This window comes from Mesorhizobium sp. M0077, assembly GCF_040322955.1.
Classification (GTDB): Bacteria; Pseudomonadota; Alphaproteobacteria; order Rhizobiales; family Rhizobiaceae; genus Mesorhizobium.
This window is the reverse complement of sequence record NZ_JAMYUL010000011.1, coordinates 112,600-222,530: the sequence shown is the minus strand read 5'-3', so window position 1 is coordinate 222,530 and position 109,931 is coordinate 112,600. Positions and strand designations below refer to the sequence as shown.

Sequence of the window (109,931 nt, the reverse complement as noted above, 5' to 3'; positions counted from 1 at the left end):
TCGAATGCGACCGCCTTAGTGTTGGCCGATCTTCCCTGAGGGAGCAACTGCCAGAAGGGCAAAACCAGGCGGCCAATCCGCCGACAATGAAATCGCCATGCATGTCTCACAGAAGTGGCGTCAATTTCGAGAGAACGACATGCATCAAAACAAGACCTAAATCACAACAAAAAAGCTCCCGGGAATCTGCCAGTCGGCAAAGTTCCCGGGAGCTTTGAGATGGACCGCTGTTACTTCTTCTTGGCGGCTGGCTTTTTGGCCGGTGCAGCCTTCTTCACAGCGGCCGTCGACTTGGCGGCGGCGGCCTTCATCGGAGCCTTGGCGGCGGGTTTTGCCGCTGCCTTGGCTGCCGGCTTCTTGGCGGCGGGCTTGGCTGCTGCCTTCGCAGCAGGCTTCGCCACAGCCTTGGCGGCCGGCTTCTTGGCGGCGGGTTTCGCTGCTGCCTTGGCGGCGGGTTTTGCTACTGCCTTAGCTGCCGGCTTTGCCGCTGCCTTGGCAGCCGGCTTTGCCGCTGCCTTCGGTGCTGCCTTCTTTACTGCTGCAGGTTTCGCGGCTGCTTTCGGTGCCGCTTTCTTTGCCGGCGCTTTCGCCGCCGGCGCCTTCGTCGTGGTCTTTGCCATGCGATGCCCCTTGCGTTTGTGCCGATGGCCGTGAGTGACCCGGCGAGCTAATGCATATCTGACTCGTGCGTATCTAGCCAGCGAAGCATTACATAGAATTTTGCAGATTAAGTTTCGGTTACGCTGAGAGCATGGTCGCAATGATCGGCACAGAAATCGGCAAAGAATCTTCCCGCTTCGCAGCGAACTATTGCGAGAGAAATCTCTGATATCGCGACTCACACGATCTTCTCGTCAAGCTCACATTCTCTTGCAACGCCGTCGATCTCACGCGGTCATCGGCGGCCTATCGGATGGCAACAATCATCGCACCGCAGAGGCTGATCTTGCTTCATCCCCACGGTTGCAGGAACAGCACTAAACTAAACGCGAGCTTTTTACTCGTATATCGAAAGTGGTTGGATGGAAGCCAGGAAAGACAGCACTTGAAGGGACAGCCTGTTGTGTCGGACGTTTCCCAGACGAGAAGGGAGATCGCCAGCTTCGGCGCAAGAGATGCCTAACGGAAATGGGAAACGAAGATCGGGGAATCCTCCTTCCCAGGAAGCCGCGATCCCTTGGAAGCCAAGGGGTGCAGGCCCCTAAGCGCCAACCCGCTCGCGCACCTGGCCGGCGCGAAGGCTCGGCGTGGTGGAGGTGGGCGGCAAACGTATCCCACGGCGGCGCAATGCCGATCTGCATCAGGATCCGCCCGATCTCGCCGCGGTGATAGCCGCCATGCGTGACGACATGTGTCAGCATTTCCTGGCGTGACATCATCGCCCTGTCGCCGTCGGTGAAGGTGAAAGGCACAGGCTCTGACATGAGCTTTGGCGAGACGGCTTCGATATGGTCGAGATACCAACGATCCATCGCAGCGACACCAGCGCTCAATTCGGACGCATAGCCATGACGCGTGCCGGAAAGATGCGCGGCGAATATCTTCGATACGACAAGGTTGTGGTTGATGAGACGGGTCGCCGTGTGGCGCTGATCGACATGCTCCTGCTGGTCGAGGCCCGCAAGCTTCTGCAGCAATTCACCATTCGCCCAGGCTTGATAAACGAAGAGGCTGCGGAGCAAATCCAGCGCGTCCATGGTTTGTATCCTTTGCAAAAAATGTGAGTATATTATCTATATTCTTGGCTGCTGGAGCAGACATGTCTACTCGCATTGCAAAGCCGCGCTCACGCATGCGCAAGCAGCCGCGCCAGGCGCGTTCGAGAGCGACGGTCGAGGCGATCATCGAAGCCGGTGCTCATGTTCTAAGCGCGCTCGGCTGGGCCGGCTTCACCACCAACAAGGTGGCCGATGCGGCCGGCGTCAGCATCGGCTCGCTCTATCAATATTTTCCCGACAAGCTGTCGCTGGTCGAAGCAATTCGCCGGCGACATTTCGATCAGGTGCTGTCGGTGATCGCCGAATCAACAGAAGGCGACAAGCCGATCAAACGATTCGCGCAGGAGCTGGTGCGCGGCATGATCGATGCGCACAGCATCCATCCGACGCTGCATCAGGTGCTGCTCGACGAGGCGCCGGGCGATCGCGGCTCACGCGCCGCCCATGCCTCGTTCCAATCGCGCTATCTCGATCACTACACGACGGCGGTGGCGCAATATCGCAGGCGCAGAAAGGACAATGAGGCCGTGGCCCGTGTGCTGTCCTCGGCGGTCGAGGGCGTCATCCACAATGCCGCGCGGCGAGACACGCTCGACGCGCCGGAGCTGCAGAAGCAGTTGGTCGAGCTGATCTGCGCTTACGTGTCTGGTGGGAAGGCGGTGTGAGGCAGCGGCAGCAGTTCGGAGATTGGCGAAACCGGAGCGACATCAGATCTCCCCCTTGCGGGAGATGGCAGGTTCAACGGCGGTTCTTATCCGACCTTAGCGCAGGACGCGGCAGCGGCCGTTGTAGACCATCCAGCGGTCGAAGCCCGAGACGCAGAATTCGACATTGTCGCCGATCGAGGCAAAACCCTGGCCTTCCTCGATCAAGTACCAGATGGTGCGGGCGCGGCCATCGGAAAGGCTGACGGTGGCGCCGCAATAGCGGCGGCCGATCGGCCATTCTTCGCTGGCCGGGAGATAGCGATGCTGGTGGATGCGCTGGAAATCTGTGATCGAAACATCCGGCAGATGCGGCACGTGATGCACCTGGTAGGAGAAGCGGCTGGAGATCTTGCTTAGCACCCAAGCCTCGCCGCAAACGCCGCTGTCCTCGTCGGAATAGACGGAAAGGTCGGCGGCCTGTGCTGGCTGGCCGAGGGGTGCGGCCAGCGGCGTGCAAAGCGAAATCAGGGCAGCAAGAGCGGATTTGGCAAAGCGAGTCATGGCAGCCTCTCAAAGGTCGACTGCGCCCACTTTGCGGATTCGGCGGCGCGCGGTCAAGCGGTCGCGCTGCCGATGGTTTCCCGCTCCGCAACCGGTTTTTCCGGTGCGAAGCTGCGAAACCACGTCCTGACCTTTGAAAAAGCTCGCCTTGCCCATTAGGAAAAGCGGCCTGCCCATGGCCGGCGGGCCGCCGAAACCCGGTTCAGCCTTGCTTGGCGTCGCCCTGCGGTATGGCGGCCGGGTCCATCCACATCGCTTCCCAGACGTGGCCGTCAGGATCGGCCAGGCTGCGATTGTACATGAAGCCATAATCCTGCTGGGCGTTGATGTCGGCGGCGCCGCCATTTTTAGCCGCCGCCTCGTTCATCGCATCGACCGCCGCGCGGCTGTCGCAGGACACGGCAAGCATGACCTCGCTCGAGGTGGCCGGTGGGATGGGGCGATCGGTGAACTGACGCCATTTGGCATGGGTGAGCAGCATGACGTTCATCGTTTCGCTCAGCACCATGCAGGCTGCGGTGTCGTCGGTGAAGTGCGGGTTGTTGTCGAAACCGAGAGCTTTGTAGAAGGCCATCGACGCAGCGAGGTCGGCGACGGGCAAGTTGACGAAGATCATACGGGGCATAGGGTCTCCTTGACAGTACACAGTTGAAACCGGACCGGCGTTGCGCCGGACCATCCTCCGATGCCTTCTCTCAAGGCACCGGTTTTGCTTTGCCGCGCAGCCTCTCGGTCTGCGCATTGTGCATCGCTTCGACCTCTTCGATGAAGCCGAGCAAAACCTGCATCTCGGCCACCGAGTATTTCTCCAGCAATGCGTCGCCCGCCTCGGGGATCGGATGGTAGCAGCGCCGGACGAGTTCCTCGGTCTTCTTGCCCGCCGCGACCATGACCTTGCGCCTGGCGGCTGACGAAGCCGCGCTTTTCCAGCCGGTCAATCAACGTCGTAACCGCCGCCGGCGTGAGATTTGTCTCCCTCGCTACGACGTTTGCCGGCCGCGGGCCGTGACTGATCGCGCCGAGACAGCGGCGCTCGGCAGCGCTCAGCACATAGATTTCGGCAACGGTCCCATCGAACGTTTCAACGGCATCCTGCCAGCGCGACATCGCGAAGCCTATCGCGTTGACCAGTTCCTTTTTTGTCGATCTTGGCTTCGATTCGAAATCTAATAATTAGACATCTATCTATCTGATTCTGGGATTAGCGTCAACGCCAAGCCGATTAGATGTGCATCTCCATGGTTTCGGTTCGTTGAACACAGCTGAGCATTCGCGGATGGCGCCACCGTCAAAACCTCTAGCGACTTTGTGTCTTTGCCGCGGGCGTCGCCCGCTGCGAAGCGTCGCTACTCCCCGGCCAGCCATTCCAGCGACCAGTGCGCCGGCTTTTCGACCGCCAGCAATCTGTGCAGGACCGGCAGCACGATGCGCAGTTCGCGCTCCAGCGTGAAGGGCGGGTTGACCACCACCATGCCGCTGCCGTCGAGGCTTGGTTCACGCGATGCCGGCCGGATCTCGAACTCGATGTCGAGCAATTTTGGGACGCCGGATTGCTTGAGCGCCTTGCGGAAGGCGATGATCGCTTTGCGGTCCTTGATCGGATACCACAGCGCGTAGATGCCACCCGGCCAGCGCCTGTGCGCTTTCTGCATGCCGTCGACCAGGCGGTCGAATTCGCCGGCTTCCTCGAACGGCGGATCGATCAGCACCAGGCCGCGCTTTTCCTTTGGCGGCAGATGCGCGCCAAGCGCCAGCCAGCCGTCGAGTTCGATCACCCTTGTCTGGAAATCGCCGGCAAACAGCGTCTTCAGCCTGGCGGCATCTGCGCCGTGCAGTTCGATCGCCGACAACCGGTCCTGCTTTCGCATGAGGTGCCTGGCGATCAATGGCGAGCCCGGATATTTCTTCACCCCGCCATCGGGATTGAGCGAACGCACCGCTTCAAGATAGGGGGCAAGCAGCGCAGCCGCCGATTTTTCGATCGGGGCGTTGATGAGGCGGCCGATGCCGCCTTGCCATTCGCCGGTCTTTTGCGCTTCCGCCGACGAAAGATCGTAGCGGCCAATGCCGGCATGAGTGTCGACGACACGGAACGCCTTGTCCTTCTGCTTCAGATAGTCGAGCAGAAGGCTGAGCACGACATGCTTGACGACATCGGCGAAATTGCCGGCGTGATAGGCGTGACGGTAGTTCATGCCGCGCTCATGTCGAGGAGCCTCTGCCCCAACGCGGCGGTGGCGGCTTCGAGTTCGGGTTCTCCGGCCGGCGACCGCCGAAAGCCAGAGTAAGCAGGAAGCCGATCAGGCCGACGGCCATCAGCCCATAGCCAACCGGCCGTGCGCGTTGATCGATCTCACCGGCGCCGGAGCGCAGTATCAGATCCACTGCGCGTATCGGGATATCGTCGGCGTCGCCCGGGCCGGCGGTGAAGAGATAGGCGCCGGGACTGACGGTTTCGATCACGCCGGCCTCGTCGCGAAAGATCTTGTCGGGCAGTTGCGGGCTGACCTGGCGCGGATTGTCGGCGTGGTTGAATTGCAGCGTCGAGGCAAGCACCGTGCGCCCGGCTGTGGCGGCAGTCAGCGTCAGCACGGTGCGCTGCTGCGAGACAATGCGCTCGGCCTTTGCCGTCAGGTCGACCAGCACTCTGACCGGCGCGTCGCCAGCTTTCAGCGTCACCGTCACAGGCCTAAACCGTCCCTGGTCGTAGACGCGCCAGGTGCCGATCTCGTGGCCGGAGAAATTGCTCATGGCCCAGGGATACACGAAGCCAATGGCGGCGCCGGCAAGCAGTATCAGGACAAACAGAAAGCGCATTGAGGAGATCCGGGTGTTCGACAGATTGCCAATAACGCCCTGAAGGCCAAAAAGCGATGGCTGACGCAGCGGAGCCACCTTTGTGGAGTCCGTTGGCGGCACGCAAGCCATGTGGCACTTATGGCGAATGAAGCCTTCCGCAGAAGCATTGACTCGTCTTTTCCAACCGATGCCGGTGGCTCATGCCCAATAGCACCGTGCTGATCACCGGTGCCCGCGCGCCGGTGGCGCTGCACTTGGCGCGGCTGCTGCATGGCGCCGGTTGCCGGGTGATCCTGGCCGACAGCCCGGCCCGGCCGATCGCCGCAGCGAGCACGGCCTGCGCCGCCTACAATCGCCTGCCGCCGCCGCGCTTTGCCGCCGACGCCTATGCCAAGGCGGTGGAAGCGCTTGTCCGCGCGGAAGGCATCGAACTCGTTATCCCGACCTGCGAGGAAGTCTTTTATCTCGGTCGTCTCTGGCAGCACCGCGCCATGCCGGCCCGCCTCTTCGCACCCGAGATGGCGATGCTCGCCCGCGTTCACGACAAGCATGCCTTCATCCGGCTGGCGCAGAGCCTTGGGCTCGACGTGCCGGAAACGATACTGCTGCAAAGCGAGGCCGATCTCGACGGCGTTCGTGGCCAATCGCGCGAATTGGTGTTCAAACCTGTGTGGTCACGTTTTGCCCGTGACGTACTGCTGCGGCCATCGCCGGACGAACTCGACGCCGTCCGCCCCTCGCCCGCCGCTCCTTGGGTGGCGCAGCGCTACATCGCAGGTGAAGAGATCAGCGCCTATGCGGTGGCGGTCGAGGGTGAACTCAAAGCGCTGGCGCTCTACAGTTCGCTCTATCGCGCCGGCAAGGGCGCCGGCATCTGTTTCGAGCCAGTCGGGGATGCGGCTGCCCGGCGCTTCGTCGAAACCTTCGTCGCCGGCGCCGGCTGGACCGGCCAGATCTCCTTCGACCTGATGCGCGAGAATAACGGCACGGTGCTGCCACTGGAGTGCAATCCGCGCGCCGTGAGCGGACTGCACTTCTTTCGCGATCCGCGGCGCTTCGCCGACGCGGTCCTGGAGGATGGCGCCGAGGTGAAGCCCGACGTGACGGCGCCGCAGACGGTGAGGCTTGCGATGTGGATCTACGGGATGCCGGCGGCACTGCGCTCCGGTGGTCTCGGCAGCTTTCGCCAGGCGATGCACGATGCCGATGAGCTGCTCGACTGGCCGGGCGACCCCGCGCCGAAGCGGGCGCAGTGGCGCACGCTGGCCGAGATCGCCGGCACAGCACTGCGCCAGCGCATCAGCCTTCAGGCTGCGTCGACGCGCGATATCGAGTGGAATGGGCCGGAGCAGGACTAGTCGAGTTGAAGCGGAACTTCCCGTTTTCAGCTGAGTGCGTAAGTCCTGCTAAGGTTGCCTAAACGGGATTAACTGGCTTTGCGGACAATTGCAGGCCAAGCGCCTTGGTTACGCCCAGCAATGTACTGAGGCGCGGATCGCCCTTTTCGCTCAGCGCCTTGTAGAGTGCCTCTCGGGTCACGCCGGCGTCCTTCGCTATGCTTGTCATGCCGCGGGCGCGCGCGACAATGCCGAGGGCGTGCGCAATATAAGTCGCGTCCCCGGTCTCGAACGCATCAGCGAGCAGTTCGGCTTGAGACTCAGCATCATCAAGATATTCGGCGGCGTCGAATGGTGTGGTTCTGAGGGTCATATCAAACTTCCTTTGCCATTTTCCTGGCTTTTCCGATGTCCCTGTCCTGCGAGCCTTTGTCACCGCCGCAGAGCAGGATAATGACCGTGTTGCCGCGCCGGACGAAGTACACGCGGTATCCCGGACCGTAATCTACGCGCAATTCTCCTATGCCATCGAAGAACTTGGCGTCTCCCGCCAGCCCAGCCTGAACGCGGACAATCCGTTGGGTGATCTTCTTTACGGCGCGAATGTCCGTGAGCCCTCTGAGCCATTTTCGGAATTCGTCAGTGGATCGAACTTCGATCATCCGTGAACTATAATTTACAGCAGAACTGGAATCAAGTGCCGTGAACTTTAGATTACAGCTCGATTTGGTGCACCCGCGGCTCTGCCGCCGCCGGTGGCATCTTGCCGTCGATGATCGCTGCTATGTCGCGGCGCAGGAAATCCAGCGGGCCGATCGCCGGCTGAACCTGCGGCGATATACGGGCGTTGTCGCTGGCCGATTTCAGCACACGGCGATCCTGCTGCAGGGCAAAGGCAAAGAGCGGCCGGAAAGCAAGCGCCTTGAGTTCGCCGAACAGGCCCTGTCGCGGGCCGATCAGCCAGCCGACGCCTTCGACGGTCCGTTCGTCCGCCTGACGCAAATGGAAAGTGGTCGCCAGCGCCAAGCCGCCCTTGCCCCAATATTCGAGTTCGACGATGCCGGGATGGCGGTAGCGGCCGATGGTCCTGGCGCGCTCGCCTTCCAGCAGCCGGCTGACCAGCCCCTGTTGGCGGTCCTCGCCGGTGTAGCAGCTTTCGACCCAGCCCTTGCCGCCGGTCACCTCGACGCGCACGAGATGGCGCTTTGCGGTCAGGCCGCGCAGCACACCCTTGTGGGTGAAGTGGGTGTGAGTGGCGTCGAGAATGTTCTCGGCGGCGTCGAGCACCGTCGATCGCGCCGAGCTTCGCACCCGCTTCACGACGACATCCTTGCCTTGCATGCAATGGAGATAGGGCTCGCCCTCAGGCGTGCCTGCCGAGACGAAGACGACGCCGTCGCGCTCGATCGCGCTGTAGCGGCGGATACGGTAATGCGGGACGTCGCCGACATGGCCGGGAATGGCGGTGCAGCGCCCTTCCCCATTGTAGCGCCAGCCATGATAGGGACATTCGATCTCGCCACCGACGACCTTGCCGGTCGAGAGTTCGACCAGGCGGTGAGCGCAGCGGTCGAAGAGGGCGGCAATGCCTTTCGCCGAGCGGAACAGCACCAGTGGCGCGCCGTCGAACAGGATGCGCTTCGGCTTGGCTTTGATGTCGGCAGACCGCATCACCGCCTGCCAATAGTCTTTGTCTTTCTGCTGCCGGGTGTCGCTCAAAGTTCAAATCTCCTGAGCAGGGGAATGCCGATCTTCGCGAGCACAAATTCCATGATACGCACTGCCGCGCGCTGGCGGCGCGGCAGATGGGCAGCATAGACGGCGTTGTATTCCACCGTCGCCACGGCGCCGCGCAAGCGTTTGAAGGCGGCGGCACCGGCGCTCATGTTGAAGAACAGGCCGTGCGCCATCGCATGATCCTGAGCCAGCGCCATCATCATGCGGTAAAGGCCTTCGCTCACCGGGAGGCCGGTGTCGTAGCCGACGATGGGCTGCGTCAGTGTCCTGCCGTTCTGAGACAAAGCGGCGACGGCGACCAGTTCACCGCCGGGACGACGCAGGCCTGCCAGTTGCAGGATGCCGCGACGGTGCGTCTCGCCGATATAGCGGGCGGTGTAGTGCGGGTTGAGCGGCGTGTATTTGTCGAGATAGAGCATCCGGTAGAGCGCTTCGGCGCGCGCATAGTCGGCCTCGGTGAAGTCGCCATTGCCGACCCGCTCGAACGGTGTCGTGCGCAGCCGCTTGCGGTCGCGCTTCATGTCGTTGGTCATGGCCGAACCGCGGCCGGCGAAGATGTAGATTTGCCGCGCCGCCAGCATTCGAAAACCCTCCGCCTTCAGCGCTGCGATTGTCGAGGGATCGGCGATCTCGTTCAGGGAGCGGATGAGAACAGCGCGATCGGGAAAACGCGCCGTGAGATCGTCGCGGATCGCAGCGACCGCGTTGCGATCGAGCAGCGGCACCGGATTGGTCGAATAGAGCCAGTTGTTGACCTGAACCTGATGGTCGAGGCCGCTCATCCTGACCAGCGGCGCGCACAGGCCGATCAGCATCCGCATCGTTGTTTGCAGCAAGGGCGAGGAGACGAAATTGCGGGTCTCGTCGATGGCATAGTCGATATAGGCGCTGGACGGGCAGCAGATGTAGCAGTTCGGCGCTTCGCTTCTGTCGTTCAGCGTCAGCGGAAAGGAGCGGCCGGCGATCTCGAAGGTTTCGACAGCCACTGTCAGATTGCGCACGAGGTCGCGCACCGGCACCTCGTTGAAAAGCTGAACGAAGGCTTCGACCTCACGCGGGTTGTTTTCTACCCGGTTCGTCTGATCGAGTGGCAACATAGCGGGCCGGTTCATGATGCCGCTCCCAGGTGGCATTCGACCCGACGCAGTTTGCGGCCGGTCTCCAACGGCAGGTCCCTGCGAACAAGGCTGACCGAAGCTGTCGCCTGGCGCGCCGCCAGCAAATTGCGCACGGACTGATGGGCGGCGGTGGCGGCTTCGTCGGCAAGCCCGGGGGCCAGGCTGAGTTCGATTGCATCTTCAGCGGTCTGGACCAGGCGGAAATCGTCGATGCGCCGGTCGGCCTTGAGCACCGCATTGCGTAGTATGTCGGGCGTGACGAGGAGCTGCCCGTGCGGCGAGGAGAGCCGGAAAGCGTCGTCCATGCGGCCGACGATCTCGTCCAGCGTGCGCAGCGGCGAGCCGCAGCGGCATGGCTTTTCGGACAGCCGCAGCAAGTCGTTCATGCGGTAGCGCGCCATGATCTGGGTCCGGCGGCGAAAGGCGGTGATCAGCGGCATGACCAAGCCGTCGCCGGCCGGTTCGAACTCGAAGAACACCGAATCCTCGGCCAGATGCAGCCCGCCCTGGCGGCAGGTGACGGCGAACAGCCCTTCGGTCGCCATGTAGATCTGGTCGACCTGACCACCAAAGAATGCCTCGATGACCGGCCGGTCAACCGGGTCGAGCGTTTCGGCGGCGCTGAAGACACGCTGCGGCTTGAGCCGAAAGCCCTCGGCCGCGAAGTGCCGCAGTATCTTCGGTGGCGCGATGATCACCGTCGGCGCGAAATCTTCGAGAGCGCCGCGCCAGCTCTCCGGACCGCGCGTCAGATCGAAGAAGCGCAGGTCGATACGCCGCGATTTGCGCGCGCTATCGTAGAGCCCGGTGTTTTGCGGCAGGATCACCGCAACGCGCTGCCGGCGCCAGAGCAGATCGGGCACGGCCTTGGCCAGGATGGTGCCCAGCCAGCGGTATTTTTCCGCCTCGGAAATGACGAACAGGCCACGATTGCCCGACGTGCCGGTGCTGGAGCCGACAGTCAGCTCGCCAATGCGGCTATCGCCGGCCTGCGCCTTCCAGGCCTCGGCGGCCGAGACGCCATGAATGTTGAAGCGCTCGAAATTGCCCATCACCGTCGCCTTGTCGGTCACCGGCAGGTCGCCGAGAAGACGCGGCGCCTTGCCGTAGAACGGCGCGCGCGGCAGGTCGCGGTCGAGAAAGCGGCGCAAGGCTTGCGCCTGCCAGCGCTCGAAACTCTCGCGGCTTTTGCGCGAAACCCATTGCGTCAGCGCAAACGAACGGATCGCTTCGGCCGGCCCGTTCACGCGCTCTCTCCGGCCACATCGTAGGCCGTCACCGCCGGATCATGACAAAGAACAACCTCGCCGCCGGTCGCCAGAAACCGACGCAACATTACGCTGGTCGGCTCGATCGCGGCGGCATCCTCGGCCAGCAGGGTTGCAGGCAGACCGGGAGTTCGGTTTTCCACCAATGCTCTGATCAGCCATTGCGCATCGACGGCGTAGAGCAGCGGCCGCTCCAGATTGGGGAACAAAAGGCCGAACTGGCCATCGGCATGGCCGGGCAGATCGACTGCGACGACGCTGCCGTCGCCGAACAGATCGGCGCCGCCTGGCACGCCGCCGCGAGGTTCGATCCGCCGCTTCGACGACAGCCCGTCGAGTCGGGCCTCGAAGTCAGACGGGAACAGTTCCTTGAAGACGCCATGGCGCAGATTCTGCTGGGAAGTCTTGGCCTTCGCCCGCGCCCAGGCGGTGTCATTGGCGATAAGCCGAGCGTTGGGAAACAGCGACAGGCCCGACATGTGGTCGGCATGGAAATGCGTGACAATGACGGTGCGCACGTCCTGCGGCGAGAGGCCGAAGCGCGCCAGTACCGCGAGCGGCTGCTCGGCTTCGTTGAGCTGGGGCCGGAGGATCGCACTGTAAAGACGCAGCGCCGTGCTGCGCCCACTGCCTTGTGTCACATGCGGCGTGTAGCCGGTATCGATCAGGACGGGGCCGGCTCGCGGATGCATGATCAGGCCGTAGCGGACACGTAGCCTGACCTTCGCCCAGCTGCCGCCGCGCAGGATCAGGCGCTCGGCTGCGCTGACAGAGGCGCTGTTGGCGAAGACGATCTTCACGCTGCCCTCCTGCTTTCCATCGCCTTGCCGAATGTGCGATCGAGCCCTTCCTCGAACGACACTTTCGGCGCCCAGCCGAGGATGCGGCCTGCCTTGGAAAGATCGAGGCTCTGCGCATAGGCGAACAGGCCAAGACCGTAGCGCGTCACCGGCGGTTCCGGGCGGCCGGGCAATATATTCGCTACCGCCTCCGCTATCCCGGCCGTCAGCATGGCGGGCCAGAGCGGCATTCTGCGCCAGCGCGGCTGCACGCCGGCGCGGGCGCAGGCCGCCTCGGCAATGCGGCGGACCGGCACCACTTCGCCGCCGGAGATGTTGAATATCTGTCCCTCGGCAGCCCTCCCGGCGGACAGCGCGGCAAGCACCGCATCGACGACATCCTCTATATAAGTGAGATCGATGCGCGCCTTGCCGTCGCGAAACAGCGGCAGCGGGCGCTGCCGTGCCACCTGCAGCAGACGCGGCAGCAGCGTGCGATCGCCGGGACCGTAGAGGCCGCGCGGCCGCAGCACCACCGGGCTGATCTCAGGCGCCGCCAGCACGATCTCCTCGGCCTGCCGCTTGGTGCGGGCATAGTGATTGACCGGAGGGGGCAAGGCCGCATTCTCGGAAACTCCGAGCTGGTCGCGATAGGCGAAACAGACCGTCGGGCTGGAGATATGGACGAAGCGGCGCACGCCTTGCCCGCGCGCGAAATCGCTGAGGTTGCGGGTAGCTGTGACATTTGCCGTCTGGAAATCCGCCAACCTGCCGAAGGGCGCGGAAAGTGCCGCGCAGTGGATGATCGCATCGACTCCGTAGAGAGCGCGCGCGGCAGCTGCATCGAACGGTTGAGACAAATCGAGCCGAACGACCCGATGACCAGCGGCTTCGAGCGCCGCGCAGCGTTTGGCGTCCCTGCCAAGACCCAGCGCCGGTGTACCCAGTGCAGCCAGCCGCGCCATGACATGCGCGCCGAGGAAGCCGCTGGCGCCGGTGACGAGGACGCGTCCCACGGTCATGCTTCCAGCGCCATGCCGCCGAACGACACGCCGGCCGAGGTGCCGAGGAACAGCACTTTGGCGCCGGGCACAATGCGTTGTTCGCGGCGCGCGACGTCGAGCGCAAAGGGGATGGAAGCGGCGATCTGATTGCCGTAGCGCGCCGCGATGTCGACCAGCTTTTCCCTGGCGAAGCCGGTCTGGCGCGCCATGTGGGCGAGCGCCAAAGGGCTCGCCTGATGCGGCACGACGAGGTCGACATCGTCGTGCCGCCAGCCGGCGCGATCGAGCAACTCCGCTACAAAGCCGTTGAAATGGCGTGACGTGACGCGAAACAGTTCCTTACCCTCCATGTGGAACAGGCTGTGGCGGGCGAATTCCTCAGGCTCACGATGAAAGTCGAACCGGGTGCCACCGGAGCCGATGCTGCAGGCCTCATAGGCGGAAGGGTAGGTGCGCATCAGGTTGGCCGCGACCCGACCCTCGCTTGGGGCCTGTTGCAGCACGGCGGCCGCCGCGCCATCGCCGAAGAGGGCCGCAATTTCCGGCTGGTCCTGCCACGGCAGGGCGCGCGAGGCGATTTCAGACGAGAACACCAGCGCCGTCCGGCATTGCCCGGCCTCGATCAGGCGCGACGCGGTCTCGAAGGCTGTGAGGAAGCCGAGGCAGGTGCTGTTGACGTCGAAGGCGGCCGCCGACCCATCGGCAAGGCCGAGGCGCTGCATGACCAGCGGCGCCGTCGACGGCAACGGCTGGTAAGGCACGCCGCAACCGCCGATGACCAGATCGACACTGCCTGCCTCAAGTTCGGCATCGGCAAGCGCCAGACGGGCTGCGGCACAAGCAAGGTCGACCTGCGATTCGGCCTCGCAGACATAGCGTTCGATGATGCCGGTCGCGGCCTCGAAATGTCCATCGCCAAACCCCAGCCGCGCATCGAGGGCGCGCGACGTCACGCATCGAGCCGGCACGGCCCGCCCGGTTCCGATGATCCTGATCCGCATTCTCAGCCCGCCCAATGAGCCTGCATCCAGTCAATCCATAAAACGGATCCAATGTGATGGCCATCATCAAGACGAATGCGTGGGAACTATGGAGCCTTCAGTGGATTGCGGCTAGAATCTCTCGCAAGTATAAAGACCCGTACGGGGGCGATTATGGCCAGATCTTTTTTCCGCTTTATTTCTTCAATTTTTGGCGCGTCCGACGCCAGACAGGAAGGAAAAGCCGAGGCCAACAGAGCCAATACAGGGGGCTTGATCAGAGCCGAATGGCCCCATGACTATCAGTTCCTCTTTATCGAACCACCTGCGAACGAAGTCGCGGAAGCGTTGGACGGCTGGAAGTGGATCGGACTGGATGGCCTTGAACCAGCTGCGGTGTCAGCTTTCGGCGACATATTTTTCCGTGCCGGCGACGGGTCGGTTCGTCATCTCGATATGCTCGACGGGAAATTGACCAGAATTGCGGGTCATTGGGCGGAATTTCAGGCCGACTTGCAGAATGAAGCGCGCCGCGACGAGTTGCTGCTGGCGGGCCTTGTCGTTGCCGCCCGAAAGAACCGACTGATTCCGGCAGCCGGCCAATGCTATGATTTCAAGAAGCCGCCGGTGCTTGGCGGCGAAATGAGTCTGCGAGAGATGGAAACGACGTTTTTCGTTGTGAAGGTGCATATCGCCGGCCAAATCCATCGGCAGGTGAAAGATCTCCCGCAGGGCGCGAAGATAAACAAGGTTACGATCAGCGACCGATAACGCGACTTACGCCTTGCGCTCCCAGCGACGGTCGGGCGTCTGCTGCCAGTAGGTGACAGCGTGGCCCGCTTCTTTCAACACCTTCCAATGCGTCCGCGCCCCTTCGACCTGGGCCGCGTCATGGCCGTCGAACAGTAACACGGCGCGTTCGTAGCCGGCGAGATCGGCGGGTGCGGCGCCATCGACGAGGAAGCGTATCTGCGCCTGGTTGGGGTTGGCGTCGCTCGTGGTGAGCAGGATTGGCTGTTCGGCCGGATGGGCTTCACGGTCGGTCGCGTGCGCGAGGAACGAATCGTCCCTGAATGTCCACAGATGCAGGTCGAGCGCATCGCGCCGCTCCTCGGTCCCTGTCTGCACCACGGCGCGCCAGCCGCGATCGACGCTGCGCTCGAGCAGGCCGGGAAGCGCATCCTCCAGCGTCGATTCGGTCAGGTGGTAGAACAGGACATCGGCCATTCCCTGCCTTATCCCTCGTAATTGTCGCGCACCAGCCGGTCGAGCAGCCTGACGCCGAAACCCGAGCCCCAGGACTGGTTGATCTCGCTCGGCGGAGAGCCCATCGCGGTGCCGGCGATGTCGAGATGCGCCCACGGCGTTTCCTTGACGAAGCGCTGCAGGAACTGCGCGGCGATGATGGCGCCGCCATAGCGGCCGCCGATGTTCTTCATGTCGGCGTTCTTGGAATCGATCAGCTTGTCGTATTCGGGCCCAAGCGGCATGCGCCACAGCCGCTCCTGACTCGCCTGGCCGGCCGCCGTCAACCTGTCCGAAAGTTCGTCATTGTTGGAGAACAGGCCGGCATAATGCTGGCCGAGCGCGACCATGATGGCGCCGGTCAGCGTCGCCAGATTGACCATGAATTTCGGCTGGAAGCGGTCGTTGCAATACCACAGCGCGTCGGCCAGAACGAGGCGTCCTTCGGCATCGGTGTTGAGCACCTCGATGGTCTGACCCGACATCGAGGTGACGATGTCGCCGGGGCGCTGGGCATGGCCGTCGACGGCATTTTCCACCAGCCCGACGATGCCGACGACATTGGCCTTGGCCTTTCGCGCGGCCAGCGCCTGGATGAGCCCGATGACGGCCGCGGCACCGCCCATGTCGCCCTTCATGTCTTCCATGCCGGAGGCCGGCTTCATAGAATTGCCGCCGGTGTCGAAGGTGACGCCCTTGCCGACGAAGGCGACCGGTGCGTCCTTGGCCTTGCCGCCCTTCCATTGCATGACAGCCATCCGGGCGCCGCGCGGCGAACCCTGCGCGACACCGAGGAGCGAGCCCATGCCGAGCTTCTTCATTTCCTTCTCGGTGAGGATCTCGACCTCGACGCCGAGCGCTTCCAGTTCCTTGGCGCGGGCGGCGAATTCGATCGGGCCGAGCGTATTGGCCGGTTCGTTGACAAGGTCGCGCGCCAGAAGCACGCCGTCGATGACCGCAACCTCGTCGGCGAAGGCCTTTTTCGCCGCGGCAGGATCGGCGGTGTGGATGGTCACCTTGACCGGTTTCTTCGGCTCGGCATCGACCTTGTCTTTCCTGGTCTTGTATTTGTCGAAGGAGTAGCTGCGAAGAATGATGCCGGCGGCAAGGTTCGCCGCTTGCCTGCCGCCAATCTTTGCGCCCGGCACATCGAGGATGACGGCCACCTCCGCTGCCTTGCGCAGGGACGCGGCGATGGTGCCGCCAAGCTTCAGCCAGGCAAAGTCATCGAGGCCGGCGACCTTGCCGGCGCCGACCGCCACCAGTCGGTCGAGCGATGTTCCCTGCGGCGCCAGCACTTCGACGACACCGGCGAATTTTCCGGAAAACTCCGCCACCGGAAACGCCCGCGCCAGCGTTCCTGAGGGGTCGCAGGCCTTTGCCGGTTCGCCAAGACCACCATCGTCGGCCGCCAGCACGATGATGCTGCCCTTTTTGGGTGCGGCAAATTTGGCGAAGGCGATCAATGGTCTCAAAGTCATCAGGTCCTGCTTTCGGGAAACGGCTCAGATTTTCAGGAAAAATGCATTCTCAGGGAAGATGCGCGACATTTGGTCGTTTTCCTTGATTTGGCAAGACTTTGCCGGAATCAGGGCTCATATGCGCAGCGGAATCGATAACGATTCGTCGCGGCACGGCTCCGCTTTCCTGCCGCAACCTTTTGTTAACCATTGATGTTCTCCCTTTCTTATTCATTGCCGCCGACACTCCGGCCTGCGGAACGGGCGATGTGGGACGGAGAATCGGATCGAACCGCCTGAAAGAAATGGCCAAACGCACCCAGTTGTACAGCCGCAGCCGGACGACTACCTTGTCGGCGGGCATGATGCCGTTCGGCAAATCGAGAAAAGCCTTACATGAAGGTCGTTGAACGCTACATCATGCGTCGCGCACTGGCGGTGTTTCTCGCTGCGCTGATCTGGACGCTGGCCATTGTCTGGACGACGCAGGTGCTTGCCCGCATCGACCTGGTCACCGACAGTGGCCAATCGGCGCTCACTTTTTTCGAGGTCGCGGGCCTCATCATCCCCACCATCATCCCGATCGTGGTGCCATTCGCCCTGGTGGTGGCGGTGGCCCAGACGCTCAGCGTCATGAACTCCGATTCGGAATTGGCCGTCATCAACGCCGCCGGCGCCTCGCGCTGGACGATTGTGCGGCCGGTCCTGCTGATCGCGCTGGCGGCCAGCGTCTTTTCCTTCGCGGTCGACAATGGCGTCGAACCCTATGCCAGGCAGAAGAACCGCCAGCTGATAGCATCCTCGCGCGCCGATCTCTTGTCGCTGATCATCCAGGAAGGCACGTTCCGCAAGATCGACGACGGGCTGTTCCTGCAGATCGGCGAGCGGCTGCCGGACAACCGGCTCGGCGGCATCTTCGTGGCCGATTCGCGCGAGGAAGGCGCCAATCTGATCTATTATGCCAAGAGCGGCAGCGTCGTCGAAAAGGGTGACGAGAAGGTGCTGATGATGAATGACGGCGTCATTCATCGCAAGACGCTGACCGGCGACCTGTCGGTCATTCGCTTCACGTCCTACGCCTTCGACCTTTCCGCCTTCATGTCGGCGGCGAACGATATCATGCTCCTGCCCAAGGACCGAACGACGCAATACCTGCTCAACCCGGATCCGAACGACAAGATCTTCCAGCGCAGGCCCGGCGCCTACAAGGCCGAGCTCGACCAGCGCTTTTCCGAATGGTCCTATTCGCTGGTGTTCGCGCTGATCGCGCTGGCCGTGGCAGGCGATGCGCGCTCACACCGCGAGGCGCGCATCCACCCGCTGATCACAGCCATCGCCATTGCGCTGTTCGTGCGCTGGCTGGGCTTCTTTGCCGCCGGCAAGGCCGACAAGATCCCGCAATACGCCTATATGGTCTATGGCGTGCCGGTCATCGCCTCGGCGGTCGCCATCTGGTTCATCGTCACCTCGCGAAGCATGGAACTGCCCGGCAGCTGGGCCGACTGGATGACGAATTTCGCCGGCCGCGTCAGCGATGGCTGGACGGCGCTCAAGCTGCGCCTCAATCGGCGCTACACATCCGGCCAGGGAGCCTGACGATGGGCTGGACCCTGGGCCGCTACTTCTTCTTTCGCTACGTGTCGATCACGATCTGGTTCTTCATCGGCCTTCTGGCGCTGGTGTTCCTGATCGACTTCACCGAGCTGTCTGGCCGCATCACCGGCCTGCCGGGCTTCACCTACGGCACGGCGGTCGCCATCTCGGCGCTGAGGATGCCGATGATCATGCTGCAGACGGTGCCGTTCGTCGGCCTGTTCTCGGCGATGGCGACGCTGGTCTCGCTCAACCGAAAATACGAGCTGGTGATTGCGCGCTCGGCCGGAGTGTCGGCCTGGCAGTTTCTGTTGCCCTGCTGCATCGGTGCGCTGTTATTCGGCATATTGTCGGTCGGCGTGCTCAATCCGATCGCCGCGCATGGCTTCTCATGGTCGGAGCAGATGGAAAACCAGCTGCGATCCGGCAATTCGAACGCGGTGGCGGCCGATGCCACGCCGTGGATCCGCCAGAAAACCAACTCCGGCGATACCATCATCGGCGCCCGCGCCATCCTGAACCAGGGCCTGGAAATGGCCGACACCGTGTTCTTCGTCCTCGATCCGCAGGGCAATATCGTCGAGCGCAAGGACGCCGCCCGGGCCTTTCTGCGCGACGGCTACTGGGAATTGCAGGACGTCAAGGTGTTCAAGGACGGCAACATCCGTTCCGAAACGACCGACCAGTTGCCGACCAACCTCAAGCCGGAATTCGTGCAGGAACGGCTGGCGCGCCCCGAAACCATCCCGTTTTACGACCTTCCCGGCAAGATTGAGGTTGCCCGCTCCTTCGGCCTCAAGGCAAATGCCTTCGCCATGCAGTTCGATTCGCTGGTGGCGTTACCGTTCCTGCTTGTGGCCATGACGCTGATTGCGGCAACAGTTTCAATGCGATTTGCGAGGATGGGGCAGTCGGCAACGATGATTCTGGGTGGCGTCCTCGCCGGCTTTCTGCTTTATGTCGTTTCGGTATTGGTCAAGGCATTCGGCGTTGCGGGATTCGTGCCCACAGCCGTGGCTGCATGGGTTCCGGTTGTCGTGGCTATGTTCTTTGGGGTGACATTCCTGCTATACAAGGAAGACGGCTAGTGAGGGAGGCGGCTTTGCGCAGCCATAGGCAGGCCGGTTTGGCGCGCCTCTATTCGGCGAGCGCCTTGGCATGCCTGCTCGCCTGCGGCGTGCTGACGGGCCCTGCGCTGGCGCAGGACGTTACCGACGTGGCAACGAAGGTTCCCTCCGGCTCCCAGATGCTGCTGGCGGCCGACACGCTCGTCTATAACAACGACAACCAGACGGTCACCGCCATCGGCGGCGTCCAGATCGACTATGGCGGCAACAAGCTCGTCGCCCAGCGCGTCGTCTATGATCGAAACACCAAGCGGCTGGTTGCCAGCGGCAATGTCGAGATCGTCAACAGCGACGGCACCAAGATCAACTCGCAGCATATCGATATTACCGACGATTTCGCTGACGGTTTCGTCAATGCGCTGCGCGTCGAAACGCCCGAAAAAGCCTATTTCGCCGCCGAAAGCGCCGAGCGCATGGGCGGCGTGCTGACAACGTTCCACAACGGCGTCTATACGGCCTGCGAGCCTTGCGAAGACAAGCCGGACAAGGCGCCGACCTGGCGGATCAAAGCCAGGAAGATCATCTGGAACGGCGAAAAGAAAACGGTTCGCTTCGAGAACGCGAATTTCGAATTCTTCGGTTTCCCGCTGGCTTATCTGCCGGCGTTCGAGATCGCCGACCCGACGGTCAAGCGCAAAAGCGGCTTCCTGATCCCCAGCATCGGCTACAACAATCGTCTCGGCGTCGGCGTCAAAGTCCCCTACTACTTCGCTTTGTCGCCGACCTACGACCTCACCGTTACCGGCAGCGGCTACACCAAGCAGGGTTTCCTCGGCGAGGCCGAGTGGCGCCAGCGCTTCAACAATGGCCAATACACGCTGAAGCTTGCCGGAATCAACCAGCAGGACCCTGGCGCTTTCCGTGATTTCGCGGCTTTCCCCGGCGGCTACAATGTCAATTCGGGGCCAGCAGGCGATCCGAACAAGTTCCGCGGCATGATGGGCACCAAGGGCCAGTTCGCCATCAATCCGCGCTGGGACTTCGGCTGGGATATCCTGCTTCAGACCGACAAGAATTTTTCGCGTACCTATACGATCGAAGGCTACAACGACGCCGTGCATCAATCGTCGGTCTACCTGACCGGCCTAAACGACCGCAATTATTTCGATGTGCGCGCCATGCGCTTCCAGGTTCAGGAGAACACACCGGACGGCAACGTCGCATCGCGCAGCGACAAGCAGCCCTGGGTGTTGCCGTCGCTCGACTATGCCTACATCCCCGACATGTCGGTGGCCGGCGGCCAGCTGTCGTTCAACGTCAATGCGCGCATCATCCGCCGCGACGATCTCGATCAGGCCTATTTTACCCCCTATGTGCCGGGCTCAGGCGTCCAGCGCGTGCGCGGCATCGAGGGCGAATCCGGTCGCCTCACCGCCGAGGCCGAATGGAAGCGTACCTTCACCACGGACGGCGGATTGCAGTTGACGCCCCTTCTGGCTCTGCAGGGCGACGTCGACTATCTCAACGCTTCTTCGGCTTCGCTGACTGCGGTAAACCAGATGGCAACGAATGTCGGTGCCGCCGACGACATGCGGTCTTCCTTCGCCCGGTACATGGCGACCGCCGGACTTGAAATGCGCTGGCCGGTGCTGTTCTCGATGACCGGCTCCAGCCATATCGTCGAGCCGATGGCGCAGGTCTTCATGCGCCCGAATGAGCAGTATGTCGGCGGGCTCGCCGTTCCCAACGAGGATGCACAGAGCTTCGTCTTCGACGCCACGACCCTGTTCGAGCGCGACAAGTTCTCCGGCTACGACCGCGTCGAAGGCGGCAGCCGCGCCAATGTCGGGTTCCGCTATTCCGGCGCCTACGACAGTGGCTGGGGCACCAACGCGATCTTCGGCCAATCCTACCAGTTGGGCGGGCGCAACTCGTTCGATTCACCGGATCTGGTCAATGCGGGCGCCGATTCCGGCTTGGAGACTTCGACCTCCGACTATGTCGGCCTTGTCGGCTTCAGCAGCCCGAGCGGCTTCTCCGGTTCGCTCAGCGGCCGCTTCGACGAGCAGACCTTCGAAGTTCGCCGTGCCGAGGTGAAGGCCGCCTATTCCGGGCTGCCGGTTTCGCTGAGCGCCAAATACGCCTTCATCCAGGCGCAGCCGCTCTATGGTTTCACCACCGACCGCCACGAAGTCACGCTCGGCGCCTCGACACACCTGGCCGAAAACTGGCGCGTCTTCGGCACCGGCACCTACGACCTGCAACAAAGCGTGCTGGTCAAGGACGGCGTCGGCTTTGCCTACAATGATTCCTGCTTCACCTACCTGATGACGTACTCGGAATCACGCGACATCAACACCAAGGAAGTGTCGCAGAATGTCGGCTTCAACCTGTCGTTCCGCACGCTCGGCGATTTCGGCTCGTCCCAAAGCTCGATCGACTCCATCCAGTAGAGCCGGCTGACGACATCGTTTTGCCGCATAAAGCGGGCACGGATTTCGCCAATATCGGGCTGGAATCGGCCAAAACCGGGCTAGAATGGGATGCTTTCGATGAGGAAATACCTGTTTTCGGCAGGATTCGCGCTCCTGTTCGCGGCGACCTCGGTCTCTGTCACCACGATGGTACCGCCGGCCTTCGCCAGTGAAATCAAGTATGTCGTCAACAACATGCCGATCACCACCGGCGACATCGCGCACCGGGCTGCCTTCCTGAAACTGCAGCGCAAGAAGGGTGACGCGGGTCAGGAAATGATCGACCAGACGCTGCGTATGGCGGAGGCCAGGCGTCTCGGCATCCGCATCTCCGACGCCCAGGTAGAGGCTGCCTATCAGCGCTTTGCCTCGAGCAACAAGATGCAGCTCAAGCAGCTCGACGGTGTCATGGCGCAGTCCGGCGTGACCAAGGAGCATTTCAAGGAATTCATCCGCTCCCAGATGGCGTGGAACCAGGCGCTGAGCGCACGCTACGGCGGCGGCGGCGGGGAGGTGAGCGAACAGGATCTGGTCAAGCGCATGCTCGAAAAAGGCGGCGCCAAGCCAAGCGCCACCGAGTACATGCTGCAGCAGGTGATCTTCGTGGTGCCGAAGGCCGAGCGCAGTGCCACACTCGCCAAACGCAAGCGCGAGGCCGAAGCCATGCGAGCCCGCTTCAATGGCTGCAACACCACGCGTGAATTCGCCAAGGGCCTGATCGACGTCACCGTTCGCGACCTCCCCCGATTGCTGGCGCCGCAACTGCCGCCGGACTGGGCCGAGCAGATCAAGGCCACCAAGCTGGGCGGCGCCACGGCCGTGCGCGAGACCGATCGTGGCATTGAATTCATCGGCATCTGCTCGTCGCGCGAGGTTTCCGACGACAAGGCGGCCCAGATGGTGTTCCAGAGCGAAGGCAGCGACAAGAACGCCGACGAGCTCTCGGCCAAATATGTCGAAGAGCTGAAGGCGAAAGCCAAGATCGTTACGCGCTGAACCGGCCCAGCCGTGCGTGAGACAGAGCTTCCGCTGGCGCTGAGCGTCGGCGATCCATCCGGCGTCGGTCCGGAAATCGCCATTGCCGCGTGGCAGAGCGCCCGCGGTTCCGGTGCCGCGCCCTTCTATCTTCTCGCCGATCCGGCGCTGATTGCCGCGCGGGCGCGCCGGCTCGGCGCGGCGGTGGCAATCGCCGAGACGGTGCCGGCCCAAGCAGCTGGTGTCTTTCAACACGCCTTGCCCGTGGTGCCGCTGGCGGCCCACTTCACCGACGATCCCGGCCGGCCCGACCCGGCCAATGCCGCCGGCATCATCGAGGCCATCGATCGCGCCGTCGCCGACTGCCTTGCCGGTCACGCGGCCGCGGTCGTCACCTGTCCGATCGCGAAGAAGCCGCTTTACGATGCCGGCTTCGGCTTTCCCGGTCACACCGAATATCTGGCGCATCTGGCCTCGCTCCACACCGGCGGCACGGTGACGCCGGTGATGCTGATCGCCGGCCCCGAATTGCGCACCGTTCCTGTCACCATCCACATCGCGCTGGCCGAGGTGCCGAAGACGCTGACGACGGAGCTGATCGTTGCCATCGCGCGCATCACCGCCGGCGATCTTGCACGCCGTTTCGGCATCGCCAGGCCGAGGCTCGCGCTTGCCGGCCTCAATCCGCATGCCGGCGAAAGCGGCGCCATGGGGACAGAGGACGAGCGCATCATTCGTCCTGCGGTCGACATGTTGCGGGCGCAAGGCATCGATGCCTTCGGGCCGCTGCCGGCCGATACGATGTTTCATGCGCGCGCCCGCGCCGGCTACGACGTGGCGGTCTGCATGTACCATGACCAGGCGTTGATCCCGGCCAAGGCGCTGGCCTTCGACGAGGCCGTCAACGTCACGCTTGGCCTGCCGTTCATCCGCACCTCGCCCGATCACGGCACAGCCTTCGACATCGCCGGCAAGGGCATCGCACGTCCCGACAGCCTGATCGCGGCGCTGAAGCTGGCCCGCCGGCTGGCCGATACCGGCGCAAAGCCCGCAGCTGCATGAGCCAAAAATCATGAGCCCAAATCATGAGCCCAAAATTCATGAGCATTGACGGGCTGCCGCCGCTGCGCGAGGTGATCGAGCGCCATGGACTGCAGGCAAAGAAGGCGCTTGGCCAGAATTTCCTGCTCGACCTCAATTTGACCGGCAAGATCGCGCGGGTCGCCGGCGACCTCAGCGACAGCACGGTGATCGAGGTCGGCCCCGGCCCCGGCGGGCTGACCAGGGCGCTGCTCGCTGCCGGTGCCGGCCGCGTCGTCGCCATCGAGCGCGACGAACGCTGCCTTGCGGCCTTGGCCGAGGTCTCCAACCACTATCCGGGCCGGCTCGAGGTGATCAGCGGCGATGCGCTGAAGACGGATTTTGCCGCTCTTGCCAAGACCGCGTCACAAGACGGCCCGGTGAGGATTGCCGCCAACCTGCCCTACAATATCGGCACCGAGCTGTTGATCCGTTGGCTGACCGTGGCGGACTGGCCACCCTTCTATCAATCGATGACGCTGATGTTCCAGCGCGAGGTGGCCGAGCGCATTGTCGCCGGTGCCGGCAGCGATGCTTATGGCCGGCTCGGCGTGCTGGCGGGCTGGCGGACCGAGGCGAGGATCGCCTTCGACGTGCCGCCGCAAGCGTTCACGCCGCCACCCAAGGTAACGTCCTCGGTGGTGCATCTGGTGCCGCGCGCCAGCCCTTTGTCAACCGACGTGAAAAAACTCGGTCGCGTCACCGAAGCCGCTTTCGGCCAGCGCCGGAAAATGCTGCGGCAGAGCGTGAAGAGCCTGGGTGGCGAGGCACTGCTGACGCGCGCCGGCATCGATCCGACCCGGCGTGCGGAGACGCTCAGCGTCGAGGAATTCGTGCGGCTGACAAACGCGGTTTGACCGGCGGCGCTAGCGCCGCCTAGCAATCGTCATTCAAACGCATTACATTGACGTCGAAGGAGATTGCCATGCCAGCAAATGCACTGGTCCAGACGCGTATCGACGCCGACATCCGGGATCGAGCTTCGGCGGTGCTCGAAAGCATGGGGCTGACGGTCTCGGATGCGGTGCGGATATTGCTCACCCGAACCGCCAACGAGGGTGCGCTGCCCATCGATCTCGTCACAAACAACGAGGCGTATGATTTATGGTTTCGCGCCAAGGTTCGCGAAGCGCTCGACGACACCCGACAAGACATTCCTGATGATCAAGTCGAGGCGCATTTTGCCGAGAGACGCGCTGCGGCGCGGCGTTCGGGTGAACCTAAATCTTGAAGATCGTCTGGTCGCCATTCGCGCTTTCAGATCGCGACGGCATCTTCGCGCATATCGAGGCCGACAATCCTGCGGCCGCGATCGCCACCGATGAGCGGATCGTCGCCGCAATCAACCGTCTTCGGGACCTTCCCCAAAGCGGCCGGATCGGCGGGCTTGCAGGGACACGAGAGAGCGTCATCGTCGGCACGCCATATGTCGCGGCCTATCAGCTGACCAACAGCACGATTCGAATCCTGCGCGTGCTTCACGGAGCGCAGCGTTGGCCGGACGATCTGCCAGGCAGCTGATGCGGCTAATTTAGATTGCCAGCGGTGGACGAGCTATTCCGTCTTCTCGTCCAGCAACCCCGAGACGAAATCGAACAGCCCGGGCCGGCGGTCGCGCCGCAGCCTTTCCGCCGTCACGATGCCACGCACTTCGGCGAAGGCGCGGTCGAGATCGTCGTTGACGATGACAAAGTCATATTCCTTCCAGTGCTCGATCTCGTTGCGGGCGTTCTTCAGCCTGGTCTCGATCACGTGCTCCTGGTCCTCGGCGCGGCGCTTGAGGCGCGACTTCAATTCCTTCATCGACGGCGGCAGGATGAAGATCGAGACGATGTCGGCGCGCATCTTCTCCTTGAGCTGCTGGGCGCCTTGCCAGTCGATGTCGAAGAGCATGTCACGGCCCTGCGCCAGCGCCAGTTCGGCCGGCTCGCGCGGCGTCGCGTAGCAATTGCCGTGCACCTCGGCCCATTCGAGCAACGCGTCGGAATCGCGCAGCCGCTCGAACTCGCGCGTGGTGCGGAAGTGATAGTGGACGCCCTCGATCTCCGAGCCGCGGCGTGGCCTGGTGGTGACCGAGACCGATAATTCCAGGCTGCCGTCGCTTTCCAGCAGGTTGCGCGCGATCGTCGACTTGCCGGCGCCCGACGGCGACGACAGGACCAGCATCAGCCCGCGGCGGCGAATGCGGGATCCGAGATCCCTGGCAACCATCGGCTCCTTGGCACCCATTCGGGTTTACTCCAGATTCTGGACCTGTTCGCGAAACTGGTCGACCACCGCCTTGAGTTCCAGCCCGATGGCGGTGACAGTGGCGGCGTTTGACTTGGAACACAGCGTATTCGATTCGCGGTTGAATTCCTGCGCCAGAAAATCGAGCTTGCGGCCGATGGCGCCGCCATTTGCCAGCAGCGCTCTGCCCGACGCCACATGCGTCTTCAGCCGATCGATCTCTTCACGGATATCGGCCTTGGTGGCCAGGAACGCCGCTTCCATGTGCAGCCGGCCGGCATCGAGATTGGCCGACGCATCCATCAGCAGCCGCACCTGTTCGGCGATCCGCTCGCGGATCGCCGCCGGTTCGCGCGACGGGTCGGCCTCGGCTTGAAGCGTCAGCGCCTCAATGGCGTCGATATGGCCGGAAAGCAGCGAACGCAGCGCTTCGCCCTCGCTCTGGCGTGCCTGCTCGAGACCTGTAAGCGCCGTTTCCAGCGCCGACAGGATTGACGCGTCGAGTGCTGCCCGCACCTCCTCGGTTTCGCTGGTTTCAGGGATATCGAGCACGCCGCGCAGAGAAAGCAGACCGTCGGCAGTTGCCGGACCAACACCGAACTGGTCCTGCAGCCGCTTGGCCAAGCCCGCCAGATCCCTGAGGAAGGCTTCGTTGACCACCGGCTGCGCCTGCTGGCCGGCGGCGCGGCCGACGGTCAGCGTCGCCTGGAAATTGCCACGCGAAAAGCGCTTCTGCAGCGTCTGCCGCACAGTCGGTTCGAGCCGCTCGAAACCTTGCGGCAACCGCAACCTGACCTCGACGCTCTTGCCGTTGACCGACTTGACCTCCCAGGCGATCGAGGCGCCGTCATGTTCGGCAACAGTGCGTGCAAATCCGGTCATGCTCTGCAAATTCATGATGCGGCTCGTGTCTCCCTGATGGTCCGATTCTACAAATCGCGCATGCGTTCGATATCACGGGCGGCGCGAATGTCAGAATCGCAACACCAGCAAGATGTTGATTTCCGCTGTCGTTTCGATCTCGCAGGGCTGAAATCGAGAAGCAGAGGCACCCGAGCAAGACCGAAAACGCTTCGAACCCCGCTACTCGTTCAAAGCAGCAGCGCGTCCGCCTCTGTCCGCATCGCTTAAGGTCGATCCGTCTGAAAGCGCCGGCCTGCTATTGGGCGGCACCCCTATCGCCGGCATCACCGCTGTCACCGGCGGCATCGCCACTTGCGTCACCGTTGTCGTTGCCATCCGCCGGTGCATCGGTCTGGCCCGGAGTCTTGGCGCCCTTGGCGGCGTCTTCAGCCTGCTTCTTCTGCAGTGCCCGGTAGCGGGCAACGTTCTCATTGTGCTCGGCAAGCGTGGTGGCAAAGACGTGGCCGCCGGTGCCGTCGGCGACGAAATAGAGATCATCGGTCTTCGACGGGTTGGCGACGGCTTCGAGCGCGGCGCGGCCGGGATTGGCGATCGGCGTCGGCGGCAGGCCGTTGATCAGATAGGTGTTGTAAGGCGTCTGTTTCTGGATGTCAGACTGATAAATCGGCCGGTCGGCGGGTTTGCCCTTGCCGCCGAACAGGCCGTAGATGATGGTCGGATCGGATTGCAGCCGCATGCCCTTGGCCAGACGGTTGAGGAAGACGGCGGCAACGCGCGAGCGCTCGTCGCCCCGGCCGGTTTCCTTTTCGACAATGGAGGCCAAGGTGACGAAGTCGTCGACATTGGCCAGAGGCAGGTCGGGCGCGCGCCGCTGCCAGACCTCGTCGACCAGCTTCTTCTGGTCGGCGAGCAGCTTGTCGACCATCTGTTGGCGCGTGGCGCCGCGGGTAAAGCGCAGCGTGTCGGTGGCGAGGCTGCCCTCAGCCGGCTTGGCGGCCGGCATGTCGCCGGTCAGCGCATCCTGCTCGGCGATGCGCTGCAGCGCCTGCTCGACCGTCAGGCCCTCGGGAATGGTCAGCGAATACATCACCGACTTGCCGCTCTTCAGAAGCTCCATGATGTCGCGCATGGAGGCGCGCGGCTTTATCTCGTATTCGCCTGCCTTCAGCGCTGAATCATTGCCATAGACCCGCACGGCGATGCGGAAGATGCGGGCATCGCTGATCAGCCCACGCCGTTCGAGCTGGTCGGCAATATCCTGGACGCCGGTGCTCGGCTTGACCAGGAAGGTGTCGCCGGCCACCGACGGGCCCGGTTCGTTGAATGCCTGCTTGCCGAAATAGAGCGAAACGCCGGCGGCGAGGATCATCAACATCACCGCGGAGATGACGAAGTTCATGAACACGACGACTTGGCTGCGCGAGGCGCGCGAGCGCTTTGGTGGTGGTGTGCCGGCTTCCGGGCGCAAAGCTTCGGCCGCGGTCTTCGGCACGATCGGGCCGGTCTGCTGGTTTTGTCCGAATTGTCCGCTGCCGCCCGGATTGGTGTTCATTAGCGCCCTACCATCTGATCTCTTAGAGCGACCATGCGCCCGATTGGACGCACAGCGTGCCCTAACATTTCAAGCCTACGCATCGTGCTTTTAAAAAAGCGCCTTCGGTTTCAGGCCGATGCGACGAATCCCCAGCGGCAGAGTAGGCTTGAATATGGCAAAATTGACGACAGACCGCTGGCGCGCCGGTCGATACCGCAATCAGCCTGTATAACGCTGGAATACCAGCGAAGCGTTGGTGCCGCCGAAGCCGAAGGAGTTGGACAGCGCCACGTCGACCTGGCGATGCCGTGGCGTGTTCGGAACAAGATCGATCGCGGTTTCGCGTTCCGGGTTGTCAAGATTGATGGTGGCTGGCGCGATGTTGTCTCTGATAGCGAGGATCGAAAAGATCGCCTCGGCGGCGCCCGCGGCACCCAGGAGATGGCCGATCGACGACTTGGTCGACGACATCGAGATTTTCGAGGCGGCGTTGCCGACCAGCCGCTCGACGGCGCCGAGTTCGATCGTGTCGGCCATGGTCGAGGTGCCGTGCGCGTTGATGTAGTCGACGTCGGCGGGCGTCAGCTTGGCCCGGTTCAGCGCCGCCGTCATGCAGCGGAAGGCGCCGTCGCCGTCTTCGGCCGGTGCGGTGATGTGATAGGCATCGCCGGTCAGGCCGTAGCCGGTGACCTCGGCATAGATCTTGGCGCCGCGCGCCTTGGCGTGTTCGAGTTCTTCCAGCACCACGACGCCGGCGCCCTCGCCCATGACGAAGCCGTCACGGTCGCGGTCATAGGGACGCGAGGCCTTCTCAGGCGTGTCGTTGCGGTCGGTGGACAGTGCCCGGCAAGCAGCGAAGCCGGCAAGCGATAGTCTGGTCACCGGCGATTCCGCGCCGCCGGCCAGCATCACGTCGGCATCGCCGAAGATGATCAGCCGGGCGGCATCGCCAATGGCGTGCGCGCCGGTCGAGCAGGCGGTGACGACGGCGTGGTTGGGGCCTTTCAGCCCATGCCGGATCGATACCTGGCCAGATACCAGGTTGATAATGTTGCCGGGAATGAAGAATGGACTGATACGGCGCGGTCCGCGCTCTTTCAGGATGATAGCGTTCTCGGCGATGCCCTCGAGGCCGCCAATGCCGGAGCCGATCATGACGCCGGTGGCGCAGCGCTCGGCTTCGGTGCTGGGCTCCCAGCCGGAATCCTTCAGCGCTTCGTCGGCGGCCGCAATCCCGTAAAGGATGAAGTCGCCGATCTTGCGCAGTTCCTTGGGCTCGAGCACGGCTTCGGGATTGAGCGTGCCGTTGGTGCCGTCACCGCGAGGAATGACGTGGGCGATCTTGCAGGCAAGATCTTCCACTTCGAACTCGGTGACGCGCTTGGCGGCGCTGCGGCCGGTCAGAAGTTCCTTCCAGCTGTGCTCGAAGCCCATGCCGAACGGCGAAACCAGGCCAAGGCCCGTGACGACGACACGCCTCATCGCAGGTCCTCCCCGGTGATGACTGCGGATAGTGTCAGGCCGAAGCCTTGTCGATGTACTTCACGGCATCGCCGACGGTCAGGATGGTCTCGGCCGCATCGTCCGGAATCTCGACGCCGAACTCTTCTTCGAAGGCCATGACGAGTTCGACCGTGTCGAGGCTGTCCGCGCCCAGATCATCGATGAAGCTCGCCTGCTCCGTCACCTTGTCGGCATCGACGCCAAGATGTTCGATGACGATCTTCTTGACGCGCTCTGCGGTGTCACTCATTTGGGGCATCCTCGTCTTTTGTTTGTCTGTCTTCGTTAGCGGGCAGAATGCCGCTAATCAAGCTGAAAGATGGTCCTGCCGGAAACGCAACGATGCCGGACCGGTTTTTGCCCGAACCGCCGGGTTGCGGGCCGCATTACACGAAAAATGGCTGAGGTCCAAGGCGAAATGGTCTCTTTTCACAAGCCGGCCATGTCTTCTTATCACCCGGCAATATCCTGTCAGATCATGGCCATGCCACCGTTGACATGGATGGTCTGGCCGGTGACGTAGGCTGCCTCGTTGGAGGCGAGATAGGCGACGGCCGACGCCACTTCAACACTCGTGCCCATGCGGCGCGTCGGGATCGCGGCCATTATCGCGTCTTTCTGCTTGTCGTTGAGCTTGTCGGTCATGGCCGATTCGATAAAGCCCGGGGCGACGCAGTTGACGGTGATGTTGCGGGTGGCGATCTCCTGCGCCAGCGACTTGGAAAAGCCGATCATGCCGGCCTTGGAGGCGCAATAATTGGTCTGGCCAGGATTGCCGGTGACGCCGACCACCGAGGTGATGTTGATGATGCGGCCATGGCGGCGGCGCATCATCGGATGGGTCAGCTCGCGGGTCAGCCGGAACACGGCGGTGAGGTTCACCTCCAGCACGCTGTCCCAATCCGCGTCCGCCATGCGCACGAACAGGCCGTCCTTGGTGATGCCGGCATTGTTGACCAGTATGTCGACGCCTTCGAGTTCGGCTTCGGCCTTCTGGCCAAGCGCCTTGACCTCGTCACGGTCGGCAAGATTGGCCGGGAACAGCTTTACCCGGTCGCCGAGTTCGCCGGCCAGGGTCTCCAGTTTCTCGACGCGGGTGCCGTGCAAGCCGACAATGGCGCCTTGCGCATGCAGCACCCGGGCAATCGCCTCGCCAATGCCGCCCGATGCGCCGGTGACGAGCGCCTTGCGGCCGGTCAGTTCGAACATTTTCGTCTCCTGATCTTAAGAGAACACCCTTCCCACGGGAGGGGTTGAATCGCCAGTGGATTATGCAAGCGCGGCCAGCGCCGCCTCGACATCGGCCGGCGTGCCGACGGCCGATGTGGCGATGTCGCGGCTGATCCGCCGCGCCAGGCCGGAAAGCACCTTGCCGGCGCCGATCTCAAAGAGCGTGGCGACGCCATTGGCGCCGAACCACTCCACCGTTTCGCGCCAGCGCACGCGGCCGGTGATCTGCTCGACCAGGCGGCGCGCGATCTCGTCGGGGTCGCTGGTCGGGACTACAGTGACGTTGGAGACGACGGGCACCACCGGTGCATTCTTGGTCACGCCGGCCAGCGCCTCGCGCATGACATCGGCCGCCGGCGCCATCAGCGCCGAATGGAAGGGTGCGGAGACCTGCAGCATCAGCGCCCGCTTGGCGCCCTTTTCGGTGCACAGTTTCGCGGCGAGTTCCACCGCCGCCCTGGCGCCGGAGATCACCAGCTGGCCGCCGCCATTGTCGTTGGCGATCTGGCAGACCTTGCCGGATCCCGTTGCGGCCTCGGTGCAAGCGGCTTCGACGTCGGGCTGTTCCAGTCCGATGATCGCCGCCATGGCGCCCTCGCCGGCCGGCACCGCCGCCTGCATGGCGTTGCCGCGGATGCGCAGCAGCCGGGCGGCATCGGCGACCGAAACGAAACCGGCCGCGGCAAGGGCGGAATATTCGCCGAGCGAATGACCGGCAACGTAGGCAACCTTGTCCTTCAGCGAAAAGCCGCGCGCTTCCAGCGAGCGGATTCCCGCCAGCGAGACCGCCATCAGCGCCGGCTGGGCATTGGCAGTCAGGGTCAGCGCCTCTTCCGGGCCTTCCCAGATCAGTTTCGACAGCTTTTCGCCCAGCGCATCATCGACTTCCTCGAACACCCTGCGTGCCTCGGGGAAGGCGTCGGCGAGGTCCTTGCCCATGCCGACAGCCTGGCTGCCCTGTCCCGGAAAGGTGAATGCGACGGCCATTTGGGCGCTCTCCAGCGGCTGATTTTTCCTGCCTGTGACGCAAGGCGGACCGCCAAGTCAAGCCCGAAGGCGGCATTTCGGCTCTCGCTTGAACCGGAGCTGACCTCGAGTCCCTGTTCCCAAAGGCTTTTTGCCGATCACACCTGATGAAAACCGCTCACGAATCGTTTGCTGGCTCTTCTTATTTTCGCCACAGGCGCTAGCTTTTGCATGACAGTTCTATGACAGAACGGTGGCGCGAGTGGAAATGCGCGTTGCTTGGGCCGGGGGAAGAGACGTGGCTAGGATCAGGAAGGGCGCGACCGTACCCGCGCCACAGTTCTTGGAAGACGATCCGTCCACCGGCTACCTGCCGGGGCGCAGATGGCCGGTCATCCGCTACGGTCTGGTCACGCTGCTTGCCTCCGCCATCCTGGTGTTCGCCATCGAATGGATCGTGCGCGGCGACTTCTTCGGCACAGTCGACTTCTTCCTGCAGCCATTCAAGCCGGGCTGGACCACCATCATTGTCTTTGCATTGGTGCTGATGGGACTGGACGCCGTGCTTGGCCGCAGTCACCAGAGCCTGATGATCGTGGCGCCGCTGACGCTGGCGCTGGCCTTTGTCGGGCATCAGAAGTCGCATTATCTCGGCGATCCGCTCTACCCAACCGATTTTCTTTATTCGCGCCAGATCATGGCACTGATGCCGCTCCTGGTGCGCGAACGGCCTTGGACGGCGCTCGCCATGGCGGTCGGCATCGTCGCCGGCCTGTCGCTGCTGATCTATGGCTGGCGGTTGTGGCGCCGCAAGGTTCCGATCCTCAGCCGCAAAGGGCGGCTGGCGCGGCTGACGCTGGCAGTGCCGCTGCTCGCCTTCTTCGTCTCGATAATGGACTACGCCACCTTCTCGTGGACCCGCGACCGGCTGCAGATCATCCCGATCATGTGGGACCAGAAGGAGAACTACGCCTCCAACGGGTTTGCGCTGGCCTTCGCACTCAACGTGCCGATGGCGCATGTCTCGGCGCCGGCGGGCTATTCCGACAAGGCGATCGACGCGATCGACAGGCCTGCTGTGGCGGCCTCGGTACCGGATGAGAAACCCGACATCATCGTGGTGATGAGCGAATCTTTCTGGGATCCGACCAAGCTGCCCGGCGTCACAATCACGCCTGACCCGATCCCCAATGTGCGGGCGCTGCGTTCCGGCTATATGTTTTCGCCGGAATTCGGCGGCATGACCGCCAACATCGAATTCGAGGCGCTGACCGGCTTTTCCAATGCCTTCCTGCCGGCGGGCTCGATCCCCTACCAGCAATATGTGCGCACGCCGACGCCGTCGCTGGCGACCTTCCTGAAAAGCGAGGGCTACCGGGCGCGCGCCATCCATCCGGGCACCAACTGGTTCTGGAACAGAGGCGCCGTCTATGCCGATTTCGGTTTCAACGATTTCCGCTCGGAAGAGACGCTGCCGCCACTGGAAAAGCGCGGGCCGCTGGCTTCCGATGCGTCGATGACCGACGAGATCATCGCAGAGGCCGACGCCAGCGAGCGGCCGGTGTTCTTCTTCGCCGTCAGCCTGCAGAACCACGGTCCCTACGAGCCGTACCGCTATTACAATCCGACCCACAAGGTCGCGGCGCCGATCAGCACATGGGCGCGGGAATCGCTGCTCAGCTATGCCGAAGGCTCCGCCGATGCCGATCGCGGCCTCGAGCGGCTGATCGAATGGGCGAAGAAGCGCGACCGGCCGACGGTCATCGCCTTCTTCGGCGACCATCTGCCGCCGCTCGGCCCCGTCTATGTCGAAACCGGTTACCTGAAGGACAATGTCGCGCCGCGCAAGGAACCGACGCCGGCGGCGGCACTGGAGCATCATCAGACGCCGCTGGTCATCTGGTCTAACCGCACCGGTCCGGCGCAGGATATGGGCGCCGTGAGCCCGGCCTTCCTGCCCTACCACATCCTGACAACGGCCGGGATCACGCACCCCTACTACACCGGCTTCCTGGGCGCGCTGCGCGAACGCTATCGCGTCGTCGACCGCAATCTGCTTTTGACACCGTCAGGTGAGGCCACGCCGGACTGGGCGCGGCAGAAGGACGTTGATCCGGCGATCAACGACTTCCGCCTGCTGCAATACGATATGATGTTCGGCAAGCGTAAGGCGGCTCCGGACTTCTTCCCCGAAACGATCAACGGTCGTACCCCGCATACGAGTTGATGCCTTCTTTATCCAACCCTGCGACGCTAGGACGCTGTCCGGAGCATGCGTTACCCTTGCCTTCCAGCCAATTTGCTATATAGACGCCCGCAATCTGCCGGTCCTTGCTGGGGGCTGAACGGAGGGCCGGAGGTTTTACCCAAAACCTTCGTGTGAAGCCAGAAGCGCTTCCGCCTCCCGTGTCTCCGCTCTCGACCGTCTCGAAATGCTCCTTTCTTCCCCGCCCCCTCGGGATCAGCGGGTCAGAGAAGTTGCAGAGGCTTTTGCCGCGAGGATCCGGGAGAGAAACGAAGAAAGGCACTGAACCACTATGGCTCTATACGAACATGTGTTCCTTGCCCGGCAGGACCTCTCGCAGCAGCAGGTCGATGCGCTTGTCGAACAGTACAAGGGCGTCATCTCCGCAAATGGCGGGTCCGTCGGCCGGGTCGAGAACTGGGGACTGAAGTCCCTCACCTACCGGGTCAACAAGAACCGGAAGGCTTACTACACGCTTATGGACCTCAACTGCCCGCCGGCAGCGCTCAACGAGATGGAGCGCCAGATGGGCCTGTCCGAGGACGTGCTGCGTTTCCTGACCGTCAAGGTCGAGGCGCATGAGGAAGGCCCGTCGGCCATGATGCAGAAGCGCGAAGAGCGCTCGGAACGCGGCGGCTTCGGCGACCGCGACCGTGGTGATCGTGGTCCGCGCTCGTTCGGCGACCGTGATCGCGGCGACCGTGGCGATCGTCCGCCGCGCTCATTTGGCGACGCCGGTGGTGATCGTGGTCCGCGCCGTCCGCGCGAAGGCGTTGAAGGAGGTGCAGAATAATGGTCGACATCAATCAGATCCCGACCCGGCGCCCGTTCCATCGCCGCCGCAAGACCTGCCCGTTCTCCGGCGCCAACGCGCCCAAGATCGACTACAAGGACGTGCGTCTTCTGCAGCGCTACATTTCCGAGCGCGGCAAGATCGTGCCGTCGCGCATCACCGCCGTCAGCCAGAAGAAGCAGCGCGAACTCGCCAAGGCGATCAAGCGCGCCCGCTTCCTCGGCCTGCTGCCCTACGTGGTTCGCTAAGACTTTCGAGCGGGCGGTTCGCCGCCTGCTTCCTTCTCCCACGGCGACGGGCGCCGCAGGGGTAATTTGATGATGCATGTCGTTGTCCCAAAACCGGGACCACTTTTGGCGACATGCATTGAAATCCCGAGTTGAGGTGAAAAGCCTCTAACTGCCGCGACAGGCAGGACAGCGACACCGGCGCCAAGGCGCTCAGAGCTTCCTGACCTGTTCCATTCAATTCGGCGCCGATCCCGCGGTCGGTGCCCAGACGAAGGAACAAAACCATGCAAGTGATTCTTCTCGAACGCGTTTCCCGCCTCGGCCAGATGGGCGATACCGTCAAGGTCAAGGACGGCTTTGCCCGCAACTTCCTCTTGCCGCAGGGCAAGGCGCTGCGCGCCAACGAAGCCAACAAGAAGAAGTTCGAAGGGCAGCGCGCGCAGCTCGAAGCGCGCAACCTCGAGCGCAAGTCGGAAGCCAGCCAGGTTGCCGAAAAGCTCGACGGCAAGAGCTTCATCGCCGTACGTTCGGCCGGCGAGACAGGCCAGCTCTACGGTTCGGTGTCGACCCGCGACATCGCCGACCTGCTGACCGCCGAAGGGTTCTCGGTCAACCGCAACCAGATCCAGCTCAACCAGCCGATCAAGACCATCGGCGTCACCAATGTGGCGATTGCGCTGCATCCGGAAGTCGAGGTCACCATCAGCCTCAACATCGCCCGCACGGCCGACGAAGCCGAACGCCAGGCCAAGGGCGAGACGCTGACCACCGCCGAAGCCATCTATGGCGATGACATCAACGACAACGCACGGCCGGAGAACTTCTTCGACCCGAACACCGAGTTCGAAGGCGGCGAAGAAGACAACGCCTGATCTCGCACGGGCCTGATCGCACAGGAAGCGAGCGGAGCAGCGCTCCAAGTCGTCATCCAGCCTTTCTGGACCAATGCCCGGGCCTCTCGCCCGGGCATTTTTGTGCCAAATGGAACTTTTCGAACCCCTATATATTGTTGCAGAATTGGTCCGCCAGTCTGACCGTGAGGGGACATTTGGTGATGAATATTCTGTTGAAACGCGTTCTCGACCGCCTGGTGCGTACGGGCAATCTGAAAGTCACCGGCCCGAAGGGCTCGACAGTGGTTTTCGGCGACGGCAGCGGCGAGCCGGTGCATATGCACATCAAGACCGCGCATGCCGAGCGCGCCATTACCTTCGATCCGATGCTGGCCGTGCCGGAAGCCTATATGGACGGCGAACTCGACATCATCGAGGGCGGCGTACTGGGTATGATGCGCATCGCCTTCCAGAACATGGGCAGTGGCGGTATCGACGCCACCTGGTCGAAGGCCATCGAGGGTCTGCGCCACGCCTTTCGCCGCCTGCAGCAGATCAACACCGCATCACGGGCGCGCCGCAACGTGCAGCGCCACTATGATTTGTCGGGTGACCTCTACCGGCTCTTCCTCGACGACGACATGCAGTATTCCTGCGCCTACTTCGAACAGCCGGACATGACGCTCGACGAGGCGCAGATGGCCAAGAAACGCCATATCGCCGCCAAGCTCAGGCTGAAGGCCGGCCAGACCGTGCTCGATATCGGCTCCGGCTGGGGTGGGCTCGGCCTCTATCTCGCCAAGGCTTTCGATGTCGACGTGCAAGGCGTGACGCTGTCGACCGAGCAGCACGGCGTCGCCACCGACCGGGCGCATGCGCAAGGCTTGCAGGACCGCGTGCATTTCGACCTCAAGGACTACCGCGAACTCAACGAACGCTTCGACCGCATCGTCTCGGTCGGCATGTTCGAGCATGTCGGCGTCAACCACTTCCGCACTTTCTTCGACAAGTCGGCGACGTTGTTGAAGCCCGACGGCGTCATGCTCTTGCACACGATCGGCCGCTCCGGCGTGCCGTGGGCGACCAGCGCCTTCATCCGCAAGTACATTTTTCCGGGCGGCTACATTCCTTCGCTGTCGGAGGTGATGCCGGCGATCGAGAAGTCGGGCCTTGTAGTCACCGACATCGAGATTCTGCGGCTGCACTATGCCGATACGCTGAAGCATTGGGGCCAGCGCTTTGCCGCCAACCGGGACATGGCCAAGGCCATCTACGACGAGCGCTTCTGCAGGATGTGGGAGTTCTATCTGGCGGCTTCGGAAGCCGCCTTCCGCTGGCAGGATCTGGTGATCTTCCAGATCCAGATCGCCAAGAAGAACGACACGCTGCCGATGACGCGCGACTACATGGCCAAATGTGAAAAGGCGCTCGAAATGCGCGAAATGGGGCATCGCCAGGAGACGGCGGGCGCCGAGCCTGCTGTCGCCAGGTCTGTGCCTGCCAGGTCCGTTGCTGTCAGGTCCGTTGCGGCCAAGCCAGCGCGCCGTCGCAAGGTGGCGGATCGCGAATAACGCCTCGATTGCGATTGCCGCTTGCCATTGACGGCTCTGACACTGAAAAAAGGTCTCGTTCTCGCGAGACCTTTTTTAATGACCTGCCTGCCCACCATAGCCACCACCCTTGTCGAGTTCGCCGGCGCCTCGGTGCTCGCGCCACGCGGAGCCTGAGCGTGGAACTCCCCGCCTCGCTGCGACAAGGCGTCGAGCGCCTGCTCGAAACGATACCGCTGGCGGTGCTGCGCCAGGCGGCGAAGACGCTGTCCGACCGCTACCGCGCCGAATTGCGCGACGGCCGCCTGCACATGGCCGAAGAGATGGCGGTAAAAGCCTATCTGGCGACGCGGCTGCCGGCGACCTACGCGGCGGTACGGGCCGGTCTCGACGAACTCGCCTATGCGCGGCCCGATTTCCAGCCAACGAGCTTGCTCGATGTCGGCGCCGGTCCTGGCACGGTGCTTTGGGCCACTACAGACCTGTGGCCCGACCTCGAAGAGGCGGTTCTGATTGAAGCAAGCGCCGCGGTGCGCAAGGTTGGCCAGTCGCTCGCCCTTGATACCATCGCCACCAGGATGGACTGGCGCGCCGGCGACGTGACCATCGACCTTGCCGATCTTAAGCCTGCCGATCTGGTCACCTGCGCCTATGTGCTGGACGAGATCGCGCCGGCATCGCTGCCGAAGCTTGTCGGCCGGCTCTGGCAGTTGACCGGCGACACACTGCTGATCGTCGAGCCCGGCACACCGGCAGGCTGGCAGCGCATCCTGGCAGTGCGCCGGCAATTGCTGGAGGCCGGGGCGCATGTGCTGGCGCCTTGTCCGCATGAGGCGCCCTGCCCGCTTGAGCCGCCCGACTGGTGCCATTTTTCTCGCCGCGTCGCCCGCTCGCGCCTGCACCGCCTGGCCAAAGACGCCGACGTGCCGTGGGAGGACGAGAAATTCATCTACGTCGCGGCGTCGCGGCAAGCCGCGCCTGTACGTCAGCCGCGCGTGATTGCGCCGCCGAAATCGGGCTCCGGCAAGGTGCTGCTCAAACTGTGCCAGCCGGATGGCGGCGCCGGCGAGACACTTTTCACCAAGCGCGAGGGCGAGTTGTTCAAGGCAGCGCGGCGACTGGACTGGGGCGATACATTGGACGGAAGAAGCGGATAATCACCGAGATTGTTCTTGCTCTGTTCCAACGACTCGGATAAAAGTCAGCGCCTTTCTGAGTCAACCGGAATCGGGGCGCGGAAACACTCTTCTGTGGACGGTTTGCCGCCCCTGTGAACAACGGGGCATCGAGGTTGATTGGTCGTGCGGTGATGCAGAAAGGTCAGCACCGATTTATCTCGTTCTGATATCGAGAAGCCGGGATCAAAATCGGGGACATCATGGCAGAGGCAGCGCGAAAATTCGGCGTGGCGGAGCAGCAACCGCTTTATCGTGAAGCGCCGAACAACATCGAGGCCGAGCAGGCGCTGCTCGGCGCCATCCTCGTCAACAACGATGCCTTCTACCGCGTCTCCGACTTCCTCAAGGCCGGCCATTTCTACGAGCCGCTGCACCGGAAAATCTTCGAGGTCGCGGCCGAGCTCATCCGCATGGGCAAGGTGGCGACGCCGATCACGCTGAAAACCTTCCTGCCGGCTGACGAGAAGGTCGGCGACATGACGGTGGCGCAATATGTGGTTCGTCTGGCGGTCGAAGCCGTCACCGTCGTCAATGCCACCGATTATGGCCGCGCCATCTACGATCTGGCCACGCGCCGCGCGCTGATCACCGTCGGCGAGGACATGGTCAACATCGCCTATGACGCGCCGGTCGACATGGCGCCGTCCGAACAGATCGAGGATGCCGAGCGGCGGCTGTTCGAACTGGCCGAAACCGGCCGTTACGATGGCGGCTTCGAAAGCTTCACCGATGCGGTCAAGACCGCCGTCGACATGGCCAACGCCGCCTATATGCGCGACGGCCATTTGTCGGGCCTCGCCACCGGCATGCGCGATCTCGACCGCCGCATGGGTGGCCTGCAGGCGTCGGATCTGATCATCATTGCCGGCCGTCCGGGCATGGGCAAGACATCGCTCGCCACCAACATCGCCTTCAACATCGCCGAGATGTATGAGCCGGCGCAACAGGCCGACGGCTCGTTCAAGGCAGCCAACGGCGGCGTCGTCGGCTTCTTCTCACTGGAAATGTCGTCCGAGCAGCTCGCCACCCGCATCATTTCCGAACAGACGGAAATTTCGTCGTCAAAAATCCGCCGCGGCGAGATTTCAGAGATGGATTTCGAAAAGCTGGTCGCCTGCTCGCAGACCATGCAGAAGATCCCGCTGTTCATCGACCAGACCGGCGGTATCTCGATCGCGCAGCTGTCGGCGCGGGCGCGGCGGCTGAAGCGTCAGCGCGGCCTCGACCTCATCGTCATCGACTATATCCAGCTGATGCAGGGGTCGAGCGCGAAATCGTCGCAGAACCGGGTGCAGGAAATCACCGAGATCACCACCGGCCTCAAGGCGCTGGCCAAGGAACTCTCCGTTCCGATCATCGCGCTGTCGCAGCTGTCGCGTCAGGTCGAAAGCCGCGAAGACAAACGCCCGCAGCTGTCCGATCTTCGCGAATCCGGCTCGATCGAGCAGGACGCCGACGTGGTGATGTTCGTCTACCGCGAGGAATATTATCTGAAGAACCGCGAACCGAAGCCCGGCACCGACGAATACATCAAGTGGGAACACGAGATGAACGAGATGCGCGGCAAGGCCGAAGTCATCGTCGCCAAGCAGCGCCACGGCCCGACAGGTTCGGTGAGCCTCGCCTTCCATGGCGAGTTCACACGGTTTTCCGACCTCGCCGAAGAGCATCATATTGCGGAGAGGTTCGAGTAGTCTGTTGAGAAAGGCCTCATTCCTTCGCACCCCCCTCTGTCCTGCCGGACATCTCCCCCTCAAGGGGGGAGATTGGATGTCATGTCGGCTTTCGCCAATTATCAACGTGGCACGGTGGGCGCCGAGACCAAAGCTGCTGATCTCCCCCCTTGAGGGGGAGATGGCCGGCAGGCCAGAGGGGGGTGGTGCCCCACCAGCCTTTCTAGCAACGCTCGAAGCAGGCGGCGCCTGATGGCTAAATCGCGCGTCCAGTTCATCTGCCAGAATTGCGGGTCGGTGCATCAGCGCTGGGCCGGCAAATGCGATGCCTGCGGCGAGTGGAACACGCTGGTCGAGGAAGGCACCTCGGGCGGCATAGGCTCGGGACCGGCCAACACGCGCAATGCGCGCAAGGGCCGCGCCGTGGTGCTGACCAGCCTGTCCGGTGACATCGAGGACGCGCCGCGCATCATCTCGGGCATTGGCGAACTCGACCGCGCCACCGGCGGCGGCTTCGTGCGCGGCTCGGCGCTGCTGGTCGGCGGCGATCCCGGCATCGGCAAGTCGACGCTGCTTACCCAGGCCGCAGCAGCATTGGCGTCAAAAGGCCACCGCATCGTCTATGTCTCGGGCGAAGAGGCTGTCGCGCAGATCCGGCTGCGGGCGCAGCGGCTTGGCGTCGCCGACACGCCGGTCGAACTTGCCGCCGAGACCAATGTCGAGGATATCCTGGCAACAATAGCCGACGGCAGAAGGCCGGACCTCGTCATCCTCGATTCCATCCAGACGCTGTGGACCGACATGGCCGACTCGGCGCCCGGCACCGTCACCCAGGTGCGCGCCTCGGCGCAAGCGATGATCCGCTACGCCAAATCCACCGGTGCTGCCATCGTGCTGGTCGGCCATGTCACCAAGGAAGGCCAGATCGCCGGTCCGCGCGTCGTCGAGCACATGGTCGACGCCGTTCTCTATTTCGAAGGCGAAGGCGGCCATCACTACCGCATCCTGCGCACGGTGAAGAACCGTTTTGGGCCGACCGACGAGATCGGCGTCTTCGAGATGTCGGACAAGGGCTTGCGCGAGGTCGCCAATCCGTCGGAGCTGTTCCTCGGCGAACGCCACGCAAAATCGCCGGGTGCCGCGGTATTTGCCGGCATGGAAGGCACACGTCCGGTGCTGGTCGAGATCCAGGCGCTGGTGGCGCCGTCCACATTGGGCACGCCGCGCCGTGCCGTCGTCGGCTGGGACGGCGCACGGCTGTCGATGATCCTTGCCGTGCTCGAAGCCCATTGCGGCGTGCGCTTCGGCACCCACGATGTCTACCTCAACGTCGCCGGCGGCTACCGGATTTCCGAGCCGGCGGCCGATCTGGCGGTTGCCGCTGCACTGGTTTCGTCGCTCACCGGTCTTGCCCTTCCCGCCGATTGCGTCTATTTCGGCGAAATCAGCCTGTCGGGCGCAGTGAGGCCGGTTGCGCATGCGCAGCAGCGCCTTAAAGAGGCCGAAAAGCTGGGTTTTGGAAGTGCGGTTCTGCCCTTGGGCAGCGAGGAGGTTGTCGGGGGGATCGGGGCCGGCGCTTTCCAGCCGACCGAACTTGCCGATCTCGTCGCACGCATAGCCGGCTCACGGCGCAGCCGTGTCGACGTGGAAGATTGACGCGGCTCGCCCGAGCCGTGAAAAGACAATCTGAGTGGGGCGAAAGACATGCCGATTACGCTGCTGGACGGAATTCTCGTCGGCTTCACCCTGGTCTCGGCGATGCTCGCCATGGTTCGCGGCCTGTCACGCGAAATCCTGTCCGTCGTGTCCTGGGCGGCTGCCGCCGCGGCGGCATTCTTCTTCTACAAGCCGGTGCTGCCTTACGTTCAGCCCTATGTCGAAAGCGACAAGATCGCCATGGCGGCATCCGCCGGCATCGTCTTCCTCATCGCGCTGATCGTCGTTTCCGTCATCACCATGAAGCTTGCCGACTGGATCATCGATTCCAGGATCGGCGCGCTCGACCGTACGCTGGGCTTCCTCTATGGCGCCGCGCGCGGCGTCCTCGTAGTCGCCGTGGCGCTACTGTTCTTCAACTGGCTGGCCGGCGCCAAGGCCCCTGCCTGGATCGCCAACGCCAAGTCGAAGCCGCTGCTCGAGACCATCGGCGCCAAGCTGGAAAGCCTGCTGCCCGAAGATCCGGAAAACGCCATCCTGAAGAAGCTCAATCCGAATCAGCCGGCAGCCGAGACGCCTCCGGCGGCCGATGCACCGGCGGCGGATGCTCCGGCAACCGGTGACGATACGCCGGCGCCCGACGACGAGACCGACGCTCCGGCCGATAACGCACCCGCGCCCGCTGCTCCGGCTCCGGCCGCGCCGGCAAACTGATACGGACGGATGGTGCCGGACAGGCGCCATCCCGGCAGTTCCGGCCTGACTACGTTGCTTTCGCGGCGCTATCGCACTATATGGCCATTTTAGCGGAGCTTGAGCCCCATGGCAGTTTCGAAGGCAGACGCGGACGACGTGCTTTCCGCCGAAGCAGACGATCATTTCCACGACGAATGCGGGGTGTTCGGCATTTTCGGCCGGCAGGACGCTGCGGCCATCGTAACGCTAGGCCTGCATGCGCTGCAGCATCGCGGCCAGGAAGCGGCCGGCATCGTCTCCTATGACGGCACGCAGTTCCATGTCGAACGCCATGTCGGCCTGATCGGCGACACCTTCACCAAGCAGCACGTCATCGACAGCCTGCAAGGCAACCGTGCCATCGGCCACACGCGCTATGCCACGACCGGCGGCGCCGGCATGCGCAACATCCAGCCCTTCTTCGCCGAACTCGCCGATGGCGGCTTTGCCGTCGCCCATAACGGCAATCTCACCAACGCCATGACCGTGCAGCGCGCGCTGCAGAAGCAGGGCGCGATCTTCTCGTCGACCTCCGACACCGAGACGCTGCTGCATCTCGTTGCCACCAGTAAGGAACGCGATTTGAATTCGCGCTTCATCGACGCCGTGCGTCAGGTCGAAGGCGCTTTCTCGCTGGTCGCGATGACCTCCAAGAAGATGATCGGCTGCCGCGATCCGCTCGGCATCCGCCCGCTGGTGCTCGGCGACCTGGACGGCGCCTGGATCCTGGCCTCCGAAACCTGCGCGCTCGACATTATCGGCGCCCGCTTCGTGCGCGACCTGAAGCCCGGCGAAATGGTCGTGGTGACCTCGAAGGGCATCGAGAGCCTGTTCCCCTTCGAGCCGCAGAAGACCCGCTTCTGCATCTTCGAATATGTCTATTTCGCCCGCCCGGACTCCTCGGTCGAAGGCCGCAATGTCTACGAAGTGCGCAAGCGTATCGGCGCCGAATTGGCGCAGGAAAGCCCGGTCGAGGCCGATATCGTCGTGCCGGTGCCGGATTCCGGCACGCCGGCGGCAATCGGCTTCTCCCAGGCGGCAGGCATCCCCTTCGAACTCGGTATCATCCGCAACCACTATGTCGGCCGAACCTTCATCCAGCCCGGCGATTCGATCCGCCATATGGGCGTCAAGCTCAAGCACAACGCCAACCGCCGGATGATCGAGGGCAAGCGCGTGGTGTTGGTCGACGATTCGATCGTGCGCGGCACCACCAGCCAGAAAATCGTGCAGATGGTGCGCGACGCCGGCGCCAAGGAAGTGCATATGCGCATCGCCTCGCCGCCGACCAGCGCGTCGTGCTTCTACGGCGTCGACACGCCGGAGAAGTCGAAGCTTTTGGCATCGCGCATGTCGATCGAGGAAATGGCCGAGTTCATCCGTGTCGATTCGCTCGGCTTCCTCACCATTGACGGGCTCTACCGCGCCGTCGGCGAAGCCAGCCGCGACAATGAGCAGCCGCAATTCTGCGACGCCTGTTTCACCGGCCAGTACCCGACCCGCCTGCTCGACTTCGAAGGTCACGACAATGTGCGCACGCTGTCGCTGCTGGCGAACAACGGGGCGTAAAGCCCAACTGCTATCCTTGAAAGCGCTCGCATGACCCTCGACCTCTCCGGCCGCGTCGCGGTCGTTACCGGCGCCTCGCGCGGCATCGGCTACTTCATCGCCAAGGAACTTGCCGCCGCTGGGGCCCATGTCATTGCGGTAGCCCGGACCGTCGGCGGGCTGGAAGAACTCGACGACCAGATCAAGGCCGAGCGCGCGAAAACCGGCAAGGGCGAAGCGACGTTGGTGCCTCTCGACCTCTCAGACATGGCCGGCATCGACCGGCTGGGCGGCGCCATTCACGAGCGCTGGGGCAAGCTCGACATTCTGGTGGCCAATGCCGGTGTGCTCGGCGTCATCTCGCCGATCGGCCATGTCGAGGCCAAAACCTTCGAGAAGGTTATGACCATCAATGTCACCTCGACCTGGCGGCTGATCCGCTCGGTCGACCCGCTGCTCAGGCTGTCCGACGCCGGCCGCGCCATTCTCATGTCGTCCGGGGCCGCGCATTCGGCGCGCGCCTTCTGGGCGCCCTATGCGGCGTCGAAGGCGGCTGTGGAAGCCATGACGCGTTCCTGGGCGCATGAGACGCAGAGCCTGCCGCTCCGCATCAATGCGGTCGACCCCGGCGCCACCCGCACCGCCATGCGTGCGCAGGCCGCGCCCGGCGAGGATCCGGAAACGCTGCCGCACCCGTCAGAGGTGGCAAAACGCATCGTGCCGCTGGCGAGCCCCGAGATGAAAGAGACGGGGCTGATCTTCCAGGTCAAGAACAACCGCTTCGTCGCCTACCGGCAGCCGGAATAAACCGGGTTGTAGCGGGATTAAACAGGCCTCCAGTTACGTTTCTTCGAATGTAGGACATTCGAAACCGGAGGACCGACATGCGTAGACTTCTTCTCGTTGCCGCCGCCGCGATTGCCGCCACAGCCGGGGTGGCGCTGGCGCAAGACGCCAAGATGAGTTTCTTCGTCACCAGCGTCGGTTCCGGCAAGGGCGCCGATCTCGGCGGTCTCAAGGGTGCCGACGCGCATTGCGCCTCGCTGGCGGAAGCGGCTGGGGTTACCGGCAAGGAATGGCACGCCTATCTCTCGAGCGCCAATGTCGATGCGCGCGACCGTATCGGCAAGGGTCCCTGGGTCAACGCCAAGGGCGAGAAGATTGCCGATGACGTCGCCTCGCTGCACAGCAACGCCAACGCCATCAACAAGCAGACGGCACTGACCGAGAAGGGCCAAGTGGTCAATGGCCGCGGCGACAAGCCGAACCGGCACGACATATTGACCGGCTCGAAGCCTGACGGCACCAAGCTCGCCGACCAGACCTGCGGCGACTGGACCTTGAGCGGCGCGGAGGGCGCGGCGATGATGGGCCATCACGACCGCACCGGCCTTGATGAGTCGGCGGCGGCGAAATCCTGGAACTCCTCGCATGCCTCGCGCGGCGGCTGCAGCCAGGAGGCGCTGAAAGGCACCGGCGGCGACGGCCTGTTCTACTGCTTTGCGACGAACTGAGAGACGTCTGGGAGCGGTTCGTTCACGGGTCTGTGATGATCCGGCAGGTCCCTCCCCGCTCGCCCTGCTTTCGCCATCAGCCGGGAGTTGCTAGGGTCGACCCGACTCCGACACTCAGCAAAGCGAGGAATTCCCATGGCTGCTCCCAGCGTAGCATTGGTCTGGTACCTGGTGATCGCCGGCCCGCAAGGCGGCATGGTGGTGCTGCCCAGCACCTTCGACACCCGCGAACAGTGCACAAACGCGATTACCGAATATCAGAAGCAGCCGACGCCGGCCGGCTGGGCGGTCAACTGCGTGCCGAGCGCCTCGCCGTTTACCGATGAGGGTGATGCGGAAGAGCCGGCGGCGCAGTAGGGCAATCTCCCCCCTCGAGGGGGAGATGGCCGGCAGGCCAGAGGGGGTCGCCTCGCGTAGAGTGCCAACCTCCTTCCGCACAAAGGGCGTCGCGTCCAGTCGGCCCGACCCCCTCTGTCGCCTTCGGCGACATCTCCCCCTCAAGGGGGGAGATCAGGCGCGCGCACTCACCGTCAGCTCCGGCTTGCTGTTGATGGTCTGGAACACCACGCAATAGCGTTCGGTCAGCTTGATGAGCGAATCGATGCGCGCCTGCGGCTCATCCGTGTCGAGGTTGAAATTCAGCCGGATGGCGCGAAAGCCCACGGGGGCGTCCTTGGCCACGCCCAGCGTGCCGCGAAAGTCGAGATCGCCTTCGGCCTCGACGGTGGCTGCGCCAAGCCTGAATTCCAGCGCCGTCGCCACTGCCTTCAGCGTCACGCCGGCGCACGCCACCAGCGCCTCCAAAAGCATATCGCCCGAACACAATTCGAGCCCGGAACCGCCGGTCGCCGGATGCAGGCCGGCGACCGCCAGCGCCCTGCCCGTCTCGACCTTGCAGGCAATCGACTGGTCGTCGATGGAGCCTTTGGCGCGAAGCGTGATCAGCGCTCGCGAGGAATCGTCGCGATAAGCCTCCTTGATCGGTGCCTGCATGGCCTTGAGTGCGGTGGCGTCCATGTTGCATTCCTTTTCGAGTCCGTCGCGCTTTGATAGCACTGATATGCCGGCGAGACAGCGCCCCCCTCTGCCTGCCGGCCACCTCCCCACAGGGGGGAGATCTGCAGCTTCGCCGATGGCGCTTTCTACGCCGGCGATTAGCGAAGGCGGTCGCGACATCCAATCTCCATCCCTGTGGGGGATGTCCGGCAGGACAGAGGGGGCGTGAAGGAACGCTAGCTCGCGAAGAGTTACTTTGACTTCGACCGCCCGAGCCATACCTAAGCAGAGTCATTCCCGCGGAGGCATCATGCCGTTCAAGCTGAAACTGATCTCGCTTACCCTGTTGGTGCTTGCAGCCTTCGCGCAGCCAGTCGTCGCCGAAACGCCCGAGCGCCCCGCACCGGCAGGCGGCGTGCTGTCGCTGCTGCCGGCACCGCAGACGACCAGCCATTCAATCACCATTGCCGGGCGCAAGCTGGACTATCAGGCTAAGGCCGGCACGCTGTCACTGCTATCCGGCAAGGGCGAGGTCACCGCGGAAATCTTCTATGTCGCCTATACGCTGCCGCCACTGGCGGGCGCGGAGAAGGCTCGCCCCATCACCTTCGTCTTCAATGGCGGCCCGGGCGCGGCATCCGCCTATCTGCATCTCGGCGCACTCGGCCCGCGTGTCGTCGCGACCGGCGCCGATGGCCAATTCCTGCCGCCGCCGCAAAAGCTGATCGACAATCCCGACAGCTGGCTCGACATGACCGACCTCGTCTTCGTCGATCCGGTCGGCACCGGCTACAGCCGCGAGGCCCCCGGCCAGGACACAAAAGATTTTTGGGGGCGTCAGCCAGGACGCCAGTTCGATCGGCGCTTTCATCCGGCTCTATCTCGCCCAGAACGGCCGCACCGGATCGCCGCTCTTCCTTGCCGGCGAAAGCTATGGCGGGTTCCGCGCGGCACTTCTCGCCAGGACCCTGCAGGAAGATGTCGGCCTGAGCCCCAACGGCATCGTGCTGATCTCGCCTGCACTGGAGTTCACGCTGGTGCTGCCCGACGAATTCCAGCCACTGCATTGGGCGCTGGAACTGCCCTCGCTGGCGGCGGTGCGCCTGCGCAGCGAAGGCCTCAGCGGCGAGGCGCTGCGCGAAAAGCTCGCCGAGGTCGAACACTATGCTATGGGTGACTACCTCACCGCTCTGGCCGGCGGGCTGGAACAGGGTGGGCGGCTGGCCAGCCAGCGCGTGGCCGAGATCACCGGCCTGCCGCTCGACCTCGTGCAACGCAATTTCGCCCGCATCCCGACCGCCCTGTTCGCGCGCGAATTCCAGCGCCCCAGTGGCAAAGTGCTCAGCCCGTATGACGGCACCATCGCCACCAGCGACATCGCCCCGGAGAGCGCCCGCAGCGCCGGCCCGGATCCGGTGCTCGACCGCAGCGTGCCGGCGCTGACCTCGGCCTTTGTCGGTTATGCGCGCGACGAGCTGAATTTTCGCACCGATGTCAGCTACAGGTTGCTCAATGGCGATGTGACCCACGCCTGGGACTATGGCGGCTCGCGGCAAGGCTATGCCGGGGTGATGGACGATCTGCAGCGGGCGCGCTCGCTCAACCCGGGGCTCGGCGTGGTGATCGTCAACGGCGACACCGATCTGGTCACTCCCTATCTGGCCTCACGCTATCTGGTGAGCCAAATCCCGACGCTCGGCGGGGCAAAACCCATCCGTCTCGACGTCATCGAGGGCGGCCACATGATGTATCTCAGGCCGGGCGGCCGGCGCGCCCTGAAGGAGGCCGCTTCGGAGCTCTACCAGGCAACACAGTGAACGGCGTGCCCACGCTGTCGGCCAGGCTGCGCCAACGCAAGCTTGCCACTGGCGTAGCGCCCCGCAGGCTTTCGCCCGTGTAGCCTGCAATGGGAGCCTGATTGGGGCAGGCTTCTTCTTCGTCCTCTTGACAGCGCCGGACACGCCGCATGGCCGATATTGCCATTCTGGAAACCCGCGAAAGGGTGCTTGCCGGCATCCTGTTCACCGGCTGCGCCTATTTCCTGTTTTCGACGCAGGACGCCGCGATCAAGCTTCTGGTCGTCGGCATCAGCGTCTGGCAGATCATGTTCTTCCGCTCGATCGCTGTGCTTATCGGCTGTGCTGCAATCGGCGGACCGCCCATCTTTGCCGACACAATGCGCTCGCCCATCGTGCGGCCGATGCTGGTGCGCAGCGCCTTCACGCTCGGCGCCTGGCTCTGCTACTACAACGCGGCCCGCTCCCTGCAGCTGGCCGAACTCACCACCATCTATTACGCCGCCCCGATCATCGTCACCGTGCTGTCGGTGGTGATGCTTGGCGAAAAGGTGCCGCTGTTGCACTGGCTGGCGGTGTTCATCGGCTTCGTCGGCGTCTTCATCGCCTGTGATCCCACTCGTCTCGGCTTGTCCGTGCCGATGCTCTTGGTACTGGCTGCGGCAGTGCTGTGGGGCATTGCCGTGGTGCTGTTGCGCAAGACGGCGCTGGCCGAGCGCACGCTGATCCAGCTTGTGCTCAACAATTTCTACTTCCTGGTGTTTTCCACGGTGCCGGCGCTGTTGGTCTGGCAGATGCCGGACTGGCGCCAGTTGCTGCTTTTGATCAGCGTCGGCGCGCTCGGCGGCGTGGCGCAATTTATGCTGTTCGAAGGCATGAAGCGGGCGCCGGTGTCGATCGTGGCGCCGTTCGAATACACCTCATTGGTCTGGGCCTTCGGGCTCGGCTTTGCGATCTGGGGCGACGTGCCGCGTCGCGAGGTGTTTCTGGGGGCGGCGTTGATCGTCGGCGCCGGCCTGCTGATCATCGGCAACGAGCATTTCCGCAAGCGGCTATGAGTACCCCGTGCTGACAGCATGGTGGCAGGAGAAGACGGATAGGCTGCTGAGATGACGGAAGCGCTCGACGGCCCAGGCACCACAGATACCGCTGCCGATCGTACGCTCGGCATCATGCTGGTGGCGGCCTCGGCGGCTTTCTTCGCCCTGACCGGCGTGCTGACCAAATCGATCCACGCCGACCCGCTGACCATCACTTGCTGGCGCGGCTTTGTCGGCGCGATCCTGATCACCTTCTATGTGCTGTGGCGCCGGCGCCGCTCCGGCGGGCGGGAAAGCTTGCGGCTTGGCTGGCGCGGCTGGTTGCTGGCCCTCGAGGGCGCCGCGGCCAGCATCGCCTTCATCTCGGCGTTCAAATTCACCTATGTCGCCAATGTCGCGGTCATCTACGCCACCGCGCCCTTCATCACCGCGCTGCTCGCCTTCGTGCTGGTGCGCGAGCCGTTCCGGGCGCAGACGCTTGCCGCCGCCGCCGTTTCGCTGTGCGGCGTGGCGATGATGGTCGGCTCCGGCTTCGGCAGCGGTCATCTGTTTGGCGATGGGCTCGCGCTGCTGATGACCGCCGGCAGCGCGCTCTACATGATCATGGTGCGCGCCTTCCGCGACACGCCGGTGGTGTGGGCGGGCGCAGTCTCGGCGCTTCTGCTGTTCGTGCTCGGCTGGTTCGTCACCGACCCCCTGGCGATTTCTGCTCGCGACGCCGTGCTGCTCGTCGCCTTCGGAGGATCGTTCGCGGCGGCGTCGATCCTGTGGACGGAAGGCTCGCGGCTGATCCCTGCGCCCGAGTCCGGCCTTCTCGGTGCCGCCGAAGTGCCGTTTGCGATCCTGTTCGCCTTCCTGTTCCTCGGCGAGATCGCGCCGGCCGCCAGCCTGATCGGCGGCGCCATAGTACTGTGCGCGGTTTTCGCCCATGCGGGGCGCGACTGGCTGGCCGCGAGAAAAAGTGCGGCAACCCAATAATTATTTTCCAAGTCATGGAACCATCATGCGGATCAGGCAGTTTTATGTGCGACGGGTCACCCCCCAAGTCCCCCCAAACCCCTCGACCCGTCCTCCTCAAAGCCGACCGTAAAGGTCGGCTTTTTCTTTGGACATCAGCCGGCAAAGCCGGGCAAGGCGAGGTTGTCGCTGAGCAGGATGGCAAGATCGCGCGCCGGCCGCTCGGCGCCCTGGCCGAGTTTTATCGCGAATTGCGCTGTCGGCACCGGCGGCAGGGCGAATTCGCGCGGTGCTTCGGCAATGCCTGAATGGGCAAAGCGGGCGGTGCGCAAGGTCAGCGCGATGCCGGCATTGACCGCCGTGCGCAAGCCGGCAAGGCTGGCGCTGCCGGCGGCAATGCGGTAGCGGCGGCCGGCAGCATCGAGGGCCGCGAGTGCTGCTTCGCGAAAGCCGCAATAGGGGTCGAGCAGCGCCAGCGGCAATTCCTCTTCCCGCACGGCAAGCCCTTTTTGCGAGCACAGCCACAGCATCGGCTCACTGAACAGCCCGACTTCGTCATTGGCCGGCGTCTTGCGCATGACAACGGCCAGATCGAGCTGCCCGGCCTGCAGCGCCTCGCCAAGCTCGGCCGAACGGCCAACGCGGAGTTCGACCCTGACGCGCGGATGGCTGGTCGCGAAGGCGCGCAGCAGCTCCGGCAGGCCGCTATCGGCGAAATCCTGTGTCGTGCCGATGGCGACGCGACCAGCGGCACGCGCGCCCTTGAGCGCCAGCCAGGCCTCGCTGTGCACGGCAAGAATGCGGCGGGCATGACCGACAAGATCCTCGCCGGCCGGCGTCAGCCCGCGCCCGCGCCCCTGCGCCACCAGCAGCGGTTCGCCGACGATCTCCTCCAGACGCTGCATCTGCGCGGTCACCGCCGAGGGCGAGCGGCCGACAGCAGACGCAGCCTGAGCCAGCGAGCCGCCATCGACAAAGGCAAGGAAGGTTTTGAGCAGATCGGGATCGAGAGCTTGCATGCTTCGATAATACAGAACCTTTTGTTCGAAACAATTCGATTTTTTTGATTCAAAGATGATGGCATTGTCTCTCCAACGGCAAACAGACGCCGCTCAAACGAAGGAGAGAAAAATGCCCATCATCAACATCAGCGTCACCGGCAAGCCCGACGCCAAGCTGTCCGCCACAATCGCCAAGGAAATCACCGAGCTGACGGCAACCCATCTGCGCAAGGACCCGACGATTACCGCCGTCGCCGTCACCTATGTCGACCCGCAGCATTGGTTCGCCGGCGGCAAATCGCTGGCGGAGCATGGCGCCAACACCTTCTGGCTCGACATCAAGGTGGTCGACGGCACCAACACCAAGCTGGAACTGGAGGCTTATCTGAAGGCGATCTTTGAGGCCTTTGGTAAGTTGCTGGGTGGTGTGCACGAGGAAAGCTATGCCTTCGTGCATGAAGTCCCGGCCGCTGCTTACGGTTATGGCGGCAAGTCGCAGGAGTTCCGGTTCATCAGTGGGCGGCTGAAGGCCACGGCCTGATTGCTACCCAGCGGGAGGATGAAGCCTTGTATCAAGCACGAAATCCTCCCGGAGATGCAAGCTATAAAGGCCTGCCGCCCGATTGGGATCGAACACCAGGTTCCAGCTGTGCTGGGATACCGCGCTGGGGATCAGAAAGAACGGATGCTTTGCCAGCAGACCATCGCCGAACTGCTGCTGTCCCGCGCCTGGGATGCCGGGACGCAGCCAGTTCGCGTTCGGAATATCGTCGGTTTGGACCACATAAATCTCTGATGGATCGACGATGTCGAATGCCGTCAGCACGTGAGGGACAGCATCCAGCGTGCGAAACCCCTTGTGGACCGCCACCTCCAAGATGGCGGTCGACGGGTCGATGGACGCATATACGGCTCTGATCCCTTTGCTGTTCCACCTTCCCCCAAGCTTGAAGGCTCCTTCGCCACTGTCCCAGCTCGCCTTGAAGCGTCTATGATCAAGCCTCCAGCCCAAAACCTGCCCTGTTCCGAGGGAGCCCGGCAAAGGCGTCACGCGTAGACACCATAGTCGAGCCGCTCAAGAAACTCCTGCACAAGCGCAGTGCCCGCCGCCGTGGCCAGCAGATCGATCGGCCGGCGATTGTCCAAACCCATGGCAGGCTCGATCATCCATTTTTCCGCTTCTTCCTGAGTCCCGAGCACGGACGTGGCCTTTGTCAGGAGCTTGGCGAAGTTCCAGGTTCTGGAACCTTGCTCCCGACTGAGGGTCTTGGAGTGATCCGCTTTGCGCCGCTGAAATGTCCGCTCGCTCATGCCGAACGCGGTCTCAAACGCATCGGCGGGATCAATGACCATCAGATGCCTGACGAGGCTTTCGAGCGCCTGGCCCGGAATTCCATGCAGGATCATTTCATGTGCCTCAAGAGGACTGGCTACCGAGAATCCAAGAACCTTCCGTCCACCAAACAGGTCGACCATCCGTTCGAACTCCGGCTCCATATGCGGTGCCTCGGCAAAACCCACCGGGGAACTGGCCATATTACCTCTCCGTCACGTGTCGCTTTATTTACGACACGTGTCGCAATATTTCAAGGTCTGCGTTTGGATCATTGCCTGGTGAGGTCAGGTGGAACACCGCTCCCTCGCACCCGCGCATTGACCTTGCCCCCCATTGCGCTACCCTCTGCTCTCCAAGCGGACGAAGAGCCGCATACCGGACCGTTGGGAGAGACGCGGCATGATCCTGGCACTGGCGCTGCTTGCAGGCCTCGTGGTGGCCTGGCTGCTGATTGGCGCGATCGAGACCTTTCGCCTGGACCTGCGCTTCACCCAGGCGCTGCTCTATGTGCCGTTCAAGCTTACCTACCGGATGGAGGACCGGCGCATCCGCATTGCCCGCAACGCGCCGACGCCGGTGATCTATGTGGTCTCGCACCAGTCGCGCTTCGAGCCGGCGCTGATGCTGTCGCTGCTGCCCGACGACACGCTGCACATTCTCGACGAGGCCTCGGCGCGCTCGCCCTGGATGGAGCCTTGGCGCGAGCTTGGCCGCACCATCGCCTTCAACGCCGAGCATCTCTTCGTCAGCCGGCGGCTGGTCAGGGTGCTGAAGGGTAAAGGCCGGCTTGCAGTCTATCTGCCCGATGACGTCGAGCCCGATGTGAAGACGTTTCGCCTGTTCCGCGCCGTCACCCGCATCGCCATGCAGGCCGACGCCCGCATCGTGCCGATCTTCGTCACCGGCGCGCGCGACCTGCCGGTTTCCTTGACGCCAAAGAACCGGGCGCCGCGCCACTGGTTCCCAAAACTCTCGATCAGCGTGCTGGAACCAATGACGATTGCCGAACTGGTGGCGCGCAACCCCGACCAGGCTTCCAACACAAATGCGTTGTTCGACCGCATCGCCGAGGCGCGGCTTTATGGCAGCAACCTCGATCGCGGCCTGTTCCTGGCCATGCGCGATGCCGCGGATCGCACCGGCGCCTCGCACCCGATCATCGAGGATGTGATCAGCGGCTCGCTCAGCTATCGAAAAATGTTCATCGGCGCGCGCGTGCTCGGCCGCCGTTTCGAGGCGGTGGCGGCGCCCGGCGAAGCGGTCGGGGTTTTGCTGCCCAACGCCAATGGCGTGGTGCTGTCCTTCGTCGGCCTGCTCTCGGCCGGCCGGGTAGCGGCGATGATCAACTACACGGCAGGGCCGGCCAGCGTAACCGCCGCGGTGCGCACGGCAGTCATCCGAACAGTGGTTTCCTCGCGCGCGTTCGTCGAGAAGGCGGCGCTTGCCGACATCATCGCCGCGGTCGAGGCCGGCGGCGCCAAGATGCTGTGGCTGGAGGATGTGCGCGCAAGCGTCACCACACTGGAAAGGCTCGCAGCAGCGGTGCTCTGGCGGTTCCCGCTGCAGCGGCAGGCTGCGGCCAAGCCCGCCGCAATCCTGTTCACCTCAGGCTCGGAAGGCACGCCCAAGGCCGTGGTGCTGTCGCATCGCAATCTCCACGCCAACGCCATGCAGGCTGAGGCGCGCATTACCATTTCGCCCTCCGACATCCTGCTCAACGTACTGCCGGTTTTTCACTCTTTCGGCCTGACCGGCGGCACCATCCTGCCGCTGGTGACCGGGGTGAAACTGTTCCTCTACCCGTCACCGCTGCACTACAAGATCATCCCGGAGATCGCCCGCAAGGTGAAGCCGACCATCATGTTCGGCACCGACACTTTCCTTGCCAACTATGCCCGCACGGCCAAGGATGGCGATTTCTCCAGCCTGCGCTTCGTCGTCGCCGGCGCGGAAGCGGTGAAGCCGGAGACGCGGCGCGTTTATCGTGAGCGCTTCGATGCCTCGATCATCGAGGGGTTCGGGCTGACGGAGGCCGCTCCGGTCGTCGCCGTCAACACCGCCATCCATGGTCGCGACGGCACGGTCGGACGGTTGTTGCCGGCGATGCGCATGAAGCTCGAACCGGTCCAGGGTATCGAGGGTGCCGGCCGCCTGTGGCTCGACGGGCCGAATTTGATGATGGGCTACATGACCGCTGACCGGCCCGGCGAATTGCAGCCGCTGGACGGCTGGCACGACACCGGCGACATCGTCTCGGTCGACCGCGAAGGCTTCATCACCATTCGCGGCCGGGCAAAACGCTTCGCCAAGATCGCTGGCGAGATGGTGTCGTTGGGCGCCGTCGAGATGCTGGTGCAGTCGCTGTGGCCGGAAGAGCGCCACGCCGCGGTGGCGGTGCCGGACAAGAGGCGCGGCGAGCGCATCGTGCTGGTCACCACCGCCGACGACGCCGATCCGGAAGAACTGCGCGCCTTCGGCAAGAAGGCAGGTGCGGCCGAACTGATGGTGCCCAACGACATCGTCAAGGTCGGGGAGATCCCGGTGCTGGGTTCCGGCAAGACGGATTATGTCTCGACGCGGAACCTGGCGATCGAGAAGCTGGGGCTGGGCCTGGCGGCTTAGCGTATCTCCCTCCTTGAGGGGGAGATGGCCGGCAGGCCAGAGGGGGTCGCCTCGCGTGAAGCGCCGACGTCCTCTTCGCTCAAACGAGGTCGCGTCCGGGGCGTACCGACCCCCTCTGTCGCCTTCGGCGACATCTCCCCCTCAAGGGGGGAGATGACAACTACCCAATATCCGACGGCGGCACTTTTTCGCCCTCGCGCTTGGCGCGCTTCGAATACGCCCGCACGCTGAAAGGCAGGAAGATGAGATAGCCTGCGACAGAGGCGGTCAGCGTGTACCAGGGATAGGTCATCAACAGCAGGACGTAGAGAACGACCGCCAGGATGATCGGCAGCACCTTGTCGCCCGGCACTTTCAGGCTTTTGCCGGAATAGACCGGCAGCCGGCTGACCAGCAGGAAAGCGACCAGCACAGTGAAGCCGGTGGCGACGAATGCCGTCAGGCGGTCCGGCTCGAGACCGAGCCGGAGGAAGGACAGATAGAGCGGCAGCATAACCAGCACGGCGCCGGCCGGCGCCGGCACGCCGACGAAGTATTCGCTCTGCCAGATCGGCCGGTCATGGTCTTCGTCGAGCACGTTGAAGCGCGCCAGCCGCAGGCCACAGGCGATGGTGAACAGAAGAGCTGCGATCCAGCCGAAGGAGCCGGCGCGGTCGAGCAGGAAGGCGTAGAGCACCAGTGCCGGCGCGACGCCGAAATTGACGATGTCGGCCAGCGAATCCATCTGCGCGCCGAATTTGGATGTCGCCTTCAACATGCGCGCCAGGCGCCCGTCTATGCCGTCCAGGAAGGCGGCGAGCAGCACCATCACCACGGCCGGCTCGAAACGGCCCTCGAAGCCGAAGCGGATGCCGGACAGGCCGGCGCAGATGGCAAGTACGGTGACCAGATTGGGCAGCACCATGCGCATCGGAATCTCGCGGATGCGCGGGCCGCCGCTGCCATGGGCCTCGAACTTTTTGAACGGCGCGCCCACCGCTTACGAAATCCTGACGAGCGGGGTTGCGGAGACGCCGCCGAATTCGGCGAGCACGGTTTCACCGCCGACCGCCGTCTGGCCGACGGCGACGCGCGGCACCGCGGTCGACGGCAGGAAGACATCGACGCGCGAGCCGAAGCGGATCAAGCCGAAGCGTTCGCCGATGGCGATCGAACCGCCGGTCTCGGCCCAGCAGACGATGCGGCGTGCCACCAGGCCGGCGATCTGCACGGCGACAACGATGCCGTTGGGACTGTCGATGACCAGCCCGTTGCGCTCGTTCTCCGAGCTTGCCTTGTCGAGTTCGGCATTCAGGAACTTGCCCGGCCGGTGCTCGATTTTGGTGATGCGGCCGCGCACCGGAGCGCGGTTCACATGGCAGGAAAAGACGTTCATGAACACCGAGATGCGGGTCATCTCGGTGTTGCCGAGGCCAAGCTCGCGCGGCGGCACGGCCGGGCCGACCGCCGAGATGACGCCGTCGGCGGGACTGACCACCAGCCTGTCATCGACCGGGGTGACACGCTCGGGGTCACGGAAGAAATAGACGCACCAGGCGGTCAGGATCAGGCCGATCCAGAACAGCACCGAGGAGAAATAGCCGAGGAACAGCGTGCCCGCACCAAAGGCGGCAATGAACGGATAGCCCTCGCGATGGATCGGAACGAAGGCATTCTTGATCGAATCGACAAGGCTCATCGGATGGGGCTCATGGGATGGGGCGGTCCCTGTTTCAGGTCCGGCCTCAATACCGGAAAGGCTCCGCTGCCGCAACGCAACATTGGGCAAGGCCGCATCGTCCGCAGCCGGCAGGAACGGTGACGTGCTTGCCTGTCGGCTGCTTTGCCGCCAGAATTCGGGCCAACGCCGGCTGAACGCGCGGCGAAAAGGCCGACTGCCATGGCGCCAAATTCAGGCAAAACGTATCTTGTTGCCATACGATCGTCAGCCGTGGGTGCCGTTTTGACCGTACTTGTGGCAGCGAGCGACCACGCAGTTGCGCAAGGCAAGCCATCCTTCGACTGCGCCAAGGCCGCCAGCGTGGCGGAAAAGGCCATTTGCGCCGATCCGGTCCTGGCGCAAGCCGATGCCGACCTCGCGAAGAATTATGCCGCGCTGCTGAAGAGGCTCGATGCTCATGCCGGCAAGGCGCTGCGGGACGACCAAAGCGATTTCATCGCCTATCGCGATCAGATCGCCGGTTTCAACGAGAACACGCCCAAGGACCAGCAGACTTTCGATCTCGGCGAATTCCTGCGCGACCGCGCAACCTTCCTGTCCGGCATACGCAAGCCCCCCGATGCAGGTTTGATCGGCACATGGAGCAGCGTGCGCGGCAGCGTCGACATCAAGGCTGTTGGCGGAGGCAAGGTCGAAATCTCGGAAGATGTCGTTTCCAATCCAGTCTCGGGAAGTGGGTCATGCGAGATCGACGGCACGGTCGAGGAGCGCAACACTCTGCGGCTGGTCGACCGTGCCGTCGACAACGACAACCCAACCGGTTTTGTCTTTACCTTCCGACGCGACGGCGATGCGCTTGTCGTCGAGCAGAGCGGCGCCGGCAAGGATGGCAGATCGGAGCCCCTGTCATGCGGTGCCAACGGCCATGCCGATGGCACGTTCTTCCTGACGGAGAAAAAGTAGGCTTGCTGTCGGCAAAACCACCCCTCACCCGTCCTTGGTGAGACGGCGATCATGGTTCCTTGCCATGATTGCGCACCCAACAAGGAGTTACCCCAAAATGCTGAACCAGACGCGTCTCGTTGCCGCCGGCCTCGCGTTCGGGGAGTCGCCGCGCTGGCATGACGGACGGCTGTGGCTCTGCAATTGGGGCACCGGCGAGATCGTCGCCGTCGATGCAGACGGCGACAGCGAGATCCTGCTCAAGATACCAGCCACCCTGCCCTATTCCATCGACTGGCTGCCGGATGGCCGATTGCTGATCGTCTCGGGTCGGGATGGCTTGTTGCTGCGACAGGAGGCGGATGGCACGCTCGCCACCCATGCCGATTTGAGAGAACTGTCAAACAGCCCGTGGAACGAGATCGTCGTCGACGGGCGCGGCAACATCTATGTCAATGGCGGCGGGTCGGCGCCTGCACCGGGCGAGCATTTCGGGCCCGGCACCATCGTGCTGATCACGCCGGACGGCTCGGTTCGACAAGTGGCCGAGAACATCGCTTTCGCCAACGGCATGGCGGTGACGCCGGACAACAGGACACTGATCGTGGCGGAGTCGCATGCCAACCGGCTGACCGCCTTCGATATCGCGGAGGATGGCGGGCTTTCCAACCGCCGGGTCTGGGCCGATCTCGATGGCTTTCCCGACGGCATCTGCCTCGATGCCGAAGGGGCTGCCTGGTACGCGGATGTTCCCAACAAGCGCTGCGTGCGGGTGCGCGAAGGTGGCGAGGTGTTGCAGACAGTCGATGCCGATCGCGGCTGCTTTGCCTGCATGCTGGGCGGGCCGGATGGCACGACACTGTTCATCGTCGCCGCCGAATGGCGTGGTTTCGAGAACATGATCAGCGATGCCCGCACTGGCCAGGTGCTGAGCGTCGAAGCGCCCGCACATGGCGTCGGCTGGCCGTCTTACATCTCGGGTAGACGCTGATAGTTGGCGATATCGGCCTTCACACCCAGCCGGGCAATGGTCTCCTGCGGGTTGAAGCCCGCCCGCTCATGGGCTGCCTTGACGATCGGCACGACATTGTCGACGGCCGCCTGGTTTTCCCATTCGACAATGGTGACCAGGTTGAACTCGCCCGGGCCCGAAAATTGCTCGAGCACGAAATCCTAGACGAAGCCTTGCTGCAGACGCAGCAATTCATGAGTCGCCCTGACCTTGCGAAGGATTTCTTCACGGGCCTCGGCAGGAACGACGAATTTGTCGACCCTGAACACGGCTGCCTCGGCAAGTTTATCCATTTGAATCTGTCTCCGTTCTTGAACGACTTGGGTTCGGTGGCTCAGGAACGGGTTTGCGATCTCAACTTAGGTTGAGGTCAAGGGGAAACTTTCGGTGGTGATGATGGCGACGACGCTGCATATCTCCCCCCTTGAGGGGGAGATGGCCGGCAGGCCAGAGGGGGTCGGTTCGACTGGATGCGCCCGCCTTGCGACCGATGAAGGTTAGCGCTCCACGCGCGGCGACCCCCTCTGTCGCCTTCGGCGACATCTCCCCCTCAAGGGGGGAGATCGGCGCTCCGCCGCCTAGCTCACCTCCGAAGTCCGCCTGCGCACAACCACACCCAGCTCATCGCTCTCGCGTGCAACTCGAAGCCTCTCTTCGGCTTCTGTCGCTTCGCGCTGGCGGTCCCACATCGACGCGTAGAGGCCATGCTTTTGCATCAGCTCGGCATGGGTGCCGCGTTCGGCGATCTCGCCGTCCTTGAGTACGATGATCTCGTCGGCGGTGATCACCGTCGACAGGCGGTGGGCAATGACGATGGTGGTGCGGCCCTTGCTGACTAGGTCGAGGGCGGCTTGGATCTCCTGTTCGGTGTGGCTGTCCAGCGCCGAGGTCGCCTCGTCGAGCATCAGGATCGGCGGCGCCTTCAAAATCGTGCGGGCAATCGCCACGCGCTGCTTTTCGCCGCCCGACAGTTTTAGCCCGCGCTCACCGACCATCGAGCGATAACCTTCCGGCAGCCGTTCGATAAACGGGCCGATCTGGGCAAGCTCGGCGGCTTTCTGCATATCCTCTTCGCTGGCACCGATGCGACCGTAACGGATGTTGTAGGCGATGGTGTCGTTGAACAGCACGGTGTCCTGCGGCACCATGCCGATGGCGCCGCGCAGGCTCGCCTGCGTCACATCACGGACATCTTGGCCGTCGATCAGCACCTGACCGCCCTGGACGTCGTAGAAGCGGAACAAGAGCCGCGAAATCGTCGACTTGCCGGCGCCGGACGGGCCCACGATGGCCACCGTCTTGCCGGCCGGAACCTCAAAGGAGACGCCCTTCAGAATCTTGCGGCTGGGGTCGTAGGCGAAGTGCACGTCGCGGAACTCGACCTTGCCGGCTGTAACAGCGAGCGGCTTGGCATCCGGCTTGTCGGTGATTTCCTGCGGCACATCGAGCAGGTCGAACATCTGCTCGATGTCGGTCAGCCCCTGGCGGATTTCGCGGTAGATGAAGCCGATGAAATTGAGCGGCACCGAAAGCTGCATCAGCATGGCGTTGATGAAGACGAAGTCGCCGACCGTCTGCGTGCCGGCCTGCACCTCCAGCGCCGACATGCACATGACGATGACGGTGCCGAGACCGAAGATGATGCCCTGGCCGAAATTCAGCCAACCGAGCGAGGTCCATATCCTGGTCGCCGCCATTTCATAGCGCGCCATCGAACGGTCGAAGCGCTCAGCCTCCATACCCTCGTTGTTGAAGTATTTGACGGTCTCGTAGTTGAGCAGCGAGTCGATCGCCTTGGTGTTGGCGTCGGTGTCGCTGTCGTTCATGTCGCGGCGGATCGAGATGCGCCAGTCGCTGGCGCGCACCGTGAACCAGACGTAGAGCCACACCGTGGCCGCCACCACGACCACATATTTCCAGCCATAGGTGTAGGCGAAGATGCCGGTGGTCAGCGCGAATTCGAGGATGGTCGGCGCCGTGTTCAGCATGATGAAGCGCACGATCGTCTCGATGCCCTTGGTGCCGCGCTCGATGATGCGCGACAGGCCGCCGGTGCGGCGCTCGAGGTGAAAGCGCAGCGACAGCTGGTGCATGTGAACGAAGGTGCGGAACGCAAGCTGGCGCACCGCATACTGGCCAACGCGGGCAAACAGCGCATCGCGCAGCTGGTTGAAGCCGAGTTGCACCAGCCGCACGACATTGTAGGCGACGACCAGCATCACCGGCGCCAGCAGGAAGGACGGCAGCGGCGCCGGCGATTTGGCGTCACCGGCCAGAGAATCGGTCGCCCATTTGAAGAAGTACGGCCCGGCAACCAGTGTCAGCTTGGCAACGACCAGAAGCAGCGTTGCCCAGGTGACGCGTGCCCTGAGATCGGCGCGGTCGGCCGGCCACATATAGGGCCACAGATTGCGCAAGGTGCCGAAGGTCGAGCTATCGGAAACGGTTTTTTCTGCCACTTGTCTTGCCTTTTGGGTGAGAAATCAGCGGCCGGAGCAGCAGGAATTGACGAGTGCGGTCAGCGATGCGGAAACGTCGGCGAGCGCGGCGCGGTCGACTTCGTAGCGCGAGCGCTGACGGTCGGATTGGAAGCGGACCAGCCCGGCTTCGACCAGGATCTTCAGATGCTGGGACACGGTGGACTGCGCCAGATCGAGATGATCGACCACCTCGCGGCAGCAGCAGGAATTGCTGGCCGAGAGATGTCTAAGGATCTCGATGCGCGCCGGATGCGAGAGTGCCGCGAAGCGGGCGGCAACGGCGCGGCTTTGGGGCGGTGCGCAGTTTGCGTGGTCTGGTTCAGCGAGCGAGTCTGCCATCGTTCATCGGCGATAGACGATGAACGGGTGCGTGGCAAGCTAACCCGATGGGTAGAGCGACCTAATCTCCCCCCTCGAGAGGGAGATGTCGCCGAAGGCGACAGAGGGGGTCGGTACGTCCTGACGCAACGTCGTTTGCAGCAAAGAGAAGGTCGGCGTTCTATGCGCGGCGACCCCCTCTGGCCTGCCGGCAATCTCCTCCACTCGGGGGGAGATTAGCCAATCGCCAAACTACTGCGTCTTCGTCTGCGCCGTCGTCGCTTGCTCGCCCATCGCCTTGAGGTCGGCGGCTTCGCCTTCCTTGGACTTTTCCGGAACCTTGAACACCTGCCCCGGCCAGATGCGGTCGGGATCGCTGATCTGGTCCTGGTTGGCGAGATAAATGGTCGAGAAGCGCACGCCGTGACCGTAGACGCGCCGCGAGATCCGCCACAGCGTGTCGTGCCTGCGGATGATGACCGCGCCGTCGGCATGTTCGAGCTTTGGCGCCACCGTCTCGGGCACGTCGGGCGTTGCCGCCGCGACGACGGCTGGAGCCTCAGCGGCGGGCGCTGCCGGTGACGCAGGTGCCTCGGCAACCGCCGGGGCAGCCGGAGCCGGGGCTTCAGCCGCCGGTGCGGCTGGTGCGGATGCGGCAGCAGCCGGTGCGGGCTTCGCAGGGGCAGCCGCGACATTGGCTGGCGCCGCAGGCTCCGGAGCGGCTGGTGCTTCGGCAGCAGCCGGTGCGGCCGGCTCAGCAAGCTTTGCTTCGGCGGGCTTGGTCTCGGCGGGCTTGGCCTCCGCGGGCGCCACGGCGGCGATCGCCTCGCCGGGTTCGCGCTCGAACGGCACGGCGGCACGCGCTACCACCTTCACGCCGTCCGCATCGAGACCGTCGACATGGATGGTGTAGTTGCCGACCGGGATATCGCGCGTCGCCTCGACCAGGAAATGACCGTCGGGCGAGGTCACCGCATCACCAAGCAGGATATCGTTGGCATAGGCGCGCACCTTGCGGCCGGCGTCAGCCAGACCGGCAACGAAAATTTTGTCGCCGTCGATCTCGACCGCTTCGACGACGATCTTGGGTTCAGCCACGGCGGCAGCCGGCGGCGTTGCCGGTGCCGCCGGTGCCGGCACCGGTGTTGCCGGAGCGGCGGCGGCTTCCACAGCCGGAGCTGCAGGCGCGGTTTCAGCGGGAGCGGCGGGTGCGGTCGCGGCAGGTGCATCGGCGGCCGGGGCAGCAGCCTGATCGCCGGCGGCCGGTGCCGCGGGCTTGGTCTCAGGCGCCGGGACGCTAAGCAGCTCGGCCGGCTTGCCGGGTTCCTCGACCATCGCCAGCACCTGGCCGGCGGCGTCCTTGGGAACCGAAACGACGGCGGTCTGCACGGAAGGGGTAACCAAATCGCCGGCCGTCGCGCGCAACGCAATCGTATAGTCGCCGGGCTTCAGCGGATCATCGAGAACGATGACGAAGGCGCCGTCCGGACCGGCGACAGTCGAGCCAAGCACCGAGGAGCCGTTGAGGATCTCGATCTTCGAACTGGGCGCAGCATTGCCGGCAACGACGATCGAGCCGTTGCTTTCGACGCGCACGACGTCGAAGCTCGGCGCAACCGGGCCGGCCGTGGCCGGCGCGGGAGTTGCTGGGGCAGCAGCGGGCGCGGCAGGTGCCGCCGGAGCCGCAGCTTCGGTCGCGGGAGCGGTTGCGTCCGCAGGTGCAGCCGGAGCCTTGACATCGGCGGGCGCGCCAGGCGCCGGCGGCAGCCTTCCCTCGGTCCCGGAATCGGCCGGCTTCTCAGCCGGAGGCGTCAGCGCTGCAATCTCCGCTGGCGGCTTGGGGTTGAGATACGGGTCGAGTGCGCCCGATACATAGGCGGTTCCGACGATCGCGACGGTCCCACCCGCCGCGAACAGAAACGCCTTCAAAGGATTAATTGCCATATTTCCCTGCCCCTTAGCCACCTAAAGCCGGTCTAGCGTGTTTTATCTGGACCGACAAGAAAAAGCCCGGGCTTGTCAGCCTCAGGGGCTTGACCCCGCATTCAGACCCAATCACCAATCACGCATGAACACGATTCGATCCGTCTGCGTCTATTGCGGCTCGTCGCCGGGCCGCGATGAAATCTATGCCAAGGCCGGGCACCTGCTTGGCCGCTCGCTCGCCAAAGCCGGCCTGCGGCTGGTCTATGGCGGCGGCACCAAAGGCATTATGGGCGCAGTCGCCGAAGGCGCGCTCAAGGCCGGCGGCAAGGTAACGGGCATCATTCCGCGCTTCCTCATCAACAAGGAGGCGACCGAAACCGCGCTTGACCGGCTCGACGAGTTGCTGATCACCGACAACATGCACGAGCGCAAGCACAAGATGTTCGAGAAATCCGACGCCTTTGTGGCGCTGCCCGGCGGCATCGGCACGGTCGAGGAAATCGTCGAGATCATGACCTGGGGCCAGCTCGGCCATCACCGCAAGCCGATCGTCTTCGCCAACGTTCAAGGGTTCTGGGATCCGATGCTGGCGCTGCTCGACCATATGGCCAGCGAAGGCTTCATCCACACCGCACAGCGGGTCAGGCCGCTGGTGGTCGAAGACCCCGAGGCAATCGTCGCCGCCATCATGGTGGCGGGGTCGTCGGTCGATGCCCCGACGGAAGGCGTGCAGTCGGTGATTGATAAGATGTGATAGTGAATAGTGAGAGAGGCCCCGCTGCCCATCACGCCGTAGCGCGAAGATCCTCGACGATAGTGCCGGAGGCAGCGACCTCCGCTTCATGGTCCGGCTCCCGCCAGGTCTCGGCGAGACCCGCCGCATACCAGTCCTGCATCGCCGGCAGGCCGAGCAATTGCGCGGGATAGGCGGCAGCAGCACCTTCGAAAGACAATCCATAGGACTGGACGCGGAACGCCACCGGGGCGAAGAAGGCATCGACTGCGGTGAAATGGCCGCCGGCAAGGAACGGCCCGCCGAACCGGGCAAGGCCATCGTTCCAGAGATCGCCCAAACGGAACAGATCCTGCTTAAGCGCGTCCGACATCGGCAACGGTTTTACCCGCAAGCCGCAATTCATCGGGCATGCGCCGCGCAAGGCCGTGAAACCAGAATGCATTTCGGCGGCGGCCGAGCGCGCCCAGGCTCGCGCCTTGGCCTCGGCAGGCCACACGCCATGGTGGCGCTCGGCGAGATACTCGGCAATAGCCAGCGAATCCCAGACAGCCCAGCCGTCATCCACCAGGCAAGGCACGCGCCCGCTGGGCGAGAACGCCCGGTAGAGATCGAAACTGGGCCCGGTCGGAAACGGCGTCAATTGCTCCTCGAACGGAATGTCGAGGGTGCACATCAGCACCCATGGCCGCAGCGACCATGACGAATAGTTCTTGTTGGCGATATGCAGCACGTACATCGAAAGGCTCCCTACTTCGGGGCCAACGCCACCGGGCGGATTTCACGGCCACGAAACATCGACCAGGAATACATCGCCAATGCCGCCCAGATCAGCGCAAAGGCAATTGCTTGCGTGGTGCCGAACGGCTCGTCGAAAATCAGCACGGCGATCAGGAACACCATGGTCGGTGCGATGTACTGCATGATGCCGATGGTGGAGAGGCGCAGAAGCTTGGCGCCGAAGGCGAACAGAAGCAGCGGCACCGAGGTGACTGGCCCGCAGCCGATGAGCAAAGCCATATCGGTGCCGTTGCTGGAGATGAAATGGTCCTGGCCGTTGACGACTAGGAAGACGATGTAGGCAAGCGCCGGCACCGAGAGCAAAAGCACTTCGAGCAGAAAGCCCTGGCTCGGGCCGATCGGCAGCGTCTTGCGGAAGAAGCCGTAGGCGGCGAAGGAAAAGGCCAGCGCCAGCGACACCCAGGGCAATTTGCCGGCGTCGACGGTGAGCGCGGCAACGGCGATCGCCGCCAGTGCCACGGCCGCGATCTGCAGCCGGTCGAGCTTCTCGCCGAGAAGAGCCGCGCCAACGACGATGCTGACCAGTGGGTTGATGTAATAGCCGAGCGCCGTCTCGACGGTGCGGTCAACCGAGATCGCCCAGACATAGATGGCCCAATTGACGGAGATCAGGGTCGCCGTCAACGCCGCCATGGCGATGCTGCGTGGTGAGCGGATTGCCGCCTTGAAATCGGCGGTCCGACCGGCCCAGACCAGCACTGCAGCAGCAATCGGCACCGACCAGACGATGCGGTGGGCGATCACCTCGATCAGCGGTAGATGCGCGACCGCCTTCATGTAGAAGGGCAACAGCCCCCATAGCAGATAAGCGCCGAGCGCGAGGAGAAAGCCGCTGCGGGCTTTGGAGTCGGCGTCGGGCTGGATCGTGTCGCTGGCCATGGCAAACGCTATGGCCCAGTGGGCCATTCAAAACCATCGCAAAATTATGATGGATCAATGGACTTCCGCTGATGGTTCAAGAGGCGGCGCCAGTTCCTCGCCCCACTTCGGGGGGCGAGGAAACCCACGTCTTGCAATCCTACTCCGCCGCCACCAATCCCGCCATGTCGCGGTTCTTCATCAGCTTGTAGACGATCGAATCCATCAGCGCCTGGAAGGACGCATCGATGATGTTTTCGGATACGCCGACCGTCCACCAGCGGGCGCCGGTGCCGTCATGCGATTCGATCAGGACGCGGGTGATCGCCTCGGTGCCGCCATTGAGGATACGCACCTTGAAATCGGCGAGCTCCATGTCGGCGATCTCGCTCTGGAATTTGCCGAGGTCCTTGCGCAACGCGATGTCGAGCGCGTTCACCGGGCCGTGGCCTTCGGCCACCGACATCCTCTCCTCGCCCTCGACCATCACCTTCACGATGGCTTCGGAGACCGTCTTCAACTGGCCGTTGGCATCGAAGCGGCGCTCGACCATGCAGCGGAACGAAGTGACGTTGAAGAACTCCGGCAGGCCGTGCAGCATTTTGCGCGCCAACAGCTCGAAGGAGGCATCGGCGCCCTCATAGGCGTAGCCCTCGGCCTCGCGCTCCTTGACCACCGAGATCAGCGCATCGAGACGATGGTCGTCTCTGGGCACATCAATGCCGCGCCGCTTCAGCTCGGCGAGGAAATTGGCCTTGCCGCCCTGGTCCGAAACCATAACGCGGCGGCGGTTGCCTACCGCCTCGGGCGGCACATGTTCATAGGTCGCCGGCTCCTTGGCCAGTGCGGAGGCATGGATGCCGGCCTTGGTGGCGAAGGCTGAGGCGCCGACATAGGGCGCCTGCGCTCCCGGAGCGCGGTTCAGCAATTCGTCGAAGGCGCGGGAAAGCCGGGATATCCCGGTCAGCGCCTCGGCCGAGATGCCGGTTTCAAACCGATCGGCGAAGGCCGGCTTCAGCGCCAGCGTTGGTACGATCGAGACCAGATTGGCGTTGCCGCAGCGCTCGCCGATGCCGTTCAGCGTGCCTTGGATCTGGCGCACGCCGGCCTCGACGGCGGCGAGCGAATTGGCCACCGCTTGGCCGGTGTCGTCATGGGCATGGATGCCGAGATGGCCGCCCGGAATACCTGAAACAATGACCTTGTCGACGATGGCGCGCACTTCCGAGGGCTGCGTGCCCCCATTGGTGTCGCACAACACCACCCAGCGCGCGCCGGCATCATAGGCGGTCCTGGCGCAGGCCAGTGCGTAGTCCGGATTGGCCTTGAAGCCGTCGAAGAAATGCTCACAATCGACCATCGCTTCCTTGCCGGCGGCAACAGCTGCTTCGACCGACGCGTTGATCGAGTCGAGGTTTTCCTCATTGGTGCAGCCGAGCGCGACGCGGACATGATAGTCCCAGCTCTTGGCGACGAAGCAGATGGCGTCGGACTTGGACTGCACGAGCGCTGCCAGGCCCGGGTCGTTGGATGCCGACACGCCTGCCCGCTTGGTCATGCCGAAGGCGACGAACTTTGCCTTCGCCGTGCGCTTCTGCTGGAAGAAGGCGGTGTCGGTCGGATTGGCGCCGGGATAGCCGCCTTCGACATAGTCCATGCCGAACTCATCGAGCAGCTTGGCAATCGCGATTTTGTCCTCGACGGAAAAGTCGATGCCCGGCGTCTGCTGGCCATCGCGGAGGGTTGTGTCGAAGAGATAGAGGCGTTGTTTGGTCATTGTTCTGTTGGCGCGCGAGCACCCCCCTCTGGCCTGCCGGCCATCTCCCCCTCAAGGGGGAAGATCGGCAGCTTTAGCGTCGGATCGTTTCCTGCAGCGATGAAGATTTGCGAAAGCGCCGATGACAGCCAATCTCCCCCCTTGAGGGGGAGATGTCCGGCAGGACAGAGGGGGGTGCCACGCGCTGTCATTTCCCCGCAAACCCATCCGTCGCGCGTATCAGCCGATCCAGAATCCCCGGCTCCGAATAGGAATGGCCGGCACCTTCGATGAGGTGGAAATCCGCCTTCGGCCAGGCCTTGTGCAGGGCCCAGGCATAGCGCGCCGGGCACGGCATGTCGTAGCGGCCGTGGACGATTGTGCCGGGAATATCCGCGAGCTTATGGGCATCGTGCAGAAGCTGCCCCTCCTCCAGCCAGCCGGCGTGGACGAAATAGTGGTTCTCGATGCGGGCAAAGGCGATGGCGAAGTCGTCCTCGCCGAACTTGTCGCTGGTCTCCGGCTCCGGTAGCAGCGTGATCGTCTCACCTTCCCACAGGCTCCAGGCAAGGGCGGCTTCCAGCTGCGCCTTGCCATCGGCGCCGACCAACCGCCTGCGGTAAGCGGCCATCATGTCGCCGCGCTCGGCTTCAGGAATTGGCGCCAGGAAACGCTCCCATTTGTCGGGGAACATCTCGGAGACGCCGAACTGATAGTACCATTCGAGTTCGGCGCGGGTCAGCGTGTAGATGCCGCGCACGACAAGCTCGCTGACGCGATTAGGATGCGTCTCGGCATAGGCCAGCGCCAGCGTCGAGCCCCACGAGCCGCCGAACACCAGCCATTTTTCGAAGCCGCACATCTCACGCAGCCGCTCGATGTCGGCAACCAGGTGCCAGGTGGTGTTGGCCTCGAGCGAGGCGTTGGGTGTCGATCTCCCGCAGCCGCGCTGGTCGAACAGGATGACGTCGTAAAGCTTCGGGTCGAACAATTGCCGATGTTTTGGCGAGAAGCCGCCGCCGGGACCGCCATGCAGGAAAACGGCCGGCTTGGCGCCCCTGGTTCCGGAGCGCTCCCAGTAGATATGATGGCCGTCGCCGACATCGAGCATGCCGGACTCGAACGCCTCGATCTCTGGATAAAGAGTACGAAGTTCACTGTTCATTTCATTGCTCATATCTTCAGGCCGTGCGCGGGCCAGTCCGTGGTTTCGTGGTCGGGATGCTGGAAGGAGATGATCTGCTCCTGGCGGGAGTAGAAATCCGGATCCTGATGCATGGGCTGGTCAAAGATCGTTTCCACCCAAGGCAATCGGACCGCGTAGTTGACCTGGATCTGCGGCGCCAGATCGGAGCGGTCGTCGAAGGCGCCGATGGCGATCTCCAGTGCGCCAGGTTGGCGATAGGTCAGCGGTGTACCGCAGCGGGCACAGAAGCCGCGATCGATGTTGACCGACGACTGGAAATAGGTGGGCTCTTCGCGCATCCATTCGACGCCATCCTTGGGCACTGTCACCAGCGCGCCGAAAAACGAACCGAACTGTTTCTGGCACATGCGGCAATGGCAGATGGACGCCCGGCCGAGCTTGCCCTTGATGCGGAAACGCACGGCACCGCACTGGCAGCCGCCGGTTCGAACTTCATCGGTCATGATTTTCCCTCTGGCGGCCGGTGTTCGGTGTCCCATTGTTCGGTGTCATGGTCGGGATGCTGGTAGGAGACGAGCTCGGCGAGATAAGGCGCCGACGACATGTCGGCCATAGTGTCCTCGCCCGGCAATTGCGGGATGGTATCGACATAGGGAAGTTTTGCCTCCGTGCCCCACTGGATCAGCGGCACGATATCAGCCGGATTGTCGAAGGCGCCGATGGCGAGGCCGATGCCGTCGGGCGCGGTAAAGGTCAGCGGCGTGCCGCAATTGGCGCAAAAGCCACGATCGACATGGCTGGACGAGGCGAAATATTTCGGTTCGCCGCGCGTCCAGTCGAGTTTGGCGCCACGCACCGAGACCAGGGGCGCGTAAAATGAGCCGAACGCCTTCTGGCACATGCGGCAATGGCAGATCGAGGCGTCACCCAGCGCACCCTCGACGCGAAAGCGCACCGCGCCGCACTGGCAGCCACCGGTGTAGATCGGCCGGTTGTCGAGGCTCATGGCGTCTCACTCCGTTTCATAGTCATTCGGGCGCATGGCAGACGGCCTCGACATTGTTGCCGTCGGGATCCAAGACGAAGGCGCCGTAATAGTCCGGGTGATAATGCGGGCGCAGCCCCGGCCCGCCATTGTCCTTGCCGCCGGCGGCGAGCGCCGCGGCATGGAAGGCGTCGACCTCGGCGCGGCTGCGCGCGGTGAAGGCGACGTGCTGATGGGTCCTCGGCTTGTCATCGCTGGCCTGCAGCCAGAACACCGGCCGGTCGCGGCCATAGCCACCGACCTTGGCGCCGCCGGTATATTCCAGTGGCACAATGTAGATCAGCGAGGCGCCAAGCGGCGCCATCGCCTGGTCATAAAAGGCTTTCGACGCGCCAAAATCGGCGACATTGATGCCGAGATGGTCGATCATGAAACAAGCTCCTCCCTTGCTGGCGCCGGCACGTCGGCGCCGGCCAAGCCGGCCTCGATCACGATGTGCTGGCAGACATTGTCGATATCGCGGATGACGTCGTCGTTCCAGAAGCGCAGGATGGTCCAGCCACTGGCACTCAATTGAGCGCTGCGTGCCTTGTCGCGTTCTGCATCTTCTACGTCGGCATGCTGACTGCCATCAACCTCGACTACGAGGTGGTGGGCCGAACAGGCGAAGTCGACAATGTAGGGCCCAATCGGTACCTGTCGGCGAAAGCTCATCCCCATCAGCCGGTGAGCCCGCAACTCATTCCACAGTTTCAGCTCGGCATCGGTCATGACGCGACGCATGGACTTTGCATTCTTGCGCTGACGCGATGGAACGAGGTCGTGACCCATGCTCAGGCCACTCCGCGCTGGCGATTAGCGAAAACCGAGGCGAGGGCCAATCTCCCCCCTTGCGGGGGAGATGTCCGGCAGGACAGAGGGGGGTGCTGTCCCGCCAGCGTCTCAACCGGCAGCCATTGCGTTCTCAGAAAGTGACCTAAATGAAAGTGGGCAAGAAGGAACGCTGGCGTTCCTTCACACCCCCCTCTGTCCTGGCGGACATCTCCCCCGCAAGGGGGGAGATTGGCTGTCGCTGCCGCCTTCGCCAATCTTACAACGCTGCCTAGCGCCACCCTCACCGCTTCACCTCCCACGTCGTCACGCGTTCGTTGGTAACAGGATCTTTGCCGTCTTTCAGCTGCACGCCTTGCTCCAGAAGCTCGTCGCGGATGCGGTCAGCTTCGGCCCAGTTTTTGGCGGCGATGAACTCCAGGCGCTGCGCGATCGACTTGGCAACGCTGTCCTCATCCACGGCGGCCGCGCCGATATCGAAGCCGAGGAACAACAGCGATGCCTTCAACGATGCGGCCGCTTCGTTGCCCTCCGCGGCCTCACCGGCAAGCTGCGTGAGTTGCTGGAAGGCGGCGTAGGTGGCGAGGTCGTCCGACAGTGCCGCCACAATCTCCGCCGGGACTTGCCCTGCCGACGGCGCCAGGTCAGCCGCGCGTTTCCATTTGCGCAGCGTGTTCTCGGCTTCCTCCAGCTTGCGCACGGAGAAGTCGATCGGCTCGCGGTAATGCGTCATCAGCATCGCCAGCCGCAGCACCTCGCCCGGCCATTTGCGGCCGCCGAAAGTGTCGGTTTCCAGCAGTTCGGCGATGGCGTAGAAACTGCCGACGCTCTTCGACATTTTCTGGCCCTCGACCTGCAGGAAGCCGTTGTGCATCCAGACATTGGCCATGACGTCGGTGCCGTGGGCGCAACGCGACTGGGCGATCTCGTTCTCATGGTGCGGGAAGATCAGGTCGAGGCCGCCGCCATGGATGTCGAAGACGTCGCCGAGATAGGCGGCCGACATGGCCGAGCACTCGATATGCCAACCGGGCCGGCCCCTGCCCCATGGGCTGTCCCAGCCGGGCTCCTCCGGTGACGACAATTTCCACAGCACGAAATCCCCCGGGCTCCTCTTGTGAGCGTCGACGGCAATTCGCGCACCGGCCTGCTGTTCGTCGAGATTGCGCTTCGACAGCTCGCCATAATCCGGCATCGAGGCGGTGTCGAACAGCACTTCGCCGGCGGCGACATAGGCGTGGCCGCGTTCGATCAAACGTTCGATGAGGGTGATCATGTCAACCTTGCCGTCGGCGCGGCGCGCGACGAACTCGGTGGCGCGTGGCTCGACCGTCGGCGGCAAGCAGCCGAGTGCGGCGACATCCTTGTGGTACTGGTCGGCGGTTTTTTCGGTGACGCGGCGGATCGCCTCGTTGAGCGTCAGGTTTCCCGACGCGATCTCGGCGCCGAAATCGCGCAGCGCGCGGGCGTTAATCTTGTCGTCGACATCTGTGATGTTGCGCACATACGTGACACCAGCCTCGCCGTAGAGGTGACGCAGCAAACGGAACAGCACGTCGAAGACGATCGCCGGACGCGCATTGCCGATATGGGCAAAGTCGTAGACGGTCGGACCGCAGACATAAATGCGCACATTTGACGGGTCGATCGGGACGAACACGTCCTTCGTCCGCGTTAGCGTGTTGTAGAGGCTGAGACCCTTCGATGCGTCAGACATGCGTGCCCTTCCGGCCCGTTAAGTTCTGGATGGAGTCTAACCTGTGCCAAGGCACAAATCGGCTCCAGCCTGCTGGCCGGGGCGTTTGTCCACTCTGGGGAAAGATGAGGCGAAAACGTCCGGACCAGCGCGAAGCTAGCCAATAATGCAAATGCCACAAATGGCGAAAAACGTTTTCATCGGCGGCTTTATCGCCTTGGCCGGTGTTGCCGTCAAGTCGCAACTTCCGGCAAAAGCGTCGCTGGATCATAGGTCAGGAGCCGCTGAAACATTTTATTAAACATGTCGGCACAGTCATGAAACATTCGCCGGCTAGTCCACCATAGGTCACGATTCGGTCAGATTCGGCCGGCAAACGCAGACACGGAAATGTTACCAGGGAAGAGATCGATGTCACGAACCAAGCAGGAATCGAGCCGCGCCAAGCAACCGGCGCTCGCCAACCACTACCGTGCGATCGGCCCGGCCGCGATCGTCGCCGCCCTTCTGCACACCGCGAAGAATAAAAAGCCGGCGCCGAAAATCACTTCGCCCCGCGCTGCCTGAACAGGCATCGTGCCGGCCGCCGACAAGGCGTGCGCCGGAACGGAAGGCTGAGGCGCTCATAGCGCGCCTGAAAACAACAGCTCTTCCTATTGAGCAGGTTCTTCCCGAAGACCGGACCTGGCTTCTTGGGAGCGCGCTCTAAAACAGCGTCATCTGACTGTCGTCCGCGCCGGGCTTCTGGCGCCTGACCTTGTCGGGCTCGACGATGCCCATGTCCTGTATCTCCGGCCCGGTGTTGGCGACCTTGTTGACGAGGTCGGAGACCGGAATTGCCTCGAAGAAATCGGGCAGCGCGGGTTTGAGCAGGTCGGCCACATCGCGCGGTTCGAGCGTGCGGCAGTCCAGCCAGCGGGCAAAATCTTCAGGCGCGATCACCACCGGCATCCGGTCATGGATATGGGCGATGCCGGCATTGGCGTTGATGGTAAGAATGGCGCCGGTGTCCATTTCCGAACCGCCCGGCTCGGCATAGGTTTCAATCAGCCCGGCAAAGGCGATCAACCCGCCATGCCTCGGCCGTATCCAGTAGGGCTGGCCCTTCTTGCCGCTGCCGGATTGCTGCCACTCATAGAAGCCGGAGGCCGGCACCAAGGCACGGCGATGGCGCATGGCGGATTTGAACGAGGCTTTTTCAATAGCGCCTTCCGAACGCGCGTTGATGAGCAGCGGAAATTCCCTGGTGTCCTTGACCCAGGTTGGGATCAGCCCCCAGCGTACCAGCATCGCCTGGCGATCCGGGAAATTCGAGCCCGGCATGCGCGGCGGCCCCGACAGCGCCATTAGCACCGGCTGCGTCGGCGCGATGTTGTAGCGGGCCGGAAAATCGTCCAGCTCCGCCAGGCCGAGCAAGGCGGCGGTCTGGTCCGGCGTGGCCGTCAGGGCAAAGCGTCCGCACATTGGCAAGCTCGATGAATTGATCCGATCGCGAACGTGGCGATGGAACCGGCGCTGCGCAACCGCTAAAGCTGCTCGCTGCCAGCCGGTCCACAGGGTGTGGCCTCACATAAGCGAATCGATATCGATGAACGAGCAGCGCAAGACACTTCCCGCAGTCTCGGTCGCCGTCGTGCGCGGCAGGACGGTGCTGCTGGTCAAGCGGGCGCGGCCGCCGTCGCAGGGGCTTTATGCCTTTCCCGGCGGCAAGGTCGAGCCCGGCGAGACGCTGCAAGAAGCAGCAGTGCGCGAATTGCTGGAGGAAACCGGGCTGCGGGCGCAGGACTATCGTCCGCTTCGCGACATCCACATCGACGGCAGCGGCGAGAATCACCCGGTCGACTATCTGCTGACCGTGTTCGGCGCCGTTTATGCCGGCGGCGAAGCGACGGCCAGCGACGATGCCGAGACCGCCGCCTTCTATAGTCTTGATGAAATGGCGACGCTGCCGCTCGCGGGTGACGTCATGGAGGTGGCTGAAGAGCTTTTGGCCTGAAGCAGGCCCATATCTGCCGCTCCGAGAATCGCCTTGCAGGCGACAAAATGTTTCGTCAGATAGACTTATGACCCGCACCTCGCTGTTCCTTGCCGCATGCATCGCCACCGCCGCGGCTTTTGCCGTGCAGCCGGGGCTGGCCGCCGAGTCGCCGTTCGAGCCCCGGCTGATGCGACTGGCCGAGGTGCTGGGGTCGCTGCATTTCCTGCGCAATCTGTGCGGCGAAAAGGGCGACCAGTGGCGCACCGAGATGGAAAAGCTGATCGATTCGGAAAATCCCGATCCGGAGCGGCGTGCCCGCTTCATCGCCAGCTTCAACCGCGGTTACCGTTCCTTCGGCGGCACCTATACCCAATGCACGCCGTCAGCGACCGAAGCCATCAGCCGCTACATGAAGGAAGGCGAGACGCTGTCGCGCGACATCGCCTCGCGTTACGGCAACTGATGAGCGGCAGACGGCGTTTAGCCAACGCCTTTTCGAGCACCCGCCTTGTATCCACGGCACGTTGATGCAATCTTGGTGTTGCACTTGCGCAACAGTATTAACGAAACGTTAGCGCGCGAATGCGGAATTAACTCAAACTGAAGGTTTTCATCCCGCTCACCGGTCTAATCGGCTAAGTTTGAATCGGACCGAACGCAGGCGACGAAGTTTGTAAAGACGATCAAAAAAATGTCGTATTTACAGATACTTACTAAGCCTGCGTGAGATAGGGGCAGCCCAAGCCGGATCCGACCCGTCGGACCGCCGCTTGAAAAGGTGGACATCGCAAATGGAACATGGCGTCAACGACATCGACGCGCTGGTCAGGGAAGAAAAGCGCCTGACCGCGGTGGAAAGCCATAGCGAGGCCTGGGCGGAAGGTCTGTCGGCCGGCATAGAACCTGAAATCATCGCCGAGGCAGCGCTTGAAACCGCGTTCGGCGAGATGCTGCGAGCCAATGGCGAAACCTCGGCCCTTGCCCTGCTCGATCGCATGCGTGAAAAGGTGATCGCCGGCGCCTTCGAGCCGGAGCGGTTTCGGCACTAGGCGTCGCGCGTCTCAGAGGGTGCACTGCCAGCTTACCGGTTCTTTGACGACGGCGAGTCGTTTGGGCATCATGCCTGAAGAGCCTAGGCCCAAGGAGAGGCAAGCGGTGAATTTTTCGATGTCAGGCCGGCCTCGCGGCGTGGTCCTCAGCATCTGGCTTGCCGCCTCTTGCGCCGCGGTTCCGCTGGCGTTTGTCCTGACCAGCAACCCTGCCTACGCGCTGAGCGAGATCAAGCGCGAGGAGCTTCCAGCTCCTGCCGGGCCACCAGCCAATGGTGAGACGGCGCCGTCTGAAAATTCAGTGCCAATGCCCGATCTGCCCGGCACGGCGCCACCGGCGGCCAGCCAGCCGAAATCGCCCACGGAGCCCGGACAAAGCCAACCGGAAGCCCCCGCCAACGATGGCGGCGTAGCCAACCCAAGTGCCGATCCCGAAGGGCCGGTGCCTGAAGTCGTCTACGACCTTTCCAAATTGCCGGAGCCCGTCAGGCGCATGCGTGATCTGATGGTCGAGGCCTGCGTCAGCGGCGACATCGAGGAGCTGCGGCCGCTGATCGGCAAGGGCGACACCATGACCCAATTGTCGCTGGGCGAAATCGAGGGCGACCCGATCGCGTTCCTGAAAGGGCTATCGGGCGACAAGGAAGGTCAGGAAATCCTCGCTATCCTGGAAGAGGTGCTCAATGCCGGCTATGTCCATGTAGACGTCGGCACACCGCAGGAACTCTATGTCTGGCCGTATTTCTTCGCCCTGCCGCTGGACAAGCTCAACGCCAGGCAGCGGGTCGAGCTGTTCAAGATCGTCACCGCCGGCGACTATGACGACATGAAGCAGTTCGGCGCCTACATCTTCTACCGCGTCGGCATCACGCCGGCCGGACAGTGGACATTCTTCGTCGCCGGGGATTGAGTTTCTGCAACGCCCTTACGGCTATTGACCAGGGCTGGAAAGCTCCGGGGCAATACCCGTGTCAGGCCAGATGCGGACGCCTTCACATCGAAGGGCCGAAATCGCTTCGACCGCCGCGTTGGGATCCATTTGCAGCACCTCGGCGGCATGCCGCAATTCTTCCTTGTCCCGCAGCCTGTTTACCACCCAAGCCACCTTGCGCTCGATATCCACGCCATAGGCCGCCTTCGCCTTGCCAACAGCGTCGCTCGGGATTTCCTTATAGATGCCAACCAGCACTCCAAGATCGATGGCATCGCGATATGCAATTGCACGGTCCTGACATCGATCCGCGTTCGCCAGCAACTTCTCGGCAAACATATCCGCCGGGACCAGGGCGGATACATTCAGATCGTCGTCGAAATGGCCTCGCAGTTTTATGCGGCCTTCGCGGATGACTTCAAACTTGATCGTTTGGCCTTTCAACCGCACGATCGTCCGCAAGCCATATTGATCGATCTGGAAGTCCCGAACAGCCTCGACCGGCTCAGGAAAGAATGCTCTGACCCCACGTTCGGCTGCGGAGGTCCGCAATTCGCGATAGCCATCACTGTCGGCACACAGGAAGTCCACATCCAGTGAGCGGCGATATTCCCCGAATTTCATAACGATCGCAGTGCCACCGCCGAACCAGCACTGGTTTGCGGTCAGGAAATGGCGATCCATCAACCCGAGCGCTTCGGCAATGATCTGGTGCTCGGGCCTCTTGAATTCCATCATGACGCTCGCGGTGTGTCCTGTTGATATTCCGGCTGCGAGGAACGATCAGGTGAGGGAAATCAGCCGGCGGTCAAGAGCACGCCGTGACCGAATTTGTCTGCCAAACTTTGGATAAGCATCTTCTCACGCACAGTAAGACGCTTTTGATCGACAAACCGCCAATTACGCTCATACAGCGCAAATGCCTCTTCGGCCGGAATCGGGCGTGCCGCATCGCGGTTCCAGGCGAGCGCCTGGAGCTCCGGAAACTCCGCAGGGACAATCATGGGCGCGATATCTGCGTTCATAATGCCCTTAACGTAGTGGATAGCGCTTAAAAAATCCAACGCAGCAAGAAACCGCTAAGCCGGCAGCGCCTCGGAAAACTCTACCGGCCTGCCCTGCCCGGGCGTGACGATCTCGCCTTCCCACATCACGCGACGACCGCGCACGATGGTGCCGATCGGCCAGCCGGTGACTTCCTTGCCGTCATAGGGCGTCCAGCCGGCCCTGGAGCCGGCTTGCGCATTGGTGATGGTCTCGCGCCGCTGGAGGTCGACAATGGTGAAATCGGCATCGTAGCCGGCGGCGATGCGGCCTTTCCTGGCCATGCCGAAGATGCGCTGCGGGCCGTGGCTGGAGAGGTCGACGAAGCGCTGCAGGGTCAGCCGGCCTGAATTGACATGGTCGAGCATGATCGGCACCAGCGTCTGCACCCCGGTCATGCCAGACGGCGAGGCCGGATAGGGCTTTGCCTTCTCGGCCGGCGTGTGCGGGGCGTGATCGGAGCCCAGCACGTCAATGATGCCTTGCGCAATGCCGTGCCAGACGCCGTCGCGATGGCGGGCCGCGCGAACCGGCGGATTCATCTGGATCAGCGTGCCCAGCCGCGCATAGTCGTCGGCGGCGAGTGTCAAATGGTGCGGCGTCGCCTCGCAGGTGGCGACATCCTTGTGCTGTTGGAGGAAGATGATTTCCTCGGCAGTGGAGATATGCAGCACATGGATGCGGGCGCGGGTGTTGCGCGCGATGCGCACCAGCCGCTCGGTACAGCGAAGCGCCGCGATCTCGTCGCGCCAGACGGGATGCGATGACGGGTCGCCCTCGACGCGCAAGCCGAGGCGCTCGCGCAGCCGGAACTCGTCCTCCGAGTGAAAGGCGGCACGGCGGCGGGTGTTGCGCAGGATCGATGCGACACCCTCGTCGTCCTCGACCAGCAGGTCGCCGGTGGACGAGCCCATGAACACCTTTATCCCGGCAGCACCCGGCAGCCGCTCGAGCTCACCGAGATCATCGGCATTCTCGCGCGTGCCGCCAACCCAGAAGGCGAAGTCGCAATGCATCCGGCTGGTGGCGCGGCGCACCTTGTCGGCAAGCGCCGCCTCGCTGGTGGTCAGCGGATTGGTGTTGGGCATTTCGAAGACGGCGGTGACCCCGCCCAGAACAGCGGCGCGAGATCCACTCTCGAGATCTTCCTTGTGCTCCAGCCCCGGCTCGCGAAAATGCACCTGGCTGTCAACGACGCCGGGCAGGACGTGCAGCCCGCGACAGTCGATCGCTTCGCCGGCCGAAGCTTGGCGAAGATCGCCCATTGCGACGATGCGACCACCCTTGACGCCGACATCGCGCGCGCCCTCGCCATCATGGTTGACCACCGTGCCGCCTGTCAGGATGAGGTCGTAGGTGGTGGCCATGGGCGTTCGGTCTCTTGCGGGGGGAGTATCGTCGGCTTACGTAAAGGCCGACCGTTTTGCAAGATCAGGTTCTTTGCCGCCCATGCCTTTTGCCCTGCTCAAAGACCGCGCTCTCATTTCTGTGTCAGGCCCGGATGCCGAGCATTTTTTGCAGAACATCCTCACCACCGACCTCGACACGCTGGGCGCCGGTGCGGCAAAACCCGGTGCGCTGCTTTCGCCGCAAGGCAAGATCCTGTTTGATTTCCTGATCTCGCGTAGCGGCGAGGACGGATTCCGGCTGGATTGCCGTGCCGACGTCGCAGACGACTTCCTGCGCCGGCTGATGCTTTACAAGCTGCGCGCCAAGGCCGAGATCGCCAAGCAGGATCAAGTGCTTGTGACGGTTGCGTGGGGCGATGATTCAAGCGCCTCACCTTCTGATTCAACGACACTTGCCGATGCCCGCTTCCGCGATGTGGTTGTGAGCCGTTCCTATGGCGGCGCATCCGTAGGTGGCGATCCGGCTGCATGGCAGACGCTCCGCATCGCCAACGGCATTGCCGAAAGCGGTTCCGATTATCAGCTCGGCGATGCCTTCCCTCACGACGTGCTGCTCGACGAGACCGGCGGCGTCGGCTTCAAGAAAGGCTGCTATGTCGGCCAGGAAGTGGTCTCGCGCATGCAGCATCGCGGCACCGCCAGGCGGCGCGTGCTGATCGTTTCGGCCGACCGTGCCTTGCCCGCGCCGGGCTCGGAGCTGACGGTTGCGGGGCGGCCGGTCGGCACGCTCGGTTCCAGCGCGGGCACGGCCGGACTCGCCATTGCCCGCATCGACCGGGTCAAGGCGGCGCTCGACGCTGGCCAGCCGGTACTGGCCGGTGATGTCACCGTCTCGCTCGCCATCCCGTCCTGGGCGAAGTTCAGCTTTCCCAGGGAAGCCATCGGCGCGGAGGATGCCTGATGGCTGCCGATCGCGTCGGAGCGCCACCCCGCGCGTGGCAGCGCATGCTGTCGGGACGGCGGCTCGACCTGCTCGACCCCTCGCCGCTCGACATCGAAATCTCCGACATCGCCCACGGGCTTGCCCGCGTCGCCCGCTGGAACGGCCAGACCCGCGGCGATCACGCCTTTTCGGTTGCGCAGCATTCGCTGCTGGTCGAGGCGCTATTCAGCGAGTTGCAGCCGGACGCCTCCGCCAACGCTCAGCTGGCAGCACTGCTGCATGACGCGCCGGAATATGTCATCGGCGACATGATCTCGCCGTTCAAATCGGTAATGGGCGGCTCCTACAAGGAGTGTGAGCTGCGTCTCCAGCGCGCCATCCATCAGCGCTTTTCGCTGCCGCCCGAACTCGGCGTCGGCTTGCGCAAGGAGATCAAGCGCGCCGACCAGATCGCCGCCTATTACGAGGCGACGCTGCTTGCCGGTTTCTCGACCGCAGAAGCAACCGAGTTCTTCGGCCGGCCGCGCGGCTTCAATGCCGACCGCTTCGACTTTACGCCGCACTCGGTGACCTCCGCGCAAGCTGCCTTCCTCAAACGCTACGCAACGCTTGAAAAGCAACGCCAGGCAACGGTTGCCGTGCATTCGGCGCAGTGAACATACGCTAAATTAACCAGCGGTAACCACAGTACCGGGTTTCGATCACGGTCAGCAGGCACGCCTCATGTCCGTTGCGCACGTCAAGGGTGGTTCGCCCGTCAGCAGACGGGGAGCCGGAGGCGTCGCCGCGCCACGGCAGATCGCCGACGAACTGCGCCACCAGAACGAGCGCTTTTCGGCGGCCGTCGAGAATATGTCGCACGGGCTGTGCATGTTCGACGCCGACGAGCGGATGATCATCTGCAACGGCAACTATATCAGCATCTTCTCCCTCGACGCGAAGATCGTGCGGCCCGGCATCGCGTTCCTGGACATTCTAAAGCACAGCGTCGACATCGGTGTCGCCTCACAGAGCGCCGAAGACCTGTATGCCATCCGCAAGCCCTATATCGAGCGCGCGCAAGCCTCGACCTACGAGGAAATACTGTCGGACGGACGCATCGTTTCCATCACGCACCGGCCGCTGGCCTCAGGCGGCTGGGTGTCGATCTATGAGGACATTACGGAGCAAAGGCGGGCCGAGCAGGAACTGAAGGAGCAGCACCGCCGCTTCGATGCGGCGCTCGCCAACATGTCGCAAGGCCTGTTGATGTACGACGCCGAAGGCACGCTGATCGTGCGCAACCAGCGCTTCCTCGACCTCTACAAGGTCACGCCTGACGACTTCCCGCTCGGCATGAGCCAGCGCGCCCTGCTCGAACAGATGGTGCGACTGCGCATCTATCCGTCGATGGACATCGACGGCGAGATCGCCAACACCAGAGCCAGCCTGCAGGCCGGTGAGGAGCGTTCGACAGACCGCAGCCTTGCCGATGGCCGAACGCTGCTGGTTGCGCGCCGGCCGCTTGCCGGTGGCGGCTGGGTGGCGACCTTCGAAGACATCACCGAGCGCCGGCGCGCCGAAGAGCGCATGAGCCACCTTGCCCATTACGACACGCTGACCGACCTGCCCAACCGCTCGATGTTTCGCGAACGGCTCGACCAGGCGATGGCCGGCGATACACCGTTGGCGATCTTCTCACTCGACCTCGATCGCTTCAAGGCCGTCAACGACACCTGGGGACACCCGGCCGGTGACTGGCTGCTGAAATGCGTGGCGGAGCGGTTGCGGCACAGCCTGCGCAGCGACACCGATGTGGTCGCCCGCCTCGGTGGCGACGAGTTCGCCATCCTGCAGTTCAATCCCAAAGGCGCCACCGATGCGGAACAACTGGCAAAACGCATCGTCGCTGTCGTCAGCCAGCCGTTTCGCGACAAGGGCCGCGACATGCATGTCGGCATCAGCCTTGGCATCGCGCTGTATCCCGGTGACGGCAAGGACGCCGACACGCTTTTGAAGAACGCCGACATGGCGCTTTACAGCGGCAAGAGCGAAGGCCGCAACGTCTACCGCTTTTTCGAGCCCGGCATGGATGCCTTGGTGCGGGCGCGCCTGGCGCTCGAAACCGATCTCGAGACGGCACTGAAGCGGCGGGAGTTCGTGCTGGAGTTCCAGCCGATCACCAACATCGCGTCGGGCAAGATCGTCGGCGCCGAAGCGTTGATGCGGTGGAATTCACCGACGCGCGGCCTGGTGGCGCCCGACGATTTCATCGCAGCCGCCGAAGACAGCGGGCTGATCGTTCCGCTGGGCGAATGGGCGCTGAAACAGGCCTGCAGCGTGGCCGCCGGCTGGCCGCCTGGAATGCGCATCGCCGTCAATGTCTCGGCAGTGCAGATCAGAAGCGCCGACTTTGCCCGCAGCGTGATTTCGGCGCTGGCCGTTTCCGGTGTGCCGGCCAGCCGGCTCGAACTGGAAATCACCGAGACCGTGCTGATGGATGAGAGCGAGACGGTGCTGAAGACGCTGAGGCAGCTGCGCGAACTCGGTATCCGCATCGCGCTCGACGATTTCGGCACCGGCTATTCGTCGCTCGGCTATCTCAGGCGTTTTCCCGTCGACAAGATCAAGATCGACCGCTCCTTCATCCATGATATCGACAACAAGGACACGGCGGCGATCGTGCGCACGATCATCGGGCTTGGTGCCGAACTTGGCATCACCGTCACCGCCGAAGGCGTCGAGACCGAAGCGCAGCTCGACATATTGCGCAAGGCTGGCTGCGTCGAGGCGCAGGGCTTTCTGATCGGCATGCCGTCAAAGGCCGCCGACATGGCTCGACTTCTCAAGACGAGGGCAGCGTCCCGGCGCGCCTGAACATCCCCGGCGTCATTCCATGCGCGGCGCGGAAGGTGCGCGAGAGATGGCTTTGGTCGGAGAAGCCGGCCGCAAAGGCGGCACCGGCGAGATCTGAACCTTGCCGGATCAGCAGATCGGCACGGCGCAGCCTGCGGTCACGGATGAAGGCAGCAGGGGTGAGACCCAGCACTTTCCTGAAATCGCGGATAACTTGAAAGCGCGTCACGCCTGCGGCTTCAGCGAGCCGCTGCAAATCGAGGTCCGAGTTCAGATGGTCTTCGATGACCTGTTCATAGACCCGGAGCCGGCTTTTCGATCCGAAGCTTTCGACCGCCTCGCGCCGCCGGCCGCCCCAATCGCCATGGCGCAGGACGAGCTTGCGCAAGGCGATCAGCATGGATGTTTCGGCGCTCGTGGCATCACCCGATGTCGAAGCCAAGTGCGCGACGCCTACTGCCTGGACGAGATCGGCATCATCGACGATCGCTTGCGAAAACAACGGCGGGCGATCCTGCCCGAGTTCGTCCGCGATCGCACCCATGAGCGAGGCCGACGGATAGAAGGTGCGGTAAGCCCAACCCTGGTCGGCACCCGCCTCGCCGTCATGCCATATCTCCGGATTGACGAGCAGAACCGTGCCCGACGGCGCGAGGACAGTCTCGTTGCCGATGCGGACCCGCTCGCACCCTTGCGTGATCAGGGCGACGACATAGGTCGGGTGCGTGTGCAGCTGGTAGCGATGCCGCGTGAAGCGCGCCTTGAGCATGCCAAGATCGCGAAAGCGCGGATGACGCCAGAACTGCGTCGTCTCCTGAGGCTGTTGAATTCCAGACACGGTCAATCCTGTTCAAGACGCTGCCGGCGCAAATCCTTTACGTGCTGGCATCGACAAGGCCGAATTTACGATAGCCGGCAAGGAGAGCGCAATGCTGCACAACGACCCCATCGCCGCCCTCACCCCGCAGGTGGTGGAATGGCGGCATCACATCCACGCCAACCCCGAACTCGGTTTCCAAGAGTATGACACCGCGCGCTTCGTCGCCGACAAGCTGCGCACCTTCGGGCTCGACGAGGTTCATGAAGGCAAAGGCGGCACCGGCGTGGTTGGCGTCCTCAGAGGACGACCAGGCGTGCGCGCCATCGGGCTTCGGGCCGAACTCGATGCCTTGCCCGTGCTGGAGAAGACAGGATTGCCATATGCGTCGAAGAAAGACGGCGTGATGCATGCCTGCGGCCACGACGGGCACATCGCGATGCTGCTCGGCGCCGCCAAGCTGCTCGCCGACAACAGAGCCTTCGACGGCACCGTCTGTTTCATCTTCCAGCCGGCGGAAGAAAATGAAGGCGGCGCCATGCGGATGATCGAGGACGGACTGTTCGAGCGCTTCCCCGTGGAAGCCGTCTACGCCGTCCACAACTGGCCGGGGCTGCCGCTCGGAAAGATCGCGGCCCGTGCCGGGTCGATGATGGCGGCCGTCGACACTTTCGAACTGAACTTTGAGGGGACCGGCGCGCATGCCGCCATGCCGCAGCTAGGCGACGATCCCGTGCTCGCGGCCGGCGCCTTCGTTCAAGCCGTGCAGCGCATCGTCAGCCGTTCGGTCGACCCGCAAATGGCGCTGGTCGTTTCGATCACCCAGATCCATGGCGGCAATGTCGGCAACATCGTGCCGGGCAAGGTCTGGCTGCAGGGAACCTGCCGCTTCTTCGAGCCCACTTTGTCGGACCATTGCGAAAGGCTGATCGGCGACATCGCGCAAGGCATTGCCTCGGCGCATGCCCTCACCGCCAAGCTCGCCTACAAGAAAGGCTACCCGCCACTGGTCAACACGTCGGCTGCCACTGACCGGGCCGTCCAGGCGGCAACCGCGGTTGTCGGCCGCGAGCAGGTCGAGACCGCATCCAACCCGAGCCTCGGCTGCGAGGATTTTGCCTACATGGTCCGCGAAGCCGGCGGCTGCTATGCCTGGGTCGGCGCAGGAGCGGTCAGACCGGGCGAAGGGCTGCACGGCGATCGCTATGTCTTCAACGACGCCATCGTCCCCACCGTGCTCCGCTATTTCGTCACGCTCGTTGAGCAGACGCTACGCTGACGGCCGAGCGCCTCAGCGCAAGGTCTCGACGTATTTCTCGTGGAAGCTGACATAGCCCGGTTCGACGACTTTGAGATGGCGCTCGATCAGCTGATGGAAGGCCGGCAGCTGATGGAAGGGCACGCCGGGATAGGCGTGGTGCTCGGCGTGATACGGCATGTTCCAGGCGACTTTGCGCACCAGCCAGTTGGTCAGCGTGGTGCGGGTGTTTTCCAGCATGTTGGCGACAAGCGGGCAGCGGCCATGCTCGGCCAGCAGATAGAGCCTGAGGAAGGGCTGGCCGAGCAGCGCCGGCACGATCCAGACATAGAGCAGTACACTTGCCTCGAACCACAGGGCTAGCGCGGCGACCACGACATAGAAAGCGATCATGGCGCGGGCTTCAGTGCGCACCTTGGGCAGGCCTTTCGGCGGCACGTAGCTGTCGTGGCAGCGGCCGGTCGCGTTGGCGTAGAGTGTCTGCAAATGACCCCACCACACCGGCAGGCCCGAGACGTGGACGATGTATTGCCGCCTCGTCTCCGGTTTCGGGAAGGCGAGTTCCGGATCGGTCTCTGGATCCTGGGTGAAACGGTGATGGGCGAAGTGGAAATAGCGAAACCAGTCGGCGGGCAGCGCGATCGCCAGGCTGCAGACCCTTGCGGCGGCATCGTTGAGCCACTGCGTCTCGAACGCCGTCCTGTGCACCGTCTCATGCAGCAACGTGAACAGGAAGACGATGAGAATGCCTTGCGGCAACATCAACAGCGGCCAGTACGGCACCTTGGCCGCAATCAGCCCGCCGATAGCCACAATCGCGCCGAGATGGAAGGCGAGTTGGACCAGACCCGGCCCGTCCGACTTGCCGGTCAGGCGGCTGCGCTGCTCATTGGTCAGAGACGCGACGACGTCGCGATGGTCTCTGGGTTCAAACTGGGCCGATACGGTCATGGCGCCAAGCTACTCGAATAAGAAAGCTTTCGAAAAACGAGGATTTCTGCGACATAGATAAGCTTACCTTACTATCGGATAGCCCATGACCGCGCTTCCTTCCCTGAGAGGACTTCAAGCCTTCGGGGCGGCGGCGCGCTCGGGGAGTTTCGCCGCAGCGGCGGATGAGCTCTCGATCGCGGCGGCTGCGGTCAGCCAGCTCATTCGCACCGTCGAGGAGCAGATGGGTCGAAAAGTGTTCCATCGCGTCAACCGCCGCGTGGTGCTGACGGAAACCGGCGTCGAGATGCTGCCCCGGCTGACCCTGGCTTTTCGGGAGATCGGCAGCATCGCGCGTGGCAGCGATGCCTTCCGCCCGCGGCTTGTCGTATCGGTGCCGCCGTCCATGGCGATGGGCTGGCTTTCCGAACGCCTCGCCGGCTTTGTCGCCAGCCACGGCGCCGTCGACATATCCCTGCGCGGCGATGACGATCCGGTGCCGTTCGACCGCGAACTGATCGACATCCGGCTTTCCTTCGGCCCGCACTATCGTGAACACCCGAGCGAGGAGATCGTCAGGGACGCCGTCTACCCCGTCTGCGCGCCAGAACTCACCGCCAAAACCGACAGCCTCGCCGGTCTGCCACTGATTCACACCGACTGGGGACCGACCGGCGCGTCGTTTCCGTCTTGGCGCACATGGTTCGAGGCGGCGGGCATAGAGCCCGGCCGCACAGTGCAGCGCGGCCTGTCGGCGAACTCGTCGCGGGCAGCGCTCGACCTTGCCATTTCAGGGCTGGGCGTGGCGCTGGCGCAAGGCATTTATTGCGCCGGGGCGCTGGAATTGGGCCGTTTGGTCCGGGCTAATGCCCTATCGATCGCGCTGCGTCAGCCCTATTGCCTGACGATCCCGGAACGCAGTGCAAGGCGCGACCTGGTGGCGGCGTTTCGCAATTGGCTGATTGAGGAATGCCGGCGGTCGGTGGGTTCGCCGGTGCTCGGCTGATGGCCCGAGCTGCTCAGAGATGGCCGGCCAGTGCGGCGACCATGTCCTTGTTCGTCGCCACGGGAATGATCTCGAACTCCACCAGGTCAGCCCATTCGATAACCCAGCGCTGCAGCAGCGTGACGTCATCGGCTTCGACCAAAAGGAAGCAGCGGCTCATATCAGCCGCGATCCAGGAGTGGTGCACGACAAGCGCGTCCGGCTTCAATCGGCCGCGCTCGCCGAAACGGCGGTAGATCTCCTTGCGGTCGCAGCCGGTGAAATCCTCGATGACGATGAACTGCATTTTTCCCCCTCGGTTGAATTACCGCCCGGGACGGCAAACTAACGCCCGGGACGGTCCAGCCGCTCCAGGAACCATTGCGTCAGCCGCACCCAGACTTCGTCCTTTTCGCCGGAATCCTCCCAGCCATGGTCGAGGTTCGGGTTGTCGTTGACCTCGATGACGAAGACGCCATCCTTGGTTTCCTTGAGATCGACGCCGTAAAGCCCGTCGCCGATGCAGCGCGCCGCCTTCACCGCGGTGTCGACGACATGCGGCGGCGTCTCTTTTAGCGTGAAGGTCTTGATGCCGCCCTGGTCGGGCTTGCCGCTGGCCTTGTGGTTGACGATCTGCCAGTGTTTTTTCGCCATCAAATAATGCACGGCAAACAGCGGCTGCCCGCCGAGCACGCCGACGCGCCAGTCATATTCGGTCGGGATGAATTTCTGCGCGATCAGAAGATCGGAATCCTCCAGCCACTCGGTGGCGAGCGTCTTCAGTTCTTCGAAGTTGCCGCATTTCTTGACGCCGCGCGAGAACGATGAATCCGGGATCTTCAGCACCAGCGGAAAGCCCAGCGTCTGCGCCGCCAGTTCGAGGTCCGAGATGCCGGCTATCATCACCGTCGGCGGCACCGGCACCTTGTTGTAGGCCATCAGTTCGTTGAGATAGACCTTGTTGGTGCAGCGGATCATCGACAGCGGGTCGTCGATCACCGGCATGCCTTCCTGCTGGGCGCGGCGCGCGAAGCGGTAGGTGTGGTTTGAGATCGAGGTGGTCTCGCGGATGAACAGCGCGTCGTAATTGGCTAGCTTGGCCAAGTCCTTCCTGGTGATCGGCTCGATTTCGACGCCCATCTTTTCGGCGATCTTGGCCCAGTAACGCAGCGAGGAAATCTCCGACGGCGGCAGTTCCTCATGCGGATCGACCAGCGTGGCGAAGGTGTAGCGTGCCGGGGTGCGGCCCTTGGTGTCGCGCCACTCGCGGTTGGTGTACGTCTCGAGCGCCTGCACGAATAAGGCTTCTTCCTCCTCGGCCATCCTGGCCAGCGGCAGGAATCCGATCTTGCGGATCGAAGCCCATTCGGCGCTGTCCTTGATGTGAACCTCAAGCGCCGGAGCGCGGAACCAGTCGAACAAAAGCTTGGCGAAGCGGTCCCAGACCTTCGACGGTCCGATGCCGAAGAAGATGCAGATTTTTTGCGGGAAAACGCCACCGAGATCCTTGCGGCATTTGTTGAGCGCCAGCTCCAGTTCCGGCAGCGCGTGCTCGTAGAGCTTGCGCTCGGACAGGTCGATCATCGTCTCGACCGTCGGGATGACCTTGTGGCCGCGCGAACCGGCGAGCAGAGAGGCATAATAGCCGCGGCTCTGGTAGGCGTAATTGTTCGACAGGTTGATAACCTTCGGCTGCTGGCCGCGAAACAGCGCCGGATGCGCAAGATAGTCACGGTTGGTGATGATCTTGTGCGGCGTCGCCGCCGGGTCGAGATCGTTCTGACGGCCGGTGAGGATGACCCAGGTCATTGTTATCAGCGTTTCCCAAGAGTGATGGCAGCACGCAGTCCGTCGCGGCCGAATTGCGCCATGTTCATGAAGATGCCGTGCGGCACGGGAATGTTGGCGGCATCGAGGATGGTCTCCTGTCTTTCGTCCTCGACCCAGGGATCGTGGATCAGGATGTGGTCGCCATCGTCGCCGATAGCCAGCACCCAATGCGGCACCTTCTTGCCGAACATCAGGAAGCCGCTGATCAGCACCAGCACCAGTTTTCCCTGAGCCAGGGCGCCGCGGATATCGTCGATGGTGAATGGACGGTAATTCACCGGGATGCCGTAAAGTTCCGCGCGGCGGCGAAAGTCCACCTGGGCAAGTTCCATCACCCGGCGCTTGTCGTCGCTGCGCACCGATTGCAAGAACAGCGCGCCATAGAAGGACACGAAGATTTCCGCCGCAAGCCCGCTTTCGTAGCCGGAAACCGCAAGGCCGAAGGGCTCGCAGCCGCCTGGGCCGGACATCATGAACACGGTCGTTGCCTCGCGCCATAGGCGGATTTCCATGACCGGATCGGGCACGAAGCCGGAATCGAAATTGGCCATCGCCATCATCAGGCAGCATGGACCGCAGGTGAACTCGCAGGTCTGCTGGTAGAACGGGACCTTGGTGGCGACCGGAATATCGCCGCGCAAGGTCTTTTCGTAGCGCAGCGCGGTGGCGCCATCCTCGTAATAGTGAGGCTCGCGACCGATCTTGTGGTAGCCGCTCTGCTCATAGATGCCAATGGCGCGAAGATTGTCCTCGCGCACTTCGAGACGCAACATCATGCGGTCGTGCTCGAAGGCAGCTTCTTCGGCCGCTGCAAGCAGCATGCGGCCAATGCCGCGGCCGCTGAAAAACGGGCTGGTGGCAAGCGAATAGAGCCGGGCGACGCCGCTGCCCTTGCGAAACAGCACGATGGCGTAGCCGGCGACACGACCATCGCTTTCGGCGACCAGCATCTCGGCTGTCTCGCGTTCGATCAACAGGCGGAAGGAGCGCCGGGAAATGCGGTCACTGGAAAAGACCGCCTTCTCGATGGCGGCGAGGTCATCGACGTCGGACGCGCGGGCCTTGCGAATCTCGGCAGGCATGCGGGTTTGGAAAACCTCGATTGGGTGGAGGAAAAGGCCGCGGTCAAAAACGTCGCAAACATCAGCCGAAACGCCGATATCCATCAAGCGCTATCGCACTTCGAATAGGGCCGAATTGTGACACTTTCTACCCCGGCGCATTCCCGAAACGGAATGCGCTTAACTGGCGATACCAGCCAGAAGCTGACCGTAGGCCCGCTTGGCGACCGCAGCCAGTTGCTCGCGCGGCAGCGAGCCGACGACGGCGCAGGCATAGCCCTTGTCCAGCCAGTAGACCGCCTCGGGGCCGTCGGCCTCGGCCATGTAGGTGCCCTTGGACTTGGCTGAGGAATCAGCGGTAACGAACAAGGAGATGCGCTGACCCTTGGCGTCCTCGTAAAGCAGCATCGCTGCCTTGCCCTGGCCGGCCGGCAGCAGCCGGCCGCCAACCAGCTGGAAGCCTTCCGCCACCAGATCCGGCGCCACCAGTTTCAGGCCGACGCGGTTGGACAGCCAGGTCTGCAGGTGATCCTTGTCGCTTGCCGGCACTTCCACCGCATGGCGCTGTTCGGCGGCATAGATGACATGGGCGGCGATCGCCTCTTCGGCCAGTTGGTCATCGGCGCCATCTTCCCTGCCGATGCCGTCGATGCCGGCAAAATAGCCGCCAAGACCGCCGATGACGAGCACTGCGGCCGCCGCGGGCGCAAGCCACCAGCGCGACTGCCGCGCCGCCGCCTTGGTCGCGCCTTCACCGCTAACGATCTGCTTGAACAGCACCGGCACGGGCTCGTCGAGCACACCGGCAAAGGCGGCGCGCAACGCGGTGCGGTCGGCGGTGTAGCGGGCGCTTTTGGCCTTCATTTCGGGATTGGCGTCGATCCAGGCGTCGTAGGCGGCGCGCTCGTCGCCCGGCAGCTCGCCGTCGAGAGCCATGTGGATATCGCGTTCGGAAAAATCGCGGCGGGTCATTTCTCGACGATCCTTATCGAGCGACGGCGCGCCGTGTCATCGAGCAGGCTGCGCAGCTCCTCGCGTCCGCGCGCTATGCGCGACATCAGCGTGCCGGCGGGCACGCCGAGAATGTTGGCGGCTTCGGCATAGGAGAATCCTTCGATGGCGACCATGACGAGTGCGGCGCGACGGTCGGGGCTGATCGCCTGCAATGCGTCGATGATCTCGCGCGAGGTGGCGTTCTCCGCCTGCTCGGCGGGGACTGCCTGCGCCTCGTTTGCGTCAAGCGGTAGGATCGCCGCCTCACCGCGCCGGTTCACCTTGCGCATCTGATCGATGAACAAATGATGCATGATCGTAAACAGCCACCTCCGGGGGCTTTCTCCCGTCTGCCAGCTTTCAAGCCGCAAGAGCGCTCGTTCGAGGCAATCCTGGACGAGATCGTCAGCGGATTCGCGGTCGCGCAGAAGCGAGCGTGCGTAGCGGCGCAGGCGCGGTATTTCGCCAAGGATTGCTGCCTTCTTTTCGTCCATGACCGCTGGTTCTGAGGTCGCCCTTGTTTAACCCGATTGAACGCGCCTTCCCGGCGCGGCGCAAGCGGCCAGCGCGAAGCGGTCTGCCGCCCCGGTCACCCAAGCAGTGAGATAACGAGTTGATCGGCTAAATTATTCCCCGCAATCAACAAAAGGGCCGAATTATCCTAAATCGGTCAGTGCGAAATCATGGCCTTTGTACAGCAGTGGAAGATCGCGGCTTTTCGCGCAGGCGTAAGCAAAACAGTCCCCGAGATTCAGATCCGCCTTGTGGCCAACGGCTTTGCCGTAGCGGGCACTCGCGTCAATGGCCCGAGAGCCGATGTTGTCGTCAATGGCCAGACTCTCTCCCATGATCTCCACAATGAACTCATCGATCAGATCGCGGGCATGGAGAAGGGCTTCAGCGCTGGGTCTGCGCGGGCCGGCGCCGGCCCGTGCCAATGCCTGTGTTGCTTCGAAGTGAACCAACGGAGAAACCCAGACCTGCCCGGAAAAACCGGATAGCTGCTTCAGCAATTCCTCCCACCCAGGTTCCTGGTTGAGAATGGCGACGATCACCGACGCGTCGACAAACATCAGTCTTGCCACATCTCGTCGGTGAACTTCTTCATATCGAAATCGGGATTGGGCAGGCCAAGCTTCCTGGCCCTGTCCTGAAGACTGGCGATCCGATCGCGCAGCGGCACCTTCGCCCGATTGCGCTCAAGTTCGTGCACGAGCGCGACCCGCACCGCTTCCGTTTTGCTCGGAGCGTTCGTCTCACGTTGCAATCTGCTGGCCAGCGCATCCACTTCGTCGTCGCGGATATAGAGCGGCATCGAATATCCTCCGTTGGATATTCATATATTCCATCTCGTATATCACTTCAAGTTGCAGCGTTGGCCTCCCTCGCCGCCCGCGTCAGCAGCCGCTGGTAGAACAGGCCGATGCCGATCAGCACGGCGCCAAGACCGATGAAGGACAGCGCCCTGAGCACGCCTTCCAGTTCCGACATGTCGAACAGGAAGACTTTTACCACGGCAATCGCGATCAGCGCCGCCGAGGCAATGCGCAGCACCTGCGACTTCAGCCAGACGCCGGCGGTCAGCAGCACGACGCCGATGATCAGCCAGAGCGCCGAATAGGTGTAGGTCTCAAGCTGCCCGAGGCCGCTCCACAGGCCGATGAACTCGCCCTTGAACACGCGCCTGACCGACAGTGTGGCGTAGGCGAAGACAAGCAATGCCGCCACTACCGCCAGCATCTGCGCATACCATGGCGGCCGCTTGTCCCTGGCATAGAGCGCCAGCCCGGCGGCGGCTATGGCCGGCAACAGGTAAGCCAGGAACAAGAGGTTGAACACCGGGATCTGGCCGGTCGATTCGTCGGTGAACAGCGGATTGAGCACCAGGAAATGCTGGAGGACGATGAAGGCGATCGAGAGCACGCCGGCGGCCATCGAGCCGTAGCGCAGCACAGAGCTTGGCGAGCGCATGTCGATGGCCACCAGTATCGCGCCGGCACCGATGGCGATCAGCGTATAGATCGCCTGTTCGGCGAGCGTCACCGGGCCGGTGTCGATGACGCCGCCATGCATGGCGTGGCGCACCAGCATGGCGACGGTGAGCAGCGCAAACAGGGCTGCACCCGCCTCCATCGCAAGGCGCGGCCGGCCATTGCCAGTTGTTGGTAGTGCGGGGGTGGTACGCGCGAGTTGCCAGGCGGCAAAGCCGAAGGCTAGCGCCGGTACGCCGTATCCCGGCAGCAGCCAGTTGAACACCCGCGTCGTCGTCAGGAACTCGGCGCCGACGATGGTCGGATCGAAGGCGACGCGGCCGAGCACGGCGACGACCGCGCCGACCGAAATCCAGCCAAGCACCGGATAGCTGCGCCACCGCGTCGCCAGCGCCGGCACGATGGCGGCAACGCCGGCAAGAATGGTCGTCCAGCCGGATCCGAAGGCCATGTGCAGCATCAGCAGGCCGGCCAGAGCCGAGCCGCAAAGCGCGAAGGAGACGGCGACGTCGCCCTTGAGCGGCGGCTGTTCGGCGCGCGCAATCCATTCGCCGCCGGCGGCGAAGACGACGACCAGAAGGGCAGCTATCGCTGCGTAGACAAGGTCGCGGTCGAGATTGCCGTAGGCGAGCCACAGCGTCAGCAGAATAAGCAGCGGCGCAGCGACGCCCCATGCCGCCCAGCATGCCGCGCGGACCCGTGCTGAGGCGGCGAAGCGGCGTGCGGCCCAGAAGCCGGCGCCGATGAAAACCAGGCCGAGGCCAATGCCGATGCGCAGCGTCAACGGATTTCCGGCCGCCACCGGCATGCCGTCAAAGCCGATATTCCCCTGGGTTATGTCGGAGCCGATGGTGGTGGGCGGAATGATGCCGAGATGGATCATCACGCTCACCACGCCGGCGGCATGCAGCAGCGGCAGCGCGCGCGGCCGGTAGAGTGCGGTGGCGACAAGGGCGACGAGGATGAAGGCGCCCGGCAAGGCGCCGCCGGCGGCGACCAGCGTCGTGTCGACGGACAGGCCTAGCGCTGAAAACGCAACGAAAACGCCTGGCACGATCGAGGGCCAGTCGAAGCCGGTCTTCGCCGTCTCCGCTTCGCTGTCACGTGTGCCCAGCCAGACAAAGGCAAGCACCGCCAGCGTCACCGCGTCGATGAACAGGATGACGGCAAGGTCGGCGACGAGCGTGCTCATCATGTAGACGATGGTCCAGGCGCCGGTGCCGAAGAAGGCGGCCGCGATCAGAAATTTCCAGTCGCGTATGCGGGCGATCATGGCTGTGGCGGCAAGCACGATCGCGAGATAAACGAACAGCGCCCAGGGGTTGGGCGCCTGCGATGACACAAGCGCCGGGGTCGCCATCGAGCCGACGAGACCGATGCCGGCCAGGGCCTGGCCGTGGACGAGGGCGGCGACAATGGTCGCCACGCCGATGGCGCCGAGCACGGTGAAGGCGAAGGCCGGCCCGACGAAACCGTAAATGGCATGCGCGGCATAGACCGTACCGAACAGGATGAAGGCGCCGGCAGCCGTCAGGATCGCCGGAATATAGGCGCCTGCAGCCCCTTGCACCGGCACCTTGAAGCCGGTGCGGCGGATGAACTCGCCGCCGCCGATCAGCACCAGGCCGAGCAGCGCCGCCAGGGACAGCCGTACTTCGGGGCCGAAAATGCCGGCCTCGATGGTGTAGCGGATCAGGAACAGGCCGCCCAAAGCCAATGCGACGCCGCCGACCCAGACCGCCCAACGGGTGCCGAGCGCGGTTTCGACCTCGGACTGGCGAGCTGCCTTCGCCGTGGCGGCATGCGCGGATCCGGTGAATGCCGCCTTGGCTGCAGGCGACAGCTCTGGCACGGCCTCGCTGGTGGCCGCTTCGGCTTCGGCGGCCGGTGCCTGGGCATGTGCCGCGTCGGCTGTTGTTGGCGAAGCTATGTTGGCAACTGGTGCGCTAGCGTGAGCGGCATCCGCCGGTGCGCTTGCAGCCTGCTCGACCGGTTTGGTAACGGGCGGTGTCGTATGCACGCCGGACAGAACCAGGCTGCGCAGCGCTCCGAGCTCGCGCTCGATCAGACTGACGCGGCCCTGCTGGCGCAAGACGAGGACAAAAAGCACGATAACGACGACGGCGCCAATCAGGCTTTCAAACATGGCGGTTCCCCCAAACCAGGCCAGTTTTCACTGACAATTGCGGCGGCCACACGGCCACCCCAGACGGCTATTCAAGTCACGCCACCGCAATGGTGCCGAAAAGAAGTTATCGAGCATGTTTCGTCGGCAACTTCCAGCGGCCTACGGTCTTTATCCTCATCCATCATCTGAGATAGCCAGGAATGGCATGCCGCCGCCACTTGCCCAGGAGCCATGCTATCCTCGGATGAACTGTGAGGAAATCGAATGCCGAAACGAAGTGCAGGGCTGCTGATCCACCGAACAAGGGCCGGCATTCTCGAATTTCTGCTCGTCCATCCCGGCGGCCCGTTCTGGGCAAGGAAGGATGAAGGCGCTTGGTCGATCCCCAAGGGCCTCGTCGAGGACAATGAAGATGAGTTGGCCGCCGCCCGGCGCGAGGCTGGGGAAGAACTCGGAGTCAGCATCGAGGGTGATTTCGAGCCTGTCGGCAGCTATCGGCAAGCCGGCGGCAAGATCGTCATCGCCTGGAGTGTCGAAGCCGATTTCGATCCCGATGCCGTTAAAAGCAACATGTTCACGATGGAATGGCCGCCCAGGTCAGGCGTGACGAGGGAATTTCCCGAAATCGACAGGGCCGGCTGGTTTTCCTTCGCCGAGGCCAGCCTCAAGATCCTCGGCGGTCAGCGCGCCATCCTCGATGATTTCATGGAGCATCGCAAAGCCGGCTGAGGCTCTTGCCCTACGAGTACCGCCACCCTAACGCTCCCCACAAGGGGGAGGGAATGCTGCCGCATGCAGCTTGTGGTGTGAACCTGGACGGTTTGCGGAGGTCAGCACCCACCGAGTCTCCCTCCCCCTTCTGGCGCAGCGTCTGCCGTAAGGGCGGCCTTGCCGCCCGAATGATGCTTGCGCAAGGCGGCGAGGAAGCCGGCACGGGCATCGGGCTGTTCGATGCCGCGCGGCTCGTAGACATGGCGGGTGAAAAAGAAACCGGTCAGATGGAAGGCGTCCTCGAGTGCCGCGTGGTCCGCCCGCAAGCCGGAGCCGCGCCGCAGGAAGGCCGGCAGCGCCAGCATCTTGTCGCGCCACGGCGCACCGGCGGCTCGCGACACGGCACGGCCGGATTTCGGCGAGACATAGGCCAGATCCTGCCTGGCGCCCGTCGCCGCGCATTGGCTGAGATCGAGGCCGAAGCCGAGTTCGTCGAGGATGAGCAGTTCGAAGCGCGCCACCAGTTCGCCGGCGGCATCCGAATCGTCCAGATGGGCGATCATCACGGCAAGCGTCTCATACAGGCCGCCATGGGCGTCGCGCTCCGGCAGGAGCCTGAGATGCGCGGCCATGGTCTGCAGGCCGTAGACGGCGACTGCGCTGTCCATCAACCGGGCGGCATTCATCTCGATCGCCTCGGCCTGGAAGGTGCCGAGATGCTCGTCGAGGCGTGCCCGCCACAAAAGGTCGACGCGGTTGCCGGGCTGCAGCACCGGCTGCTGCTTGCGCGAGCGCCCGCCGCGCACCAGGCCGAGATGGCGGCCATGCGCACGCGTCATTACCTCGAGAATGGCGCTGGTTTCGCCATGCTTGCGGGTGCCGAGTATGATTCCCTCGTCGCGCCATTCCATGGCAGGAGCTTGTCACCGGTTGCGTGGCGAAATCAAGATTTTGGCGCACCGCGTGCGATCTGTGCTGACATTGGATCCCCACACATCGTCGAAAGGCTCTGATCACACGAATTCCCGGTGATCGGCCAGGACGTCGTCGATGACGCGGCGCGATCGCTCGGCTTCGGCTTGGTTGGCGTCGTGTCCGGCAACGGTGATCAGCGCCTTCCACAGCGTCCAGCCGCGGCCGCGCGCCCAGGTCGCTTCATCGACGTCGATGGCAGCCCGGAATGCCTCCCGGCTCTCGCCCTGGAAGAATGTCCAGGCGATCGCCAGGTCGCAGGATGGATCGCCGATGCCGGAGGTGCCGAAGTCGATGACGGCGCTCAGGCGGCCGTTTTGGACCAGAAGGTTGCCCCAGGCGACGTCGCCGTGAAACCAGACGGGCGACCCTTGCCAGGTGGCGGCAAGGGCCGCATCCCAGACAGCGGTGGCCGCCTGGGTGTCGATCTGCCCCTCCAGCGCCTGGAGTGCTTCCCTTGTCTGGTTGTCATACACGCTCAGCGATCCGCCGCGGAAGAAATTGTGCTGGCCCGCGGGCGGCCCGCCCGCCGGATCGATCCGCCGGAGCGCAATGAGGAACTTGGCCAGATCGACCGCGAACTGTGGGCGATCGGCGATTTCGGCGGTCTTGGCTGTTTCGCCGTCGATCCAGCGGTAGACGGACCAATGCCAGGGGTAGCCCTCCCCGGGCTCGCCCATCGTCAGTGGAACCGGGATCGGCAGCGGCAGAAGCGGCGCCAGCGTGGGCAGCCAGCGGTGCTCTTTTTCGACCTGCAAGGCATATGGTGCGGCACTCGGCAGCCGCAGAGTCATATCATTGCCGAGGTGGAAGGTTCGGTTGTCCCAACCGCCAAACGTCACCGGGCTCACCGGCAGATGCCGCCATTGCGGAAACTGCGCGTTGACCAGCCGGCGCACGAGATCGGTATCGATGGTCGGTTTTGGATCAGGCATGTCATCGTCTCAAACTGCCGGGGCGGCATTTCTAGACGATGAAGCTCAATGGGGAAACTCAAGCCCCATCTCACGGTAGCGTTCGGGGTCGTCGCCCCAGTTTTCACGCACTTTGACGAACAAGAACAGGTGCACTTTCTGCTCGAGAATGCCGGCTATTTCCATGCGCGCCGACTGGCCGATGGCGCGGATCGTCTCGCCCTTATGGCCGAGCACGATCTTCTTCTGGCTGTCGCGCTCGACATAGATGGTCTGGTCGATGCGCACCGAACCGTCCGGTTTCTCTTCCCATTTCTCGGTCTCGATATGCGAGGAATAGGGCAACTCCTGATGCAGCCGCAGATACAGTTTCTCGCGGGTGATCTCGGCGGCCAGCTGGCGCATCGGCAGGTCCGAGATCTGGTCTTCCGGATAGTACCAGGGGCCGACCGGCAGCGCTTGCGCGAGATAGTCGAGCAAATCCTTGCAGCCGGAGCCGGTCAGCGCCGAGACCATGAAGGTGCGCTTGAACGGCACCTTTTCGTTTGCTGCCGCGGCCAGGGCCAGCAGCGCCTCGTGCTTGACCCGATCGACCTTGTTGAGGATCAACACCATCGGTTGGCGGACGTCCTTCAGCCGCTCGAGGATGGCGTCGGCGTCACCCCTGATGCCGCGCTCGGCATCGATCAGCAGCAACACGATATCGGCGTCCTTGGCGCCACCCCAGGCGGTGGTCACCATGGCGGTGTCGAGCCGGCGCTTCGGCTTGAAGATGCCGGGCGTGTCGACAAAGACGATCTGCGCATTGTCATGCGTGGCGATGCCGCGCACGATGGCGCGGGTGGTCTGCACCTTGTGGGTGACGATCGACACCTTGGCGCCGACCAGCTGGTTGACCAGCGTCGACTTGCCGGCATTGGGCGCCCCGATCAGGGCAACGAAACCGGAATGCGTGGCCTCCGCTGCCGGAGGGAGATCTTCGCTGCCGGTCATGCCGCACTCCCTTGGTTGGCCCAGATGCCCTCGCGCATAAGAAACGCCGATGCCGCCGCTTCTTCGGCTGCGCGGCGAGAGCCGCCCGTGCCGCTTGCCGGCGCAAAACCGCCGACCTTCACGGACACCGTGAAAACCGGTTGATGTTCAGGTCCCTCGCGTTTCTCGATCGCGTATTCGGGCCTGACATCGCTGGTCTTGGCGATCCATTCCTGCAGGTCGGATTTCGGATTGGGCGGCTTGGCCACCACCTTTTGCGAGCGCGGCTCCCAGTAACGCAGGACGAATTGCCTTGCGGCATCGAGGCCGCCGTCGATATAGACCGCCGCGATCAGCGCCTCGACCGCATCCGCCAGATAGTTTCCGCCCGAGCCGCGCGAGCGCGCCTTCAAGGCAGCGTCGGCCCGAACCAGATCTTCGAGCTGCATTTCAATGCCGATCTCGGAGCATGTCCGCGCATCGACCAGGGCATTGAAGCGCGGGGCGATTTCACCTTCCGGCGCCTCAGGAAACTTTTCGAAAAGCAGGTCGGCAACGATCAGGCCGAGCACGCGGTCGCCAAGGAATTCGAGGCGCTGGTTGTTGCTGCTCGCCTTGACCGCACTGGAATGGGTCAGCGCGGTCTCGAGCAAACGGACGTCCCGGAAGGAATGGCCGGTTTTGGCTGTCACCAAATCGGCCAGAGTTTCACCCGTCGGGCGCTTCAAAGCCATCAATTCACGAAATGGAACAGGCGCGACAGGCGCACGAGCGACGGCCATTTCCAGATCTCGAGGGGGCTCGCCTTCCCGGCGATCGAGAAGAAGACGATGTTGGCGCGGCCGACAAGGTTCTCCGCCGGCACGTAGCCGACGCTGAGGCGGCTGTCGGAGGAATTGTCGCGGTTGTCGCCCATCATGAAATAGTTGCCGGGGGGCACGACGAACTCGCGGGTGTTGTCGGTGATCGAATTCGGTGTCAGGTCGAGCGTGTCGTAGCTGACACCGTTGGGCAGGGTCTCGCGATAGACGTCGACCGGCTCAGGCACTTCCGTGATATCAGGATTTTGGATCTGGCCGGTTTTCACACGAGGCACGCCCTGGCCGTTGATGAACAATTGGCCGTCCTTCATCTGGATCTTGTCGCCGGGCAGGCCGACGACGCGCTTGATGTAGTCGAGCGACGGATCCGGCGGGAACTTGAAGACCACCACGTCGCCGCGCTTCGGATCGGAACCCCAGATGCGGCCGGAAAAGATGTCGGGGCCGAATGGCAGCGAATAGCGCGAGAAGCCGTAGGACCATTTGGTGACGAACAGATAGTCGCCTTCGAGCAAGGTCGGCCGCATAGAGCCGGACGGAATCGAGAAGGGCTGGAACAACAAGGTGCGGATGACCATGGCCAGCAGCAAAGCCTGGATGATGACGCTGACGATTTCGCCAAGCCCGCCGGATTTCTTCTCGGATTTTTCAGCCACGCTCATGTCGTCCTCGATTGTGCGTTGGATGGTATAGAGTCTCGGCGCGCGCTGGGCAACGTCAAGTCGGCGTTAGATAGCGGTCGTCTGATGCAATCAATGTGGCGCTTGTTCGGCGGGCAACGCCTCGATGATCACAAAGGCTTGAGCAAGCGGGAAATCATCGGTGATTGTGAGGTGGATCGCCGCTCTGTGCCCCTGTGGCAGGATTTTGGCCAGCCGTGCCGCCGCTCCCCCGGTCAGCGCCATGGTCGGCGCGCCGCTGGGCAGGTTGGCGACCCCCATGTCGCGCCAGAACACGCCCTGCGCCAGGCCGGTGCCAAGCGCCTTGGCGCAGGCCTCCTTGGCGGCGAAGCGCTTGGCATAGGAGGCGGCGCGGCCCTTGCGGCCTTCCGAGCGGACCTGTTCGACCTCGGTGTAGATGCGCTGGATGAAGCGCTGACCATGCCGTTCCAGCGACTTTTCGATGCGTCTGATGTCGATCAGGTCGCTGCCGATGCCGATGATCATTCCGCCGGAACTTCCCGTCCGCGGTGCCCGGCCTTATGCGCCCGCTCTGCCATGCGCTTCCTGCGCTGCTCGCGAAAGGCTGTCATCCCCCAGCGGGTGATGCCGTAGAAGATCAGCCCGAAGATCAGGCCGAGCGGCACAGCGCCGATCAGCATCGGCTCGAGCACCGGGTGCCACAGTTTTGCAAACGACAGCGTGTGCATCATCTCACCAAGATGCGCAGGCGGTCCGTTCTTGGGCAGGCGTTCATGCAGGATCAGCTTGCCGACTTCCCAGGACGCTCCCCACAGCAGCGGGAAAGTCAGCGGATTGCCGAAGAATACCGCGCCGAGGGCGGCGGCCACCAGATTGCCGGCGACCACCCAGCAGAGCACGGCGGCGACGGCGAAATGGAAGCCGAGCGGAAAGAAGGAGGCGAAAACGCCGGCCGCGACGCCGGCCGCGACCGCATGCGGTGTCGCCTTCAGCCGCAGGATGCGCTTGGAGAAATATTGCAACGAGCGCGAAAACGAGCGGCGCGGCCACAGATAGGTACGCACCCGCTCCAGAATGCCATCAGGCTTTCGGCGTCGAAAAAGCACTCTGTTCCAGTTCCCGGTTCATCACGCCCAAATTGCAACCATCCCTGGCCGGGCGCGGTCGCTCCATCTTGCGCTTCGAGGGCGCAGAAAGGCAACAACGACTTTGATATAGCGACTGCCTTGCGGCGGAACAATGAAACGCCGCCGCGATGGTCTGCCGCAGGCGGGTAACAAGAGCGCCATTGGGGCGAAACTGAGGACAATATCGATGAAAGCTCCCTGACGACGGCAATGTCCGCGCGAAGACGACGCCGAGGCGGATAGACTATTCCCGATATTCGCTGACTTCGACCAGATTGCCGTCCGGGTCGCGGAAATAGACCGACATCATTGCGCCGCGGGCACCGGTGCGCTCGACCGGACCGACTTCTATCGCCACGCCATTGGCTTCGAGGCTGGCACAAATCTCGGCAAGCGGTCTTGCGGCGACCAGGCAGAAGTCGCTGGCCCCAGGCGTCGGCGCCTTGGCCTTAGGCTCGAAGGTGCGGCCCACCTGATGCAGATTGATCTTCTGCGATCCGAACAGCAACGCCGTCGGCCGGTTCGGCTCGTCGAGGCGCTTGAGGCCAAGCACCCTCTGGTAGAAGGCGCAGCTGTCCTCCACAGAGCGGACCGTCAGCACGAAATGATCGATGCCGGCGATCATGGTGATGTCCCCTAGATGTTGCGGCTTCCTGGCTTAACGGCGGGAATGGCGGCAAGTTCCGGCGGCAGGCGGTCGGCGGGATAGGCCGGGACCTCGTATTCGGCAAGCGCGATCAGCGGCACGCCGACATTGGTCTTGCCGGCCGAGCGGTCGATGATGCAGGCCGCCGCCACCACCTCGGCGCCAATCGCGCGCAGGCAGTCGATGGTTTCGCGGATCGAGAGACCAGTGGTGACGATGTCCTCCACGATGACGACGCGCGATCCCGGCGCGATCTCGAAGCGGCGCAGCCTGAACTCGCCGCCTTCGCGCTCCACCCAGATTGCTGGCACACCGAGATGGCGCGACGTCTCATAGGCCGGGATCAGGCCGCCGATCGCCGGGCCGACGACGTAGTCGATCTTGCCCGGCACCGCCTTGCGGATCTTTTCGGCCAGCGCCTTGCAAAGCCGCTCGGTCTTATCGGCATGCATGAAGACGCGCGCCTTCTGCAGGAAGACCGGGCTGCGCAGACCCGACGTCAGGATGAAATGTCCCTCCAGAACAGCGCCCGCCTCGCGGAAGATGCCCAGAACTTCGTCGGTATTCATAACTCGCCCCATGTCCATGGTGAATGGTGAATGGTGAATGGTGAATGGTGAATGGTGAATGGTAGTGAGAACGCCTTCTTTCACTATTCACTATTCACTATTCACCCATTCACACGCCGCGCATCGCTGACGCTCGAATTGTCCTTGAGCTGCGACAGCAGCCGGTTGAGGTGCTTCAGATCCCAGACTTCGAGATCGATCAGCATTTCGGTGAAGTCGGGCGCGGTGCGCACCATCGACAGCGTATGAATGTTGGCGTCGTTGGAGGCAACGACCTGGGCGATATCGGCGAGCGAGCCCGGCGCGTTGATGGCGGTGACCGAGACGCGCGCCGGAAAGCGCTCCTTGGTCTGCTCGTCAATGTCCCAGCGCACGTCGATCCAGCGCTCCGGCTGGTCGTCGAAGGCCTGCAGCGCCGGCGACTGGATGGGATAGATGGTGATGCCGGTGCCCGGCTGGACAATGCCGACGATGCGGTCGCCTGGCACGGCCCCTTCCGGCGCGAAACGCACCGGCAGGTCGCCGCGCACGCCGCGGATCGGCACCGCGCCATCGCGCGGCTGGTCCTTGTCCTTGCGCGCGGCTCGTGTGCCGGGCATCTGGAACAGCATGCCGGCGGCGTTGCGGATCTTCGACCAGCCCTCCTCGCGCTGCTTGGGGGCGCTGACGGTGACGCGCTCGTCCTTGTAGTCTGGGAAGACCGCCTTCATGACGTCGGTCGAGGCAAGTTCGCCGCGCCCGACCGAGGCCAGCACATCCTCGATGTCCTTGCGCGCCAGCCGGTGCAGCACCGGCTTCAGGCTTTCCTTGGTGAAGGTCTTGCCGGCGCGTTCGAAGGCGCGCTCGAGAATGCGGGCACCAAGACCTGAATATTGCTTGCGAATGGCGTTCTTGGTGGCGCGGCGGATGGCTGAGCGCGCCTTGCCGGTGACCACCACCGACTCCCAGGCCGCCGGCGGCACTTGCGCCTTGGAGCGGATGATCTCGACCTCGTCGCCGTTCTTCAGTTCCGTCATTAGCGGCATGATGCGGCCGTTGACCTTGGCACCGACGCAGGTGTCGCCGACATCGGTGTGCACGGCATAGGCGAAGTCGATGGGCGTGGCGCCGCGCGGCAGCGCAATCAGCATGCCTTTCGGCGTGAAGCAGAATACCTGGTCCTGGAACAGCTCCAGCTTGGTATTTTCGAGGAAGTCTTCCGGGTTGTCGCCTTCTGCCAGTTGCTCGATGGTGCGCCGCAGCCAGGCATAGGCGTTGGTCTCCTTCGAGATCGCATGGGCGGCGCCGTTCGTCTTGCCGCCGGTGTCCTTGTAGATCGAATGGGCGGCGACGCCATATTCGGCGATCTTGTTCATCTCGCGGGTGCGGATCTGCAGTTCGACGCGCTGGCGCGACGGGCCGACAATGGTGGTGTGGATCGAACGGTAGTCGTTCTGCTTGGGCGTAGAAATGTAATCCTTGAAGCGGCCAGGCACCATCGACCATGTGGTGTGGATGGCGCCGAGCGCGCGGTAACAGTCTTCGACGCTGTCGACGACGACGCGGAAGCCGAAAATGTCCGAGAGCTGCTCGAAGGACAGCGCCTTGGCCTCCATCTTGCGGAACACCGACCACGGCTTCTTCTGCCGGCTCTTCACCCCGGCATTGATGGCATGCTTCTCGAACAGCGCCGACAGCGCCTTTTCGATGTCGGTCAGCACACCCTTGTTGCGCTCGAATATCTCGGCAAGCCGCGCGGTGACGGCGCGGTAGGCTTCCGGATTGATGAAGCGGAAGGCGATCTCTTCCAGTTCCTCGCGCATGCCTTGCATGCCCATGCGCCCGGCCAGCGGCGCGTAGATGTCCATCGTCTCCTCGGCGATGCGCAGGCGCTTGGCCTCGGGCATGTGGTCGAGGGTGCGCATGTTGTGCAAACGGTCGGCGAGCTTGACCAGCAGAACGCGGACATCCTCCGAGATGGCCAGCAACAGCTTGCGCAGGTTTTCCGCCTGCTCGGCCTTCTTGGAGACGAGATCGAGCTTCTTCAGCTTGGTCAGGCCTTCGACCAGCTTGCCCATTTCGGGGCCGAACAGATCGTCGATCTCGGCCCGCGTCGCGGTGGTGTCCTCGATCGTGTCGTGCAGCAAGGCGACAGCGATCGTCGCCTCATCCATGTGCATTTCGGTGAGGATGGCGGCGACTTCGAGCGGATGCGAGAAATAGGGATCGCCGGAAGCGCGCTTCTGGTGGCCATGCTTCTGCATGGCGTAGACATAGGCCTTGTTGAGCAACGCCTCATTGACGTCAGGCTTGTAGCGCGCAACGCGCTCGACAAGCTCATACTGACGCATCATGGGCGGGTTCTCACGGTGCTGAAATGATTGATGCGCCGCACTGATGTACGGCGCATCTCATAGATAGCCACGAAACACACGGGACGGAAGTGCCGGAACGATATTCCCGGCAGGTCCAGGGCAGCGATTAGTAGTCGTCGCTCTTTTCCGGGGGAACCAGGCCCTCGATGCCGGCCAAAAGGTCTTCCTCGGTCATGCGATCGAAGGTGACGTTTTCTTCGGCGTCGTCGGCATCGGTAGCTGCAACTGCGTTGCCGGTCTGGTCGGCGATCGCCTCGCCGTCGGCCTCGGGCTCGTCGACCTCGACATGCTTCTGCAGCGAGTGGATCAGATCTTCCTTGAGGTCGTCGGGCGACAGCGTCTCGTCGGCGATCTCGCGCAGCGCTACGACCGGGTTCTTGTCGTTGTCGCGGGGCACGGTGATCGGCGCGCCCTGGCTGATCTGGCGGGCGCGATGGCCGGCAAGCAGCACGAGCTCGAAGCGGTTGTCGACCTTGTCGATGCAGTCTTCAACGGTTACGCGGGCCATTGATTGCCCCTTTCATGCCTGGATTTGATGGAAAACAGGCGCGGTCCATAACCCGAACGCCGCCAAAATACAAGCATTATGGCTCTGTGGCCCCATGGGCTGGCGAATGCCAGCTTCTGGCGCCGCTGAATGCCTTGCCGGCGAAGCCCGCCTACCGGGCGACGACACGGCTCCGATCACAATTGCTTGCAGTGCGCCCCGGCACCCTTGGATTGCCGTCAAACTGGCGCTATCTCGGTTGACGAAAGGTCAGCCGGTTTATTTACGAGCCGAGCGATATAAACGACCCATTTCGATTAGTCCGCCACCTATTTCGAAAAAGGAATATTGCCATGTTCGACCCCCGTGAAAAAATCGCTCTTTTCATAGACGGCGCCAATCTCTACGCCACCTCGCGCGCACTCGGCTTCGACATAGACTACCGCAAACTGCTGTCCAGCTTCCAGAAGCGCGGCTATTTGCTGCGGGCCTATTACTACACCGCTCTGGTCGAGGATCAGGAATACTCTTCGATCCGTCCCCTGATCGACTGGCTCGACTATAATGGCTTCAAGGTGGTGACCAAGCCGGCCAAGGAGTTCACCGACTCGACCGGCCGCCGCAAGATCAAGGGCAATATGGACATCGAACTGACCGTCGATGCGCTCGAACTTGCCGATGTCGTCGACCACTATGTCATCTTCTCCGGCGACGGCGATTTCCGCACACTGGTCGAAGCGCTGCAGCGGCGCGGCCGCAAGGTCTCGATCGTCTCCACCATGGCCTCGCAACCACCGATGATCTCGGACGATCTGCGCCGCCAGGCCGACCATTTCATCGATTTGACCTCGCTGAAGAACGAGGTCGGCCGCGATCCCTCCGAACGGCCGGTGCGCAGGCCCGAGCCGGCCGAAGTCGAAGAGGAAGACTATTGATGGCGGCGGCCTTGGACGCCGCTCCCGAACCCGACCGCGACTGCCCCCTCTGCCCACGCCTGCATGATTTCATCGCAGACTGGCGGCAGCGCGAGCCGTCGTGGTTCAACGCGCCGGTGCCGACCTTCCTGCCGCCTGATGGCGAGGACGCCGTCGAGCTGCTGATCGTCGGGCTGGCGCCCGGCCTGCGCGGCGCCAACCGCACCGGGCGGCCGTTTACCGGCGACTATGCCGGCGACCTGCTCTACTCCACGATGATCGCTCACGGTTTTGCCCGCGGCGAGTTCAAGGCGCGGCCGGATGATGGGTTGCAGCTGGTCGGCACCGCGATCACCAATGCGGTGCGCTGCGTGCCGCCTGAAAACAAGCCGGTCGGCGCCGAGATCGCCACTTGCCGCAGCTTTCTGGTGCCGACGATTGCACGCTTTCCCAAACTGCGCGCCGTGCTGGCGCTGGGCTCCATCGCCCACCAGTCGACCGTCAGGGCGCTGGGCCAGCGCGTCGCCGCCTATCCGTTCAAGCACGGCGGTCAGTTGCCGGCCGGCGGCGTCACGCTGTTTTCCAGCTATCACTGCTCGCGCTACAACACAAACACCGGTGTTTTGACCGAACCCATGTTTGTCAAGGTATTCAGCGACATCGCCGCCTTCCTGCGCAATTAACGCCTTCAGAACCCCGCCAGCACGATCTTGCCCTTGGTTTGCCCGGGCGCGGATGACGAAGCTTGCCGAAAGAAGCTGGCTGAGTTGTTTGCCGCGCCTTGACCTGGCGTGCTCGACCGGCGCGAGATTGGAACCAAACATCGCGGCGCTGATCGGCCCTACCCAGCGTTCCGGCCAGTCTGCGCGCTAACGAAGGTCGGTTTCAGACCGAGCGCTTCCGGGACTTTCATGATTGTCGCAATTCCGGCTTCCCGTCGCCGCTCAAGGCTTTGGAGAGCGCCTGTCTCGTCATGCCTGCCTTCCTGCCCGCCCTGCAGTACGTTCAGATCGACATCGCCGACGATGCCGTCGACGCGGCCCATATTGTGGTACTGCCAGTAGATCCAGTCGTTGCGACCTGGCTCCAGGAGCAACGAGCGACGCCAGAGCGGGCGAACGTCGATTTTCCCGGCATAGGCGTCCTCAGCCTCGTCGGTCAGGTAGATGATCGCCGGCTTGCCGAACGCAGCTTCAACCGGTCCGAGGAAGGCCTGGAGTTCCGCGCTCAGCTGTTCCGGCGACGGGCGTTGCGGGCAGTTGCCGCCGAATTCGATGTCGACGACCGGTGGCAGCAGTGGCTGGTCGTGCGGCACCACCGCGATGAAATTTTTCGCCTGGTCGGCGCCCGGCCGGCAGAAGGTGAAGAAGTGATAGGCGCCGACGGCGAGGCCGGCCGCGCGCGCCTCGCGCAGATTCTTGGCGAAGGCATCGTCGACATGGTCGCCGCCCTCGGTCGCCTTGATGACCGCGAAGGCGACATCGTCGGCGGCAACGCGGCGCCAGTCGATCTCACCCTGATGATGGGAAACGTCGATACCCCTGACCGGATAGCTGTCACGATCCGGCGAGAAGGTCCGGAAATAGAAGAAGCCGCCTGCCGCGACGAGGCCGGCAAAGACCAGACTGGCCGCACCCCAGAGGATGATCCGGTTCTTCAAACCTTTCCCCATCGTGTGTCGCTGCTGCAGCTGTTCGAAACTTGAAAGCCGACGTCTGGCTTTTCTGGGACTGCCCGAGGTTCTAGCCGCGTTCCTTCATGAGCCGGCCCTTTTCGCGCGACCAGTCGCGCTGTTTTTCGCTCTCGCGCTTGTCGTGCAGTTTCTTGCCGCGGCCGACGGCGAGCAGCAGCTTGGCACGGCCCTGGTCGTTGAAGTAGATTTTCAGCGGCACCAGCGTCATGCCTTCGCGGTCGATGCTCTGCGCGAGTTTTGCCATCTCGCGCTTGTTGAGCAGCAGCTTGCGGCGCCGTCTGGGCTCATGGTTGAAGCGGTTGGCCTGCAGATATTCCGGCAGATAGGAATTGATCAGCCAGATCTCGCCACCCTCGACCGAGGCGTAGCTGTCCTGGATGTTGGCCTGGCCCTGGCGCAGCGACTTGACCTCGGTGCCGGTCAGCACCAGGCCGGCCTCGACGGTGTCGAGCACCTCATAGGAAAACCGCGCCTTGCGGTTTTCCGCAACGGTCTTGTTGTTGGGATCGGCTTTTCTGACCTGGTTCATGATGTGGAGAGGTGGCGCCTCATCCCTAGTTTATCAAGCCGGCGTGCTTCATCGCCGCATCGATCTTCTCGGCGGTCGACGCCTCGATGGTCACCAGCGGCGAGCGCACCACGTTCTCGACCTTGCCAATCTTCGACAGCGCGTATTTGACGCCGCACAGGCCGGGCTCGAGGAAGATGGCCTTGTGCAGCGGCAGCAGACGGTCCTGCAATTCCAGCGCCTTGGCGCTGTCACCGGACAGTGTGGCTTCCTGGAATTCGGCGCACAGCCGCGGCGCGACATTCGACGTCACCGAGATGCAGCCGACACCGCCATGAGCGTTGAAGCCGAGGGCAGAGGCATCCTCACCTGAAAGCTGGATGAACTCCTTGCCGCAGGTGGCGCGCTGTTCGGACACGCGCTCGACCTTGCCGGTGGCATCCTTGACGCCGACGATGTTCTTGAAGTCGTGCGCCAGCCTGCCCATCGTCTCCGGCATCATGTCGATCACCGAGCGCGGCGGGATGTTGTAGATGATGATCGGCAGCTTGGTCGCCCTGGCGACAGCAGCGAAATGCTCGTACAAGCCGCGCTGTGTTGGCTTGTTGTAATAAGGCGTGACGACCAGAGCGGCATCGGCGCCCGCCTGCTCGGCATATTGCACCAGACCGACCGCTTCCGCGGTGTTGTTGGAGCCGGCGCCGGCGACGACCGGAGCGCGGCCCTTGGCCACATCGATGCAGACCTTGACGACATGGCGATGCTCGTCATGCGACAGCGTCGGCGACTCACCGGTGGTGCCGACCGGGACGAGGCCCGTCGTGCCCTCGCCAAGTTGCCATTCGACGAAAGCGCGAAAGGCTTTCTCGTCGAAACGCCCGCTCTTTTCGAACGGTGTCACGAGCGCAGTAAGCGAGCCTCTCAGCATGTCGTCCAACTCCTTGGAACTTGTTTGTTTATGCATGTCGTCGTCCCAAAACCGGTTCCCACTTTTGGGCGACTGCATCGGGCGCCTTCTAGCCGAAAGCGAAGCCGCGCACCATAGTCTCGACACTGTTGCGCGGCAAGCATGCCGATGGTGCCAGCAAGCGCAATTCGAACGGCCTGGATAACCCTTTGTTTACGGGCTCTTCACGACCTAAGTCTAGGCTCTCGGGCACCTGGGCTTGCCATCTAAAGTGCCGCAACAGGGAAAGATCAGGATCATGCCGGCCAGTCGGCCACTCCGCTTCATATTGCTTGGCGCCGTTGCCCTGCTGATAGTGGGAACGGCGGCAAACGAGAGCGTCGACGAGCAGACGACCTCATCAATCCCGATGCCTGACATGCAAGATGGAGCGCAGACCGATGCGCCCTCCGCCAATATCGCCGTGTTAAAAGGCAGTCTCGACGCGTTGGCGACCGGCGATATCGCCGCGGCACGAGCGGTGCGCGAAACATTGCCGGCCAGTTCGCTGGACCGCC

General features: G+C 63.4%; 117 protein-coding genes and 2 pseudogenes (1 of these 119 running past the window's edge). 47 read left to right on the top strand and 72 right to left on the bottom strand.

Features of this window, described 5'->3' with window-relative positions; genetic code table 11:
* Positions 1 to 230: 230 nt before the first annotated feature.
* Positions 231 to 620 (bottom strand): hypothetical protein, encoded by a 390-nt coding sequence (locus NKJ57_RS21665; RefSeq protein ID WP_023673454.1) that lies wholly within the window; start codon positions 618 to 620, stop codon positions 231 to 233.
* A 357-nt stretch (positions 621 to 977) separates the two neighbouring features.
* A complete protein-coding gene (locus NKJ57_RS21660) occupies positions 978 to 1,697 on the bottom strand; it encodes a DinB family protein (protein ID WP_352512267.1) in 720 nt (239 codons plus the stop codon).
* 62 nt (positions 1,698 to 1,759) lie between these two features.
* Between NKJ57_RS21660 and NKJ57_RS21655 the strand changes: the two genes are divergently transcribed.
* Positions 1,760 to 2,383, top strand: coding sequence for a TetR family transcriptional regulator (locus tag NKJ57_RS21655; protein WP_031253531.1), 624 nt, complete (start codon positions 1,760 to 1,762; stop codon positions 2,381 to 2,383).
* A gap of 96 nt (positions 2,384 to 2,479) precedes the next feature.
* Here NKJ57_RS21655 and NKJ57_RS21650 read toward each other — a convergent pair whose 3' ends face one another.
* The 5 genes from NKJ57_RS21650 to NKJ57_RS21630 all read right to left on the bottom strand — a co-directional run bounded on the left by NKJ57_RS21650 (position 2,480) and on the right by NKJ57_RS21630 (position 5,743).
* Positions 2,480 to 2,926 carry a hypothetical protein gene (locus tag NKJ57_RS21650; RefSeq protein WP_023673457.1) on the bottom strand — a complete coding sequence of 149 codons (447 nt, stop codon included), beginning with the start codon at positions 2,924 to 2,926 and terminating at the stop codon, positions 2,480 to 2,482.
* A gap of 202 nt (positions 2,927 to 3,128) precedes the next feature.
* On the bottom strand, positions 3,129 to 3,551 hold the full coding sequence (locus NKJ57_RS21645; RefSeq protein ID WP_352512268.1) for a VOC family protein: 423 nt from the start codon (positions 3,549 to 3,551) through the stop codon (positions 3,129 to 3,131).
* Positions 3,539 to 3,940: a MarR family transcriptional regulator gene (locus tag NKJ57_RS21640; protein ID WP_352512401.1), complete on the bottom strand. Its 402-nt coding sequence runs from the start codon at positions 3,938 to 3,940 to the stop codon at positions 3,539 to 3,541. The genes NKJ57_RS21645 and NKJ57_RS21640 overlap by 13 nt, the downstream gene beginning before the upstream one ends.
* 332 nt (positions 3,941 to 4,272) lie before the next feature.
* Positions 4,273 to 5,121, bottom strand: a complete 849-nt coding sequence (locus NKJ57_RS21635) for a 23S rRNA (adenine(2030)-N(6))-methyltransferase RlmJ (protein ID WP_023727338.1) — start codon at positions 5,119 to 5,121, stop codon at positions 4,273 to 4,275.
* Between the two features lie 7 nt (positions 5,122 to 5,128).
* Positions 5,129 to 5,743, bottom strand: coding sequence for a hypothetical protein (locus NKJ57_RS21630; RefSeq protein WP_023684715.1), 615 nt, complete (start codon positions 5,741 to 5,743; stop codon positions 5,129 to 5,131).
* Positions 5,744 to 5,925: 182 nt separating this feature from the next.
* Between NKJ57_RS21630 and NKJ57_RS21625 the strand changes: the two genes are divergently transcribed.
* The gene (locus NKJ57_RS21625) at positions 5,926 to 7,083 is read left to right on the top strand and encodes an ATP-grasp domain-containing protein (RefSeq protein WP_352512270.1); all 1,158 of its coding nucleotides are present in this window, start codon (positions 5,926 to 5,928) and stop codon (positions 7,081 to 7,083) included.
* Positions 7,084 to 7,141: 58 nt separating this feature from the next.
* On the opposite strand, the gene NKJ57_RS21620 is transcribed toward NKJ57_RS21625, so the two are convergent.
* Genes NKJ57_RS21620 through NKJ57_RS21585 form a run of 8 tightly spaced genes read right to left on the bottom strand, consistent with a single transcriptional unit; the run spans position 7,142 to position 13,921 of the window.
* Complete coding sequence (locus NKJ57_RS21620) at positions 7,142 to 7,435, bottom strand: addiction module antidote protein (RefSeq protein ID WP_023672747.1); 294 nt, start codon at positions 7,433 to 7,435, stop codon at positions 7,142 to 7,144.
* Position 7,436: 1 nt separating this feature from the next.
* On the bottom strand, positions 7,437 to 7,724 hold the full coding sequence (locus NKJ57_RS21615) for a type II toxin-antitoxin system RelE/ParE family toxin (RefSeq protein WP_023727340.1): 288 nt from the start codon (positions 7,722 to 7,724) through the stop codon (positions 7,437 to 7,439).
* Positions 7,725 to 7,776: 52 nt separating this feature from the next.
* A complete protein-coding gene (locus NKJ57_RS21610; protein ID WP_023731126.1) occupies positions 7,777 to 8,781 on the bottom strand; it encodes a Rieske 2Fe-2S domain-containing protein in 1,005 nt (334 codons plus the stop codon).
* Positions 8,778 to 9,911: a GNAT family N-acetyltransferase gene (locus tag NKJ57_RS21605; RefSeq protein ID WP_352512271.1), complete on the bottom strand. Its 1,134-nt coding sequence runs from the start codon at positions 9,909 to 9,911 to the stop codon at positions 8,778 to 8,780. Before NKJ57_RS21605 ends, NKJ57_RS21610 begins: the two co-directional genes overlap by 4 nt.
* Positions 9,908 to 11,164, bottom strand: coding sequence for a F390 synthetase-related protein (locus NKJ57_RS21600; RefSeq protein WP_027048817.1), 1,257 nt, complete (start codon positions 11,162 to 11,164; stop codon positions 9,908 to 9,910). Before NKJ57_RS21600 ends, NKJ57_RS21605 begins: the two co-directional genes overlap by 4 nt.
* Entirely contained in the window at positions 11,161 to 11,985 is an 825-nt protein-coding gene (locus NKJ57_RS21595; RefSeq protein WP_027048816.1) for an MBL fold metallo-hydrolase, read from the bottom strand. The genes NKJ57_RS21600 and NKJ57_RS21595 overlap by 4 nt, the downstream gene beginning before the upstream one ends.
* Complete coding sequence (locus tag NKJ57_RS21590) at positions 11,982 to 12,986, bottom strand: NAD-dependent epimerase/dehydratase family protein (protein ID WP_027048815.1); 1,005 nt, start codon at positions 12,984 to 12,986, stop codon at positions 11,982 to 11,984. Before NKJ57_RS21590 ends, NKJ57_RS21595 begins: the two co-directional genes overlap by 4 nt.
* Entirely contained in the window at positions 12,983 to 13,921 is a 939-nt protein-coding gene (locus NKJ57_RS21585; protein WP_245270981.1) for a 3-oxoacyl-ACP synthase III family protein, read from the bottom strand. The genes NKJ57_RS21590 and NKJ57_RS21585 overlap by 4 nt, the downstream gene beginning before the upstream one ends.
* 201 nt (positions 13,922 to 14,122) lie before the next feature.
* Between NKJ57_RS21585 and NKJ57_RS21580 the strand changes: the two genes are divergently transcribed.
* Positions 14,123 to 14,719 carry a T6SS immunity protein Tdi1 domain-containing protein gene (locus tag NKJ57_RS21580; RefSeq protein WP_023693959.1) on the top strand — a complete coding sequence of 199 codons (597 nt, stop codon included), beginning with the start codon at positions 14,123 to 14,125 and terminating at the stop codon, positions 14,717 to 14,719.
* A 6-nt stretch (positions 14,720 to 14,725) separates the two neighbouring features.
* On the opposite strand, the gene NKJ57_RS21575 is transcribed toward NKJ57_RS21580, so the two are convergent.
* Genes NKJ57_RS21575 through NKJ57_RS21565 form a run of 3 tightly spaced genes read right to left on the bottom strand, consistent with a single transcriptional unit; the run spans position 14,726 to position 17,017 of the window.
* The gene (locus tag NKJ57_RS21575) at positions 14,726 to 15,175 is read right to left on the bottom strand and encodes a DNA polymerase III subunit chi (protein ID WP_352512273.1); all 450 of its coding nucleotides are present in this window, start codon (positions 15,173 to 15,175) and stop codon (positions 14,726 to 14,728) included.
* Between the two features lie 8 nt (positions 15,176 to 15,183).
* Positions 15,184 to 16,674 carry a leucyl aminopeptidase gene (locus NKJ57_RS21570; RefSeq protein WP_352512275.1) on the bottom strand — a complete coding sequence of 497 codons (1,491 nt, stop codon included), beginning with the start codon at positions 16,672 to 16,674 and terminating at the stop codon, positions 15,184 to 15,186.
* Between the two features lie 49 nt (positions 16,675 to 16,723).
* Positions 16,724 to 17,017 carry a hypothetical protein gene (locus tag NKJ57_RS21565; protein WP_155921583.1) on the bottom strand — a complete coding sequence of 98 codons (294 nt, stop codon included), beginning with the start codon at positions 17,015 to 17,017 and terminating at the stop codon, positions 16,724 to 16,726.
* A 32-nt stretch (positions 17,018 to 17,049) separates the two neighbouring features.
* Between NKJ57_RS21565 and lptF the strand changes: the two genes are divergently transcribed.
* The 8 genes from lptF (at position 17,050) to NKJ57_RS21525 (ending at position 25,363) form a co-directional block, all read left to right on the top strand.
* Positions 17,050 to 18,249: an LPS export ABC transporter permease LptF gene (gene lptF / locus NKJ57_RS21560; protein ID WP_023672737.1), complete on the top strand. Its 1,200-nt coding sequence runs from the start codon at positions 17,050 to 17,052 to the stop codon at positions 18,247 to 18,249.
* Between the two features lie 2 nt (positions 18,250 to 18,251).
* Positions 18,252 to 19,334, top strand: coding sequence for an LPS export ABC transporter permease LptG (gene lptG, locus NKJ57_RS21555; RefSeq protein WP_023695591.1), 1,083 nt, complete (start codon positions 18,252 to 18,254; stop codon positions 19,332 to 19,334).
* Positions 19,334 to 21,766 (top strand): LPS-assembly protein LptD, encoded by a 2,433-nt coding sequence (locus NKJ57_RS21550; RefSeq protein WP_023705353.1) that lies wholly within the window; start codon positions 19,334 to 19,336, stop codon positions 21,764 to 21,766. Before lptG ends, NKJ57_RS21550 begins: the two co-directional genes overlap by 1 nt.
* Before the next feature lie 90 nt (positions 21,767 to 21,856).
* On the top strand, positions 21,857 to 22,783 hold the full coding sequence (locus tag NKJ57_RS21545) for a peptidylprolyl isomerase (protein WP_023705354.1): 927 nt from the start codon (positions 21,857 to 21,859) through the stop codon (positions 22,781 to 22,783).
* A gap of 12 nt (positions 22,784 to 22,795) precedes the next feature.
* Complete coding sequence (gene pdxA, locus NKJ57_RS21540; RefSeq protein WP_031196567.1) at positions 22,796 to 23,824, top strand: 4-hydroxythreonine-4-phosphate dehydrogenase PdxA; 1,029 nt, start codon at positions 22,796 to 22,798, stop codon at positions 23,822 to 23,824.
* A 38-nt stretch (positions 23,825 to 23,862) separates the two neighbouring features.
* Positions 23,863 to 24,699, top strand: a complete 837-nt coding sequence (rsmA, locus tag NKJ57_RS21535) for a 16S rRNA (adenine(1518)-N(6)/adenine(1519)-N(6))-dimethyltransferase RsmA (protein WP_023705356.1) — start codon at positions 23,863 to 23,865, stop codon at positions 24,697 to 24,699.
* Between the two features lie 68 nt (positions 24,700 to 24,767).
* The gene (locus NKJ57_RS21530) at positions 24,768 to 25,073 is read left to right on the top strand and encodes a type II toxin-antitoxin system RelB/DinJ family antitoxin (RefSeq protein ID WP_023672731.1); all 306 of its coding nucleotides are present in this window, start codon (positions 24,768 to 24,770) and stop codon (positions 25,071 to 25,073) included.
* Positions 25,070 to 25,363, top strand: a complete 294-nt coding sequence (locus tag NKJ57_RS21525) for a type II toxin-antitoxin system RelE/ParE family toxin (RefSeq protein WP_023705357.1) — start codon at positions 25,070 to 25,072, stop codon at positions 25,361 to 25,363. The genes NKJ57_RS21530 and NKJ57_RS21525 overlap by 4 nt, the downstream gene beginning before the upstream one ends.
* A gap of 33 nt (positions 25,364 to 25,396) precedes the next feature.
* On the opposite strand, the gene gmk is transcribed toward NKJ57_RS21525, so the two are convergent.
* The 7 genes from gmk to fabD all read right to left on the bottom strand — a co-directional run bounded on the left by gmk (position 25,397) and on the right by fabD (position 32,189).
* Positions 25,397 to 26,071 carry a guanylate kinase gene (gmk, locus tag NKJ57_RS21520; protein ID WP_031193552.1) on the bottom strand — a complete coding sequence of 225 codons (675 nt, stop codon included), beginning with the start codon at positions 26,069 to 26,071 and terminating at the stop codon, positions 25,397 to 25,399.
* Between the two features lie 6 nt (positions 26,072 to 26,077).
* Positions 26,078 to 26,968 carry a YicC/YloC family endoribonuclease gene (locus NKJ57_RS21515; RefSeq protein WP_023695597.1) on the bottom strand — a complete coding sequence of 297 codons (891 nt, stop codon included), beginning with the start codon at positions 26,966 to 26,968 and terminating at the stop codon, positions 26,078 to 26,080.
* Positions 26,969 to 27,230: 262 nt separating this feature from the next.
* On the bottom strand, positions 27,231 to 28,487 hold the full coding sequence (mltG, locus tag NKJ57_RS21510; protein ID WP_023752524.1) for an endolytic transglycosylase MltG: 1,257 nt from the start codon (positions 28,485 to 28,487) through the stop codon (positions 27,231 to 27,233).
* A gap of 201 nt (positions 28,488 to 28,688) precedes the next feature.
* On the bottom strand, positions 28,689 to 29,951 hold the full coding sequence (gene fabF / locus NKJ57_RS21505; protein ID WP_023685687.1) for a beta-ketoacyl-ACP synthase II: 1,263 nt from the start codon (positions 29,949 to 29,951) through the stop codon (positions 28,689 to 28,691).
* A 34-nt stretch (positions 29,952 to 29,985) separates the two neighbouring features.
* Positions 29,986 to 30,222: an acyl carrier protein gene (locus NKJ57_RS21500; RefSeq protein ID WP_006203723.1), complete on the bottom strand. Its 237-nt coding sequence runs from the start codon at positions 30,220 to 30,222 to the stop codon at positions 29,986 to 29,988.
* A gap of 221 nt (positions 30,223 to 30,443) precedes the next feature.
* Positions 30,444 to 31,181 (bottom strand): 3-oxoacyl-[acyl-carrier-protein] reductase, encoded by a 738-nt coding sequence (gene fabG / locus NKJ57_RS21495; RefSeq protein WP_023705359.1) that lies wholly within the window; start codon positions 31,179 to 31,181, stop codon positions 30,444 to 30,446.
* Positions 31,182 to 31,241: 60 nt separating this feature from the next.
* Complete coding sequence (fabD, locus tag NKJ57_RS21490; protein WP_023705360.1) at positions 31,242 to 32,189, bottom strand: ACP S-malonyltransferase; 948 nt, start codon at positions 32,187 to 32,189, stop codon at positions 31,242 to 31,244.
* A gap of 277 nt (positions 32,190 to 32,466) precedes the next feature.
* On the opposite strand from fabD, the gene NKJ57_RS21485 reads away from it, so the two are divergent.
* The 13 genes from NKJ57_RS21485 to NKJ57_RS21425 all read left to right on the top strand — a co-directional run bounded on the left by NKJ57_RS21485 (position 32,467) and on the right by NKJ57_RS21425 (position 46,480).
* Entirely contained in the window at positions 32,467 to 34,395 is a 1,929-nt protein-coding gene (locus NKJ57_RS21485) for an LTA synthase family protein (RefSeq protein ID WP_352512278.1), read from the top strand.
* A gap of 310 nt (positions 34,396 to 34,705) precedes the next feature.
* Positions 34,706 to 35,206: a 30S ribosomal protein S6 gene (gene rpsF, locus NKJ57_RS21480; protein WP_023672722.1), complete on the top strand. Its 501-nt coding sequence runs from the start codon at positions 34,706 to 34,708 to the stop codon at positions 35,204 to 35,206.
* Positions 35,206 to 35,454 (top strand): 30S ribosomal protein S18, encoded by a 249-nt coding sequence (gene rpsR, locus NKJ57_RS21475; protein ID WP_006203718.1) that lies wholly within the window; start codon positions 35,206 to 35,208, stop codon positions 35,452 to 35,454. Before rpsF ends, rpsR begins: the two co-directional genes overlap by 1 nt.
* Before the next feature lie 266 nt (positions 35,455 to 35,720).
* Positions 35,721 to 36,308: a 50S ribosomal protein L9 gene (gene rplI, locus NKJ57_RS21470; RefSeq protein ID WP_023672721.1), complete on the top strand. Its 588-nt coding sequence runs from the start codon at positions 35,721 to 35,723 to the stop codon at positions 36,306 to 36,308.
* A 182-nt stretch (positions 36,309 to 36,490) separates the two neighbouring features.
* Positions 36,491 to 37,840, top strand: a complete 1,350-nt coding sequence (locus tag NKJ57_RS21465; protein ID WP_352512279.1) for a cyclopropane fatty acid synthase — start codon at positions 36,491 to 36,493, stop codon at positions 37,838 to 37,840.
* Between the two features lie 158 nt (positions 37,841 to 37,998).
* Positions 37,999 to 38,976 carry a small ribosomal subunit Rsm22 family protein gene (locus NKJ57_RS21460; RefSeq protein WP_352512281.1) on the top strand — a complete coding sequence of 326 codons (978 nt, stop codon included), beginning with the start codon at positions 37,999 to 38,001 and terminating at the stop codon, positions 38,974 to 38,976.
* A gap of 221 nt (positions 38,977 to 39,197) precedes the next feature.
* Positions 39,198 to 40,691 (top strand): replicative DNA helicase, encoded by a 1,494-nt coding sequence (locus tag NKJ57_RS21455; RefSeq protein ID WP_023672717.1) that lies wholly within the window; start codon positions 39,198 to 39,200, stop codon positions 40,689 to 40,691.
* A gap of 231 nt (positions 40,692 to 40,922) precedes the next feature.
* Complete coding sequence (radA, locus tag NKJ57_RS21450) at positions 40,923 to 42,326, top strand: DNA repair protein RadA (protein WP_023672716.1); 1,404 nt, start codon at positions 40,923 to 40,925, stop codon at positions 42,324 to 42,326.
* A 48-nt stretch (positions 42,327 to 42,374) separates the two neighbouring features.
* On the top strand, positions 42,375 to 43,040 hold the full coding sequence (locus NKJ57_RS21445; RefSeq protein WP_023672715.1) for a CvpA family protein: 666 nt from the start codon (positions 42,375 to 42,377) through the stop codon (positions 43,038 to 43,040).
* Between the two features lie 108 nt (positions 43,041 to 43,148).
* Complete coding sequence (gene purF / locus NKJ57_RS21440; RefSeq protein ID WP_023672714.1) at positions 43,149 to 44,630, top strand: amidophosphoribosyltransferase; 1,482 nt, start codon at positions 43,149 to 43,151, stop codon at positions 44,628 to 44,630.
* 30 nt (positions 44,631 to 44,660) lie between these two features.
* Positions 44,661 to 45,416: an SDR family NAD(P)-dependent oxidoreductase gene (locus NKJ57_RS21435; RefSeq protein ID WP_023672713.1), complete on the top strand. Its 756-nt coding sequence runs from the start codon at positions 44,661 to 44,663 to the stop codon at positions 45,414 to 45,416.
* A gap of 77 nt (positions 45,417 to 45,493) precedes the next feature.
* Positions 45,494 to 46,123 (top strand): hypothetical protein, encoded by a 630-nt coding sequence (locus NKJ57_RS21430; protein ID WP_023752520.1) that lies wholly within the window; start codon positions 45,494 to 45,496, stop codon positions 46,121 to 46,123.
* 135 nt (positions 46,124 to 46,258) lie between these two features.
* Entirely contained in the window at positions 46,259 to 46,480 is a 222-nt protein-coding gene (locus tag NKJ57_RS21425; protein ID WP_023689120.1) for a hypothetical protein, read from the top strand.
* A gap of 153 nt (positions 46,481 to 46,633) precedes the next feature.
* Here the strand turns inward: NKJ57_RS21425 and NKJ57_RS21420 are convergent, their stop codons facing one another.
* Entirely contained in the window at positions 46,634 to 47,140 is a 507-nt protein-coding gene (locus NKJ57_RS21420) for an OsmC family protein (protein WP_023672710.1), read from the bottom strand.
* Between the two features lie 289 nt (positions 47,141 to 47,429).
* Between NKJ57_RS21420 and NKJ57_RS21415 the strand changes: the two are divergent.
* The 4 genes and pseudogenes from NKJ57_RS21415 to NKJ57_RS21400 all read left to right on the top strand — a co-directional run.
* A pseudogene (locus tag NKJ57_RS21415) lies at positions 47,430 to 47,876 on the top strand (S10 family peptidase); the annotation flags it as partial.
* A 247-nt stretch (positions 47,877 to 48,123) separates the two neighbouring features.
* A complete protein-coding gene (locus NKJ57_RS21410; RefSeq protein ID WP_352512415.1) occupies positions 48,124 to 48,936 on the top strand; it encodes a hypothetical protein in 813 nt (270 codons plus the stop codon).
* A 149-nt stretch (positions 48,937 to 49,085) separates the two neighbouring features.
* Positions 49,086 to 49,973, top strand: coding sequence for a DMT family transporter (locus NKJ57_RS21405; RefSeq protein WP_352512283.1), 888 nt, complete (start codon positions 49,086 to 49,088; stop codon positions 49,971 to 49,973).
* A gap of 51 nt (positions 49,974 to 50,024) precedes the next feature.
* Positions 50,025 to 50,933, top strand: coding sequence for a DMT family transporter (locus NKJ57_RS21400; protein ID WP_023727358.1), 909 nt, complete (start codon positions 50,025 to 50,027; stop codon positions 50,931 to 50,933).
* Positions 50,934 to 51,067: 134 nt separating this feature from the next.
* On the opposite strand, the gene NKJ57_RS21395 is transcribed toward NKJ57_RS21400, so the two are convergent.
* Positions 51,068 to 51,931 (bottom strand): LysR substrate-binding domain-containing protein, encoded by an 864-nt coding sequence (locus NKJ57_RS21395; protein WP_023693978.1) that lies wholly within the window; start codon positions 51,929 to 51,931, stop codon positions 51,068 to 51,070.
* Positions 51,932 to 52,043: 112 nt separating this feature from the next.
* On the opposite strand from NKJ57_RS21395, the gene NKJ57_RS21390 reads away from it, so the two are divergent.
* Positions 52,044 to 52,454, top strand: a complete 411-nt coding sequence (locus NKJ57_RS21390; protein ID WP_023672705.1) for a tautomerase family protein — start codon at positions 52,044 to 52,046, stop codon at positions 52,452 to 52,454.
* A gap of 3 nt (positions 52,455 to 52,457) precedes the next feature.
* On the opposite strand, the gene NKJ57_RS21385 is transcribed toward NKJ57_RS21390, so the two are convergent.
* Positions 52,458 to 52,964: an RES family NAD+ phosphorylase gene (locus NKJ57_RS21385; RefSeq protein WP_023747923.1), complete on the bottom strand. Its 507-nt coding sequence runs from the start codon at positions 52,962 to 52,964 to the stop codon at positions 52,458 to 52,460.
* Complete coding sequence (locus tag NKJ57_RS21380) at positions 52,961 to 53,449, bottom strand: Xre family toxin-antitoxin system antitoxin (protein ID WP_023747924.1); 489 nt, start codon at positions 53,447 to 53,449, stop codon at positions 52,961 to 52,963. Before NKJ57_RS21380 ends, NKJ57_RS21385 begins: the two co-directional genes overlap by 4 nt.
* A gap of 199 nt (positions 53,450 to 53,648) precedes the next feature.
* Between NKJ57_RS21380 and NKJ57_RS21375 the strand changes: the two genes are divergently transcribed.
* Positions 53,649 to 55,871, top strand: a complete 2,223-nt coding sequence (locus NKJ57_RS21375) for an AMP-binding protein (protein WP_352512286.1) — start codon at positions 53,649 to 53,651, stop codon at positions 55,869 to 55,871.
* 160 nt (positions 55,872 to 56,031) lie between these two features.
* On the opposite strand, the gene pssA is transcribed toward NKJ57_RS21375, so the two are convergent.
* Both pssA and NKJ57_RS21365 read right to left on the bottom strand, forming a co-directional pair.
* On the bottom strand, positions 56,032 to 56,847 hold the full coding sequence (pssA, locus tag NKJ57_RS21370) for a CDP-diacylglycerol--serine O-phosphatidyltransferase (RefSeq protein ID WP_023672701.1): 816 nt from the start codon (positions 56,845 to 56,847) through the stop codon (positions 56,032 to 56,034).
* 3 nt (positions 56,848 to 56,850) lie between these two features.
* Positions 56,851 to 57,600, bottom strand: a complete 750-nt coding sequence (locus tag NKJ57_RS21365) for a phosphatidylserine decarboxylase (RefSeq protein ID WP_352512403.1) — start codon at positions 57,598 to 57,600, stop codon at positions 56,851 to 56,853.
* Between the two features lie 213 nt (positions 57,601 to 57,813).
* Between NKJ57_RS21365 and NKJ57_RS21360 the strand changes: the two genes are divergently transcribed.
* Positions 57,814 to 58,494, top strand: a complete 681-nt coding sequence (locus tag NKJ57_RS21360; protein ID WP_352512288.1) for a lysozyme inhibitor LprI family protein — start codon at positions 57,814 to 57,816, stop codon at positions 58,492 to 58,494.
* Between the two features lie 97 nt (positions 58,495 to 58,591).
* The gene (locus NKJ57_RS21355) at positions 58,592 to 59,464 is read left to right on the top strand and encodes an SMP-30/gluconolactonase/LRE family protein (RefSeq protein ID WP_352512290.1); all 873 of its coding nucleotides are present in this window, start codon (positions 58,592 to 58,594) and stop codon (positions 59,462 to 59,464) included.
* On the opposite strand, the pseudogene NKJ57_RS21350 reads toward NKJ57_RS21355, so the two are convergent.
* The 4 genes and pseudogenes from NKJ57_RS21350 to NKJ57_RS21335 all read right to left on the bottom strand — a co-directional run bounded on the left by NKJ57_RS21350 (position 59,443) and on the right by NKJ57_RS21335 (position 64,227).
* Positions 59,443 to 59,778: pseudogene (locus tag NKJ57_RS21350) on the bottom strand (antibiotic biosynthesis monooxygenase family protein). The gene NKJ57_RS21355 and the pseudogene NKJ57_RS21350 sit on opposite strands and share 22 nt — an antisense overlap.
* Positions 59,779 to 60,063: 285 nt before the next feature.
* On the bottom strand, positions 60,064 to 61,944 hold the full coding sequence (locus NKJ57_RS21345; protein ID WP_352512292.1) for an ABCB family ABC transporter ATP-binding protein/permease: 1,881 nt from the start codon (positions 61,942 to 61,944) through the stop codon (positions 60,064 to 60,066).
* A gap of 24 nt (positions 61,945 to 61,968) precedes the next feature.
* On the bottom strand, positions 61,969 to 62,304 hold the full coding sequence (locus tag NKJ57_RS21340; protein ID WP_352459640.1) for an ArsR/SmtB family transcription factor: 336 nt from the start codon (positions 62,302 to 62,304) through the stop codon (positions 61,969 to 61,971).
* Between the two features lie 231 nt (positions 62,305 to 62,535).
* Positions 62,536 to 64,227 carry a LysM peptidoglycan-binding domain-containing protein gene (locus NKJ57_RS21335; protein ID WP_352512294.1) on the bottom strand — a complete coding sequence of 564 codons (1,692 nt, stop codon included), beginning with the start codon at positions 64,225 to 64,227 and terminating at the stop codon, positions 62,536 to 62,538.
* Between the two features lie 124 nt (positions 64,228 to 64,351).
* On the opposite strand from NKJ57_RS21335, the gene NKJ57_RS21330 reads away from it, so the two are divergent.
* The gene (locus NKJ57_RS21330; RefSeq protein WP_023705376.1) at positions 64,352 to 64,963 is read left to right on the top strand and encodes an LOG family protein; all 612 of its coding nucleotides are present in this window, start codon (positions 64,352 to 64,354) and stop codon (positions 64,961 to 64,963) included.
* A 31-nt stretch (positions 64,964 to 64,994) separates the two neighbouring features.
* Here NKJ57_RS21330 and NKJ57_RS21325 read toward each other — a convergent pair whose 3' ends face one another.
* The 9 genes from NKJ57_RS21325 to cysS all read right to left on the bottom strand — a co-directional run bounded on the left by NKJ57_RS21325 (position 64,995) and on the right by cysS (position 73,037).
* Positions 64,995 to 65,681 carry a glutathione S-transferase family protein gene (locus NKJ57_RS21325; protein ID WP_023738589.1) on the bottom strand — a complete coding sequence of 229 codons (687 nt, stop codon included), beginning with the start codon at positions 65,679 to 65,681 and terminating at the stop codon, positions 64,995 to 64,997.
* An 11-nt stretch (positions 65,682 to 65,692) separates the two neighbouring features.
* Positions 65,693 to 66,622: an EamA family transporter RarD gene (gene rarD / locus NKJ57_RS21320; protein WP_352512405.1), complete on the bottom strand. Its 930-nt coding sequence runs from the start codon at positions 66,620 to 66,622 to the stop codon at positions 65,693 to 65,695.
* A 139-nt stretch (positions 66,623 to 66,761) separates the two neighbouring features.
* Positions 66,762 to 68,378, bottom strand: a complete 1,617-nt coding sequence (gene cimA / locus NKJ57_RS21315; protein ID WP_352512296.1) for a citramalate synthase — start codon at positions 68,376 to 68,378, stop codon at positions 66,762 to 66,764.
* A 187-nt stretch (positions 68,379 to 68,565) separates the two neighbouring features.
* Positions 68,566 to 69,522 (bottom strand): prolyl aminopeptidase, encoded by a 957-nt coding sequence (gene pip / locus NKJ57_RS21310; RefSeq protein WP_352512297.1) that lies wholly within the window; start codon positions 69,520 to 69,522, stop codon positions 68,566 to 68,568.
* A gap of 8 nt (positions 69,523 to 69,530) precedes the next feature.
* Positions 69,531 to 70,007, bottom strand: coding sequence for a GFA family protein (locus NKJ57_RS21305; protein ID WP_023687309.1), 477 nt, complete (start codon positions 70,005 to 70,007; stop codon positions 69,531 to 69,533).
* The gene (locus tag NKJ57_RS21300) at positions 70,004 to 70,510 is read right to left on the bottom strand and encodes a GFA family protein (protein ID WP_023687308.1); all 507 of its coding nucleotides are present in this window, start codon (positions 70,508 to 70,510) and stop codon (positions 70,004 to 70,006) included. The genes NKJ57_RS21305 and NKJ57_RS21300 overlap by 4 nt, the downstream gene beginning before the upstream one ends.
* A 22-nt stretch (positions 70,511 to 70,532) precedes the next feature.
* On the bottom strand, positions 70,533 to 70,919 hold the full coding sequence (locus NKJ57_RS21295) for a VOC family protein (protein WP_352512299.1): 387 nt from the start codon (positions 70,917 to 70,919) through the stop codon (positions 70,533 to 70,535).
* A complete protein-coding gene (locus NKJ57_RS21290) occupies positions 70,916 to 71,320 on the bottom strand; it encodes an endonuclease domain-containing protein (protein ID WP_023832487.1) in 405 nt (134 codons plus the stop codon). Before NKJ57_RS21290 ends, NKJ57_RS21295 begins: the two co-directional genes overlap by 4 nt.
* Positions 71,321 to 71,603: 283 nt before the next feature.
* On the bottom strand, positions 71,604 to 73,037 hold the full coding sequence (gene cysS, locus NKJ57_RS21285) for a cysteine--tRNA ligase (protein WP_352512301.1): 1,434 nt from the start codon (positions 73,035 to 73,037) through the stop codon (positions 71,604 to 71,606).
* A gap of 390 nt (positions 73,038 to 73,427) precedes the next feature.
* Here cysS and NKJ57_RS21280 point away from each other — a divergent pair, with 390 nt between their 5' ends.
* Positions 73,428 to 73,583, top strand: coding sequence for a hypothetical protein (locus NKJ57_RS21280; RefSeq protein ID WP_023673568.1), 156 nt, complete (start codon positions 73,428 to 73,430; stop codon positions 73,581 to 73,583).
* 138 nt (positions 73,584 to 73,721) lie between these two features.
* Here NKJ57_RS21280 and NKJ57_RS21275 read toward each other — a convergent pair whose 3' ends face one another.
* Positions 73,722 to 74,480, bottom strand: a complete 759-nt coding sequence (locus tag NKJ57_RS21275) for an SOS response-associated peptidase (RefSeq protein WP_352512303.1) — start codon at positions 74,478 to 74,480, stop codon at positions 73,722 to 73,724.
* Positions 74,481 to 74,604: 124 nt separating this feature from the next.
* Here NKJ57_RS21275 and NKJ57_RS21270 point away from each other — a divergent pair, with 124 nt between their 5' ends.
* The 4 genes from NKJ57_RS21270 (at position 74,605) to NKJ57_RS21255 (ending at position 76,953) form a co-directional block, all read left to right on the top strand.
* A complete protein-coding gene (locus tag NKJ57_RS21270; protein ID WP_023698665.1) occupies positions 74,605 to 75,012 on the top strand; it encodes an NUDIX hydrolase in 408 nt (135 codons plus the stop codon).
* A 67-nt stretch (positions 75,013 to 75,079) separates the two neighbouring features.
* The gene (locus NKJ57_RS21265; protein WP_352512305.1) at positions 75,080 to 75,457 is read left to right on the top strand and encodes a TIGR02301 family protein; all 378 of its coding nucleotides are present in this window, start codon (positions 75,080 to 75,082) and stop codon (positions 75,455 to 75,457) included.
* Between the two features lie 328 nt (positions 75,458 to 75,785).
* Positions 75,786 to 76,043 carry a hypothetical protein gene (locus NKJ57_RS21260; RefSeq protein WP_023673564.1) on the top strand — a complete coding sequence of 86 codons (258 nt, stop codon included), beginning with the start codon at positions 75,786 to 75,788 and terminating at the stop codon, positions 76,041 to 76,043.
* A 106-nt stretch (positions 76,044 to 76,149) separates the two neighbouring features.
* Positions 76,150 to 76,953 carry a hypothetical protein gene (locus tag NKJ57_RS21255; RefSeq protein WP_352512307.1) on the top strand — a complete coding sequence of 268 codons (804 nt, stop codon included), beginning with the start codon at positions 76,150 to 76,152 and terminating at the stop codon, positions 76,951 to 76,953.
* 21 nt (positions 76,954 to 76,974) lie between these two features.
* On the opposite strand, the gene NKJ57_RS21250 is transcribed toward NKJ57_RS21255, so the two are convergent.
* The 3 genes from NKJ57_RS21250 to NKJ57_RS21240 form a co-directional block, all read right to left on the bottom strand.
* Positions 76,975 to 77,709 carry a nucleotidyl transferase AbiEii/AbiGii toxin family protein gene (locus NKJ57_RS21250; protein WP_352512406.1) on the bottom strand — a complete coding sequence of 245 codons (735 nt, stop codon included), beginning with the start codon at positions 77,707 to 77,709 and terminating at the stop codon, positions 76,975 to 76,977.
* 62 nt (positions 77,710 to 77,771) lie between these two features.
* Positions 77,772 to 77,999 carry a hypothetical protein gene (locus NKJ57_RS21245; RefSeq protein WP_027049982.1) on the bottom strand — a complete coding sequence of 76 codons (228 nt, stop codon included), beginning with the start codon at positions 77,997 to 77,999 and terminating at the stop codon, positions 77,772 to 77,774.
* 54 nt (positions 78,000 to 78,053) lie between these two features.
* Positions 78,054 to 79,385 (bottom strand): dihydroorotase, encoded by a 1,332-nt coding sequence (locus tag NKJ57_RS21240; protein ID WP_352512308.1) that lies wholly within the window; start codon positions 79,383 to 79,385, stop codon positions 78,054 to 78,056.
* Positions 79,386 to 79,467: 82 nt separating this feature from the next.
* On the opposite strand from NKJ57_RS21240, the gene ygfZ reads away from it, so the two are divergent.
* From ygfZ to NKJ57_RS21225, 3 genes are all read left to right on the top strand, one after another.
* On the top strand, positions 79,468 to 80,328 hold the full coding sequence (ygfZ, locus tag NKJ57_RS21235; protein WP_352512309.1) for a CAF17-like 4Fe-4S cluster assembly/insertion protein YgfZ: 861 nt from the start codon (positions 79,468 to 79,470) through the stop codon (positions 80,326 to 80,328).
* A complete protein-coding gene (locus NKJ57_RS21230; RefSeq protein WP_352512311.1) occupies positions 80,328 to 80,966 on the top strand; it encodes an HD domain-containing protein in 639 nt (212 codons plus the stop codon). Before ygfZ ends, NKJ57_RS21230 begins: the two co-directional genes overlap by 1 nt.
* Before the next feature lie 67 nt (positions 80,967 to 81,033).
* The gene (locus NKJ57_RS21225) at positions 81,034 to 83,166 is read left to right on the top strand and encodes a putative bifunctional diguanylate cyclase/phosphodiesterase (protein ID WP_023738577.1); all 2,133 of its coding nucleotides are present in this window, start codon (positions 81,034 to 81,036) and stop codon (positions 83,164 to 83,166) included.
* Here the strand turns inward: NKJ57_RS21225 and NKJ57_RS21220 are convergent.
* On the bottom strand, positions 83,135 to 83,983 hold the full coding sequence (locus tag NKJ57_RS21220; RefSeq protein ID WP_352512313.1) for an AraC family transcriptional regulator: 849 nt from the start codon (positions 83,981 to 83,983) through the stop codon (positions 83,135 to 83,137). The two genes, NKJ57_RS21225 and NKJ57_RS21220, sit on opposite strands and share 32 nt — an antisense overlap.
* A 91-nt stretch (positions 83,984 to 84,074) precedes the next feature.
* On the opposite strand from NKJ57_RS21220, the gene NKJ57_RS21215 reads away from it, so the two are divergent.
* On the top strand, positions 84,075 to 85,241 hold the full coding sequence (locus tag NKJ57_RS21215) for an amidohydrolase (RefSeq protein WP_352512314.1): 1,167 nt from the start codon (positions 84,075 to 84,077) through the stop codon (positions 85,239 to 85,241).
* 12 nt (positions 85,242 to 85,253) lie between these two features.
* Here NKJ57_RS21215 and NKJ57_RS21210 read toward each other — a convergent pair whose 3' ends face one another.
* Positions 85,254 to 86,171 carry a fatty acid desaturase family protein gene (locus NKJ57_RS21210; protein WP_352512316.1) on the bottom strand — a complete coding sequence of 306 codons (918 nt, stop codon included), beginning with the start codon at positions 86,169 to 86,171 and terminating at the stop codon, positions 85,254 to 85,256.
* A gap of 85 nt (positions 86,172 to 86,256) precedes the next feature.
* Here NKJ57_RS21210 and NKJ57_RS21205 point away from each other — a divergent pair, with 85 nt between their 5' ends.
* Positions 86,257 to 87,156, top strand: a complete 900-nt coding sequence (locus NKJ57_RS21205; protein ID WP_352512318.1) for a LysR substrate-binding domain-containing protein — start codon at positions 86,257 to 86,259, stop codon at positions 87,154 to 87,156.
* A 13-nt stretch (positions 87,157 to 87,169) separates the two neighbouring features.
* Here NKJ57_RS21205 and NKJ57_RS21200 read toward each other — a convergent pair whose 3' ends face one another.
* The 8 genes from NKJ57_RS21200 to NKJ57_RS21165 all read right to left on the bottom strand — a co-directional run bounded on the left by NKJ57_RS21200 (position 87,170) and on the right by NKJ57_RS21165 (position 95,156).
* Complete coding sequence (locus NKJ57_RS21200; protein WP_352512320.1) at positions 87,170 to 87,442, bottom strand: DUF3303 domain-containing protein; 273 nt, start codon at positions 87,440 to 87,442, stop codon at positions 87,170 to 87,172.
* A gap of 38 nt (positions 87,443 to 87,480) precedes the next feature.
* The gene (locus NKJ57_RS21195; RefSeq protein ID WP_352512321.1) at positions 87,481 to 88,944 is read right to left on the bottom strand and encodes a RimK family ATP-grasp domain-containing protein; all 1,464 of its coding nucleotides are present in this window, start codon (positions 88,942 to 88,944) and stop codon (positions 87,481 to 87,483) included.
* A gap of 5 nt (positions 88,945 to 88,949) precedes the next feature.
* On the bottom strand, positions 88,950 to 90,047 hold the full coding sequence (locus tag NKJ57_RS21190; RefSeq protein WP_352512323.1) for a peptidase C39 family protein: 1,098 nt from the start codon (positions 90,045 to 90,047) through the stop codon (positions 88,950 to 88,952).
* 159 nt (positions 90,048 to 90,206) lie between these two features.
* Positions 90,207 to 90,998 (bottom strand): anti-sigma factor family protein, encoded by a 792-nt coding sequence (locus NKJ57_RS21185; RefSeq protein ID WP_023709777.1) that lies wholly within the window; start codon positions 90,996 to 90,998, stop codon positions 90,207 to 90,209.
* A complete protein-coding gene (locus NKJ57_RS21180) occupies positions 90,995 to 91,513 on the bottom strand; it encodes a sigma-70 family RNA polymerase sigma factor (protein ID WP_352512324.1) in 519 nt (172 codons plus the stop codon). The genes NKJ57_RS21185 and NKJ57_RS21180 overlap by 4 nt, the downstream gene beginning before the upstream one ends.
* Before the next feature lie 162 nt (positions 91,514 to 91,675).
* The gene (locus tag NKJ57_RS21175) at positions 91,676 to 92,092 is read right to left on the bottom strand and encodes a type II toxin-antitoxin system VapC family toxin (RefSeq protein ID WP_023692861.1); all 417 of its coding nucleotides are present in this window, start codon (positions 92,090 to 92,092) and stop codon (positions 91,676 to 91,678) included.
* The gene (locus NKJ57_RS21170) at positions 92,092 to 92,334 is read right to left on the bottom strand and encodes a type II toxin-antitoxin system VapB family antitoxin (RefSeq protein ID WP_023705392.1); all 243 of its coding nucleotides are present in this window, start codon (positions 92,332 to 92,334) and stop codon (positions 92,092 to 92,094) included. Before NKJ57_RS21170 ends, NKJ57_RS21175 begins: the two co-directional genes overlap by 1 nt.
* A gap of 47 nt (positions 92,335 to 92,381) precedes the next feature.
* Positions 92,382 to 95,156: a DUF2339 domain-containing protein gene (locus tag NKJ57_RS21165; protein WP_352512326.1), complete on the bottom strand. Its 2,775-nt coding sequence runs from the start codon at positions 95,154 to 95,156 to the stop codon at positions 92,382 to 92,384.
* A gap of 246 nt (positions 95,157 to 95,402) precedes the next feature.
* Here NKJ57_RS21165 and NKJ57_RS21160 point away from each other — a divergent pair, with 246 nt between their 5' ends.
* Positions 95,403 to 95,867 (top strand): NUDIX hydrolase, encoded by a 465-nt coding sequence (locus NKJ57_RS21160; RefSeq protein WP_023687287.1) that lies wholly within the window; start codon positions 95,403 to 95,405, stop codon positions 95,865 to 95,867.
* Positions 95,868 to 95,968: 101 nt separating this feature from the next.
* Here NKJ57_RS21160 and recO read toward each other — a convergent pair whose 3' ends face one another.
* The 11 genes from recO to rpoZ form a co-directional block, all read right to left on the bottom strand.
* A complete protein-coding gene (gene recO / locus NKJ57_RS21155; protein WP_352512328.1) occupies positions 95,969 to 96,760 on the bottom strand; it encodes a DNA repair protein RecO in 792 nt (263 codons plus the stop codon).
* 102 nt (positions 96,761 to 96,862) lie between these two features.
* Positions 96,863 to 97,756, bottom strand: a complete 894-nt coding sequence (locus NKJ57_RS21150; protein WP_352512330.1) for an aminoglycoside phosphotransferase family protein — start codon at positions 97,754 to 97,756, stop codon at positions 96,863 to 96,865.
* Positions 97,757 to 97,801: 45 nt separating this feature from the next.
* On the bottom strand, positions 97,802 to 98,728 hold the full coding sequence (era, locus tag NKJ57_RS21145) for a GTPase Era (protein ID WP_023670243.1): 927 nt from the start codon (positions 98,726 to 98,728) through the stop codon (positions 97,802 to 97,804).
* A complete protein-coding gene (gene rnc / locus NKJ57_RS21140; RefSeq protein ID WP_023692856.1) occupies positions 98,725 to 99,441 on the bottom strand; it encodes a ribonuclease III in 717 nt (238 codons plus the stop codon). The genes era and rnc overlap by 4 nt, the downstream gene beginning before the upstream one ends.
* On the bottom strand, positions 99,441 to 100,190 hold the full coding sequence (gene lepB, locus NKJ57_RS21135; RefSeq protein WP_023670241.1) for a signal peptidase I: 750 nt from the start codon (positions 100,188 to 100,190) through the stop codon (positions 99,441 to 99,443). Before lepB ends, rnc begins: the two co-directional genes overlap by 1 nt.
* A 90-nt stretch (positions 100,191 to 100,280) precedes the next feature.
* A complete protein-coding gene (gene acpS, locus NKJ57_RS21130) occupies positions 100,281 to 100,694 on the bottom strand; it encodes a holo-ACP synthase (RefSeq protein WP_023670240.1) in 414 nt (137 codons plus the stop codon).
* Entirely contained in the window at positions 100,691 to 101,275 is a 585-nt protein-coding gene (locus NKJ57_RS21125) for a DUF2062 domain-containing protein (protein WP_023670239.1), read from the bottom strand. Before NKJ57_RS21125 ends, acpS begins: the two co-directional genes overlap by 4 nt.
* Before the next feature lie 265 nt (positions 101,276 to 101,540).
* The gene (locus NKJ57_RS21120) at positions 101,541 to 101,921 is read right to left on the bottom strand and encodes a VOC family protein (protein WP_352512332.1); all 381 of its coding nucleotides are present in this window, start codon (positions 101,919 to 101,921) and stop codon (positions 101,541 to 101,543) included.
* 11 nt (positions 101,922 to 101,932) lie between these two features.
* Entirely contained in the window at positions 101,933 to 102,511 is a 579-nt protein-coding gene (gene pyrE / locus NKJ57_RS21115; RefSeq protein WP_023687283.1) for an orotate phosphoribosyltransferase, read from the bottom strand.
* A 101-nt stretch (positions 102,512 to 102,612) separates the two neighbouring features.
* A complete protein-coding gene (locus NKJ57_RS21110; protein ID WP_023670236.1) occupies positions 102,613 to 104,844 on the bottom strand; it encodes a RelA/SpoT family protein in 2,232 nt (743 codons plus the stop codon).
* 127 nt (positions 104,845 to 104,971) lie between these two features.
* Positions 104,972 to 105,373 (bottom strand): DNA-directed RNA polymerase subunit omega, encoded by a 402-nt coding sequence (gene rpoZ / locus NKJ57_RS21105; RefSeq protein ID WP_023670235.1) that lies wholly within the window; start codon positions 105,371 to 105,373, stop codon positions 104,972 to 104,974.
* Positions 105,374 to 105,705: 332 nt separating this feature from the next.
* On the opposite strand from rpoZ, the gene NKJ57_RS21100 reads away from it, so the two are divergent.
* A complete protein-coding gene (locus NKJ57_RS21100; RefSeq protein WP_023670234.1) occupies positions 105,706 to 106,287 on the top strand; it encodes a LabA-like NYN domain-containing protein in 582 nt (193 codons plus the stop codon).
* Entirely contained in the window at positions 106,287 to 106,949 is a 663-nt protein-coding gene (locus NKJ57_RS21095) for a uracil-DNA glycosylase (protein WP_352512333.1), read from the top strand. The genes NKJ57_RS21100 and NKJ57_RS21095 overlap by 1 nt, the downstream gene beginning before the upstream one ends.
* A gap of 158 nt (positions 106,950 to 107,107) precedes the next feature.
* Here the strand turns inward: NKJ57_RS21095 and NKJ57_RS21090 are convergent, their stop codons facing one another.
* From NKJ57_RS21090 to dapA, 3 genes are all read right to left on the bottom strand, one after another.
* The gene (locus tag NKJ57_RS21090; RefSeq protein WP_502902051.1) at positions 107,108 to 107,926 is read right to left on the bottom strand and encodes a glycoside hydrolase family 25 protein; all 819 of its coding nucleotides are present in this window, start codon (positions 107,924 to 107,926) and stop codon (positions 107,108 to 107,110) included.
* An 82-nt stretch (positions 107,927 to 108,008) separates the two neighbouring features.
* Positions 108,009 to 108,488: an SsrA-binding protein SmpB gene (gene smpB, locus NKJ57_RS21085; protein WP_023687280.1), complete on the bottom strand. Its 480-nt coding sequence runs from the start codon at positions 108,486 to 108,488 to the stop codon at positions 108,009 to 108,011.
* Between the two features lie 25 nt (positions 108,489 to 108,513).
* On the bottom strand, positions 108,514 to 109,395 hold the full coding sequence (dapA, locus tag NKJ57_RS21080) for a 4-hydroxy-tetrahydrodipicolinate synthase (protein ID WP_023727558.1): 882 nt from the start codon (positions 109,393 to 109,395) through the stop codon (positions 108,514 to 108,516).
* A 277-nt stretch (positions 109,396 to 109,672) separates the two neighbouring features.
* Here dapA and NKJ57_RS21075 point away from each other — a divergent pair, with 277 nt between their 5' ends.
* On the top strand, positions 109,673 to 109,931 hold the start of the coding sequence (locus NKJ57_RS21075) for a lytic transglycosylase domain-containing protein (protein ID WP_352512335.1). It continues 1,775 nt past the right edge of the window; the window shows 259 of its 2,034 coding nt (coding positions 1–259); it begins with the start codon at positions 109,673 to 109,675; the stop codon falls past the right edge of the window.

Bases quoted from the DNA above. Each gene is read 5' to 3' on its own strand.
- rpoZ (WP_023670235.1), bottom strand. From the start codon at position 105,373: ATGGCCCGCGTAACCGTTGAAGACTGCATCGACAAGGTCGACAACCGC.
- NKJ57_RS21230 (WP_352512311.1), top strand. From the start codon at position 80,328: ATGGCTGCCGATCGCGTCGGAGCGCCACCCCGCGCGTGGCAGCGCATG.
- pip (WP_352512297.1), bottom strand. From the start codon at position 69,522: ATGAACAGTGAACTTCGTACTCTTTATCCAGAGATCGAGGCGTTCGAG.
- NKJ57_RS21185 (WP_023709777.1), bottom strand. From the start codon at position 90,998: ATGACCCGCCGCGATTTTTCCGAACGCGATATCCACATGGCTCTCGAC.
- NKJ57_RS21625 (WP_352512270.1), top strand. From the start codon at position 5,926: ATGCCCAATAGCACCGTGCTGATCACCGGTGCCCGCGCGCCGGTGGCG.
- NKJ57_RS21240 (WP_352512308.1), bottom strand. From the start codon at position 79,385: ATGGCCACCACCTACGACCTCATCCTGACAGGCGGCACGGTGGTCAAC.
- NKJ57_RS21405 (WP_352512283.1), top strand. From the start codon at position 49,086: ATGGCCGATATTGCCATTCTGGAAACCCGCGAAAGGGTGCTTGCCGGC.
- NKJ57_RS21355 (WP_352512290.1), top strand. From the start codon at position 58,592: ATGCTGAACCAGACGCGTCTCGTTGCCGCCGGCCTCGCGTTCGGGGAG.
- NKJ57_RS21565 (WP_155921583.1), bottom strand. From the start codon at position 17,017: ATGCCCGCCGACAAGGTAGTCGTCCGGCTGCGGCTGTACAACTGGGTG.
- NKJ57_RS21175 (WP_023692861.1), bottom strand. From the start codon at position 92,092: ATGTTTGTCGACGCGTCGGTGATCGTCGCCATTCTCAACCAGGAACCT.
- NKJ57_RS21570 (WP_352512275.1), bottom strand. From the start codon at position 16,674: ATGACTTTGAGACCATTGATCGCCTTCGCCAAATTTGCCGCACCCAAA.
- purF (WP_023672714.1), top strand. From the start codon at position 43,149: ATGGCAGTTTCGAAGGCAGACGCGGACGACGTGCTTTCCGCCGAAGCA.
- NKJ57_RS21205 (WP_352512318.1), top strand. From the start codon at position 86,257: ATGACCGCGCTTCCTTCCCTGAGAGGACTTCAAGCCTTCGGGGCGGCG.
- NKJ57_RS21645 (WP_352512268.1), bottom strand. From the start codon at position 3,551: ATGCCCCGTATGATCTTCGTCAACTTGCCCGTCGCCGACCTCGCTGCG.
- NKJ57_RS21110 (WP_023670236.1), bottom strand. From the start codon at position 104,844: ATGATGCGTCAGTATGAGCTTGTCGAGCGCGTTGCGCGCTACAAGCCT.
- rpsR (WP_006203718.1), top strand. From the start codon at position 35,206: ATGGTCGACATCAATCAGATCCCGACCCGGCGCCCGTTCCATCGCCGC.
- NKJ57_RS21380 (WP_023747924.1), bottom strand. From the start codon at position 53,449: ATGGCCAGTTCCCCGGTGGGTTTTGCCGAGGCACCGCATATGGAGCCG.
- NKJ57_RS21515 (WP_023695597.1), bottom strand. From the start codon at position 26,968: ATGAATTTGCAGAGCATGACCGGATTTGCACGCACTGTTGCCGAACAT.
- NKJ57_RS21305 (WP_023687309.1), bottom strand. From the start codon at position 70,007: ATGACCGATGAAGTTCGAACCGGCGGCTGCCAGTGCGGTGCCGTGCGT.
- NKJ57_RS21295 (WP_352512299.1), bottom strand. From the start codon at position 70,919: ATGATCGACCATCTCGGCATCAATGTCGCCGATTTTGGCGCGTCGAAA.
- NKJ57_RS21200 (WP_352512320.1), bottom strand. From the start codon at position 87,442: ATGCAGTTCATCGTCATCGAGGATTTCACCGGCTGCGACCGCAAGGAG.
- NKJ57_RS21245 (WP_027049982.1), bottom strand. From the start codon at position 77,999: ATGAACGCAGATATCGCGCCCATGATTGTCCCTGCGGAGTTTCCGGAG.
- cimA (WP_352512296.1), bottom strand. From the start codon at position 68,378: ATGACCAAACAACGCCTCTATCTCTTCGACACAACCCTCCGCGATGGC.
- NKJ57_RS21630 (WP_023684715.1), bottom strand. From the start codon at position 5,743: ATGCGCTTTCTGTTTGTCCTGATACTGCTTGCCGGCGCCGCCATTGGC.
- NKJ57_RS21250 (WP_352512406.1), bottom strand. From the start codon at position 77,709: ATGGAATTCAAGAGGCCCGAGCACCAGATCATTGCCGAAGCGCTCGGG.
- rnc (WP_023692856.1), bottom strand. From the start codon at position 99,441: ATGGCTTTGAAGCGCCCGACGGGTGAAACTCTGGCCGATTTGGTGACA.
- NKJ57_RS21435 (WP_023672713.1), top strand. From the start codon at position 44,661: ATGACCCTCGACCTCTCCGGCCGCGTCGCGGTCGTTACCGGCGCCTCG.
- NKJ57_RS21150 (WP_352512330.1), bottom strand. From the start codon at position 97,756: ATGCCTGATCCAAAACCGACCATCGATACCGATCTCGTGCGCCGGCTG.
- NKJ57_RS21170 (WP_023705392.1), bottom strand. From the start codon at position 92,334: ATGCCGCTCTATATCCGCGACGACGAAGTGGATGCGCTGGCCAGCAGA.
- lepB (WP_023670241.1), bottom strand. From the start codon at position 100,190: ATGAGCGTGGCTGAAAAATCCGAGAAGAAATCCGGCGGGCTTGGCGAA.
- NKJ57_RS21275 (WP_352512303.1), bottom strand. From the start codon at position 74,480: ATGTGCGGACGCTTTGCCCTGACGGCCACGCCGGACCAGACCGCCGCC.
- lptF (WP_023672737.1), top strand. From the start codon at position 17,050: ATGAAGGTCGTTGAACGCTACATCATGCGTCGCGCACTGGCGGTGTTT.
- NKJ57_RS21195 (WP_352512321.1), bottom strand. From the start codon at position 88,944: ATGACCTGGGTCATCCTCACCGGCCGTCAGAACGATCTCGACCCGGCG.
- rplI (WP_023672721.1), top strand. From the start codon at position 35,721: ATGCAAGTGATTCTTCTCGAACGCGTTTCCCGCCTCGGCCAGATGGGC.
- NKJ57_RS21465 (WP_352512279.1), top strand. From the start codon at position 36,491: ATGAATATTCTGTTGAAACGCGTTCTCGACCGCCTGGTGCGTACGGGC.
- NKJ57_RS21445 (WP_023672715.1), top strand. From the start codon at position 42,375: ATGCCGATTACGCTGCTGGACGGAATTCTCGTCGGCTTCACCCTGGTC.
- NKJ57_RS21335 (WP_352512294.1), bottom strand. From the start codon at position 64,227: ATGGCAATTAATCCTTTGAAGGCGTTTCTGTTCGCGGCGGGTGGGACC.
- NKJ57_RS21100 (WP_023670234.1), top strand. From the start codon at position 105,706: ATGTTCGACCCCCGTGAAAAAATCGCTCTTTTCATAGACGGCGCCAAT.
- NKJ57_RS21660 (WP_352512267.1), bottom strand. From the start codon at position 1,697: ATGGACGCGCTGGATTTGCTCCGCAGCCTCTTCGTTTATCAAGCCTGG.
- NKJ57_RS21665 (WP_023673454.1), bottom strand. From the start codon at position 620: ATGGCAAAGACCACGACGAAGGCGCCGGCGGCGAAAGCGCCGGCAAAG.
- NKJ57_RS21420 (WP_023672710.1), bottom strand. From the start codon at position 47,140: ATGGACGCCACCGCACTCAAGGCCATGCAGGCACCGATCAAGGAGGCT.
- era (WP_023670243.1), bottom strand. From the start codon at position 98,728: ATGACCGGCAGCGAAGATCTCCCTCCGGCAGCGGAGGCCACGCATTCC.
- acpS (WP_023670240.1), bottom strand. From the start codon at position 100,694: ATGATCATCGGCATCGGCAGCGACCTGATCGACATCAGACGCATCGAA.
- NKJ57_RS21165 (WP_352512326.1), bottom strand. From the start codon at position 95,156: ATGTTTGAAAGCCTGATTGGCGCCGTCGTCGTTATCGTGCTTTTTGTC.
- NKJ57_RS21575 (WP_352512273.1), bottom strand. From the start codon at position 15,175: ATGGCCGATGTCCTGTTCTACCACCTGACCGAATCGACGCTGGAGGAT.
- mltG (WP_023752524.1), bottom strand. From the start codon at position 28,487: ATGAACACCAATCCGGGCGGCAGCGGACAATTCGGACAAAACCAGCAG.
- radA (WP_023672716.1), top strand. From the start codon at position 40,923: ATGGCTAAATCGCGCGTCCAGTTCATCTGCCAGAATTGCGGGTCGGTG.
- NKJ57_RS21605 (WP_352512271.1), bottom strand. From the start codon at position 9,911: ATGAACCGGCCCGCTATGTTGCCACTCGATCAGACGAACCGGGTAGAA.
- NKJ57_RS21590 (WP_027048815.1), bottom strand. From the start codon at position 12,986: ATGACCGTGGGACGCGTCCTCGTCACCGGCGCCAGCGGCTTCCTCGGC.
- lptG (WP_023695591.1), top strand. From the start codon at position 18,252: ATGGGCTGGACCCTGGGCCGCTACTTCTTCTTTCGCTACGTGTCGATC.
- NKJ57_RS21160 (WP_023687287.1), top strand. From the start codon at position 95,403: ATGCCGAAACGAAGTGCAGGGCTGCTGATCCACCGAACAAGGGCCGGC.
- cysS (WP_352512301.1), bottom strand. From the start codon at position 73,037: ATGTCTGACGCATCGAAGGGTCTCAGCCTCTACAACACGCTAACGCGG.
- NKJ57_RS21300 (WP_023687308.1), bottom strand. From the start codon at position 70,510: ATGAGCCTCGACAACCGGCCGATCTACACCGGTGGCTGCCAGTGCGGC.
- dapA (WP_023727558.1), bottom strand. From the start codon at position 109,395: ATGCTGAGAGGCTCGCTTACTGCGCTCGTGACACCGTTCGAAAAGAGC.
- NKJ57_RS21545 (WP_023705354.1), top strand. From the start codon at position 21,857: ATGCTTTCGATGAGGAAATACCTGTTTTCGGCAGGATTCGCGCTCCTG.
- NKJ57_RS21500 (WP_006203723.1), bottom strand. From the start codon at position 30,222: ATGAGTGACACCGCAGAGCGCGTCAAGAAGATCGTCATCGAACATCTT.
- NKJ57_RS21655 (WP_031253531.1), top strand. From the start codon at position 1,760: ATGTCTACTCGCATTGCAAAGCCGCGCTCACGCATGCGCAAGCAGCCG.
- NKJ57_RS21615 (WP_023727340.1), bottom strand. From the start codon at position 7,724: ATGATCGAAGTTCGATCCACTGACGAATTCCGAAAATGGCTCAGAGGG.
- NKJ57_RS21325 (WP_023738589.1), bottom strand. From the start codon at position 65,681: ATGTACGTGCTGCATATCGCCAACAAGAACTATTCGTCATGGTCGCTG.
- recO (WP_352512328.1), bottom strand. From the start codon at position 96,760: ATGGAATGGCGCGACGAGGGAATCATACTCGGCACCCGCAAGCATGGC.
- NKJ57_RS21425 (WP_023689120.1), top strand. From the start codon at position 46,259: ATGGCTGCTCCCAGCGTAGCATTGGTCTGGTACCTGGTGATCGCCGGC.
- smpB (WP_023687280.1), bottom strand. From the start codon at position 108,488: ATGAACCAGGTCAGAAAAGCCGATCCCAACAACAAGACCGTTGCGGAA.
- NKJ57_RS21395 (WP_023693978.1), bottom strand. From the start codon at position 51,931: ATGCAAGCTCTCGATCCCGATCTGCTCAAAACCTTCCTTGCCTTTGTC.
- NKJ57_RS21375 (WP_352512286.1), top strand. From the start codon at position 53,649: ATGATCCTGGCACTGGCGCTGCTTGCAGGCCTCGTGGTGGCCTGGCTG.
- fabD (WP_023705360.1), bottom strand. From the start codon at position 32,189: ATGGCCGTCGCATTCACCTTTCCGGGACAGGGCAGCCAGGCTGTCGGC.
- NKJ57_RS21430 (WP_023752520.1), top strand. From the start codon at position 45,494: ATGCGTAGACTTCTTCTCGTTGCCGCCGCCGCGATTGCCGCCACAGCC.
- NKJ57_RS21280 (WP_023673568.1), top strand. From the start codon at position 73,428: ATGTCACGAACCAAGCAGGAATCGAGCCGCGCCAAGCAACCGGCGCTC.
- NKJ57_RS21400 (WP_023727358.1), top strand. From the start codon at position 50,025: ATGACGGAAGCGCTCGACGGCCCAGGCACCACAGATACCGCTGCCGAT.
- gmk (WP_031193552.1), bottom strand. From the start codon at position 26,071: ATGGGTGCCAAGGAGCCGATGGTTGCCAGGGATCTCGGATCCCGCATT.
- NKJ57_RS21270 (WP_023698665.1), top strand. From the start codon at position 74,605: ATGAACGAGCAGCGCAAGACACTTCCCGCAGTCTCGGTCGCCGTCGTG.
- NKJ57_RS21225 (WP_023738577.1), top strand. From the start codon at position 81,034: ATGTCCGTTGCGCACGTCAAGGGTGGTTCGCCCGTCAGCAGACGGGGA.
- NKJ57_RS21290 (WP_023832487.1), bottom strand. From the start codon at position 71,320: ATGGGTCACGACCTCGTTCCATCGCGTCAGCGCAAGAATGCAAAGTCC.
- rarD (WP_352512405.1), bottom strand. From the start codon at position 66,622: ATGGCCAGCGACACGATCCAGCCCGACGCCGACTCCAAAGCCCGCAGC.
- NKJ57_RS21190 (WP_352512323.1), bottom strand. From the start codon at position 90,047: ATGCCTGCCGAGATTCGCAAGGCCCGCGCGTCCGACGTCGATGACCTC.
- fabG (WP_023705359.1), bottom strand. From the start codon at position 31,181: ATGTTCGAACTGACCGGCCGCAAGGCGCTCGTCACCGGCGCATCGGGC.
- NKJ57_RS21180 (WP_352512324.1), bottom strand. From the start codon at position 91,513: ATGGACGAAAAGAAGGCAGCAATCCTTGGCGAAATACCGCGCCTGCGC.
- NKJ57_RS21210 (WP_352512316.1), bottom strand. From the start codon at position 86,171: ATGACCGTATCGGCCCAGTTTGAACCCAGAGACCATCGCGACGTCGTC.
- rsmA (WP_023705356.1), top strand. From the start codon at position 23,863: ATGAGCATTGACGGGCTGCCGCCGCTGCGCGAGGTGATCGAGCGCCAT.
- NKJ57_RS21260 (WP_023673564.1), top strand. From the start codon at position 75,786: ATGGAACATGGCGTCAACGACATCGACGCGCTGGTCAGGGAAGAAAAG.
- fabF (WP_023685687.1), bottom strand. From the start codon at position 29,951: ATGAGGCGTGTCGTCGTCACGGGCCTTGGCCTGGTTTCGCCGTTCGGC.
- NKJ57_RS21620 (WP_023672747.1), bottom strand. From the start codon at position 7,435: ATGACCCTCAGAACCACACCATTCGACGCCGCCGAATATCTTGATGAT.
- NKJ57_RS21580 (WP_023693959.1), top strand. From the start codon at position 14,123: ATGGCCAGATCTTTTTTCCGCTTTATTTCTTCAATTTTTGGCGCGTCC.
- ygfZ (WP_352512309.1), top strand. From the start codon at position 79,468: ATGCCTTTTGCCCTGCTCAAAGACCGCGCTCTCATTTCTGTGTCAGGC.
- NKJ57_RS21095 (WP_352512333.1), top strand. From the start codon at position 106,287: ATGGCGGCGGCCTTGGACGCCGCTCCCGAACCCGACCGCGACTGCCCC.
- NKJ57_RS21390 (WP_023672705.1), top strand. From the start codon at position 52,044: ATGCCCATCATCAACATCAGCGTCACCGGCAAGCCCGACGCCAAGCTG.
- NKJ57_RS21650 (WP_023673457.1), bottom strand. From the start codon at position 2,926: ATGACTCGCTTTGCCAAATCCGCTCTTGCTGCCCTGATTTCGCTTTGC.
- NKJ57_RS21340 (WP_352459640.1), bottom strand. From the start codon at position 62,304: ATGGCAGACTCGCTCGCTGAACCAGACCACGCAAACTGCGCACCGCCC.
- NKJ57_RS21455 (WP_023672717.1), top strand. From the start codon at position 39,198: ATGGCAGAGGCAGCGCGAAAATTCGGCGTGGCGGAGCAGCAACCGCTT.
- NKJ57_RS21120 (WP_352512332.1), bottom strand. From the start codon at position 101,921: ATGATCGCCGGCATCGATCATTTCGTGCTGACGGTCCGCTCTGTGGAG.
- NKJ57_RS21330 (WP_023705376.1), top strand. From the start codon at position 64,352: ATGAACACGATTCGATCCGTCTGCGTCTATTGCGGCTCGTCGCCGGGC.
- pyrE (WP_023687283.1), bottom strand. From the start codon at position 102,511: ATGAATACCGACGAAGTTCTGGGCATCTTCCGCGAGGCGGGCGCTGTT.
- NKJ57_RS21265 (WP_352512305.1), top strand. From the start codon at position 75,080: ATGACCCGCACCTCGCTGTTCCTTGCCGCATGCATCGCCACCGCCGCG.
- NKJ57_RS21215 (WP_352512314.1), top strand. From the start codon at position 84,075: ATGCTGCACAACGACCCCATCGCCGCCCTCACCCCGCAGGTGGTGGAA.
- NKJ57_RS21635 (WP_023727338.1), bottom strand. From the start codon at position 5,121: ATGAACTACCGTCACGCCTATCACGCCGGCAATTTCGCCGATGTCGTC.
- rpsF (WP_023672722.1), top strand. From the start codon at position 34,706: ATGGCTCTATACGAACATGTGTTCCTTGCCCGGCAGGACCTCTCGCAG.
- NKJ57_RS21530 (WP_023672731.1), top strand. From the start codon at position 24,768: ATGCCAGCAAATGCACTGGTCCAGACGCGTATCGACGCCGACATCCGG.